This is a genomic window from Nonomuraea sp. NPDC049624 (assembly GCF_040675255.1).
Taxonomy (GTDB): Bacteria; Actinomycetota; Actinomycetes; order Streptosporangiales; family Streptosporangiaceae; genus Nonomuraea.
In genome coordinates, this window is record NZ_JBFAOR010000008.1 from 109,287 (window position 1) to 223,341 (window position 114,055).

The following is a 114,055-nucleotide window of genomic DNA, read 5'->3' on the forward strand; positions in this document are numbered from 1 at the left end:
TACAGCAGGTCCTGGACGACCAGGATCTCGGTCCCGGCCAGCGTGACCACCTCGCCGTCCAGCACCGCCGTCCGGCTGCCGAACGACTCGGCCAGCGGGCGCAGCCAAGGATGCTCGCGGGCGGCCGTCGTGCGTCCGCCGTCGACGGGGACCAGGAGCCGGCGTCCGCCCCAGGCGAACTCGAAGGCGTAGGCGGCGGCGTCCCTGGGCGGCCGGGCGCGCTCGGTGGGCAGCATGGGCTCCACGTCGGGGAACGGGTCGCGGACGGGGGCGTCCATGCGGTGGATCATCCAGTTCTTGCCCCGCGTCCGGAACAGCACGAACCGCCCGGAGGCCCGCCGGCCGTGCAGGACGAACTTGACCTCGCGCTCGGACCACTTCTCGGTCTCGTACGTGCCGGTGTCCCAGACGGTCATGGTGCCGCCGCCGTACTCGCCCTTCGGGATCTCGCCGTGGAAGGTGAGGTACTCCATCGGATGGTCCTCGGTGTGCACGGCCAGGTGGTTGGTGCCGGGGTCGGCGGGCAGGCCCTTGGGGACCGCCCAGGAGGCCAGCACGCCGTCGCGTTCCAGCCGCAGGTCCCAGTGCAGGGACCGGGCGTGGTGCTCCTGGATGACGAACGCGGCGCCGCCACCGTCTCGGGGAGGGGTGGCGGGCACGGGCTCGGGGGTCCGGCTGGGGTCGCGTTTGCTGCGGTATCGCTCCAGTTTGTCGGCCACGACACGGTTACTACCCGGGGAACGGCCGCCGATCAGTCGAGGGCCTTGCGCAGCCACGCCTCCACGCCCGCCACATGCACGGTGGCCCACGACCGCGCCACGTCCGGCTGGCGGGCGGCGATGGCCTCGTAGATCGCGGTGTGCTGCTCGCGGGTCTTCTCCATCGCGCCCTCCTGGGTGAGGCCGCGCCACACCCGGGCCCGAGTGGTCGGACCTGACAGGCTCTCGATGAACGAGCAGAGCACGCTGTTACCCGACCCGCGCGCGATGCGCTGATGGAACTCCAGGTCGTTGGCGACCAGTTCCTCGACCGTCGGCTGCGCGGGCAGCGAGTCGAGGATGCGCCGCAGTTCCTCGATGTCCTCGTCGCGCATCAGCTCGGTGGCCAGGGCCGTCGCGGCCGGCTCCAGGATGCGCCGCACCTCGAAGAACTGGATCACCGTGTCGTCGCGGTGCAGGTCGAGCACGAACGACATGGTGTCGAGCAGCAGGTGCGGCTCCAGGCTGGTGACGTACGTGCCGTCGCCCTGGCGCACGTCGAGGACGTTGATCAGGGCCAGCGCGCGCACGGCCTCGCGCAGCGAGTTGCGCGACAGGCCGAGCCGCTCGGCGAGGTCGGCCTCCTTCGGCAGGCGGTCGCCCGGGGTCAGCTCCCCGGAGAGGATCATCTGCTTGATCTTGTCGATGGCCGCGTCGGTGACCGCCACACTCTTCTCCCTAGACATCGGATGTCTAGGAGTCTAGAGCCTGGAAGCGTACGGGATCGACGTCCGGGACGCGGCGGACCATGCCCCGGGTCTCCAGCGTGCGCAGATGGGCCGCGGCCTCGCCGGCCGCCATGCCGCGCAGCACGGGGGCCAGGTCGTCCCAGGGCCGGTTCCAGGTCATCATCGAGGCGACCTCCCAGATGGTCAGCGGTCGCGACCGCTCGGCCATGAGGGTGCGCAACCGGATCAGCTTCTCCTCGTGATGGTGGCGGATCTCGGCGGCGCGCGCGGCAACATCGGGAAATATCCACTCGTGCGCCGGCAGGGCGTCCAGGGGGCCCAGCTCGCCGACCCGGTCGAGCGAGTCCAGGAAGTCGCCCAGCGGATCGATGTCGTCGCGGTCGTAGGGATAGATCCCGATGTGCGGGGTGATGTCGGGAAGGACGTGGTCGCCGGTGAACAGCCGGTCGGCGTCCTCCAGGTGCAGGCAGATGTGGCCCGGCGTGTGGCCCGGGGTGTGCACGGCGCGCAGCTTGCGGCCGGGCAGCTCCACCAGGTCGCCGTCGCGCAGCTCGCGGTCGGGCAGCGCGGGCGGCGTCGGCCGGGTGCCCATCGCCTCGCGCACCTCGCCGGGGCCGGCGCCGGCCCGCCTGAGCATGTCGGACTGGAAGCTCGCGTGCTCCTCAGCGGCGAACCGGTGCATGAGCCGGACCAGCGCCGCGTCCTCCTCGTGCATGGCGATCCAGGCCCCGGACGCCTCCTTGACCTGCCCGGCCAGCCCGGCGTGGTCGGGGTGGAAGTGGGTGACGACCACGCCGCTCACGGCCCCCACGTCGAGCCCGAGCGCGGCCAGGCCGCCGCTGAGCGCCTGCCAGGCGTCGGGGTGGTTCCATCCGGCGTCCACCAGCACCGGCCCGCGCGGCGACTCGACGGCGTAGACGAGGGTGTAGCCCAGCGGGTTGCCCGGGATGGGCACCGGCACGCTCCACACCCCGCCGCCGAGCTCCTGCGGCCGCTGTTCCGCGTACGGCCTGCGCCTGGTCTTCCCCACCGGTTCCCCCGATCGAGCACGTGCGTGTGAATGGTGGATCAGGCCAGGCGTTCGAGGATCGTCGCCGTGGCCAGGGCGCCGCCCGCGCACATCGTGACCAGCGCGGTGGTGGTGCCGGAGCGTTCGAGCTCGTGCAGGGCGGTGGTGATGAGCCGGGCGCCGGTGGCCCCGACGGGATGGCCGAGCGCGATGGCCCCGCCGTTGACGTTGACCCGGTCGAGGTCGGGCTCGTGCACCGCGGCCCACGAGAGCACCACGGACGCGAACGCCTCGTTCACCTCGAACCTGTCGATGTCGCCCATGGTCATCCCGGCCGCCGTCAGCACCTTCGCGGTCGCCTCCACGGGACCGTCGAGATGATAGTAGGGCTCGGCCCCGACGAGCGCCTGCGCCAGGATGCGCGCCCTGGGCCGCAGCCCCTGCCGGCGGGCCTCCTGCTCGCTGGTCACCAGCACGGCGGCCGCGCCGTCGGAGATCTGCGAGGACGTGCCGGCGGTGTGCAGGGCGCCCTCGGCGACCGGCTTGAGCGCGGCCAGGCTCTCGACCGTGGTCTCGCGTAACCCCTGGTCCCTGCGGACGGAGCCGACGGGCACGATCTCCCGCTCGAACCGCCCGTCGGCCCAGGCCTTGGCCGCCAGGCGCTGCGACCGCGCGCCGAACCAGTCGAGCCGCTCCCTGGTCAGCCCGCGCCGTTGGGCGATGCGTTCGGCCGCGGTGAACTGGTCGGGCAGGTCGATGCTCCAGTCGTCGGGACGCGGCCGCGCGGGGCGCACGTTGCTGCCGAGCGGCGCCCTGCTCATCATCTCGACCCCGCATCCGACGCCGGCCTCGATGACGCCCGCCCTGATCATCGCCGCCGCCAGGTGCACGGCCTGCTGGGAGGAGCCGCACTGGGCGTCGAGCGTGGTGACGCCCGTCTGGTAGGGGAGGCCGGCGTAGAGCCACGAGTGGCGGCCGACGTGGCCGCCCTGCTCGCCGGCCTGCGTGACGCACCCGGCGAACGTCTGGCCGATCGTGGCCGGATCGATGCCGGCGCGCTGGATGAGGCCGTTCAGCGCGGCGGCCAGCACCTGCTGCGGCTTGAGCTCCGACAACCAGCCCGCCCGCTTGCCGATGGGCGTGCGAACGGCTTCGACGATCACAGGTATGCCCACAGTCGCCTCCAGAACGTTGCTCTGGCCGCGACTGTAACGCGTTCTACTTTCTGGTGGAAGCCTCGCTTCCGGCCGGGAACTCGGCACGCAGCCCGAAAGTGTCGAAAAGCCGCAGGTCAAAGAACATGGCGACGTGATTGACGCCTTCTTCGCGCAACGTCAGGACCATGATGGCGAAGCGGCGGTAGACGTCGTGCTCGCGGAAGTAGACGGCGAACGCGGGCTGGCCGTTGGCGGCCACGGGCAGCAGCCTGAGGTCGTGCGGCCGGCTGGCGGGGCACTGCGTGGAGACGAGCTCGCCGATCGCGTCGGGGCCTTCGTACCAGCCCACGTAGGGGGGCATCTCCCAGATCGCGTCTTTGGTGAACAGCGAGACCAGCTCGTCGACGTCGTAGTTCTCGAAGGCGGCGACGTAGCGGTCGAGCAGGTGTCGCTGCTCGGCGGAGAGCGGCTCGACCTGGTCGTCGAGGCTCGGCGAGACCTCGCTGAGCTGCGCGCGGGCCCGCTGCAGGATGCTGTTGACGGCCGCCGTGGACAGGCCGACCGCCTCGGCGACCTCGGCCGCCCGCCACCTGAGCACGTCGCGCAGGATCAGCACGGCGCGCTGCCGGGGCGGCAGGTGCTGGAGCGCGGCGACGAGCGCGAGCCGGATGCTCTCGCGCGAGGTCACGATCGAGGCCGGGTCGCCGGCCGCCTCGACCCCGGCCAGCGTGTCGGGCACCGGCTCCAGCCAGGGCACCTCGCCGTCCTGGACCAGCGGCTCGGCCGGCTCGGTGCTCGGGGCGCCGAGACCGGTGGGCAGGGGCCGCCGGCCGCGGCTGTCGAGCGCGGTCAGGCAGGCGGTGGTGGCGATGCGGTAGAGCCACGTGCGCAGCGACGACCGCCCCTCGAACCCGTCGTAGCCCCGCCAGGCCCGCAGATAGGTCTCCTGTACGAGATCCTCGGCGTCGTGCACCGAACCCAGCATGCGGTAGCAGTGTGCGAACAGCTCGCGCCGCATCGGATCGGCCAGCCGGAGGAAGTCTTCGCTCGTCGGCTTGTCGCTCATGCCCCCTGTATAGCTTCCGCCACCGACAAAAAGCCGATTAGGGCATGACGGAGATGTCCGGAAGGGGCTAAATGTCGGCCAGGAGGCGATTCGCGGCGGTCTCGATGCGCCGCTGGATCTGGTCGTACGTGCGCCGCCCGCGCAACATCTCCAGCAGCTCCTGCACCCACACGCTGGCCAGCGAGCCCGCGAGGTCGAGCTGCTCCTCGCCGGCCTGGTCGACGGTCAGCCCGTCGGCGGACACCCGCAGCAGCAGCCCGGTCATGCGGTCGCCGAACGGTGTCTGGACCTCGGCCATGATCAACGACCGGATCAGCGCGTCGGCCAGCTCCGGCTCGCGCATCAGCCCCCGGGTGGCCCGCATGAGCACGTCGACGGCCCGGCTGGCCGGCGTGGACGCCCCGGGCGGGCGGCGCTCGATGCTGCTCTCCAGCAGGTCGATCTCCTCGCCCACGACCGCCACGACCAGGTCCATCTTGGAGGGGAAGTAGCGGTAGAGCGTGCCCAGCGCCACGCCGGCGCGCTCGGCGACCGTGCGCATCTGCATCGCCTCGACGCCGCCGCGCGAGGCCAGCGCGGCGGCGGCCTGGACGATGCGCTTGCGGCGTTGGTGCTGGCTGCGGGTGCGGACGCTGCGACCGCCCGCCGCGGCGCGGCCCTCGGCGGCCCCCTCGGTGTCGCTGGGGGGCGCGGAGAATGACCCGGGCGAGGTACGCATAAGAACACGTTATCTGATTTCTCGGCAACGCGGCTTGTTACTCGCGAGTCACAAACAGGCCGTATCGGCCCATGTCTACGGCGTTACAGGGCTATGTCGGAACATTGCCAAGAAGGCCGGCACTGGACAGATATTAGAATCTGTTCTAGTTTGCCATTCGGCTTACCTAGCGCTTGCTGGAGGCTCGATGATCGCGCAGACGCTGGCCGCCCTGCTCCTCGACCGGGCGCGGGACGACCGACCTGGGCTGATGTTCGAGGACGCGGTGTGGTCGTGGCGCGAGCACGTCGCCCGCTGCCGGGCGGCGGGGGCCTGGCTGAGCGGGCGCGGCACGGGGCTGCACGTGGGCGTGCTGGCGGAGAACGTCCCGGAGTTGCTTCTCGTGCTCGGCGGGGCGGCGCTCGACGGGCACGTGCTGGTCGCGCTGAATCCGACGCGCCCGGCCGGGGAACTGGTCCGCGACGCCCGCGCCACCGACGTGGACCTCCTGCTCTGGGACGCCCCCTTCGCCGCCACCGCCGCGACGGTCGCCGAGGCGCTGGGCGTGGAGAGCATGCCGCTGTCCCTGGTGTCGTCCCTGGGGGAGGACGGCGGGCGGGCCGGTGCGGCCGCGCCCGGCGACCTGGTGATGCTGATCTTCACGTCGGGGACCTCGGGGCGGCCCAGGGCCGTCCGGATCACGCAGCGCAAGCTGGCGCTGCCGGGGCTGAGCCTGGCCGCGCTGCTCACGCCCGCGGACGTCGTCTACTGCTCGATGCCGCTGTTCCACTCGGGAGCGCTGATGGCCGCCTACGCCCCGGCCGTGGCCTCGGGGGCGGCGCTGGCCGTGCGCAGGCGGTTCTCGGCCTCCGGCCTGCTGCCGGACGTACGGCGGCACGGCTGCACCTACCTGCACTACGTCGGCAAGGCCCTCTCCTACGTCCTGGCCACCCCCGAACGCCCGGACGACGCCGACAACCCCCTCAGGATCGCCTTCGGCAACGAGGGCAGCGCGGTCGCGACCAGGCGGTTCGGCGAGCGGTTCGGCTGCCGGGTGATCGACGCGTTCGGCTCCACCGAGACGGCCATCTCCTTCAGCCCGGACCCCGGCGCCCCGCCCGGCAGCCTGGGCAGGCTGGGCGCGGGCGTGCAGATCCTCGACCCCGCCACCGGCCGCCCGTGCCCGCCCGCCCGCATCGAGGGCGGCCGCCTGCTCAACCCGGACGAGGCCGTCGGCGAGCTGGTCAACACCGCCGGCCCCGGCCTGTTCGAGGGCTACTACAACGACCCGGACGCCGACGCCGAACGCGTCAGGAACGGCGCGTTCTGGTCCGGCGACCTGGCCTACGCCGACCCCGCCGGCCACGTCTTCTTCGCCGGACGCGGCACCGAACGCCTGCGCGTGGACGGCGAGAACCTGGCCGTCGCCCCCGTGGAGGCCGCCCTGCGGGAGTTCGGCGGCGTGGTGGAGGCGGCCGTCTACCCGGTGCCGGACGCGGCGGCCGGCGACCAGGTGATGGCGGCGCTGGTCATGGACGTCCCCTTCGACGCGGAGGCGTTCGCGGCGTTCCTGGCCGGGCGCACCGACCTGGGCCTCAAGTCCTTACCCCGCTATATCCGGATTTGTCGAGAACTTCCGCTGACCCCCTCCCACAAGGTCATCAAGCGGATCCTGGCCAGGGAGGCGTGGCGGACCGGCGACCCCGTCTGGTGGCGCTCGCCGTCCGGATTGCGCCCCCTGACCGGCGTGGACGTCAAGGCGATCGAGGACGAGTTCGTCGAGCACGGCAGGCACCACCTCTTGGAGAGCTGATGGATTTCAATCTGGACGAGACCCAGCAGGACCTGAAGAAGCTGACCGCCGAAGTCCTGGCCAAGCAAGGAGAGGGCGGCCCCGCGGCCGAGCAGGGTGCGGGCGGTTCGGCGGCCGAGGACGGGCTGTGGCGGGCCGGGCTCATGGGCGTGTGCGCGGCCGAGGAGGCGGGCGGCGCGGGGCTCGGCCCGGTCGAGATGGCCGTGGTGCTGCGCGAGGTGGGCGCGCGGGCGGCGGCCGTGCCGGCGTTGCCCGTCCTGGTGAGCACGCTGGCCCTGGCCCGGCACGGCAGCCCGGACCAGCGACGGCGGGTCACGCGCGGCACCCTGGCCCGGCGCGAGCCCGGCCGGGCGCCGGCCGATCCGCCCGCCACGGCCGCCCGGCGCGAGGGCGACGGCTGGTCGCTGACCGGGCGCAAGGTCGCGGTGCCCTACCCGACGGACGACGTCCTGGTCACCGCGGACGAGGGGCTGTTCCTGGTGGCCTCGCCGCCCGCGAGCCCCGAGTTCACCTCGACCGGCGAACCGGCCGCCACGGTCGTGCTGGACGGCACGCCCGCCGAGGCGGTGGCCGGCCCCGAGGCGGCCGCCGACGCCGGACGCCTGTTCACCGTGGCCGTCGCCGCGCAGGCGAGCGGCGTCCTGGCCGGGGCGCTCGACCTGACCACCGCCTACATCAGGACGAGACGGCAGTTCGGCCGGGCGCTGGCCGAGTTCCAGGCCGTGACCATGCAGATCGCCGACGTCTACATCGCCGGACGGGCCCTCGACGTGGCCATGTGGTCGGCGGCGTGGCGGCTGGCCGAGGGCCTGCCCGCCGACGAGGACGTGGCGCTGGCCGCGTTCCACGTCTGCGAGGCCGTCAAGGCGCTCTACACCTGCCAGCACCTGCACGGCGGCCTCGGGCTCGACGTCACCTACCCGCTGCACCGCCACTTCGCGCAGGCCAAGCACCTGTCCCACCTGCTCGGCGGCGCTGACGCCCAGCTCGACCTGATCGGAGCCCTCGTCTGATGCTGATCGACCTGACCCGGGAGCAGCGCGCGCTCCGCGACGAGCTGCGCGAGTACTTCCGCGGCTGTCTGACCGCCGAGGACCGCGCGAAGATCGCCGACGACCCGTTCGGCGAGGCGTACATGGAGCACTGCCGCCGGCTCGGCCGCGACGGCAAGCTCGGGCTGGGCTGGCCCAAGGAGTACGGCGGGGGCGGGTACGGCCCCCTGGAGCAGCAGATCTTCGCCAACGAGATCGCCCGCGCCGGCGTGCCGTACCCCATCATCACCGTGCAGACGGTGGGCCCGACCCTGATGCAGTACGGCACCCAGGAGCAGAAGGACCGGTTCCTGCCGCGCATCCTGGCCGGCGAGTGCCACTTCGCGATCGGCTACAGCGAGCCCGAGGCCGGCACCGACCTGGCCTCCCTGCGCACCACGGCGGTTCTGGACGGCGACCACTACGTCGTCAACGGCCAGAAGATCTTCACCAGCGGCGCGCACTACGCCCAGTACATCTGGCTGGCCGCCCGGACGAACCCCGAGGCCAAGAAGCACAAGGGCATCACGATGATGATCGCCGCCACCGACGACCCCGGCTTCTCCTGGACGCCGATCGTCACCATGGACGGCCGCCACCACACGAACTCCACCTACTACTCCGACGTGCGCGTCCCGGTGGACATGGTGGTGGGCGAGGTGGACCGGGGCTGGGACCTGATCGTCAACCAGCTCAACCACGAACGGGTCACCCTCGGCCCGGCCGGCAACCTCGGCCAGACCTACGACCGCTTCCTGGCCTGGGCCAGGCACGCAGGGCTGACCGACCATCCGGACGTACGCCGCGCCCTCGCCCGCGTGTGGGCCGCCTTCCGTACGAACGAGCTGCTCAACTGGCAGGTGGCGGCGAACATGGACCTCGGCTGGCTGGGCGCGCCCGACGCCTCGGCCACCAAGATCTACGGCTCCGAGCGCATGCAGGAGATCGGCCGGCTGGTCTGCGACGTCGTGTCCCGGTACGGCGACCCCGCCGACCCGGAGACGGCCGAGCTGGCCGAGCGCATGGACCACGGCGTCAAGGGCGCGGTGGTGCTGACGTTCGGCGGCGGGGTCAACGAGGTGCAGCGCGAGCTGATCGCGATGCTCGGCCTGAACCTGCCGAGGCCGCCGCGATGACCGACACGACGACCCCCGCGACGACCCCCGCGACGACCCCCGCGACAACCGGCACGACGACCACCGCGACGACTGACACGACGACCACCGCGATGACCGACGCGGAGCTGCACGAGCTGGCCGGCAAGCAGACGGCGATGGGGGAGCTGCGCGGCGCCCCCGCCGCCGACCCGGTGAACGCGCCCATGATCCGCCATTGGCTGGCGGCCATGGGCGACGCCAACCCGCGCTACCTGGAGGAAGGCGTGGCGCCGCCCGCGATGGCCCAGGTGTGGACCATGCAGGGGCCGGGCTCGCAGGCCAGGGACCGCTCGCCGGTGGACGACCTGCTGGCCGCGCTCGACGCCGCGGGTTTCACCGGGGTCGTCGCGACCAACTGCGAGCAGACCTACCACCGGTACGCCCGGATCGGCGAGCTGCTGACCCCCGCCACCCGCTTCACGTCGCTGGCCGGGCCGAAGCGCACCGCCCTGGGCGAGGGCTACTTCGCCACCTGGAACGTCACCTGGTACGGCGACGACGATCAGCCGGTCGCCGAGATGCTCTTCCGGGTGCTGAAGTTCCGCCCGAAGGCGCCCGCCCCGCGCGAGCGGGAGCCGTACCCGCTGCGGCCGGCGGTCAACGCGGACACCGCGTTCTTCTGGGAGGGGGCGCGGCACGGCGAGCTGCGCGTCCAGAGCTGCGCGGACTGCGGGGAGCTGCGCCATCCGCCCGGCCCGATGTGCCCGAACTGCCGCTCGGGGAACCGGTCGCACGTCGTCGTGAGCGGCCGCGGCACCCTCTACAGCTACGTCGTCCACCACCATCCGCCGGTGCCGGGGCGCGAGGTCCCGTTCGTGGTGGGCGTGGTGGAACTGCCGGAAGGAGTACGGATCGTGGGCAACGTCGTGGACTGCCCGGTCGAGAAGGTGGAGGTCGGGATGGCCCTGCGGGTGACGTACCGGTCGATGGACGACGAGCTCGTCCTGCCGATGTGGACGCCGGAGGAGCCGTGACCCCCGCCGCCGGAACGGCCCTGCCCGAGCTGGAGGTGGACCTGACGCCCACGACGGTGATCGCCACCGCCCTGGCCACCAGGGACTTCACCCCCGTGCACCACGACACCGCCAAGGCCCGCGCCCAGGGCTCGAAGGACATCTTCCTCAACATCCTCACCACCATGGGCCTGGTGGAACGTTATGTCACCGACTGGACGGGCCCGGAGGCGGTCATCACCGGCATCAACGTCAAACTGGGCGTCCCGGCGTACGCGGGGGACCGGCTGAGGTTCAGCGGCGTGATCGTCGAGCGCGACGGCGACCGGTACACCGCGCAGGTGCGCGGCAGGGTGAGCCTGGGCGACCACGCCACCGGCAACGTCACCTTCGTCCTGCCCGGGAGCGCGGGATGACCGGCGGGCGGGCCGCGATCGCGGGTATCGGGGCCACCGAGTTCAGCAAGGACTCCGGCCGGTCGGAGCTGCGGCTGGCCGCCGAGGCCGTGCTCGCCGCCCTGGACGACGCCGGGGTGCCGCCGTCCGACGTGGACGGCATGGTCACCTACACCCAGGACTCCAACCAGGAGATCGCCGTCGCCCGGGAGACCGGCGTGGGCGACCTCACCTTCTTCTCCCGCGTCGAGTACGGCGGCGGCGCGGCCTGCGGCACGGTCGCGCACGCGGCGATGGCCGTGGCCACCGGCATGGCCAGGACGGTGGTCTGCTACCGCGCCTTCAACGAGCGCTCGGGCCGCCGCTTCGGCCAGCCGAACGCCCGGCTGAGCGGGGAGCCCACCTCCCAGGGCCTGGAGATGAGCTGGCACGTGCCGTACGGGCTGATGACCCCGGCCGCGTGGGTCGCCATGTTCGCGCGGCGGTACATGCACGAGTTCGGGGCGACGTCGGAGGACTTCGGGCGGGTCGCGGTGGCCATGCGCAGGCACGCCGCCACCAACCCGGCCGCCTGGTTCCACGGGCGGCCGATCACGCTGGCGGAGCACCAGGCGTCCCGGTGGATCGTGGAGCCGCTGCACCTGCTCGACTGCTGCCAGGAGAGCGACGGCGCGGTGGCCCTGGTCGTGACGTCCGCCGAACGCGCGCACGACCTGCGCAGGTCGCCCGCGGTGATCACGGCGGCGGCGCAGGGGGCGGGCGCGGGCCAGATGATGATGACGAGCTACTACCGGGACGACATGAGCGGCCTGCCGGAGATGTCCGTCGTCGGCCGGCAACTGTGGGAGATGTCCGGGCTGTCCCCGGCGGACATCCAGACGGCCATCCTGTACGACCACTTCACCCCGTTCGTCCTGGCCCAGCTGGAGGAGCTGGGCTTCTGCGGACGCGGCGAGGCCCCCGGCTACCTGCGGGACGGCGGCATCGAGCTGGGCGGCCGCCTGCCCGTCAACCCGCACGGCGGCCAGCTGGGCGAGGCGTACATCCACGGCATGAACGGCATCGCCGAGGCCGTCCGGCAGATCAGGGGGACGGCCGCCAACCAGGTGGCCGGGGTGCGGAACGTCCTGGTCACGGCGGGGACCGGGGTGCCGACGAGCGGCCTGATCCTGTCGGCGTCGTGACGATTAGTTAACTAAAAGACACTCAGGGTAATTGTCACTGCATGAGCGGATTCTGGGGGATCCTGGCACAGCCGGAGTTGAAGATCGACTGGGCCAGGATGCCCACCTACAACACGATCATGGCGGTCGCCGCCGGCGTCGGGTTGCTGCTCGTGGTCTCCTTCGGCCGCCGGCTGCTCAGGGGCGACCCGCTGGAGCACGTGGACGGCTGGGCGCTGGCGTTCGGCGCGGTCGGGACGATCCTGGCGGTCACCGGGTTGCACATGACGCTCACCTGGCCGCTGGCCGGGCAGGGCTTCCCGTTCGACAACATCATCTTCGGGGAGCCCTCGCTGGCGTTCGGCGTGCTGCTGCTGGCCGCCGCGCTCTACCTGTGGAAACGCTGGGGCCTGAGCACCGTGGCGCCCGACCGGCGCAAGCTGGTGGCGCGCACGGCCGGGCCGATCTCGCTGTTCGTCTTCGCCATGGGGCTGGCCTGCTTCGGCATCGCGGCGGCGGGGTGGACGTACACGCTGTTCGCCGCGCCGCCGCAGGAGCCGATCTCGGGGGCCTTCGCCGGCCAGCCGCTGCTGGAGGCCACCTTCATCTCCGGCCTGTACGTGCTGGTCGGGGTGGGGGCGGTGCTGTTCCCGTTCGCGCTGCGGGCCAGGGGCGGCCCGGTCACGACCGTGACCGGGGTGTGCTGGGGGCTCGCCGGGGCGGCGTTCCTGCTGTTCGGCGCGCTGAACTACTTCACCCACATCGGGCTGATCGTCAACACCATGTAGGCGCTCATGGGCCCATGAACATCGGCACGGAGAAGAACACGATCATCGCGATGGCCACGCAGATCAGGAACCCGATCAACTCCCAGGCCCAGTCGTAGTGCCGCTCCCTGCGCCGCTTGAGCGCCTTCTTCTTCCTGGCCGCGGCCTTCTTCTTGCCCGCCGGCTGTTTGCGGCCGCCGGTTTTGGCGCCGCCTCTCCCCGGCGAGCGGGCCGGTTCTGCGCCGGGCTTGCGGCGGGAGGGTTCCTGGAGGTCGCGCGCGGGGTCCGGGTAGCGCGCCCGGTCAGCCTCCAGCTCGCGGGCGAGCTCGAAGGCGAAGTCCGCCGCACGGCTGCGCCCGGACGCCGCCGCATCGGACCGAGCCGCATCCGACAGAGGCGCCTCCGACAGAGCCGGGTCGGACAGGGCCGGGTCGGACAGGGCCGAGGCGGGCGGGACCGGGTCCGACAGGGCCGGGGCGGGTGAGGCCGGGGCGGATGAGGCCGGGGCGTGGCGTGGCTCGGGGGCGGGCATGCGGTAGACCGGTTCGGCGGCGGCCCGGGACCTCGGGGTGAACAGCGGCGCCGCCTCCTTGGCCGGCTGCTCCGCCGCCAGGGGACGCCGGGGAGCGGGGGCCGGCTCCGGACGCGCCGGGACGTCCCTGATCGCGGGCATCTCCTGGGTGATGGGCTCGTCGTCCAGCACGTCCGCGGGGATGGGCGCGGCCAGGAAGAAGGGCCGCTCCCCGGCCGGGGGAACGGCGGCCCCCGCCGGCCGGCCCTCGGCCGCAGCGGCGGGCGGCGCGGTGAAGTCGCCCGTGCTGAACGGCCGTACGGACTCAGGCTGCGGGGGCTCGGAGGGCTGCGGGGGCGCGGGGGGCTGCGGCGGCTTGGGCAGGAACGGTCGTACGGCCGCCGCCCGCGCGGCCGGGTCCCGCAGCGGCCCCATCGAGTCCAGCGCCCCGAGCGGGTCGCGCAGCTTGGGCATCGGCGCGGTCGTCGCCTCGTGCACGGACGGCCGTCCGGCGGGCGGCGGCGTGAGCAGGTCCGCCGGGAAGATCCCGGTGCTGGTCGCCGGGTCGGCCTCGGCGAGCGGCAGCGGCCACTGCGGCGGCGCCGGCCAGAGCGGCTTGACGAACAGCGGCGCGGGCTCGGCCGGCACCGACCCCGCGACGTGCACCCGCAGGACCGCGGGCGGCTCCGGCCAGGGCAGACGTCCCAGGACGTCCCGCAGCGGCGCGACCGCGAGCGCGCCGTACACGTCGGCGACCGGCTTCGGCACCCGCCCGCCGGCCAGCGCGGTCAGGGCCATGTCCAGGACCTCGCGGAACCGGTGGCCCGCGCCGAAGGCGAGCTCGTCGGCGGTGTCGGGGGCGACGTCGAGCACCCAGGCCAGCTCGGCCCGGCTCAGCCCGCACACCGCGCACAGCACCAGCACCTCGCGCTGCTGCGGGCGAAGCTCGCGCAGCACGCGCTCGACCAGCGCCGAGGCCGGGTCGATGAGCGGGTCCACGACGGGCGGGGCGTAGACGACGTCCCGCCGGCGGATCTGGCGGCGGGCGTAGGCGTACAGGGCGGCACGGGGCGGGGCGACGTCGGGGACGCCGGACAGCACGGACGCCAGGACGTCGGACGCGGTGCCCGGATCGCCGAGCTGGTCGGCGCAGTACGCGAACAGCCCGGCGGCATGGCGGTCGTAGAGCTCTGCGATCAGTTCTGTGCGGGGGCGCTGACCGGTGAGCGGCTGGGACACGGGGCCGATCCTCTTGCTAAATGTGCGGACGCTGAGGTGAGGGGTACGCGTCTGGAGTTTGTGGAGGTAATCATGCCAACTCACCCAGGCCCGGCGCACCACTTGATCGGAAATTCCGGTAAATCTCCCTGGTCAGTGAAACGTTTAAGCCGATCCCCGTGGGGACACAGGGGTGAGGGTCGCCGTAGTCTTGTGGGCCACCGAGATCATGCGGCGGTCGTGGCAGGGGGGCCGCGGCCCTGCCATCGAGCGAGAGGTCACGCGTGATCACATTCGACGCTGTCACCAAACGCTATCCAGACGGCACCACCGCCGTGGACGCCCTCTCCCTTGAGGCGCCCACCGGCGAGATCACCGTGCTGGTGGGCCCCTCGGGCTGCGGGAAGACGACGTCCCTCCGGATGATCAATCGCATGATCGACGCTTCCGAGGGACAGATCCTCCTCGACGGGGTGCCCGTGAGCGGCATCGACCCGCCCACGCTGCGCCGCGGCATCGGGTACGTCATCCAGCAGGCCGGCCTCTTCCCGCATCGGAAGATCGTCGACAACATCGCGACGGTCCCGTACCTGCTGGGCTGGGACAGGAAGAAGGCCCGCGCGCGGGCCATGGAGCTGCTCGAACGCGTCGGCCTGGACCCGGCCTTCGCCGGCCGCTATCCCTTCCAGCTCTCCGGCGGGCAGCAGCAGCGCGTGGGCGTGGCCAGGGCGCTGGCCGCCGATCCGCCCGTGCTGCTCATGGACGAGCCGTTCAGCGCGGTCGACCCGATCGTCCGCACCAGCCTCCAGGACGAGCTGCTGCGGCTGCAGGCGGAGCTGAACAAGACCATCGTGTTCGTCACCCACGACATCGACGAGGCGATCAAGCTCGGCGACCGGGTGGCCGTGCTGCGCGTGGGCGGACGGCTGGCCCAGCTCGCCGACCCCAAGACGCTGCTGTCGGAGCCGGCCGACGACTTCGTCCGCGAGTTCCTGGGCCACGACCGGGGGATCCGGCGGCTGCAGTTCATCTCCACGAAGGGGCTGCGGCTGCGTACCGACCTGACCGTGCGCGAACGGGCTGCGAGCGACGAGCCGTGGTTGCTGGTCGTGACCGACGACAACAGGCCCCTGGGCTGGTTCGCCGGGTCGCGGCCCGACGAGCTGGAGCCGTACGGGACGTTCGTGCTCGGCCGAGACTCGATGCGCTCGGCCCTGGATGCCGCGCTGCTGTCGCCCTCGGGCTGCTCGGTCGCCGTGGACGAGGACGGCAGGGTCGTCGGCGTGGCGACCAGGGAGGCCCTGGACGAGGCGCTGGCGGAGGCCGCCGATGCGTGAGGGTCCGCCCAGCATCTGGGAGTGGATCGCGCGCAACTGGGACACCGGCCGCGCCGACAGCATCAGGAACCTGCTGACCGACCACCTGACCATGTCCCTGGTGCCGATCCTGGCCGCGCTGGTGCTGGCGTTGCCGCTCGGGCTGGCCTGCGTGCGCTGGCGGTGGCTCTACCAGCCCACCTCGGGCCTGATGAACGTCGTCTACGCGCTGCCGTCGCTGCCGGTGTTCATGTTGCTGATCTCGGTCACCGGGCTGTCGCAGACCACCGTGATCATCCCGCTGACCTTCTATGGCATGGCCGTGCTCATCCCGGCCGTGGTCGACGGGCTGAACTCGGTGCCCGACCATGTGCGCCAGTCGGCCGTCGCGATGGGCTTCACGCCCATGCGCCGCCTGCTGCAGGTCGAGCTGCCCATCGCCACGCCGGTGGTGCTGGCCGGGCTGCGCGTGGTCGCGGTCTCCAGCATCAGCCTGGTCAGCGTGGGCGCGCTGATCGGCCAGGGCGGGCTCGGCGGGCTGTTCACCCGGGCCTACCAGAACCCGTTCATGCCGCCGGTGGTCACCGGCATCGTGCTGATCGTCGCGCTGGCGCTGGTCGCCGACGGCCTGCTGGTCCTGGCCCAGCGCCTGCTCACCCCCTGGGTGCGCGCGCGGAAGGGGACGTCGTGAGCTGGTTGAGCTCGTTCTTCGGCTGGCTGGCCGACTTCTTCGGCACCGGGGCGAACTGGGCCGGCCCCGACGGCATCCCGGCGCGGCTGCTGGAGCACCTGGAGTTCTCGGCCCTGGCGCTGGTGCTGGCGATGCTGATCGCGGTGCCGCTGGGGCTGGCCATCGGCCACACCGGCAGGGGCGAGGTCGTGGTCGTCATCTCGGCGAACCTGGCCAGGGCGCTGCCGACGCTCGGCCTGCTGGTGCTGTTCGTGCTGCTGCTCGGCACGTCCTCGATCTGGCCGGTGATCATCCCGCTGGTGCTGCTGTCGGTGCCGCCGATCCTGGTCAACACCTACGAGGGCATCAAGGGCGTCGATCCGGAGCTGCGCGACGCGGCGTACGGGATGGGGCTGCGCGGCGGGCAGGTGCTCGGCCGGGTGCTGGTCCCGGTGGCGCTGCCGCTGATCCTGCTGGGGCTCAGGCTGTCGGCGATCCAGGTGGTCTCCACCACGACGGTCGCGGCGTACACGGGGCTCGGCGGGCTCGGCCGGTTCGTGATCGACGGTTTCGCCACCAAGGATTATGCGAGCGTTGTGGGGGGTTCAGTACTGATTGTGCTGTTCGCGCTTGTCGTGCAGATCGTGTTCGCCCTCATCCAGAGGGTGACCGTTTCGCCGGGGGTGAGCCAGAGACTGAAGGTTCGATAGTCTCCGGTATTACCTGCCGCTTTAGAAGGGAAATTCAGAGATGAGACGCATGATCGGCACCGCGGCGGTGCTCGTGTCGGCGACGCTGGCGCTGGCCGCCTGCGGTGGCGGGAGCGGCGGTGGGGCCAACCCGCTCGACACCACGAGCGCGGCGCCCAGCGGGTCGGCCGCGGCGGCCGGGGGCAAGGCCGTCATCGGCTCCTTCGACTTCGACGAGAGCGTGCTGCTCGCGTCGATCTACGCCCAAGCCCTTGAGGCCAAGGGCGTGCAGGTCGAGGAGAAGCCGCGCATCGGCAGCCGCGAGGCGGTCTACGACCAGGTCAAGAACGGCGGCCTGACCATCGTTCCGGAGTACAACGGCAACCTGCTGGCCTTCGTCGACCTGAAGAACACCGCCTCGACGACCGACGAGGTCAACGCCGCGCTGAAGGAGAAGCTCCCGGCCGAGCTCGAAGTGCTCGACTCCTCGCCCGCCGAGGACAAGGACAGCCTCTCGGTCACCAAGGACACCCAGACCAAGCAGTCGCTGAACACCATCGAGGACCTGGCCAAGGTCTCCAAGAACATGGTCGTCGGCGGCCCGCCCGAGTTCAAGAAGCGGTGGGAGGCGCGCTTCAAGGAGGTCTACGGGCTGGAGTTCAAGCAGTGGGAGCCGAAGGGCCCGGCCACGGCCGACGCCCTGAAGGACGGCTCGATCCAGGTCGGCAACGTGTTCACCACGGACCCCAAGATGCTGGCCAACAACCTGGTGCCGCTCCAGGACACCAAGAACATCTTCCCCGCCCAGAACGTCACGCCGCTGCTGTTCAAGGCCGGCGCGAACGACACGATCCGCACCACGCTCAACGGCATCTCGGCCAAGCTGAGCACCCAGTCCCTGCTCGACATGATGCAGAAGATCTCCGTCAACAAGGACGAGCCCGCCACGGTGGCCAAGGAATGGCTGACCTCCAACGGCCTCGCCTGACGCCCGCGGCGGGGGCCTCCGGCCGGAGGTCTCCGCTGTGAGCGAGTTCACGGAGGCGATGGCGCAACTGGCCGCGGGCGTCGCGGTGATCACCGTCCGGGACGGGCGTGACGACCTGGGCGTGACCGTGTCGGCGCTGATGTCCGTCTCGGCCGAGCCGCCGCTCGTGCTGATCAGCCTGACCTCCCGCGGCTACCTCTGCGAGGTGCTGCTCCGGCAGGACCGGTGGGCGGCCTCGCTGCTGTCCTCCGGCCAGGCCGCGATCGCCAGCCGCTTCGCCACCGCCGGCCGTCCCAGCGCCCGCCTGCTGCTGGCGGGCACCCCCCACCACCGGGGGGCGCAGACCGAGGCGCTGGTGGTCGAGGGCGGTGTGGCGGCCCTGGAGGCCGAGACGACCCAGGTCGTCCCGGCCGGCGACCACACGCTCTTCGTCGCCCAGGTGCTCGCCGTCCCCTATGTCACCCCCGCGCTCCAGCCGCTGGTACGGCTGCGCGCCCGCTACCGGCCGATGGGATGCTGAATGCGCAGTTTCCTCTTCCTTCTGGGCGGCAACCGCCGTGACGGCAACACCGAGACCCTGGCCAGGCACGCCGCCGCCGCGCTCCCGCCGGACGTCGGGCAACGCTGGCTGCGCCTCGACGACCACCCGCTGCCGCCCTTCCAGGACATCCGCCACACCGGCGACGGCCTCTACCCCGTGCCCGAGGGCGCGGCGAAACTGCTCGCCGAGGCCACCCTCGACGCCACCGACCTGGTGATCGTCTCCCCGCTCTACTGGTACAGCGTCTCGGCCACCACCAAGCTCTACCTGGACCACTGGTCGGCCTGGATGCGGGTCCCCGGTTACGACTTCAGGGCGCGCATGGCGGGCAAGACCGTCTGGGCGGTCACCACGATCAGCGAGGAGGACGAGTCGGTGGCCGATCCGCTGATCGGCACGCTGCGCCTGTCGGCCGAGTACTTCGGGTCGTGGGGCGGCGCGCTCGTCGGCTACGCCAACCGCCCCGGCGACATCCTGCGCGACACCGGCGCCCTGGAGCGGGCCGCGGCCTTCTTCGGCCCCGGAGCCGCTCGTCGTGCCAGCCGGGCGTCGGACCCCGCACCGGGCTGAAGGCCGGCCTGATCCGGGTGACGGCCTTGCCGGCACGGGCGAGCGTACAAGATCGAACTACCCGATGATGTACCAACCGGGCAGAGAGAGCGGACCGGCGGCGGGCAGGCCCAGCTCGGCCGACAGGCGGGCCAGCGGCCCCCAGGCGTCGAGCCGCATCCTGGCCAGGGCGGCGGACTTGTCCTCGCTGGACTCCGGGCCGCGCAGGCGCTCCAGCGGGTTGAGCCTGGGATAGACGCGCACGGGGGCGTCGTCGGCCAGCCGGGCGCGCTCGCGGGCCAGGCCGAGGGCGTGCTCCAGACCGCCCAGCTCGTCGACCAGGCCGTTGGCGTGGGCGTCCGCGCCGGTCCACACCCGGCCTCTGGCCAGCTCGTGGACGCGCTCGCGGGTGAGGTCGCGGCTCTGGGCGACCTTGCCCACGAAGTCGTCGTAGATGCGGTCGAGCCAGCCGTTCACCCGGTCCCACTGCTCGGGGGAGAAGCCGCGGGCGGTGGAGAACATGCCGGCGTTCACCCCGTCGGCGACCAGTTCAGTATTTATCCCGATTTTTTGGAGCAAGTCAGTCATGACGGGCTTGCCGCCATAAACGCCGATCGAGCCGGTCAGGGTGCCGGGCTGGGCCACGATCACGTCGGCGCCCATGGACACGAAGTATCCGCCGGACGCGGCCAGGTCGCCCATGGAGACGATCACCGGCTTCACCCGGCGGGTCAGCGTCACCTCCCGCCACACCGTGTCGGAGGCCACGTACGAGCCGCCGGGGCTGTCCACGCGGAAGACCACGGCCTTGACGTGCTCGTCCCGGCGGGCCGCGCGCAGCGCCGCGCTGATCGTGTCGGAGCCCATCGCGCCGCCGCCGCCGAGCGGGCTGCGTCCGCTGCGGCCGCTCCTGATCTGCCCGCTGCCGTGCACGAGCGCGATGCCGTCGGCCATGGGATGCGGCAGCTTCCGCACCGCCGCGCTCCTGGCGTACCGGGAGACGAACAGCAGGTGGGCCTCGCCGCCCGTGGCCCGTCTGACCTCGTCGTAGACCTCGTCGCGGTAGGCGAGGGCGTCCACCAGACCGGTCTCCTGCGCCTCGGAGGCGGTGAAGGGGCCGCGGTCGATCAGCTCGCGCACCTTGGCGGGGTCGAGCCTGCGGCCCTCGGCGATGCCGTGGACGAGCTGCTCGGCGACCGACTCCACGATGCGGGTCATCGACTCGCGGTGGGGCTCGGTCATGTGGTCCTGGGTGAAGGTGTTGACCGCGGTCTTGTACTCGTGCCGCTGCCCGGCCTCGACCTGCACGCCCAGCTTGGTCAGCGCGCCCTTGAGGAACCGCTGCTCCATCGCCACCCCCGTGAGCCCGACGTCGCCGCTGGGCTGGAGGTAGACCCGCTCGAACGCGGTGGCCAGGTAGTAGGGCACCGTGCCGCCGCTGAACTCGCCGAACGTCTCGGCGTAGGCCACGGTCAGCTTGCCGGAGGCGCGGAAGCGGGTGACGGCCTCGCGCAGCTCCTGGACCATGGCCAGGCCCATGGGGTTGCCGCCGAGCTTGACCACCAGCGCCTTGACCCGGGAGTCCCGGGCGGCCCGCCGGAGGCCGGACAGCACGTCCGACAGACGGGTCTTGCGCATGGACAACACCGCGGCGACCGGGTCGGACGGCGGTCCTTCCGTGAGGCCCTCGGTGAGATCGAGCTCCAGGACCAGCGGGCCGGTGCGCCGCTGGCGAAGCTTGTCGACGGTTTCGAAGATCGCCCTGCCTGCGTCCATATAGCCACCCTAAGCGACACATTTCGTGTCGGGCCCGGAAGAGCTCCAGGCGGCCGCCCGGGTAGGGGCTCCGCCTGGAAGCTGGGCCGGGGCCGGGTCAGCGGCGGGTGTGCAGGGCGGCGTAGACGTTGATGCGGGGGGTGGTGAGCTGGGTGCCCGCGCTGGTGTACGCGATGGGCTTGCCGGTGCGCTTCAGGGCGTCGAGGAGCTGGTCGGGGGTGGCGTGCGCGCGCTTCTGCCGCAGCAGCGCGAACGAGCCGGTGACGTGCGGGGCGGCCATCGAGGTCCCGTTCAGCGTGGCGTAGGCGTTGCCGCTGATGGCGGCGGTGATCGAGACGCCGGGCGCGAACAGGTCGAGCAGGGCGCCCCGGTTGGAGAAGGAGGCCACGGCGTCCTGCTTGTCGGTGGCGCCCACGGTCACGACGTTGGAGACGCAGGCGGGCCAGGAGACGGCGGCGTCGAAGCCGTTGTTGCCCGCGGCCACGACGGTGGCCACGCCCTTGGCCTGGAGCTGGTCCACCTCGGCCTTGAAGTCGGCGCCGTCGCCCTCGTCGCAGGAGGTGTCGTACCTGCCGCCGCCCAGGCTCAGGTTGACCGCGGCGATGTCGTACTGGTCGGCCAGCACGTTCGCGTACGCCATGCCGGTCAGGACCGAGGAGTCGTAGGCGAGCACGCAGGACGCCGCGGCGCCGCAGTAGGGGGAGTTGTCGAAGCGGCTGAAGACCTGGATAGCGATGATCTTGGCCTTGGGGGCGACGCCGGGGTTCGGGAACTCCTTGGTGGCCTGGCCCGCGGTGATGCCCGCGACGTGGGTGCCGTGGTAGCACAGGCCGTACTCGGGCCTGGGGGCGTTGCGCAGGCACGCCTCGGTCTCGGAGCTGGCCGCGCCGTCGCCGATCTGGAACTGGCTGCCGTTGGGGCACAGCGGCGTCGAGCCGTCGGCCGGGTCGGTGGCGGAGAAGCACGCCTGCGCCGCGATCCTGCGGCCGAAGGCCGGGTGGTCGTTGTCGATGCCGGAGTCGATGATCGCGACGGCGGTGCCCTTGCCGGTGAAGCCCTGCCGGTGCGCCCGGTCGGCGCCGATCAGCGGCACGCTCTGCGCCAGCGAGGGCTCGTTGAGCCGGTCCTTGCGGATCGAGACGACGTCCGCCTGCTCGGCGACCTTCTCCAGCTCGGCGCGGGTGCCGCGGTAGACGAAGAAGTCGAGCTTGCCGGCCAGTTCGGCGGGCGGCGTGGCCACGACGTTCCGCCTGTCCTGCCTGACCCCTTCCGCGCCGGCCAGGGCCGACTGCACCTGGGCGGGCTGGCGGACGCGGACGATGACGCGGTGCTCACCCGTCGAGGTGACGGCCGGGTCGATCTTGGACTCGGGGTCGGCCAGGGCGGGGGTGGCGACCAGCGACGCAGCGGTGGCGGCGAGGGTGATCGCACCGGCCAGCAGAGACATGAGTCTCAACTGATCCTCCGGGGGGTCGGGGGGCGTTTGTGTAAAGAAGTGTAGATATTGGACAAGAGATGTCAGAGGGACGCTTGTGTTCTGTTATCGCTTCTTGTCCTGGTACGCGAAAGGGCCGGATCGTCGGGTCCGGCCCTCTCCTTGACGCTGCTCCCAGGCTCAGGGAGTGCTCTGGGCCGTGGCGCCGAACACGTCGATGCGGGCCGTGCGCACCTGGGCGCCGCCGGAGCCGTAGCCGATGCCGCGCCCCGTGGCCTGCAGCCGCTGCAGGTTCTGCGCCACCGTGAAGTCCGGGTGCGCCTGCCGCATGAGCGCGAACGCCCCCGCCACGTGCGGCGCGGCCATCGACGTGCCGCTCTTGTCGGCGTAGGTGTCGTCCGGCACCGACGACCTGATGCCCACGCCGGGCGCGAGCAGGTCGAGCAGCGGGCCGCGGTTGGAGAAGCCGGCCACCGCGTCCCGGTCGTCGGTGGCGCCCACCGCGACGGCGGAGGAGATGCAGGCCGGCGCCGCGACGCCGTCGGGGAAGCCGTTGTTGCCGGCCGCGACCACGGGCGCGACCCCGAGGGAGATCAGCGTGTCGAAGTCCGGCTTGAGTCCCGCGGCGCTCGGGTCGGAGTCGCAGTTCTCCCGGTACGGCCCGCCGCCGCCCAGGCTCAGGTTCGCCGCGGCGACGTGCTGGGCCGCGGCCACCCGCGCGACGTACTCCAGCGCCAGCTTCTGGTCGGAGGTGTAGCTGAGGAAGCAGGGCGCCTGGGTGCCGATGACCGCGCACGTCATCGCGCTGTCGATGCGGCTGAACACCTGGATCGGCAGGATGCCGGCGGCGGGCGCGACGCCGTTGGAGGGCGCGCCCGTCGTCATCCGGCCCGCGGCGATGCCCGCGACGTGCGTGCCGTGCGAGCAGGCGTTGACCCCGTTCACGACGCACTGGGCGGTCTCGGCGTCCGCGGACCCCGGGCCGGTCTGGCTCGGCTGGTTGTTCGGGCAGAGCGAGACCGAGCCGTCGCTGGCGTCGGAGGAGGAGAAGCACGCCTCGTCCACGATCCGGCCGGCGAAGAAGGGGTGGTCGCGGTCGATGCCCGTGTCCAGGACGGCCACCGTGAAGCCCCGGCCCGTCCAGCCGGCCGCGTTGGCCCGGTCGGAGCCGATGATCCGGGTGCTCGTGTCCAGGACGGCCGGGCGCAGCTCGTCCTTGTAGACCGCCTGGACGCGGTCGTCCTTCCTGAGCTGGGCCAGCGTCTTGCCGTCCAGCTCGGCGACGAAGAAGTGGGACGACTGCGCCCCCTCCAGCACCCGGCTGCCCTCGGAGGCCTGTTCGAGGTCCTTGGCCACGGCCTGCACGTTCTGCCCCGGCTTGAGCTGGATGATCGACCGGACCTTGCTCTTGGCCTGGACCTCCGCGACGAGGGCGGGGCTGATGACCGGGTCGCCGGTGTCGCGCGCGTCGGCGCTCAGCGGTGGCGCCGCGCAGAGCACGGCGGATGTCGTGGCCAGCGCGGCAGCGCCGGCGAGCAGGGACCGTAGCCTCACTTAGTCCTCCGAGGGTCAGACCGTCCGGTGTGAGGTGTCCATCCCCTGGTGTGACAAGTGTGATGTCGGTGACCCATGGGAAAGCAGTGAACGCTGAGCTGCTTTTTGCCTTGTGACGGGAAAGACGAAAGGGGCCGGTCGGAGACGACCGGCCCCTTTCAGCGAGGCTGCTTCGGAGCGAAGCGAGGCTGCTTCAGAGCGACTTGAGCACGTTCTTCGTCGCCTTCTTCAGGGCCGCCTTCGACGCCGCGCCGCTCAGCCGCACCTTCTCGGCGGCGGTCAGCACGGTGGTGCCGTTCCTGCCGTGCGCCCAGTTGAGCCAGGCCGTCAGCAGAGCGCGGTCCAGCTGGTCGCGGGACGTCTTCGTGCCCTTCAGCACCCGGTACGCCTTGCCCAGCGACGACGCCTTGGTCAGCTCGGGGAACACCTTGCTGGCCTTGCCGATCAGCTTCAGGTAGCAGTTCAGCGTGGCGTCGGGGATCGTCCCGCTGCTGCGGTGGATCTCCACGGCCCACTTGCCGGCCGTCAACCTGGCGCCGGCCGTGCCGCGCGTGCAGACGGCGGCGGCCGACGGGGCGGGGGTCGGCGTGACGGTCACCGTCACCGTGACCGTGGGCAGCGGGACCGGCGTGACCGAGGACGTCGGGGCCGGCGCGGGCCGCCCGTCGTCCGTGGGGTCGGGCTGGGGCGTCGGGCCGCTGCCGTCCGTCGGGTCGGGCTCGGGGCCGCCCGTGGGGCCGGTCGTCGGCTCCTGCGTGATCGGCGGCTGGGTGCCGGTGCCGGCCAGGGCGGCGCCCACGTCCAGGCGGGGGGTGGTGACCTGGGCGCCGTTGGCCTCGTACTGGTAGGGGCGGCCCGTGGTCTTCAGCGTGTTGATCAGGTCGGCGACGGGCGTCTGCGGCGCGGCGGCCTTCATCAGCGCCAGCGCGCCGGCGACGTGCGGCGTCGCCATCGACGTGCCGCTGTGCGTGGCCATCTGGTTGTCCGGCACCGAGGACTGGATGTCCACGCCCGGGGCGAAGAAGTCGACCAGCGAGCCCCGGTTGGAGAAGTCGGCGATGGCGTCGGCGCCGTCGTTCGCGCCGACCGCGACCGCCGAGGAGACGCACGCGGGGTAGGAGGCGCCCTCGAAGAACTCGTTCCCGGCGGCGACCACGGTCGCGATGCCCTTGGCCAGCAGGGCGTCGATCTTCGGCTTGAAGACCGCGCCCTCCTCGGTGGCGTCGCAGTCGGTCTCCGACAACGCGCCGCCCAGGCTCAGGTTCACCGCCGCGACGGGCTCGGTGAGCGTGGCCACGTAGTCCATGGCCAGCCGCAGCGACGACTCGAAGGCCAGCAGGCACGACGACTCGCCCGTGCAGATGTCCTCGTCGTTCACCCGGCTGAACACCTGCACCGCGATGATCCCGGCGCCCGGGGCCACGCCGCCGCTGCCCGCCGCGATGCCGGCGACGTGTGTGCCGTGCTCGCACAGGTTCACGCCGCCGGACAGGCACTTGGCGGTGGTGGCGTCGGCCGCGCCCTCGCCGGTCTGCTGGGGCTGCCCGTTCGGGCACAGCGACTCCACGCCGCTCTCCACGGCCGAGAAGCACGCCTCGCCCACGAGCCTGCCCCCGAAGTACGGGTGGTCGCGGTCGATCCCGGTGTCCAGGACGACGATGTTCTGGCCCGCGCCGGTGAGGTTCTTCTCGTGGGCCTTGTCCGCGCCGATCTGGGTGATGTTGGACCCCACCTCGGCCGGTGCGTACGTCCGGTCGCGGTGGATGGAGGTCACGCGCGGGTCCTCGGCCAGCTTCGCCAGCTCCTCGGCGGTGCCCTCCACCACCATGAACGACTGGCTCTGCGGCTGCAGCAGCACGTCGACGCTCTGGGCCGCCGCCACGCCGGCCACCGGCTCGTGCTGCGCGGCGTCGGTCAGCTCCACGATGGCGCGGGTGGTGTCGCCGTCGAGCGCGAGGCCCTCCTCCAGCTTGCTCTGGGAGGGCGCCGGCGTCGGCGTCGCCGCGGGGTCGTCGGCGAACGCCGGGACGGAGGCCGATAACAGGGCCAGCACGATCGAGCACACGATCAGGGGGCGAAATCGCACGCGTCCTCCGAAGGGGATGATCTCGGAGTTTAGGGCGATTTATCCCGCCAGCACAGAGCCTGGCCCTGTTTCTCATCGAACTTTCAGCGCACGCACCTCAAACGTTCAACGACCCCGCCGGCCCCGCGGACTCCGAAGCCTCCGTCGGCGCCTCCTTGGTCAGCCACACCGCGCCCAGCGGCGGCACCCGCAACGTCGTGGAGAACGGCAGCCCGTGCCACGGCTCGGCCGCGGCCTCGACCCCGCCCATGTTGCCCACGCCGCTGCCCCAGTAGTCGTAGGCGTCGGTGTTGACGACCTCCGCCCAGTGGCCGCCGTAGGGCAGGCCGAGCCGGTAGCTCTCGTGCGCGCCGCCGCTGAAGTTGACCACGCAGGCCGCCGCCGACCCGTCGGCCGCGTACCGGACGAACGAGAACGTGTTCCCCGACGCGTCGTCGGCGTCGATCCAGCGGAACCCCTCCGGCCTGGCGTCCTGCTCCCACAGCGCCGGGGTCTCCTTGTAGAGCCTGTTGAGGTCGCGGACGAGCCGCTGCACGCCCTTGTGCCCGTCGAACTCCAGCACCCACCAGTCGAGCCCGCGCTCCTCCGACCACTCCGAGCCCTGGCCGAACTCGCCGCCCATGAACAACAACTGCTTGCCCGGATGCGCCCACATGAACGCCAGCAACGCCCTGAGCTGGGCGAAGCGCTGCCATTCGTCCCCGGGCATCTTGCCCAGCAGCGAGCCCTTGCCGTGCACCACCTCGTCGTGGGACAGCGGCAGCACGTAGTTCTCGGAATAGGCGTAGATGAGGGAGAACGTCATCTGATGGTGGTGGTACTGGCGGAAGATCGGCTCGCGGCGCAGGTATTCGAGCGTGTCGTGCATCCAGCCCATGTTCCACTTGAACCCGAAGCCGAGCCCGCCCAGGTGCACCGGCCGCGAGACGCCGGGCCAGGCCGTCGACTCCTCGGCGACGGTCGAGATGCCCGGAGCCTCCCGGTAGCAGACCGAGTTCATCTCCTTGAGGAACTCGACCGCGTCGAGGTTCTCCCGGCCGCCGTAGACGTTGGGGGTCCACTCGCCCTCGCGGCGCGAGTAGTCGAGGTAGAGCATCGAGGCGACCGCGTCCACGCGCAGGCCGTCCACGTGGAACTCCTTCAGCCAGTAGAGGGCGTTCGCGACCAGGAAGTTCTTGACCTCCCTGCGGCCGAAGTCGAAGACGTAGGTGCCCCAGTCGGGGTGCTCGCCCCTGGCCGGGTCGGCGTGCTCGTACAGCGGGGTGCCGTCGAAGCGGGCCAGCGCCCACTCGTCCATGGGGAAGTGGGCCGGCACCCAGTCCAGCAGCACGCCGATGCCGCGCTGGTGCATGCGGTCCACGAAGTGCCGGAACTCGTCGGGCGTGCCGAACCGGGCCGTCGGCGCGTAGTAGGACGTCACCTGGTAGCCCCACGAGCCGCCGAACGGGTGCTCGGCCACCGGCAGCAGCTCGACGTGCGTGAACCCCATGTCGGCGGCGTACTCGGAGAGCTGGTCGGCCAGCTCCAGGTAGGACAGCCCCGGCCGCCACGAGCCCAGGTGCACCTCGTAGACGCTCATCGGCCCCAGCTGCGCCGGACGCTCGCGCCGCGCGGCCATCCACTCGTCGTCGGCCCAGGTGTAGGCGGACTCGTCGATCACGGAGGCGGTCATCGGGGGCACCTCGGTGCGCCGGGCCATGGGGTCGGCCTTGTCGCGCCAGAGCCCGTCGGCGCCGAGGATCTGGAACTTGTACCGCTCACCGGCCTCCAGCCCCGGGACGAACAGCTCCCACACGCCCGACCGGCCGAGCGAGCGCATCGGGTAGGCGGTGCCGTCCCAGTGGTTGAAGTCGCCGACGACCCTGATGCCGCGCGCGTTCGGCGCCCAGACGGCGAACGCGGTGCCCCGCACGTCCTGATGCTCCATCACGCGGGCGCCCAGGACCTCCCACAGCCGCTCGTGCCGCCCCTCGCCGATGAGGTGCAGGTCCACCTCGCCCAGCGTGGGCCAATGCCGGTACGGGTCCCTGACCTCGTACGGCTCGCCACCGGCGTACCGGACGCGCAGGGTGTAGTCGGGCACCTTGTCCAGCCCGGTGACCGTGGCCTCGAACACGCCGTGGGCCTGGTGTCTCATGTCGTGGGCCGTGCCGTCGTCGAGCACCACCTGCACCCGCTCGGCCAGCGGGCGCAGCGTGCGGAACACCACGCCGCCCGAGACCGGGTGTGCTCCGAGCACGGAGTGCGGATCGTGGTGCGCCCCGCCAGCGAGGCGGTCGAGCTCTGTCCTCATGGGCATGCTCCCAACCCTGCCTTATGATGACCGTCCATCTCAGGCACTGCCCGCTTTCACGGCGACAATCACCGAATGTGCAAAATCCCGGGATGATCGCAGAAGTATGCGGGATCGTCATGGATGATCCTTGGCCGTGTCGTGGCCGGACAGACCCCGTACGAGGCGATCAGGCGCCCGCGGTGTCCGCCAGGAGGTCGTCCACCGGCATGCCGGCCCCTTCGGCCAGGCCGGCCGCCAGCGCCGCCGCCCCCAGCGCCACCGTCACGACCGCCGTGATCCGGTCCACGTCGCCCCGCTCGCCCGCCGGCAGCGGCGCGCCGACGGACGCCCTGAGCGCCGCGGCCTTCCCGAGCAGCCGCGCCGCGTCCGCGTGCCGGCCGCCGAGCGCCCGCGCCCCCGCCAGCCCCTCCAGCCCGAGTGCGGTCGCGCGCGGGTCGCCCACCTTGCGGGCGGCGGCCAGCCCGCGAAGCTGGAACTCCAGCGCGCCCGCCGCGTCGCCGCGCAGCTCGGCCACGAAGCCCAGCTCCGCCAGGATCAGCGCCGCGCCCGGCTCGCCGGAGACGTCCAGCACCCAGTCCAGCCAGCTCAGCAGCAGCCGTTCTGCCTCGTCGAGGCGTCCCTGGCGGCGCGCGCCGAGCGCCAGCCCGATCTCGGCGAACTCCTCGGCCGGACGGTTCGACTGCGACACCGCCAGCCGCCTGGCCCGCTCGTGGTGGTCGTCGGCCGCCGCGTGGTCGCCCCGCAACATGGCGATCCGGCCCAGGCGGGACAGCGCGTCGGAGACCGAGCTCCACAGGCCCAGCTCCTCGGCCATGCGCAGGCCCTCCGCGCGCAGCGCCGCGGCGCGGTCGTAGTCGCCGGTGATCTCGGCGTGGCTGCCCAGGCACTCCGCCGCCCGCAGCTCGCCCCAGCGGTCGCCGGTCCGCCGGAACAGCGTGAGGCCGCGCTCGCCGTCGCGCCGCATGCCCTCCAGGTCGCCGCGCATCCCCGCCCACCTGGCCCGGACGGTCAGGGTGGCGGCCATGCCCCACTCGTCGTCCAGTTCGGCGAACTCCGACAACGCCGTCTCGATCATTCCGGCGCTGACCGACAGATCGTCGTACCCGAACAGGGCGAAGCCGACGAACCACCGAGCCCTGGCCCGCTCCCTGGCGTCCTCGACCGCCGCGAACAGGCGCGTCACGTCGGGGCCGGGCGGCCGGCCCACCAGCAGCCGCATTCCCGCCAGCCACGCCCTGGCCCGCGGGGCGCCCGGGTCGTCGTCCGCCGCGATCGACAGCGCCGCCTCCAGCGCCCGCTTGCCCTCGCCCAGCCGGCCGCGCAGCACCCAGTACCAGGCCAGGGCGTTCACCAGCCGCAGCGCCTCGGCCGCCGCGCCGAGCCGCACCGCCGTCTCCAGCGCCGCGCGCAGGTTGCCGCCCTCGGCGTCGAGCATGGCGAGCGCGCGCCGCTGCCCGTGCCCCCGCAGGTACGGCTCCGCCCGCTCGGCCAGGCCCGTGTAGTGGCGCACGTGCCGGAGCCGCACCTCCGCCGGCTCGCCGGCCGCCTCCAGCCGCTCCACGCAGTACGCCGCCACCGACTCCAGCAGCCGGAACCGCGGCTCACCGTCGCCCCACGCCCGCACCACCAGCGAGCGGTCCACCAGCCTGGCCACCGCGTCCAGGACGTCCACGCCCGGCTCGGCGCAGACCTCCTCGGCCGCCTCCAGCGTGCACCCGTCGGCGTGCACGGCCAGCCGCCGCAGCACGACGCGCTCGTCCACGCCCAGCAGCTCCCAGCTCCAGTCGATCATCGCGCGCAACGTCTGCTGCCGGGCGGGCGCGCCGCGCCGGCCGGAGGCGAGCACCCGGAACCGGTCGTCCAGCCGTTCGGCGAGCTGGCGCGGGGTGAGCGTGCGCATCCGGGTCGCGGCCAGCTCCAGGGCCAGCGGGATGCCGTCCAGGCGGGCGCAGATCTCGGCGACGTCGGCGTCCGGCTCGATGCCAGCGCGGGCGGCGAACAGCTCCGCCGCCGCCCGCGGTCCCAGCGGCGGCACGCTCCACAGCGCCTCGCCCTCGGTGCGCAGCGACTCCTGGCTGGTGGCCAGGACGCGCAGCCCGGGAGCGGCCCGCAGCAGCCGTCCGGCCAGCGCGGCGACCTGCTCGACGACGTGCTCGCAGTTGTCCAGGACGAGCAGCGTCCGGGTGCCCTCCAGGACGTCGGCCAGCCGGGCGGTCAGGTCCTGCGCCGCGCCGCCCACGTCGTCACGCAGGCCGAGCACCCCCGCGACGGCCTCGGCCACCTCGACCGCCGGCGCCCCGGCGCGCAGCCCCGCCAGCTCCACCAGCCACACCCCGCCGCCGAAGCCGGGCGGGCCGGGGGAGTCGGCCGCGGCGAGCGCGAGGCGGGTCTTGCCGACGCCGCCGGGGCCCGTCAGCGTGACCAGCCGGTTGGCCCGCAGCAGGGCGCGCACCTGTGCCACCGCCTCCTCCCGGCCCACGAGGCCGGTGAGCGGCGCCGGCAGGTTCGTCCGCCGCCGCTCCGGCCCGTCGAGCGCCGGGTCCTGCTCGAGGATCGCCTGGTGCAGCGCGGCCAGCTCGGGACCGGGGTCGAGCCCGAGCTCGTCGGCCAGCCGCGTCCGCAGGTCGGCGTAGCTGGCCAGCGCCTCGCCCTGCCGTCCGGCCCGGTACAGGGCCCGTACGTGCGCGGCCCGCAGCCGCTCGCGGAACGGGTGCTCGGCCACCAGGTCGGCCAGCTCGGCCGCCAGCAGCCCGTGCTCGCCCAGCCCGAGCCGCGCCTCGGCCAGCTCCTCCAGCGCCACCAGCCGCTGCTCGTCGAGCCTGGCCACGGCCGCCCTGGCGAACTCCTCGTCGGCGAACTCCGCGAAGGCGGCCCCCCGCCACAGGTCGAGCGCCTGCCGCAGCAGCCCGGCGCGGGTTCGCGGGTCGGCGCTGCGCTGCGCCTGCGCGAGGAGGGCGGCGAACCGTCCGGCGTCCACGTCCTCGGGCTCGACCCGCAGCACGTACCCCGGCGCCCGGTACGCCACCAGCTCCCGGTCGCCCAGCACCCGGCGCAGCTGCGACACCTTCACCCGGAGCGCGGCCAGGGCGTTCGCCGGCGGCCTGCCGCCCCACAGGTCCTCGATCAGCCGGTCGGCGGAGACCGGCCGCCCGGCGTGGATCAGCAGGTCGGCCAGCAGCGCCCGGACCTTGACCTCCAGCACCTGGACGGGCTCGCCGCCGGGCCCCCACACGGCGAGCGCTCCCAGCACCCCGAAACGCACTCCGCCCCCCATAAGCAACTCCGAATCAGACCATAACCCCCTGCGGGCAGGGTGAAGGCATCCGTCAGAACCTAAGGAATCCCGAAATGTCAGAAGAAATTTCCATCATCGGTCTCGGCCTCATGGGCGCGGCGCTCGCCGGCAGCCTGCTGGACGCCGGACACCGCGTCACCGTGTGGAACCGTTCGGCGGACAAGGCCGAGCCGCTGGTCGCCAGGGGCGCCACCCGCGCCGCGACGGTGGCCGAGGCGGTCGCGGCCAGCCCGCTGGTGATCGTCTGCGTGCTCGACTACCCGGCCGTGTACGAGCTGCTGGCCGACGTGCCGCTGGAGGGGCGCGTCGTGGCGAACCTGACCACCGGCCGGCCGGTCGAGGCCCGCCAGGCGGCCGAATGGGTGGCCGCACGCGGCGGCGACTACGTGGACGGCGGCATCATGGCCGTGCCCCAGATGATCGGCCGGCCCGGCGCGCTCGTGCTCTACAGCGGTTCGCAGGCGGCCTTCGACCGCTTCGAGGACGCGTTCGGCGCGATGGCCGAGCCGCGTTTCGTCGGCACGGACCCCGGCCTGGCCCCACTCCTCGACCTGGCCATGCTGACCGGCATGTACGGCCAGATCGCCGGCTTCCTGGAGGCGGTCACGCTCGTCGACTCGGCCGGCTATTCGTTGACCGACTTCACCAGCACCCTCCTGGTCCCGTGGCTCAACGCGATGGCCGCCGCGCAACCGGAGTGGGTCAAGTCCGTCGAGTCGCGCGACTACACGACGCTGGTGTCGAACCTGGAGATCAACAGGTCCGGCCTGGAGAACCTGGTGCGCGCCTTCAGGGAGCAGCAGGTCAAGCCCGACCTCCTGCTGCCGCTGAAGGCGATCGTCGACCAGCGCGTCGCCCGCGGCCACGGCGCCGAGGGCCTGCCCGGCCTGGTCGAAGAGCTGCGCTGACCCCCGGGCCCAGCCGGTCAGACGGGGCGGGGGTGGAAGGCGGCCAGCGGGATGGAGACCCACGACGGGCGGTTGCGGGCCTCGTAGACCACCTCGTACACCGCCTTGGACAGCTCGAACGCCCGCAGCAGCGCCGCGTCCCCGACCGTGATCACGCCGCCGCCCTGGCGGTAGCCGTCGAGGAAGGCGGTGCGGTTGCGGTCGGCCCAGGCCTCGGCCCGGGGCTGGAGCTCGGCGGCCTGCGGGTGGTCGGCCAGCAGGTGCCTGGCCGCGTAGTCGAACGAGCGCAGCATCCCGGCCACGTCCCGCAGCGGCGACGACAGCGCCCGGCGCTCGGCCAGCGGTTGCCCCGGCTCGCCCTCGAAGTCGAGCACCACCCAGTCGGTGGGCGTGCGCATCACCTGGCCCAGGTGGTAGTCCCCGTGGACGCGCTGTACGGGCACTTCCCTGGTGAGCAGTTCCACCTGGTGGTAGGCGTCCTCCAGGGCCGCCACGTGCCGCCGCAGCTCGGGCACCTCGGCCATGGCCCGCCCGAGCTGCCGCCGGAAGCCCTCCGCCATGCGTTTGACCTCGGGGATCTCGACCAGGTCCGTGGGGAACGCCGCGGCCAGCTCGTGGTGGACGCGGGCGGTGGCGACGCCCAGCCGTACGGACTCGGCGGCGAAGTCGCCGCCCGCCTCGGCGGCGGTGACCTCCGGCAGCGAGGCGTACAGGTCGCGGACGCTGGCCAGCGCGAGGTCCCAGCCGTCGTTGGCGTTGGACAGGTACTCCTGCATGAAGGCGAGCGTGGTGTCCGTGCCGTCCACGTCGGCCTCGATCCACCCGTACGGCTGGGCGATGTTCGGCGCGCTCCGGGCGGCCAGCGCGCTGATGATCTCCAGCTCCGGGTTGACGCCCGGGACGAGCCGGCGGAACAGCTTGCAGATGTAGGAGTCGCCGTACACGAGCGAGGTGTTCGACTGCTCGGCCCCCAGCACCAGGCTGCGCTGGGAGGTGTCGATGACGACGCCGGGCGCGTGCCGCATGCGCAGCCCGCTGCGGGTCTCGTCGCCCGCCATGCCCTCCAGCAGCCAGCTCATGGCGTCGGCGTCGTGGACGGCGTCATAGAACCAGGTGTCGCCGAGGGTGCCGATGAGGGCGTGGTTGAGCCGGTCGGGCAGGTCGTGCCGCTCGCCCAGGAAGACCTGGTACCGGTCCCGCGCGCCCTCCTGCCAGACGGCCACGATCAGGTGCCGGAGCCCTGGCCTCAGCTCGACGTCCGACTCGATCGACAGATCGTCGATCGGGCGCCCCTTGCCGCCGAACCATCGTTGGCGGCCGATCCATGCGGCAAGGAGCTCGTCTATCACGCCCTACTCCTCCTGGGTGTGTGCCGGTGGGAGTGTGAACCAATAGAACCCATGCCCGGGAAGCGTCAAAAGATACGGTAGTTCGCCAATTGCCGGGAATGGGACCCCTCCCATGGTTTCCACGGGGGAGACGCCGACGAATCTGCGCAGGTCAAGCTCGACCGGCTGCGGGAAGCGCGACAGGTTGTTGACGCACAACATCCGGTCGTCGCCCAGCTCCCGGACGAACGCGAGCACGCTGGGGTTGGAGGAGTTGAGCTCGGCGAACTCGCCGAGCCCGAAGACGGGGTGACGTTTACGGATCTCGATCATCCGCTTGGTCCAGTGGAGCAGCGAGCCCGCGTTCTTCTGGTGGGCCTCGACGTTGATCGCCTGGTAGCCGTAGATCGGGTCCATGATCACGGGCAGGTAGAGCCGTCCGGGGTCGCAGTCGGAGAACCCGGCGTTGCGGTCGGGGTCCCACTGCATCGGGGTGCGGACGCCGTCGCGGTCGCCGAGCCAGATGTTGTCGCCCATGCCGATCTCGTCGCCGTAGTAGAGCACGGGAGAGCCCGGCAGCGACAGGAGCAGCGCGGTGAACAGCTCGATCTGGTTGCGGTCGTTCTCCAGCAGGGGAGCCAGCCGCCGGCGGATGCCGACATTCGCCCGCATACGCGGATCTTTGGCGTACTCCGTGTACATGTAGTCGCGTTCTTCGTCGGTCACCATTTCGAGCGTCAGCTCATCATGGTTCCGCAGGAAAATCCCCCACTGGCAATGTTCCGGAATTTTCGGCGTTTGTGCCAAAATTTCGGAAATTGGGTAGCGGGACTCTCGGCGGACCGCCATGAAAATGCGGGGCATGAGCGGGAAATGGAAGGCCATGTGGCATTCGTCCCCGCCGCCTACCGGATCGCCGAAATATTCCACCACGTCCGAAGGCCACTGATTCGCCTCGGCGAGCAGCACCCGGTCCGGGAAGAGCCGGTCGACCTCACGCCTGATGCTCTTGAGGTATTCGTGCGTCCTGGGCAGGTTCTCGCAGTTGGTGCCCTCCTCCTCGAAGAGGTAGGGCACCGCGTCCAGGCGGAAGCCGTCGATGCCGAGGTCCAGCCAGAACCGCAGCACCTCCAGCATGGCCTCCTGCACGTCGGGGTTCTCGTAGTTGAGGTCGGGCTGGTGGTGGAAGAAGCGGTGCCAGTAGTACTGGCCGCGCACCGGGTCGTAGGTCCAGTTGGACGTCTCGGTGTCGATGAAGATGATCCGGGCGTCCTGGTACTTCTCATCGGTGTCCGACCAGACGTAGAAGTCGCCGAACGGGCCTTCCGGGTCGTGCCTGGAGGCCTGGAACCAGGGATGGGCGTCGCTGGTGTGGTTCATGACGAGGTCGGCGATCACCCGCATGCCGCGTTTGTGCGCCTCGTCGACCAGCTTCACGAAGTCTCCCAGGTCCCCGAACTCGGGCAGGATCTTCATGAAGTCGGCGATGTCGTAGCCGCCGTCACGCAGCGGCGACTCGTACAGGGGCAGCAGCCAGAGGCAGTCGACGCCCAGCCACTGCAGGTAGTCGAGCTTGCTGATCAGGCCTTTGATGTCTCCGGTCCCGTCGCCGTTGGAGTCGGCGAATCCCCTGATCAGAACCTCGTAGAAGACGGCGCGCTTGTACCAGTAAGGATCGCGCGGCTTCTCCTCGTCAAAGGTGTTGGGAATGGGTGTGGAGCTCATGGGCTCCCCCAGAGGGGGCTCATGAGGAGGGCGCTTTCACACACGTTGAAGACTCCCGCTGAATTCTGTTCTACCGTGGCGCGGCTCGTACGGTGAGAATGTGGGCAGGCTGGATGTGAGGGTCGAGACGCACATAGTTGCTCTGCCTCCAGCGGTAGGACTCGCCCGACAGCTCGTCGTCCACGACGAACTCGGCGTTCCAGTCGAGACCGATGGCGGGCAGGTCGAGATCTACCGTCGCCTCGTGGGTGTGGTGAGGATCCAGATTGACAACCGCCAGAACGACGTCGCCCAGCCCGTGCCTTCGTGTGGCCGTGTCATAGGCGCCCGGAAGCCGTTTGGAGAAGCAGACGATGTCCGGATGGTCGACCCTGTGGAACCGTAGGTTACGCAATTCCTGCAGCGCCGGATGCGCTCTTCGGAACAAATTCAGATGGGTGATGAGCGGGGCGAGGGTCCTTCCGTCGCGTTCGGCTGCCGCCCAGTCGCGTGGCTTGTACTGATATTTCTCACTATCAAGGTATTCCTCACTCCCCGGGCGCACCGGAACGTTCTCGGCCAGCTCGTACCCGGAGTAGACCCCCCAGGTCGGCGAGGTGAGAGCGGCCAGCACGGCCCTGATCCGGAACGCCGGCACGCCGCCGTGCTGCAGGTACTCGTGCAGGATGTCCGGGGTGTTGACGAACAGGTTCGGCCGCAGGAACGCCGACGTCTCGTGCGCGAGCTCGGAGAGGTAGGTCTCCACGTCGAACTTGGAGTTCTTCCACGTGTAATACGTGTACGACTGGTGGAACCCCGCCTTGGCGAGCGTCTGCAGCATCGCGGGCCGGGTGAACGCCTCGGCCAGGAACACCACGTCCGGGTCGGTCGCGTGGATGTCGGCCAGCAGGCGCTCCCAGAACGCCACCGGCTTGGTGTGCGGGTTGTCCACCCGGAAGATCCGCACGCCGTGGTCCATCCAGTGCCGCAGCACCCGCCGGACCTCGGCGAAGATGCCCTCGGGGTCCCTGTCGAAGTTGATCGGGTAGATGTCCTGGTACTTCTTCGGCGGGTTCTCGGCGTAGGCGATCGTCCCGTCCGCCCGGATGGTGAACCACTCCGGGTGCTCCTTGACCCACGGGTGGTCGGGGGAGCACTGCAGGGCGAAGTCGAGCGCGACCTCCATGCCCAGCTCGCGGGTGCGGCTGACGAACGCGTCGAAGTCCTCGAGGGTGCCCAGGTCGGGATGGACGGCGTCGTGCCCGCCGTCCTCCGAGCCGATCGCCCAGGGCGAGCCGGGCTCGTCGGGCTCGGGGCTCAGCGTGTTGTTGCGGCCCTTGCGGAAGGTCTGGCCGATGGGATGGATCGGCGGCAGGTAGACGACGTCGAAGCCCATCTTGGCGATGGCGGGCAGCCGCTTGGCCGCGGTCTGGAAGGTGCCCGACCTGGAGACGCCGGACTCGGTGACGACCGCGCCCTCGGACCTGGGGAAGAACTCGTACCAGGAGCCGTAGAGCGCCCTGCGCCGGTCGACCCTGACCTTGTACGGCTTGGCCCTGGTCACCAGCTCGCGGAACGGATGCGCCGCCAGCAGCGCGGCCGTCTCGGGGAGCTGGGCGATGGACAGCCGGGCGCGCGGGTCGAGCTCCTCGTCCCGCAGCGTGGCCGCCACCGACAGCAGCGCGGCCCGGTGGCCGCACGCGCTGTCGCCGTTGCCGTTGCCCTTGCTGTTGCCCGTGCCGTTCCTGGAGTGACCGTTGCCGGGGCCGCCCTGGCCGCCGGGCGCGGGGCACTCGGCCGTACGGACGGCCTTGGCGGCCCGCTCGAACAGCCGGGCCCCCTCCTCGCACATGAGATCGGTGTCCAGCCCACGCGGGATCTTGATCTCGGCGTCGTGCAGCCAGGTCGCGATCGGATCGCTCCACGCCTCCACGCGGAACATCCAGTCGCCCTCGGCCGGCAGGCACACGTCGACGCCCCAGCGGTCGGTGCCGGGGGCGAGCTCGCGCATGGGTTTCAGGCGGCCACGCTGTCCGTCGGGCGAGGTGAGCACCACGCCCGCGGCCACGGCGTCATGGCCCTCTCGGAAGACGGTCGCCGAGACCTGGAAGGTCTCGCCGGCGACCGCCTTGGCGGGCCACTGCCCGCAGTCGACGACGGGGGAGATGTCCGTGATGGGAATTCGTCCGATCATCGCATTCGCAGGGTTTGCGGCGGCGCGCTCGGCGCCGCCGGAGGCTTTCCGTATGTGCAAGATTGCGCAACCGCGTGGGACCGCTGGATACGGCCTACCCCGGCAGTAACGATCCTTGCACGTAAATACTGGGCAGCAGCGGATAGACCTCCCGAGTGTGTTCCCGGGAGAGCCAACAAAGAGGAAAGTTGCCCCAATCGTCCGGCTTCATGCTTGTTCCGGGCTGGGGTTTGAAGGGGCTTCTTGGGGGTGAAGGACTGAGAGGTCCCTCCTAGCCCGTAGGGTGCAGAAACGTGAGAGCTATCCGCCGGTTTACCGTCCGCACCGTCCTGCCCACGGAGCTGGTCGCCCTGGGCGAGCTCGTGCACAATCTCCGCTGGTCCTGGCACCCGGAGACGCTCGACCTCTTCGCCGAGGTCGACGCGGCTCTGTGGGAACAGGTCGGGCACGATCCCGTGGCCCTGCTCGGCGCCGTCACACCGGCCCGGCTCAACGAGCTGGCCGCCGACCGCCGTTTCCTCCGCCGCCTGGCCGACGCAGCCGACGACCTGCGCGAATACATGACATCGCCGCGCTGGTACCAGACGCTGCCCGACGTCGCACGCGCCATCGCCTACTTCTCCCCCGAGTACGGCATCGCCGCCGCGATGCCCCAGTACTCAGGCGGTCTCGGCATCCTCGCCGGCGACCACCTCAAGGCGGCCAGCGACCTGGGCGTGCCGATCCTCGCGGTCGGCCTGCTCTATCGCCACGGCTACTTCACCCAGTCGCTGTCGCCCGAGGGCTGGCAGCTCGAGCACTATCCGGCGCTCGACGCCGGGGGGCTGCCGCTGACCCTGCTGAAGGACGGCGACGAGCCCGTCAAGATCCGTCTCGGCCTGCCCGAGGGCCGCGTCCTGCACGCCCAGGTCTGGGTGGCGCAGGTGGGCCGGGTGCCGCTGCTGCTGCTCGACTCCGACGTGGCCGACAACGACACCGCCGCCCGCGACGTCACCGACCGCCTCTACGGCGGCGGCACCGACCACCGGCTCATGCAGGAGCTGCTGCTGGGGGTGGGCGGCGTACGCGCCATCAGGGCCTACTGCCGCATCACCGGCCACGCCGAGCCCGAGGTCTTCCACACCAACGAGGGCCACGCCGGCTTTCTCGGCCTGGAGCGCATCCGCGAGCTGACCGAGTCGCGCCTGTCGTTCGACGAGGCGCTGGAGGCCGTCCGCGCCGGCACGGTGTTCACCACGCACACGCCGGTGCCCGCCGGCATCGACCGTTTCCCCTGCGACCTGATCGAACGCCACTTCGGCGGCGACTCCGCCTGGCCGACCGTGCCCGTCGAGCGCATCCTGGCCCTGGGCGCCGAGGCCGAGCCCGGCCGCTTCAACATGGCCGTCATGGGCATGCGCCTGGCCCAGCGCGTCAACGGCGTCTCCGAGCTGCACGGCGCGGTCAGCCGGGAGATGTTCAAGGACCTGTGGCCCGGCTTCGACCTCGACGAGGTGCCGATCGGCTCGATCACCAACGGCGTGCACGCGCCCACGTGGGTCGGGCGCGAGTTCATGGAGCTGGCCGGCCGCGAGCTGCCCTCGCTGATCGAGCGCGCCCGCGGCTGGGAGGGCATCCAGAAGATCTCCGACCGGGAGATCTGGGAGATCCGCGGCAAGCTGCGCAGGCGGCTGGTCGAGGGCGCGCGCGAGCGGCTGCGCAGGTCGTGGCGCGAGCGCGGCGCCTCGGTCGCCGAGCTGGGCTGGATCGACGACGCGCTCGACCCCGACGTGCTGACCATCGGCTTCGCCCGGCGGGTGCCGTCCTACAAGCGGCTCACGCTCATGCTGCGCGACCCCAAGCGGCTGGCCCGGCTGCTGCTCGACCCGGACAAGCCGGTGCAGATCGTGATCGCCGGCAAGGCGCATCCGGCCGACGAGGGCGGCAAGAAGCTGATCCAGCAGATCGTCAAGTTCGCCGACCAGCACAACGTGCGCCACCGCATCGTCTTCCTGCCCGACTACGACATGACGCTCGGCCAGCTCATGGTCCAGGGCTGCGACGTGTGGCTGAACAACCCGCTGCGGCCGCTGGAGGCGTCCGGCACCTCGGGCATGAAGTCGGCGCTGAACGGCGGGCTCAACCTGTCGATCCGCGACGGCTGGTGGGACGAGTGGTACGACGGTACCAACGGCTGGGCCATCCCCACCGCCGACGGCGTCAGCGACCCCGACCGGCGCGACGAGCTGGAGGCCGGCGCCCTGTACGACCTGATCGAGCACGAGGTGTCCGACCGCTTCTACGACCGGCCGTTCGACGAGCTGCCGCGTAGGTGGATGGAGATGGTCAAGCACACCCTGGCCTCGCTCGGGCCCAAGGTGCTGGCCGGACGCATGCTCCGCGACTACGTCGTCGACCTCTACACCCCGGCCGCCAAGTCGGCCCGCGCGCTGTCGGCCGACAACTACGCCGCGGCCAGGGCGTTCGCGGCCTGGCGGGTGCGCGTCACGCGGGCCTGGCCGGGCGTGCGGGTCGAGCACGTCGAGGCGTCCGGCGTGGGCGACGCCCCCGAGGTGGGCGCCTCGGTCGAGCTGCGGGCCACGATCGCGCTCGGCGACCTGGAGCCGGGAGACGTGCTGGTCGAGGCCGCGTACGGCAAGGTGGGGCCGCACGACGAGCTGGTCCGGCCGCGGTACGCGCGGCTGGCCGTGGAGTCGCTGGAGGACGACGGCCACGCCCACTTCACGGGCCGGGTGCCGCTCGACCGTACGGGGGCTTTCGGATACACCGTCCGGGTTGTCCCGCATCACCCGTTCGCTGCCACTCCGGCGGAGCTGGGGCTGATCGCCGTCCCGGAGGAGCCGGTGGGAATGACGAACGGCACCTTGCGCTGATATATCCGGACGAGGTCGGCCCGGTGGTCGGGCGGTGCATAATCAGGACCGTGGACGACAGCGGGAACGGCCTGCGGGCCGACAATCTGGTGGCCACGGTCCGCGGTGTCCTGCCGTCCCTGACGCCTGCCGCGCAGACCGTCGCCCGGCTCATCCTGGAGGATCCGGCGACGGTCGCGCGCAGCACCATCACGGAGCTGTCGGCCGCCTCCGGCACCAGCGAGGCCACCATCGTGCGCACCGCGCGGCTGCTCGGCTTCGCCGGATATCCCCAGCTCAGGCTGGCTCTGGCGGCGGCGGCCGCGCAGCCCGACCGGCTCGTGCCCGGCGACCTGGCGCCCGACGACCCGCTGTCGGAGGTCATCCAGAAGGTCGCCAGGGCCGAGTCGGAGGCCATCAACGACACCGTCGCCCAGCTCACCAGCGAGCGCCTGGGCCTGGTCGTCGACGCGATCGTGGGGGCCAGGCGCATCGACGCCTACGGCGTGGGCGCCTCGGGATTAGTCGCCGAGGACGTCGCCCAGAAGCTGCTGCGCATCGGCCTGTCCAGCCACGCCTTCCAGGACGCCCACCTGGCCCTGACCAGCGCCGTCCTGCTGAAGGCGGGCGACGTGGCGATCGGCATCAGCACCTCGGGGGAGACCCCCGACGTGATCGAGCCGCTGCGCCGGGCGGGCGAGGCGGGGGCCACCACGGTGGCTGTCACCAACAACCCGCGCTCGACGATCGCGGAGCTGGCCGAGCACGTGCTGATCTCGGCCGGGCGCGAGACGGAGTTCCGTCCCGGCGCCCTGGCCAGCCGGATCAGCCAGCTCCTCGTCGTCGACTGCGTGTTCGTCGGCGTCGCCCAGCGCACGTTCGACTCCTCTCAGGAGGCGCTCGCGAGCACCAGGCGCGCCGTCAAGGAGTTCACCCGGAGAACGTCACCTGCACGTCGTCAGCCTTGACGTACATCACGCGGTGCCCGAACTGGATCTCCAGGTACTTCGTCTTGCCCCTGACCACCGTGTGGTCCTCCAGGTTGAAGGTGACCGCCCGGTAGTACTCGGTGGCGGCCGGCCCGGCCAGCGTGTACTTCTCGCCCGCCGAGAACGTGTACTGCAGCGGCGTCACCGCCTGGTACGGGATGCCGGCCGGGTACGCCTCCTGCTCCGGGTAGGCCCGCCCGAACACCGGCACGGTCGCCTTGCCCGGCTTGGGCGTGACGACGAGCCCCATCGACGGGATCGCGGTCGGGGCGCTCGCCGGGTTGTGGAACCACGCCTTCTGGCCGAGGTACCAGATCGCCGTCCAGTCGCCCTGGCGGTCGGCGACGGCGAAGCGCTGGCCGGTGCTGGCCCTGGCGCTGTGGTCGTACACGCTGTAGAGCGAGCCGCCGGTCGGGTGCTTGCCGATGTCCTTGATCAGCGGGGCGTCGTCGCGCGGCTCGGTGCGCAGCCACACGGTGCCGGCGCTGAGCGGCGGGCAGGCCGCCTCGGGGTTCTTGCGGTCGCAGCCGTAGAAGTAGGGCTTGTTGGTGGCGAAGTCCGGCTTGATCATGACCGAGCCGGCCTGCGGACCGCCGAACTGGTGCAGCGGCGCGCCCATGAGCTGGAAGTAGTGCGCCCAGTCCCAGAACGGCCCCGGGTCCTCGTGCATGCCGCGGACCGTGCTCGGGATCGTGCCGGGGACGTTGTCGTGGCCCAGGATGTGGGCGCGGTCGAGCGGCACGCCGTGCTTGAGCGCCAGGTACCGGACGAGCCGGGCCGACGAGCGGTACATCGCCTCGGTGTACCAGGTGCTGCCCTCGGCCAGGAAGCCTTCGTGCTCGATGCCGATGGACTTGGCGTTGATGTACCAGTTGCCGGCCTGCCAGCCGACGTCCTTGGTCTTGATGTGCTGGGCGATGTGCCCGTCACTGGACCGGACCGAGTAGTGCCAGCTCGCGCCGTAGTTCGGGTCCTGGTTGAGCCTGATCGACGGGAGGAAGTAGCCCTCCATGTCGTGGATGATGATGTAGTCGACCTTCTGGCTGACCGGGCGGTTGGCCAGGTCGTAGTGGCCGTAGTCGTCCGGCGGGAGCTCCTGGTAGGCCGAGGGGATCCACTCGCAGGAGATCGAGGCCGGGCACTCCACGCCGTCGCGCCGCGCGGGCCGCAGGCCGAGCTTCTCCAGCCACTTCTCGATCTTCTCCAGGTCCGGGACCTTGGGCAGGGTGACCTTCTGCCCGTCGTCCGTGGTGCGCTCGGCGCCCTCCTGGATGGTGGCGTAGACCTCGTCGGCGAAGAACTTGGCCGCGTCGGCCTCGTCGGCGCCGGAGTACTTGGCGACGGCTCCGTACCATTCGCCGGGGTTAGCGCTCAGGGGCGCGCCGAGGCTCTTCTGGTAGTCGGCGAGCAGCGCCGCGCCGCCGCGGATGTTGGCCGCGTCGTCGGTGCGCAGCCGCTCGTGGCTCTCGCCGGTGAGCTGCGCGGCGCGTTCCATCGTGCGCAGCGAGGCGGGGATCTCCGCCGGGGCGGGGGTCGCCGTGGGCGCGAGCGGCCTGCTCTCGTCGCCGCGGGCGTCCTCCTCGCCCTCTCCGTGGTGGTTCGAGCCGGTGTACGCGGCCGCGTCGGTCAGGTGCATCGGGCCGAACCCGGCGTCGCTCGACGGCTGGCCCGCGTGGGCGTCCCAGCGCGACTCCAGGTACGAGACGCCGAGCAGGACGCTCTGCGGGACCTTGAACTCGTCGGCCGCCGCGGCGAACGCCTGCTGCCGGTCGGCGGGCTCTGCGGCGTTGGCCGCGGACACTTGGGTTAAGGGCAACAAGGCGACGACGGCGATCGCCAGCGCTCTGCGCATGAACCGCTCCTTGACTGGGGGGCGTGGTGCGCGTTCAGCGTCTCAACATTTTCCTTCTCTGGCGAGAACTTTGCGAAGATATTTTTCATCCCTTAACAGACCGCCTGCCCGGCTCAGGCCGCCCGCCGGCCAGGACTAGCAGGTGACGGGCTGGGTAGGCGGCTCCCGGAGGAGAGGGGGAGCTGTCATGCCTCGACCCGGAAGTCACTCCTACGACAACGAGCGCCGCCGGCTGCGCAAGCAACTGGACCGGCAGGGGATGAGCGAGCAGGAGCTCAAGAAGCGCGTGGCCAGGAAACTCCAGTCGGATCCGGACAAGAGCCCGCGCAAGGTGGGCGGCGACCGCGCCGAAGGACCCAAGTCCGAACGGCCCCGCCGGGGGGAGCGCTGAGGCCCTGATGATCGGCATCATCGACCGCGTCGGCGTCCAGGACCTGCTCGCCACGCGCGACGCCCAGCTCGCCGAGGTGCTGCCCGAACGCGAGTACGCCTGGGCGCACCTGCCCGGCGCCGTGCACCTGCCGCTCGGCTCGCTCGACCGGCTGGCCGACGACCTGCTGGACCGGTCGCGTCCGGTCGTCGTCTACTGCCACGACTGGCTCTGCGACCTGAGCCCGCGCGCCGCCCACCGGCTGGCCCGGCTGGGCTTCGCCGACGTGCACGACTACGGCCTGGGCAAGATGGACTGGTTGTCGGCCGACCTGCCGTACGAGGGGGAGGCCCTCCTGGTGGGCTCCGGCGCCCGGCGCGACCCGGTCACGGCCGACCTGGAGGACCCGCTGGAGGAGCTCAGCGAGCGCATCGTCGCCGACCCGGCCGGGCTCGCGGTCGTGGTGGACCGGGACGAGGTGGTGCAGGGCGTCATCGGGTCGCGCGAGCTCAAGGGCGCCGACCTGACCGGCACCGCCGAGGCCGCCATGAACACCGGCGTCACCACCGTACGGCCCAGCGAGCAGCTCGACGCCCTGGCCGGCCGCATGGAGGGCGCGAACGTCGACCACGTCGTCGTCACCCGCGCCGACGGCACCCTGGTCGGCCTCTACGGGCTCGGCGACCTGCGCGAACCCGGCTGGGAATCCGATCTCGGATAGCGGACGGGATTTGGAGCCGTCACCCGGTGTCTGCTAGCGTCAACAGCATGTCAGTGATCAGCCGATTTTGGCGCTATGTGGCGGCTCCGGGTGGAGCCGAAGGTCACATGCGCTGACTTACTGATCACCCGGAGCCCAAAGGCAGAGACGTCCCGTCTCTGCCTTTCGTCGTTCAGGCGGACGGCTCCGGGGGCCACGGATGTGGGCCGTACCGCCTTCGAACTTCCATCGAAAGCGGAGGACCAGCCCATGACCACGACCAGCGACCTGCGCATCACCTCGTTCGAACCCCTGCCCACGCCCCGCGAGCTCATCGGTGAACAGCCGCTCGGCCCGCAGCGCGAGGCGCTGGTGGCGGCGAGCAGGAACGCCGTGCGCGACGTGCTCGCCGGCGACGACGACCGCCTGCTGCTCATCGTCGGCCCGTGCTCGGTGCACGACCCGGAGGCCGCGCTCGACTACGCCCGCCGCCTGGCCGCCGCCACCCGCGACCTCGGCGACGCCCTGTGCGTGGTCATGCGGGTGTACTTCGAGAAGCCGCGTACCACCATCGGCTGGAAGGGCCTGATCAACGACCCGGACATCGACGGCGGCCACGACGTCCAGCGCGGGCTGCGCCTGGCCAGGACGGTGCTGCTCGACGTGCTCGACACCGGGCTGCCGGTGGGCTGCGAGTTCCTGGAGCCGACCAGCCCGCAGTACATCGCCGACGCCGTCACCTGGGGCGCGATCGGCGCGCGCACGCCCGAGAGCCAGGTGCACCGCCAGCTCACCTCCGGCCTGTCCATGCCGGTCGGCTTCAAGAACGCCACCGACGGCGACGTGCAGGTGGCCATCGACGGCGTGAACGCCGCCGCGCACCCGCAGGTCTTCTTCGGCATCGACGACGAGGGCCGGGCCGCGGTCGTCTCGACCACCGGCAACCCCGACTGCCACGTCATCCTGCGCGGCGGGCGCACCGGCCCGAACTACGACCCCCAGTCCATCGGTGACGCGCTGGCGCTGCTGGCCAAGGCCGGGCTGCCGGAGCGGCTGATCATCGACGCCAGCCACGGCAACAGCGGCAAGGACCACGTCCGGCAGGCGGCCGTGGTGCGCGAGGTGGCCGGACGCCTGGCGGCGGGCGAGAAGGGCATCGCGGGGCTGATGGTGGAGAGCTTCCTGGTGCCGGGGCGGCAGGAGCCCGGCCCGGCCGAGGGCCTGACGTACGGGCAGAGCATCACCGACGCCTGCGTGGGCTGGGAGGAGACCGAGCGCCTGCTGGCCGAGCTGGCCGACGCCGTGCGCGCCGGCCGCGCCGCCGGCTGACGGCCTCCCGGCGGCCCGGTGGGCGGGCCGCCGGAAGGTCCGGCAGGGCCGCTCAGGTGCGGCGGTCCAGCCGGAACGTCGGATGTCCCGGCGTGCCCGGCTGGGCGTCCAGCGACTTGTCGTCGAGGATGGGCGCCGCGTCCTCGGCCACGAAGACGCGCACGTCCCCCTGCTCGATGACCTGGTCCCCGGCGTACGGCGTGCTCGCCAGCGACACCTCCAAGGCGCCCGCCTCGTCCGGCTTGGCGGCGATTCGCAGGCCGGCGTGCGCGGGCACGTCCTCGCCGACCATCAGGTCACGGATCGCGACCACGGCGTTGTCAGTCAAAGTCAGCACGATGCGCTCCTTCTCGCTGGAGACCCCCCGCCTCCCCCGCGACCAGGGCGGCAAACGCGCCGGGCCGGGATGAGCGCCCGCCGTGGGGGTAGCGGAACGTCATGGCTGACAAGGACGCCGACAAGGACAAGGGCGTGCTGGACGCCCTGCTCGAACAGTGCGGCCAGACGTTCGCCGCGGAGGCGGGCATCCGGCTCGCCGACCGGCCGCGGCCGCTGTACCAGCTCCTCGTGCTGGCCACGCTGCTCAGCGCGCGCATCTCGTCCGGGGTGGCGGTGGCGGCGGCGCGCGAGCTGTTCGCCGCCGGGTACCGCACGCCGCGGGACATGGCGCGGGCGAGCTGGCAGGACCGCGTGGACGCCCTCGGCCGCGGCCACTACCGGCGCTACGACGAACGCACCTCGACCATGCTCGGCAGGGGTGCCGAGCTGCTGCTCGACCGCTGGAAGGGCGACCTGCGCAGGTTGCGCGACGAGGCCGGGGGCGGCCCCTCCCGTATCGGCGAGCTGTTGCGGGAGTTCCCCGGCATCGGCCCGACCGGCGCCGACATCTTCCTGCGCGAGGTCCAGGGCGTCTGGCCGCAGGTCGCGCCGCACCTGGACGGGCGGGTGCTGGACGGCGCGGCCCGGCTCGGCCTGCCGCGCCAGGAACGCGGCCTGGCCCGCCTGGCCCGCTCCGGCGACGAGCTGGCCCGCCTGTCGGCGGCTCTGGTACGCGTGTCGACCAGCAAGAAGGCCGCCGACGAGGTGAGGTCGGCCGCGGCGGGGTGAACGACAAGGCGGGCGACGAGGTGGGCCGCGGGGGTGAGCGGGAGCGCTCTGTTAGGTTCGGCTCATGGGTGAGTTTGTGAGCGTCGAGGTGGCCGACCAGATCGCCACGATCCGTCTTGACCGTCCGAAGATGAACGCGATCGACGTTCAGACGCAGCGGGAGCTCGTCGAGGCGGCGCTGCAGGTCGATGCCGACGACCAGGTGCAGGCGGTGATCCTCTACGGCGGCGAGCGGGTCTTCGCCGCCGGCGTGGACGTCAAGGAGATGGCCGACATGTCCTATGCCGACATGTCTGCCCACTCCCGCACGCTCCAGGCGTGCTTCACCACGGTGGCCCGCATCGGCAAGCCGGTCATCGCCGCCGTCACCGGCTACGCGCTGGGCGGCGGCTGCGAGCTGGCCCTGTGCGCCGACTTCCGGGTGGCGGGCGAGTCGGCCCGGCTCGGCCAGCCGGAGATCCTGCTCGGGCTCATCCCGGGCGCGGGCGGCACGCAGCGCCTGCCCCGGCTCGTCGGCCCGTCCCGCGCCAAGGATCTGATCTTCACCGGCCGGCACGTCCCCGCCGCCGAGGCCCTGGCCATCGGGCTGGTTGACCGGGTGGTGCCGGACGAGCAGGTCTACACGGCGGCCCTGGAGTGGGCGGCCACGTTCGTCGGCGGCCCGGCCGTGGCGCTGCGCGCCGCCAAGCAGGCCGTCGACCAGGGCGCCGAGGTCGACCTCGACTCCGGCCTGGAGATCGAGCGCCTGCACTTCTCCGGCCTGTTCGCCACCGACGACGCCCGGATCGGCATGCGGGCCTTCGCGGAGAAGGCCAAGGCCAAGTTCACCGGACGGTGACCGCCCGGCCGCCATGCGAATGCAACCCTTTGGAGTAGGCCGTCCAAGGGGAAGCGGGTTTGCCAGTATGGTGGCGTTTCATGATGCGCGTCCCGGTCCCCGCCCGGCTGCGTAAAGCCGTGCGTACGTGGTTCGACTCCCGTTACATCTCCGTCGCCGACCACCGGCAGGACATCCGGGACGCGCTCTGGGAGGTCCAGACCCTGCGCAGGGAGATGGCGACCCTGCAGGGCGAGGTCGAGCGGCTGCGGAACGCCCGTCCGCCGGCCGGGCCGGTGATCGACAAGGCCAGGGTCGACGACACGTACCGGCTGGCGCAGGAGACCGCGCAGGCCCTCGACGGCGTGCTCCAGAACGAGGTGCTCGTCTGGCAGGCCATCGACGACCTGCGGGCCCGCGTCCCCGAGGGGGGCCGGCCGTGCGCGTGACCTGGTCCGGCACCGAGCTGACCTTCCGCCTCGACCCTGAGGACGAGATCACCGGCAGGGCGGCCGACGACCATCCCGTCAAGCTGGCCACCAACTCCTGCTCGATCGGCGGCGTGCCCGACGACGCCCACCCCGACCTGTTCGCCGTGGCCGCCTGGACGATCGTGGCGCCCTGGACCAGGCGGCGGATCACGTTCGACCGGGCCGTCTCCGCCGAGGTGGCCGCGGCCCTGCACGACGGGTGGGGCATCGAGGCGGGGCCGGTCGGGGCCGAGCCGCGCCGGGCCGGCGACCGGCTCGCCCTCTCCTACAGCGGCGGCGCGGACTCCGTGGCCGCGGCGGCCATCCATCCGTCGGCGCCGTTCGTGCACTTCCGGCGGGTGCCGCATCCGCGGGTGCCCAACCGGTGGCCGCACTACCGCTCCGACGTGCTGGCCAAGCTGGCCGAGCGGACCGGCCGCGAGCTCACCACCGTCACCTCCGACCTGGAGTTCACGCTCGCCGAGCCGCGTCCGGGCTATCCGGAGCACCACGCCGTCGCGGCGGGGGCGCTCCTGCTGGCCGACCGGATGAACCTCGGTGGCCTGGGCTTCGGCTATGAACTGGGTTCACGCTGGCTCGGCGGTGACCGTTACCTGTTGCGGTTCACGCCTGACAACCCGATGTGGGCGCCGCACGGCGCGTGGGGCCGGTTGTTCGCCGCCGCCGGCGTGCACATCGTGCTCCCGGTAGGCGGGGTGAGCGAGGCCGTCACCATGCGGCTGGCCCTGAACTCCGAGCTCAAGGACCAGGTGCGCTGGTGCCTGCGCGGCACCGACGGCCCCTGCCGCACCTGCGGCAAGTGCCTGTACAAGGAGCTCATCCAGGCCGCCGTCGAGCGCCGTCCCCTGGACACGCCCCTCACCGCCGACCGTCCCGTGGCCCGCAAGTGGCTGCGGCCGCCCCCCTTCGGGGGCCAGGAGATGGTCGAGTACGGCCTGGCCCGGATCCCCGGCGTCGAACGGTCCCTGTTCGCCAAGGCCCTCGACCACTTCGAGGCCACCGAGGAGTCCACGAGCTGGCTCGACCACTGCTACCCGCTGGCGATCGAGGAGATCCCCGAGCAGTGGCGGGCGGAGGCGGCCGCCTTCCTGACCTCCCAGGTCGGCCTCATGACCGAGGCGGAGGTACGGCGGGTGGAGACGTGGGGCGCGTGACCGTCCGCGGGACGGATCCGGCGAAGTGCGAGGAGTTGACTGCGTGAAGGTTTACCTGTCGGTGGACATGGAGGGCGTGACGGGGCTGACCGACCCCGAGGAGATGCACGCCGGCAAACGCGGCTACGACCGCGGCTGCGAGCTGATGACCGCCGACGCCAACGCCGCCGTCGAGGGCGCGTTCGCCGCGGGGGCGGGCTCGGTGCTGGTCAACGACGCCCACGGGTCCACCAAGAACCTGCGGATCGACCTCCTGGACCCGCGGGCCACCCTGATCCGGGGGCCGGGCAAGGCCCAGCGCATGGCCCAGGGGCTGGACGGCACGTTCCAGGCCGCGTGCTTCGTGGGCTACCACGCCATGGCCGGCGTCCAGCACGGCGTGCTCAACCACACGTGGATGGGCAAGGAGATCCAGAACGTCTACCTCAACGGCGAGCCGTGCGGCGAGACCCGGCTGGTCGCGGCGTGCGCGGGCTTCCACGGGGTGCCCGTCGTGCTGGTGACCGGGGACGAGGCCGTCGGCGAGGAGGCGCGCGAGCTGCTCGGCGACGTCGAGACGGTCGCGGTCAAGAAGGGGATCGACAAGTTCTCGGCCGAGTTGCTGCCGCCGAGCGTCGCCCAGGCGAGGATCCGTGAGGCCGCCGCTCGCGGGCTCTCCCGGTTGAGCGACTTCACGCCTTATCGGGTGGAGGCGCCGTACACGCTGGGGGTGGAGTGGAACTCGACCGCCATCGCGGCGGCGGTGGCGCTGGTGCCCGGCGTGAAGACGGCCGGCTCCCGGCACACCGAGTTCACCACCGACGACTTCCGCCAGATCATGGCGCTGCTCGGGATCTTCGCCACCATCGGCGGCCAGGTGGCCTGCGGCAGCGGGCCGTACGGCTGAGATGTCGGTAACTGCTGATTTAGGGAGCGGGTGACGGTGGAAGGCGCGGCGCTGACCCGGCGGGGGCTGCTCGTCGGGATCGGAGCGGTGGGCGGCGCGGGCGCCATGTACGCCGCCATGGGCGCGCTCGGGCTCGCCCCCTCGGAGCAGGACAAGGAGTTCGCCGCGCCGCGCCCCGGCGACTTCTCCCTGCGCGGCAAGGGCGCGGCCAAGGTGGTGATCCTCGGCGCGGGCGTGGCGGGGCTGACCGCCGCGTACGAGCTGGGCAAGGCCGGCTACGACTGCACCCTGCTCGAAGCCAGGGGCAGGGCCGGCGGCCGGAACCTGACGCTGCGCGGCGGCGACCGCCTGACCGAGCTGAACGGCCCGGCCCAGGACGTCAAGCTGGGCGAGGGCGTCTACTTCAACGCCGGGCCCGGCCGCATCGCCCCCTGGATGGTCACCCTCGACTACTGCAGGGAGCTGGGCGTCCCGATCGAGACGTTCGTCAACAACAACGCCTCGGCGTACGTCCACACCAACGGGAAGACCGTGCGGGCCCGCACCGCCCGAGCCGACATGTACGGATATGTCGCAGAATTGCTGGCCAAAGCCACGAATATCGGCGCGCTCGACAAGGCGATCACCGCCGACGACCGGCAGCGCCTGCTGGAGTTCCTCCGCCGGTTCGGCGACCTGGGCCCCAAGCTCGACTACGAGGGCTCACCCCGGCGCGGCTTCACCAAGTACCCGGCCCTCGACGGCGGCACCCCCATCCCGCCGCCCGGCACCCTCCACGACGTGCTGGCCGCCGCCACCGGCCGCGCCATCACCAACGACTTCGGCTACGACATGGCCACCCCCATGTTCCAGCCGGTCGGCGGCATGGACGCGATCGTCAGGAAGCTGACCGAGGCCGTGGGGGCCGACCGGATCAGGACCGGCGCCAAGGTCACCAGGATCACGACCCTGGACGACGGCGTCGAGGTCACGTACGACGGCGGCAGCGTCAAGGCCGACTACTGCATCGCCACCCTCCCCCCGCACCTCCTCGCCAAGATCCCGCACAACCTGGGAGCGCAGGTCACCAGCGCCCTGAGCACCCCCATCCCGGTCGCCGCCGGCAAGATCGGCCTGGAGTACGGCAGGCGCTGGTGGGAGCTGGAGGACCGCATCTACGGCGGCGTCACCGAGACCGACCTGGACATCACCCACATCTGGTACCCCTCCCACGGCTACCACTCCGAACGCGGCCTGATCGTCGGCTACTACAACACCGAGCAGAACGCCGAGCTGTACGGCTCACTCACCCCCGAGGACAGAAGGCGCAAGGCCCTCACCCAGGGCAGGAAGATCCACGGCGACAAGTACCGCCAGAACCTGCTGTCCAGCGTGTCCATCGCCTGGCACCGCCAGGAGCACATCCAGGGAGGCTGGATGTACTGGCCGTCCTTTGATTCGTCCTTCACTCTTCTGCAACGCCCCGCCGGAAGGGTCTACTTCGCGGGTGACTGGCTCACCCACTTGATCGCCTGGCAGGCAGGCGCCATGGAGTCGGCCCGCAGCGCCGTCACCATGCTGCACCAGCGGGTGCTGCAGTCCACGTGACGTCGCACGCCACTTCCTCGACCGGCATAGGGTCGGTCAAGGAAGAGCGATCGAGGAGACGAGGATGACGTTGCACTGGGTGCCCGCGACCGAGCGCGCCGACCTGCTGGCCGGTCCGGTGGCGTTCGCCGTGCCGGGCGTCGAGGGCGCCGAGGTGGCGGAGATCGACCCCGACCTGGCCGACACGGCCGCGTTCTGCGAGCGCTACGGCGTACGGCTCGACGAGTCGGCCAACTGCGTGGTCGTGGCCGCCAAGCGCGGCGGCGAGACGCGTTACGCCGCCTGCATGGTGCTGGCGACGATGCGCGTCGACGTCAACGGCGTGGTGCGCAGGCACCTCGACGCCCGCAAGGCGAGCTTCGCGCCGATGGCCGACGCGGTCGAGCTGACCGGCATGGAGTACGGCGGCATCACCCCGCTCGGGCTGCCCGGCGACTGGCCCGTCCTGGTCGACGTGCACGTCGCCGAACATCCCAGAGTGGTGATCGGCAGCGGCGTGCGCGGGTCGAAGCTCGCCGTGCCGGGCGCCGCGCTGGCCGGGCTGAAGGGCGCCGAGGTCCTGTCCCTGACGACCTGAAGGCCCCGAAGCCGAACTGAAGCCAATTCGAGACCGTTGGATGGGAAACCGATGAGGCCGTATCGGACGTTGTACGAGTGGGAATGTGGCCTCATGGTTCATCTCGTGGGCGGGGATTAAGCCGGTATGGTGCTTCATGCCATGAACGATGACCGACTAGGCCCTTACCGGCTGCTCAGGCGGCTCGGTGAAGGCGGGATGGGCGTTGTCCACCTCGCTGTCGACCCCCAGGGGCGACAGGTGGCGGTCAAGGTCCTGCGCGGAGAGGTTGCCGGCGACGAGGTCGCCAGGCGACGGCTTTCGCGTGAGGTCGAGACCATGCGCCGGGTCCGCAGCAAATTCATCGCAGAAGTGGTCGATGCGGATGTAACCGCTCATCGTCCTTACATCGTCACGCGTTACGTGCCCGGCCGTCCTCTCGACGAGATCGTCAAGGACGACGGGCCGCTCGACCTGCCCGCGCTGGTCCGGCTGGCCCACGGCGTGGCCTCCGCGCTGGCCGTGGTCCACTCCGTCGGCGTGATCCACCGCGACCTCAAGCCGGGCAACGTGCTCATTCTCGACGGCGAGCCCGTCCTGATCGACTTCGGCATCGCCCAGGCGGTCGACGCGACCAGGCTGACCCAGACCGGCATGTTCATCGGCACGCCCGGCTACCTCGCGCCCGAGATCATCGAGGGCCAGGAGGCCGGCCCCGAGGTCGACATCCACGCCTGGGCGGGCACGCTGCTCTACGCCGCCACCGGCCAGCCGCCCTTCGGCAAGGGCACGCTGGAGATGATCTTCTACAACATCACCGCCGGCAAGGCCGACATCAGCGGCGTGCCGGCCGAGCTGCAGCCGCTGCTCAAGGCGGGCTTCCAGCGCAACCCGGCCAAGCGGCCCAAGGCCGCCGACCTGGCCGAGCAGACGGCCCGCATGTTGCCGAGGCCGCCGCGCGGCGTGCCCGACGAGATCTCCACCGTGCCGCGGCCCGACGCGCCCGACGACTTCCCGACCAGGCGGCCGCCGTTCGTGGGGGAGAAGCCGTCCTACGACGTCTCCACGCCGCCGATGACGCCGCGCCGGCTGATCGACGGCCAGGAGCAGCCGGTCGCGCCGCCGGCCGACCCGCACTTCGTCTCGCTGCTGCCCAACCAGGCGGCCGGGCTGCCCAACCAGGCGGCCGGGCTGCCCAACCAGGCGGCTCCGCTGCCCGGCGCCGGGCTGCCTGGCGCCGGGCTGCCCGAACCGGGCGCGGCGCCGGCGGACCAGGGCGCGGGCGACCCGTGGCCGACCCGCCGGGTCTCGCCGGAGGAGCTGCGCCAGATCCAGCGCGAGGCCGGGCCCAGCCAGCCCTGGCCGCAGCAGCAGCCCCCGCTCCACCCCCAGCCGCAGTCACAGCCCCAGCCCCAGTCGCAGTCGCTGCCGCAGGTCAACCCGCACGAGGCCGACGTGCCCACCCGGCGCGTGCGCCCGGACTCGGCCGAGTTCGGCCGGCTCAGCTCCGGCCCGCAGCCGGTCGACCACGGCCGTCTCGGGTCCGGCGCCCAGCCGCTGGACCACGGCCGGTTCAACGCCGGCCAGGAAGCGGCGAACTACGGCCCGGTGCCCGTGCAGCCGCCGCCCTACATCCCGGCGCAGCCGCAGTACCCGCCGCAGGAGCCGCAGGCCGCTCGCGAGCCGTACAACCAGGGCGGGCGTCCGGCGCAGGCGCTGCAGCGCTCGAAGGCGTACGGGGTGGCGAGCGCCATGCTGCTGATCCTCATGATCGTGGCGGCGGTGACGGCCCCCGTCCTGGTGGCGGTGGTGGCGATCCCGATCGCCGTGCTGCTGCGCGCCGCCGACCTCGCCCAGCCGGTGCTCAGCGGCCGCCGGCCCGCCGCGTCCGCCGCACTCGACGTGCTCAGGGTCTTCGCCCAGCCGCAGGCGCTGGCCAAGTCCGTGGGCATCACGGTCGCGCTCGTCCTGTACGCCCTGATCCTCGGCCTGCCGGTGACGCTGCTGCTCAGCGTGGTGGTCAAGATGAACTCGGCCAACGCCCTCGCGTGGGGGGCGGCGGTCGCGCTCTGGACCCTCTGCGCGGGGCCGGGCGTCGAGGGCCCGGGGCGGCAGATGCGCAGAACGCTCTCATCGCTCGTACCCTCTAGGACAGCGGCCATGGCGATGGCGGGAGTGCTGGCGGCGGGCGCCGCGCTCTCGCTGATCCTCGCCTACGGCACGTTCGGGGACACGCCAAGGGGGAGTGTATGGAGTCCACTGGACGTCACACCCGTGACAGAGCAACTCAGCAGCCTGAAGGGCGGCGGCTGAGCCGAGGAAGGTGGCGATGAGCATCCAAGCGCCGGAACGCCTCGGCCCCTACCGCATCGTCAGGAAGATCGGCGAGGGCGGCATGGGGGTCGTCCACCTGGGTCTCGACGGTGAGGGCCGCGAGGTCGCCATCAAGGTGCTCCACCCGCACGTGGCCGCCGACCTCAAGGCCCGCGACCGGCTCACCCGCGAGGTCGAGACCATGCGCCGGGTGCGCAGCCCGTACGTCGCCGAGGTCATCGACGCCGAGCTGGTGGGGGGCCAGCCCTACGTCGTGACCCGCTTCGCCCCGGGGCGCACGCTGGAGGAGACCGTGCTGACCGAGGGCGCCCTGGAGGCGCGGCAGGTCATCAGGCTGGCCCAGGGGCTGTGCCAGGCGCTGGTCGCCATCCACGCGGCCGACGTGATCCACCGCGACTTCAAGCCGTCCAACGTCATGCTGGTCGACGGCGAGCCGCTGGTCATCGACTTCGGCATCGCCCACCTGGTGAACGCGACCCGGCTGACCCAGACCGGCATGTTCGTCGGCACCCCCGGCTACCTGGCGCCCGAGATCATCCGTGACTCCGACATCACCCAGGCGGCCGACGTGCACGCGCTGGCCTCGACGGTGTTCTTCGCCGCCACGGGCGCGCCGCCGTTCGGCACCGGGACGTTCGAGGCGGTCTGCTTCAACATCATGGAGGGGCGGGCCCAGCTCGACCGGGCGCCCGCGTGGCTGCGCGGCTGGTTGTCGCGCGCGCTGCGGGTCGATCCCGCCGCCCGGCCGGGCGCGCAGGAGCTGCTGCGGATGGCCAGGGAGCTCGACCCGTCGGTGACGACGTTCAACGAGATCGAGGGCCCGACCGGCACCAAGCGCATCGGCAGCGGCACGCGGGCCATGGACACGTTCTCCGACCTGCTGCCGCCGGTCGAGTACCGCAAGCCAGCGCCGCCGCCCCCGCCGCCGCCCGCGCGGCGGGAGGAGCGGCCGCCGCCCTACGTGCCCGCGCCGACCTCGGCGCGCCCGGTGCCGCGCACCGACCAGCGGGTGGCCGGTTACCCGGCGCCGCCGCCGCAACCGCGCCCCTACACGCCGCCGCCCCAGCCACGCGGCCACGTGCCGCCGGCGGAGCGGAAGAGGTACCTGTTCGGCGCCCAGGTGACCGGGTTGCTGCTGCTGGTCACGCTGGTGGCTTTGACCGTCATGATGCCCGTCGTCATGGGGGCGGTGGCCGTCGCGCTGGCGGTGGTGCTGCGCGTGGGCGAATACCTCTCCGGCGACATGGTCAAGCGGCGCCAGATCCGCGGCAGCAGCTCGGCCGACCCGCTGCTCGCGCTGGTCGGCACGCCGTGGGCGCTGGTCAAGGCCGCGCTGGTGACCCTGGTGCACGTGCCGCTCGCGCTGCTGTTCGGCGCGTGCGTGTGGGGGGCGCTCCACTGGGCCGGCGGCATGGGCACCAACCAGGCCGCCGCCTTCGCGGCCGGCGCGTTCGCCGGGGGCCTGTTCGTGCTCCCGGGCGGCGGCGCGCCGCGCAAGGCCGTGACCCGTACGCTCACCGGCGTGCTGCGCAGCCCCGGCGCCGCGCTGGTCGCGGTCGTCGCGGTGGGCACGGCGGCGCTGTTCGCGGCGATGTTCGCGCTCGGCCAGGACCCGGTCTGGACGCCCTGGCGGGCCCCGCAGAGTGTGATCGACGACCTGGCGAGCGACGCCAGGCAGAGCACGATCGGGCTGATCACCGGCCTCATCGAAAGTCTGCTGGACGGGCTGGGGTTGGGCTTCCTGACTCCGTGGTCCTGAGTGTCCCCCTCGGTCCGACGGGGGAGAGATGAGGTATGAGCGAGCGCCTCGGCCCTTATGAGCTTCTCTCCAGGCTCGGCGCGGGCGGCTTCGGCGAGGTCCATCTGGCGCTCGACGCCCAGGGGCGCACGGTCGCGGTCAAGGTGCTGCATCCGCACGTCGCGGCCGACGCCCTCGCGCTGGCCAGGCTCGACCGCGAGGTGGAGACGATGCGCCGGGTCGGCGGGCCGCACGTCGCCGAGGTGCTCGACGCCTCGCTGGAGGGCCCCAGACCCTACCTGGTGACCCGCTACGTCCAGGGCCGCCCGCTCAGCGCCGTGCCGGTGCCCGTCGAAGAGCTGGGCCCCCTGGCCTCGGGGCTGGCCGACGCGCTGCTGGCCATGCACGAGGCCGGGGTGGTCCACCGCGACCTCAAGCCGGCCAACGTGATGATGAGCGAGGACGGCCCGGTCGTCATCGACTTCGGCATCGCCAGCGCGCTCGACACGTTGTCGGTCACGGCGTCGGGAGCGGTGGTCGGCACGCCCGGCTACCTGGCTCCGGAGATCCTCGAAGGCGGCGGCGCGGGCGTCGAGGCCGACGTGTTCTCCTTCGGCGCGACGCTCGCCTACGCCGCGACCGGGCGGCAGCCGTACGGGCAGGGGCCGGCCTCGGCGGTGGCCTACCGGGTCGTGCACCACCCGCCCGACCTGGAGGGCGTGCCGGACTGGCTGGCGCCGCTGTTACGCGAGTGCCTGTCCACCGATCCCGCCGCGCGGCCCACGGCCGCGCAGATCTGCGCCCGGCTGGGCGTCGCCCCCGTCCCGCACGTGCGGCAGGCCGGCCCCCGTCCCTCGGCCCCGGCGGCGCGTCCGCGGCCGGCCGACGACCTGAGCACGAGGGAGTGGCGGCCGGGCGACGGCCGGCGCGGCTCGGTGGAGGAGTCCAGGGCGCGGCACCGGGAGAAGGTGCGCAGGCGGTGGCTGATCGGCTCGGGCCTGTTCGTGTCGCTGCTGGCGGCGGCCGCCCGCGAGCCGCTGCCCGAGGTGGCGCTGTTCCTGCTGGCCGCCTACGTGCTGGCGGTGGTGAGCGACGCGGGGGTGGCGCTGCTCTCGCGCGGGCCGTACCGGCGCGGCCGGATGGTGGCCGACCTGGTGAGCGTGGCGGGGGCGGTGGGGCTGTGCTTCGGGCTGGCCGCGGTGTTCAGCACGTTCACACTGGCCCTGTTCGCGGGTACGGCCCTGGTGGTGGGCATCGTGTTCCTGTTGTCCGCCTGAGTTCCCCTGGGGGGCGATCGGAACGTACCGAATAAAGTTCGGTATGGTGGGAAGGGTAGGGGCTTGACGCGGGAACCGCCGGTTTGCGCGTAAGCTACCCACGGGTAACATGACCGCGGGAGCCAGGGCACGACTCTGACCCACCCCGTGTCAGGAGCCCGTCGGGAACCTGGCAGTCTGGTCAGCATTGCATTCGGCGCCTATCGCAGCGACGCGGTGGGCGCACGCGAACACGGGAGGTCGGCCACCGGCCATGAACATCGTCGTCTGCGTGAAGCAGGTCCCCGATACGGCGACCGAGCGCAAGCTGCGGTCCGATGACAACACGCTCGATCGTGACGCCGTCGACGGCGTGGTCAACGAGCTTGACGAGTACGCGGTCGAGGAGGCGCTGAAGCTCAAGGAGGCGCACGGTGGCGAGGTCACCGTGCTCACCATGGGCCCGGGCAAGGCCACCGAGACCATCCGCAAGGCCCTGGCCATGGGCGCCGACAAGGCGGTCCACCTGAGCGACGACGCGCTGCACGGCTCCGACGCGCTGTCCACCTCGTATGCGATGGCCCAGGTGCTCAAGAAGATCGGGTTCGACCTGGTCGTCCTGGGCTCGGAGTCGACCGACGCCCGCACCGGCGTGCTGGCCGCGATGCTGGCCGAGCGCCTGGGCACGGCCCAGCTCACCCTGGCCAACAAGGTCGAGATCGAGGGCTCCTCGATCAGCGTCCAGCGCATCACCGACTACGGCTTCGACAAGGTCCAGGCCTCGCTGCCGGCCGTCGTGTCCGTGGTCGAGAAGATCAACGAGCCGCGTTACCCGTCCTTCAAGGGCATCATGGCGGCCAAGAAGAAGCCGGTCGAGACGCTGGCCATCGCCGACGCCGAGATCGACGCCGCCCAGGTCGGCCTGGGCGCCGCCTGGTCCGAGGTGGTCGACTTCGCCGCCGCGCCGCCGCGCGCCGCCGGCACGATCGTCAAGGACGAGGGCGACGGAGGCTCGAAGGCCGCCGACTTCCTCGCCTCCAAGAAGTTCATCTGAGAAAGGGGGTTTTACTGATATGTCGGAGATTCTCGTTCTCGTGGAGCAGGTCGACGGCGAGGTCAAGAAGGTCACGCTCGAACTGCTGACCCTGGCCCGCTCGCTCGGCACGCCCGCAGCCGTCTGGGCCGGCCCCGGCCTCGGCGACGCCGCCAAGGCCAGGCTGGCCGAGTACGGCGCCGAGACGATCTACAACGCCGGGTCCGCCGACATCGTCGACCACGTGGTGGCGCCCAAGGCCGAGCTGCTGGCCCAGCTCGTCGCCGAGAAGTCGCCCGCCGCGGTGCTCGTGGCCGCCACGGCCGAGGGCAAGGAGGTCGCCGGTCGCCTGGCCGTCAAGACCGACTCCGGCGTCATCACCGACGCCGTGGGCCTGTCCGAGGGCTTCGTGGCCGACCAGTCGATCTTCGGTGGCGGCGTCAACGTGCACTCCAGGGTGCGCAGGGGCACCCCGATCGTCGCCGTACGCCCGAACTCGACGGCCCCGCAGGCCGCCGCGGGCGCCGGCGCCGTCGAGGAGGTGTCGGTCGCGCTGAGCGAGGCGGCCAGGGCCGCCCGCATCGTCGAGCGCGTCAAGCAGGAGAAGGGCGCCAGGCCCGAGCTGACCGAGGCCGCGATCGTGGTCTCCGGCGGCCGGGGCGTGGGCTCCGCCGAGAACTTCTCCGTGATCGAGGGCCTGGCCGACGCGCTGGGCGCGGCCGTCGGCGCCTCGCGCGCCGCCACGGACGCCGGCTGGTACCCCCACCAGTTCCAGGTGGGCCAGACGGGCAAGACGGTCTCGCCGCAGCTCTACATCGCGGCCGGGATCTCCGGCGCCATCCAGCACCGGGCCGGCATGCAGACCGCGAAGACCATCGTCGCGATCAACAAGGACCCCGAGGCGCCGATCTTCGAGCTCGCCGACTACGGGGTCGTGGGCGACCTGCACCAGGTCGTCCCGCAGCTCACCGAAGAGATCAGCAAGCGCAAGTAGCGTCAGGGATCAGCGGGCGCGCACAGCGCCGATCGGAGGCGGCGCCGCACGACGTGCGGCGCCGCCTCCGCCGTCTCAGGCCGACGCGGCGGGCGCGGTCCGGGCGCCGGCCGCCTTCAGCGCCCATCCCGCGAGGACGCCCGCCAGCAGGGCGAAGCCGTGCAGGTCCAGCAGCGCGCACAGGACGACGGCGGCCACCGCGGCGACCGCGGGGAACAGCGGGGCGGGGACCCGGTCGCGGTGCGCCACGAGCTGGAAGCCGGCTCCGGCCAGGACGACCATCAGCACGACGCCGGCCGTGCCGGACGCCGACAAGGCCCAGGCCCCTGAGAGGACCGCGTAGAACGCGCCCAGCGAGCGTTCCAGGGGGCCGGCGGCGGCCACGGCGAGGCCGCCGGCCAGGCCGCAGAGGGCGACCGAGTTGCCCGCGCCGGGGTCGTTCATGAGGTAGCCGGCGGCCTCGCCCGCGACCGCGCCCGAGACGTACAGCAGGAGCCAGCGCCCGGGGCCGAGCGCGCGCTCGGCGACGTAGCCGAGCACCGCGAGGAACGCCAGGTTGAACAGGGTGCCGAACACGCCGCCGTCCTGGACGACGAGCGCCGTCCCCAGCCGCCACCACTCGCCGCCGGAGATCGCGGCCGGATCGCGCATCCACGCGGCCTCCAGCCCCGGGACGGCGAACTGCAGAAGACTCGGAACCGCCGTGCTGACGAGGACGACCGCGGTGACATATGGCTTGAACACCGCCTAAGCCTCGCACGCTCTCCATGAATCGGACATGGACGGATGTACGAGGCTTGGCATGACAAATGTCCTACGCGGCGACCTTCACCGGCTCCCGCACGGGAACGGCGTCGAACACCGGCGCCTCCCGCCTGGGCAGGAACCGCGACGCCACGGCGATCAGCACGCCCAGGAGGACCGCGATGCCGAGCGCGCCGCGCAGCGAGGTGGCGTCCGACAGGAAGCCGATCACCACCGGGCCGAGCAGCAGGCCCGCGTAGCCCATGGCGCCCGCCTGGGCGATGGCCGGTCCGGGTGCGTCGGTCGCGGTGCCCGCCAGGGAGAGCGTCAGCGGCGCGATCGTCGCCACGCCGAGCCCGACGAAGAACATCGCCAGCACCGCCACCAGCGCCGCCGGCGCCATCAGCACGACCGTGAAGAACCCGGCCGTGGCCACGCCGGACACGCCCAGCATGCCGCGCACCCCGAACCGGGAGCGCAGCCGGTCACCGGTGAGCCTGGCCAGCAGCATGCCGGCCTCGAACACCGGGTAGCCGAGCGCGGCCAGCGCCTCCGGCGCGCCGAGCTCGTTGCGCATGTACAGGCCGTTCCAGTCGGCGACCACGCCCTCGACCATGAAGGCGAAGAACATGATCGCGCCGAGCAGGTAGACGATCGCCGGCATGCGGTGCCGGGCCGTGCGCGCCGACTCCGTCGCCGGGGTCTCCGGCAGGTACGTACGGCCGATCAGCAGCGCGACCGGCAGCGAGACCAGGGCGACCAGCGCCAGGTTGGCGGTGAACGACAGGCCGGCGGCGATCGACAGGCTGCCGAGCGCGCCCGCCGAGATGGCGCCCACGCACCAGCCGGCGTGCATGCCGTTCATCAGCGGCCGGCCGTACGCCTGCTCGACGGTGGAGCCCTGGGCGTTCATGGCGACGTCCACGGTGCCGAAGGCCATGCCGAAGAACGTGGCGGCCACGATCAGGAGGGGCAGGTTGGGGGCGAAGGCGACGGCCAGCAGGCCGACCGCGGTGAGTGGGGCGCCGATCCGCAGAACCGCCCTGCTGCCCGCGCGGGCCATGATCCGTCGCATGGACTGCATGGTCACGAGGGCCCCGAGGCCCCATGCGAGGAGCACCGCGCCGACCGTGGACTCGGACAGGCCGAGTTTGTCGGTCAGGGCGGGGATGCGCACGGTCATCGTGCCCACCATCAGGCCGCCGAGGACGAAGGTGAGGATCGCCCCGTAGCGGGCCGTCCTCAGGTCGCGGGTCATAAGGCACACCTCTCACAAACTCGTTATTGCGTCACAAATCAGGCGCTCCCCTGGTGGGGGCGCCCAGGAGATCTGGGGGGATGAACACTCGAAGGGACAAAGACCGCCGGTCGGCACCGGTCCGGCCCGCCGCCCCGGCTCACGGCCCGCCTCCCGAGTGCCCGGTTGTGCGGGGACAAAGCGACTTGGGCGGTCCATGGGCCTGCTGGGGCGTCGGCGGGCCGAGGTCTGGTCGAGCGGCCTCGGCCGTTGGACGGGGTGGTTCGGGGCCCTGGGGTGCGTTGAGGCGCGGCTCAGGGCGGCGAGTGGTCGGTGTAGGTGAGCGGGTGGCCGGCCGGCGCCGGTCTGGGGCGGCTCGTGCTGCCTGGTGAGCGACCCGGGCGCTCGATCATCGCCCGCGTCATGGCCCCGCGGCGGGCCCTGACGGTCAGGACGGTCGGTTCCACCGCCCGGCCGCCGTCCGCGCCCTCCGGCCTACCGTCTGCCTGACGGGGGCCTGCGCGTCCGGCCTGCCCAGCCCGTACGGACCCGTCTGACGGGGACGGCGGGCGCCGCCGAGGCGCTCGGTCCGGACGGGAAACGGGCGAGGCCCCCGGGACAGGGGGCGTGGGAGCACGGGATCGTCATCGCGAGACCGCCCTCCCATCCGTTCCGGCCGACACAGCAGAGAACCGCGGAAGCTTCGTGATCGAAGCTCCGACACCTGAACCACGAGTGACCCCGGCACATTCCCGTGACCAGGGTGACTCGCGACACACGCGGGCCGGCCGGTTCAGCCGGGTTTGAGCAGCGCTCTCAGCCGGGCCTCGAGGGCGCGCAGGTCCGCTTCCGAGTTGAGCTGCGGGTCATGGCTGGCCACGTCCCACAACCCCTCGCAGGCCAGGCGGACGATCTGCGCGGCCAGCGGGTCGGGCTCGTCGCCCAACCCCTCCCGGTGCCATCGCGACATCGCCTCACGCAGCGGCGCGAGCAGGAAGAGGTTCCCCGACGCGCCCGTCACGACCGCCCATCGTCGCAGCCGCCCCGAGCGCACGGCGATCAGCGTGGCACCGAGGTACCGCTCGGTGTACGTGCCGTCCGGCTGCGCGGCCATCAGGTCGTCGAACTCTTCGATCAGCCGTTCGACCATGCCCTTGATCAGGGCCTCTTTGGTGCCGAAGTGGTAAAGAAGGCCGCCCTTGCTCACTCCGGCCCGGTCGGCCACGGCGGACAGCGTCAGCGCGGCCGACCCCTGGTCGCACAGGAGGTCTTCCGCCGCGTCCAACAGCTCGTCCCTTCGCATGCCTCAACTGTACCGTCCGGACGGTACAGTGGCAAACGAGATACCCTGATCTGGTGACACGACCGTCGGCCTATCTTGATCATGCGGCGACCACGCCCATGCTGCCCGAAGCGATCGAGGCCATGACGGAGCAACTCAAACGCGTCGGCAACGCCTCCTCGCTGCACGCCGCGGGCCGTCAGGTGCGCAGGGTCGTCGAGGAGTCCCGCGAGAGCATCGCCGACGCCCTGGGGGCCCGGCCGAGCGAGGTCGTGTTCACCTCGGGCGGCACCGAGGCCGACAACCTGGCCATCAAGGGCCTCTACTGGGCGCGCAGGCCCCGGCGGCGCATCCTGCTCAGCTCCGTCGAGCACCACGCCGCGCTCGACCCGGCCGCGTGGCTGGCCGAGAGCCAGGGCGCCGAGGTGGAGCTGCTCGACGTCGACGAGTACGGCCGGGTGCATCCCGACACGCTGCGCGCCGCCATCGAGCGCGACCCCGACGACGTCGCCATGATCAGCGTCATGTGGGCCAACAACGAGGTGGGCACGGTCCAGCCGGTCCACGTGCTGGCGGCCGTCGCCCACGACCACGGCGTCCCGTTCCACACCGACGCGGTGCAGGCGATCGGGCAGCTCCCGGTGTCCTTCGCCGACTCCGGCGCCGACGCCCTCACGCTGACCGGCCACAAGGTCGGCGGCCCGATGGGCGTGGGCGCGCTGCTGCTGACCAGGGGGCTGACCCCGGTGTCGGTGCAGCACGGCGGAGGTCAGGAGCGCGACGTGCGCTCCGGCACCCTCGACGCGCCCGCCATCGCGGGCCTGGCCGCCGCCGTGCGGACCGCCGTGAAGGAGCAGGAGGCCCTGGGCCGCCGCCTGACGGCGCTGCGCGACGAGCTCATCCAGCGCGTCCGCCAGGCCGTCCCCGACGTCGTGCTCAACGGCGACCCGACCGGCCGGCTGCCCGGCAACGCCCACTTCTCCTTCCCCGGCTGCGAGGGCGACGCGCTGCTCATGCTGCTCGACGCCAAGGGCGTGGAGTGCTCGACCGGCTCGGCCTGCTCGGCGGGCGTGGCGCAGCCCTCGCACGTGCTGCTCGCGATGGGCGCCGACGCGGCGGCCGCACGCGGCTCGCTCAGGTTCACCCTGGGCCACACCTCGACCGCCGCCGACGTCGACCGCCTGATCGAGGTGCTGCCGGCGGCCGTCGAGCGGGCCCGCAGGGCCGGGCTCAGCTGAGGAAGGGGGAGACCGCGGCCCAGGCGGGGTCGTGGCCCACGTCGACCCGCGGCTCGCCCTCCTCCCAGCTCACGATCAGCTCCTTGGCGTGGATCGCCGCGTCGGAGGCCGGGTCGGCGTAGACGTGGATGACCCGCCGGCCGGCGGCGCTCAGGTGCGCGGCCAGCAGGGCGTCGTCACGCAGTTTGAGCAGGCGGGCGGCCAGGCGCTCCTCGAAGTCGCGCAACGCCTTCAGCGAATCGCCGACGGGCAGGCCGGCGGCGTCGCGGTGGGCGTACGGAAGCGTGATCTCGATGTGCTGGTCGAGCAGCGGGTGGTCGACGGGCCGCAGCGGGAAGCGCGCGGTGGCCACCAGCGACGCGCCCTCGCCGGTCCGGCCTTCGAGCAGCAGCCACTCCTCGCCCTGGTGACCCGAGGCCAGGTCGGCGACCACGGCGGGCAGGTGGACGGCGGCGACCGCGTCGATCGGCTGGAAGGTGGCGGGTGTGATCTCGCCCACCCACCTGGCGACGTCGTCCTCGCCCAGCAGCCAGTCGAGGGCGAGCAGCGTCGCCTCCAGGCGGGTCTCCTCGTCGAGCTCGCCGAAGATCGGGTGGTGGGCGGTCACGTCGACGCGCGGCTGGTTGCGCGGCACGCGCAGCCCGAAGACCAGCTTGTCGAGCGCGAACTCGAACCCGCCCACGTCGAGCGTCAGCTCCAGCGCCTGCGGGTTGGCCTGCCGGGACGGATGAAACTCCCACAGCAGGTCGGCCGGCGGCGCGGCCCTGGCCCAGCGGTGGGCGAGCGAGCGCAGCTCGGCGTCGCCGGCCGCGGTCACCACCAGGGCGTGCGCGGCGTTCCTGCCGGGCGCCACCTCCCAGACCAGGCCGGGGTCGATCGCGGCCACGGCGGGGGCGACCAGCTCCTCGATGCCGTCGGCCGTGCCCGCCGCCACCAGCGAGTCGAGCCGCGGCCTGGCCTCCTGCCACCACGCCCAGAACGCGGCCACGCCGTCGCCGGGCCGGCCGGCCTCTTCCTCTTCGTCCTTGCGCCCGAACAGTCGCATGCGCTGAATCCTTCCAGACGGAGCCGATGGCCGCGCACTCCCCGCCGGACAGTACGCTGGAACGGTCATGGGACTGCGTGTGCTTGCCGCCATGTCGGGCGGCGTCGATTCCGCCGTGGCCGCCGCCCGGATCGCCGAGGCCGGTCACGACGTCACTGGTGTGCATCTGGCCCTGTCGGCCAACCCCCAATCCCACCGCACGGGCGCGCGGGGCTGCTGCACGATCGAGGACTCCCGCGACGCGCGGCGGGCCGCGGACGTGATCGGCATCCCGTTCTACATCTGGGACATGGCCGAGAGGTTCCAGCGCGACGTGGTGGAGGACTTCGTGGCCGAATACGCCGCGGGCCGCACACCCAACCCGTGCCTGCGGTGCAACGAGAAGATCAAGTTCGAGGCGGTGCTCGACCGGGCGCTCGCCCTCGGCTTCGACGCCGTCGCCACCGGCCACCACGCCAAGCTGTCCGACGGCGTGCTGTCCCGGAGCGTCGACCAGGGCAAGGACCAGTCGTACGTGCTGGGGGTGCTCACCCGTGAGCAGCTCAGCCACGCGATCTTCCCGCTCGGCGGCTCCACCAAGGCCGAGGTGCGCGAGGAGGCCGCGCGGCGCGGCCTGACCGTCGCCGACAAGCCCGACAGCCACGACATCTGCTTCATCGCCGACGGCGACACCCGCGGCTTCCTGGCCGGCCGGCTCGGCGCCGAGGAGGGCCCGATCGTCGACCAGGAGGGCGCGGTGGTGGGCACCCACCAGGGCGCCCACGGCTTCACGGTCGGCCAGCGCAAGGGCCTGCGCATCGACCGTCCGGCCGCCGACGGCAGGCCGCGCTACGTGTTGTCGATCGAGCCGGTTTCCAACACGGTCACGGTCGGCCCGCGCTCGGCGCTGGAGGTCACCTCGATCTCCTGCGTGCGCCCGGTCTGGAACGGCCCGTCCCGCCTCGACGACCTCACCGTGCAGCTCAGGGCCCACGGCGAGGTCTACGGCTGCCGCTTCGAGGAGGAGGCGGGCGGCGGCCTGCGCATCGACCTCGACCGCCCGGCCACCGGCGTCGCGGCGGGCCAGGCGGCCGTGCTCTACTCCGGCGACACGGTCATCGGCTCGGCCACCATCGTCTCGGCCGCCTAGGGGAGCGTCACCGACTCGCCGACCCTGAGCCGGCGCATGTCGGCGCCCTGCTTGTCCGACTCCAGCTCCAGGTAGGTGTCCACCAGCGACAGGCCGATGTCGTTGAGCAGGCCGTCGTGCGTGGAGAAGGCGCGGGCCGGGCGCAGCGTGCGCAGGTACTCGACCATCTCGCTGAGCTTCATCCAGGGGGCGTTGGTCGGCGCGAGGAGGGTGGGCACCTCGACGCCGGGCAGGGTGAGCGCGTCGCCGGGGTAGAACACCTCGTCGTCGAGCATGAACCCGACATTCTGCACGATGGGCGCATCGGGGTGGTTCTTGCTGTGCCACTCGCCGAACGCCTTCACCCGGAAACCGGCCGCGTCGAAGTCGTCGCCGTGCCGGACCACCTGGACCTTGACCGGCACGTCGGTCAGCTGGGCCGCGACGCCCTCGCACGTCCAGACCTCGACCCCGGCGGGCGCGGCCTTCAGCTTCTCGATGTCGAAGTGGTCGAAGTGCTGATGGGTGATCAGGACCGCGTCGACCCCGTCGAGCACCGGCTCCTGCGAGAAGGTGCCCGGATCGATGACCAGGACCTTGCCGTTCTTCTCAAGGCGTACGCAGGCGTGCGTGAGTTTGGTGAGCTCCATCCGGCAGAGCCTACGCTTGTGCCCATGTCTACGTGGGAAGCCACCGGGGTCGGGTCGCATCCGGGTGAGGATCATCTTGAGGCGATCCGTGTCGTGTTCGGCGAGTTGCCCGGCCTGCCGTACCTGCCGGAGCTGCCGGCCCGCGGGGTCGGCGCCGACATGGTCGGCAGGACGGCCGGGCTGCTCATCGACCTGCCGGTCGAGGTGCAGCCGTCCGGGTGGCGGCTGGCCGACCGGCCGGGCCGCGACCATCAGCGGGCCGTCGATCACCTGCGCCGCGACCTCGACGGGCTGGAGGAGGTCGCGCACGACTACTCAGGGCCGCTCAAGCTGCAGGTGTGCGGGCCGTGGACGCTGGCCGGGTCCCTTGAGCTGAAGTACGGCGACAAGATGCTCTCCGACGCCGGAGCCGTGCGCGACCTGGTCGCGTCGCTGGCCCAGGGGGTCGCCGACCACTGCGCCGAGGTGCGGCGGCGGCTGCCGGGCGTCACCGAGATCGTGCTGCAGCTCGACGAGCCGGGGCTGCCGGGCGTGCTGGCGGGCACGGTCCCGACCGCGTCCGGGTTCGGGCGGCTGGCGGCGGTCGAGGAGTGGCGGGTGGAGGAGTCGCTGCGGCTGTTCCCCGACCCGGTGGTCCACTGCTGCGCGCCCGGGGTGCCCTACGCGCTGCTGCGGCGGGCCGGGGCGCGCGCGGTGTCGGTCGACGCGTCGCTGCTGCGCCGCAGGGACGACGACCAGCTCGGCGAGCTCTTCGAGGCCGGTGCCGGCCTGCTGCTCGGCGTCGTGCCGGGCAGGGACGTCGCGCTGCCCGACACCGGGGTGGTCGCCAGGCCCGCGGTGGAGCTGTGGCGGCGGCTCGGGTTCGCCCCCGACGGGCTGGCCGCCAAGGTCACCCTGACGCCCGCCTGCGGCCTGGCCGGAGCCTCGCCCCGCTACGCGCGTGCCGCCCTGGCGGCGTGCAGGAAGGCCGCCCAGGTGCTCAAGGATGATCCGGCAAGCGGGCTGCAAGGCGGCTGAGTAGCGTCCTTGCCATGATTGCTCGCGTTCTGGCCGCCGGTGCCGCCATGCTGATCGCGTCCGCCTCGATCGCCGTCCCCGCCCGGGCCTCGGTCAACCCCGAGATCTGGAGCTGGGGGTCCATCTACTCCGCCGACCGGGCCGGGAAGGCCAAGGGCAAGGTCCTGCTCGACCGGCCGGGGTTCGTGGTCAGCGGCAGGCTGTACGACTTCCCCGGCCGTGCCGGCTGCTCGTGGCTGCAGCTGCGCTGGGTCAAGGACGGCGGCGGCGACGGGCGCAAGACGTACCGCAACTGCTCGGGCACCAAGCCGCTGGAGTTCTCGCTCAAGACCGGCTACATGCTCTCCGTCGAGGGCAGGGTCTGCCGGGGCACGGCAAGGAAGATCACCGGTAACTGCTCGGTCTGGGAAGGCGTCTGGGCCCAGGGCGGATGACCGGGGGAGTCGTTCCTGTCGGAGCCCGGCGGTAGCGTTTCCTCAGCGTGTCCGACGTGGAAGGAGACCCAGCGTGAGCGAGCGTGACACCGAGGTCGGGGGCGTGCCCGTGGCCGCGCTCAAGCGGCATGCGGAGCTGAGCGAGCTGGTCGAGGACGCGCGCTGGCGCTACTACGTGCTCGACCAGCCGACGGTCAGCGACGCGCAGTTCGACGAGTGGTTCCGCGAGCTGCTCACGCTGGAGCAGGCCCATCCTGAGCTGCAGACCCCCGACTCGCCCACCCAGAAGGTGGGCGCGCCGGTCTCGGGCGACTTCGCCAAGGTCAGCCACCTCAACCGCATGGAGAGCCTCGACAACGCCTTCAACCAGGCCGACATGGCCGCCTGGATGGCCCGCGTCGAGCGGCTGGCCGAGCGCGACCCGGGGCCCTACCTGTGCGAGCTGAAGATCGACGGGCTGGCCATCGCGCTCGTCTACCGCGACGGCAAGCTGGAGCGCGGCGCCACCCGGGGCGACGGCCGGATCGGCGACGACGTCACGGCCAACGTGCGCACGATCAAGGGCGTGCCCCACCGGCTCAAGGGCGAGGGCGTGCCGAGCCTGGTCGAGGTGCGCGGCGAGGTCTACATCCCGGTCGAGGGCTTCAGGCAGCTCAACGAGCAGCTCGTGGAGCAGGGCAAGCCGCCGTTCGCCAACCCGCGCAACTCGGCGGCGGGCACGCTGCGGCAGAAGGACGCGCGCGTCACCGCCCAGCGCCCGCTGCGCATGCTCGTCCACGGCATCGGCGTCTGGGAGGGCTCGGCCGTGCCGCGCGCCCAGTCGGAGGTCTACGAGCGGCTGCGGGAGTTCGGGCTGCCGGTCAGCGACCTGTTCAAGGTGGTGCCCGGCCTCACCGAGGTCGACGAGTTCATCGAGCACTACCGGGTGCACCGGCACGATCCGGCGTACGAGATCGACGGGGTCGTGGTCAAGGTCGACGACTTCCGCACGCAGCGGGAGCTCGGGTCCACCTCGCGGGCCCCGCGCTGGGCGATCGCCTACAAGTACCCGCCGGAGGAGGTCAACACCAAGCTGCTCGACATCCAGGTGGGGGTGGGCCGCACCGGCCGGGTCACGCCGTACGCGGTGATGGAGCCCATCGTGGTCGCGGGCTCGACCGTCGAGCGGGCCACCCTGCACAACGCGGCCACAGTGATCAAGAAGGGCGTGCTCATCGGCGACACCGTGGTGCTGCGCAAGGCGGGCGACGTCATCCCCGAGATCGTCGGCGCGGTCACGGCGTTGCGCGACGGCTCCGAGCGGGAGTTCGTCATGCCGACCCACTGCCCCGAGTGCGGCACTGAGCTGGCCTACGAGAAGGAGGGCGACGCCGACCTGCGCTGCCCCAACGCCCGCAGCTGCCCCGCCCAGATCCGTGAGCGCCTCTACTTCGCGGCCGGCCGGCGCGCGCTCGACATCGACGGGCTGGGTTACGTGGCGGCGACCGCGCTCACCCAGCCGGTGCCGCCGCAGGAGCCCGTCCTGCGCACCGAGGCCGACCTGTTCGACCTGACGATCGAGCAGCTCATGCCCATCCGGTCGGTCGTCCGCGACCAGGACACCGGCCTGCCCAAGCTCGACCCCGAGACCGGCGAGCAGAAGGTCGTCTCGCTGTTCGCCAACCTCGACGGCGGGCCCAGTCAGGCCGCCCGCACGCTGGTCGACGAGCTCGCCCGCGCCAAGTCGGCGCCGCTCGCGCAGGTGCTGGTCGCGCTGTCGATCCGGCACGTCGGCCCGCCGACGGCCCGCGACCTCGCCGACTCCATGCGGTCGATCGACGCCATCATGAACGCCTCGGAGGAGGAGCTGGCCTCGGTCAAGGGCATCGGGCCGCGGGTGGCGGCGACGATCCGGGAGTGGTTCGAGGTCGACTGGCACCGGGAGATCGTCGAGCGCTGGCGGCGGGCCGGGGTGCGGATGGACGACGGCCCCGCTCCGGAGAAGACGGAGCCCCAGATCCTGGAGGGGCTGACGTTCGTGGTCACCGGGACGCTGGAGTCCTACACTCGCGACACCGCGTCCGAGGCGCTGACCAGCCGGGGCGGGAAGGTGGCCGGATCGGTGTCGAAGAAGACGTCCTTCCTGGTGGCGGGGGAGAACGCCGGGTCGAAGTACGACAAGGCGGTCAGCCTGAAGGTGCCGATCCTCGACGAGCAGGGGTTCGAGCTGCTGCTGAAGGAGGGGCCGGAGGCCGCGGCGCGCGTGGCGGTGGTCGAGGAGACGTAGCGGGGCCCCGGCTCGCCCTTGCGGCGGGGCTGGTGTTCCGTGGCCCCGCGGATGCGCAGCCGGCGGGCTGGGGATCAGAGTCGTGTACGGACTGTCGATGGCCGCGCTACCCATAGTGGTTTTTGGGTATATGTCGGAAAGGAGAAGTGACGGAACGTACGCGCTTGGTTTCGCGAAGTGGGGTGAAGGTCGTACCCTCCCATAGTGACCTAATGGGGGTTCTGTTACCGATGACTGACCCAACCGACACCCGTGACACCGGTCCACGCGTCGGCACGCCGCTCTGGGCGTTCCTCGCGGGCATCACCGTGATCGGCTTCACCGCGCTGATCGTGGCCATGCTCAGGCTGGATCCGGCCGCGCTGGCGGAGCTCGCCCGTACCCCGTTGTTCTGGGTGCTGGCGGTGCTGGTGATGCTGGGCGAGCTGCGGCCCGTCATGGTGTCCTCGGCGACCGCGGTCGGCGGCACGTACCCGTCCACCATGTTCACCTTCGCGGTGCTGCTGCACTTCGGGCTGTCCACCGCCGTGCTGATGCAGGCCGTCGCCATCGCCATGAACGGCGTCGTGACGCGCAAGGCGTGGCACCGGGTCATGTTCAACGTCGCCCAGTCCACCCTCGCGCTCACCGCGGCCGCCGTGGTGCTCGGGCTGTTCGGCGTCGTGCCGGGCCCGGCCCTGCCGTGGACGCCCAGCGGGGGCGACCTGCCGGCGATCGCGCTGGCCGGGGTGGCCTACTTCGCCACCAGGGCCGCGCTCGTGTCCGGGGCGGTCGCCCTGCACGAGCGGCGTTCGATCGTCCGCGTGCTGCGGGTCACCGCCGGGCCGCAGGGGCTCGTCTACACCGCGCTGCTGGGCCTCGCGCCGCTGGTCGTCGTGGTGATGGACCATTCGCCCGGCCTGGTGCCGCTCTTCGTCGCCCCTCTCGCCGCCGTCTACTTCACCGCCACGCTGTCCATGCGCCGCGACCACCAGGCCATGCACGACGAGCTGACCGGCCTGCCCAACCGCAAGATGCTCATCGTCAGCACCGAAGAGGCGCTGGCCGAGTCCCGCCACGACGAGCGGGTCGGGCTGTTCCTCCTCGACCTCGACCGGTTCAAGGAGGTCAACGACACGATGGGCCATCCGGTGGGCGACCGCCTGCTGCAGATGGTGGCCCACCGGCTCACCCACTCCGTGCGTCCGGGCGACGTGGTGGCCAGGCTCGGCGGCGACGAGTTCGCCGTGCTGCTGCCCTCGATCCGCGACGCCAACGCCGCCAGGGAGGTGGCCGCCAGGCTGCGGGCCGCCCTGACCGAGCCCGTCCGCCTGGAGGGCATGAGCTTCGACCTCGACGGCTCGGTCGGCATCGCGCTCTTCCCCGACCACGCCCCCGACTTCGAGCTGCTGCTGCAACGCGCCGACGTGGCCATGTACCTGGCCAAGGAAGGGCGTACCGGGGTAGAGCTCTACCAGCCCGACAAAGACCGCAACTCGCCCGAACGGCTCAACCTGCTGGGCGACCTGCGCCGCGCCATCGACAACCGCGAGCTGCAACTGCACTACCAGCCCAAGGTCAGCCTGGCCGGCGGCGCGGTGACCGGGGTGGAGGCCCTGCTGCGCTGGTGCCATCCGGTGCACGGGCCGATCCCGCCGTCGGACTTCGTGCCGCTGGCCGAGCAGACGTACCTGATGCGCCAGCTCACCGAATACGTCATCGAGGCCGCGCTCGAACAGGCCGCCCGCTGGTGGCACACCGGCCTGCAGGTGCAGATCTCGGTCAACATCTCCGCCCGCGACCTGCTCGACGCGGCGCTGCCCGAGCAGCTGGAGGTCGGCCTGACCCGGTACGGCCTGCCGCCCGCGGCCATCCAGCTGGAGGTCACCGAGCGCATCCTGACCGGCGACCAGGCCTACACCCAGGAGACCATCAAGGCGCTGGCCGCGCTCGGCGTCCCGCTGTCCCTCGACGACTTCGGCACCGGCTACTCCTCGCTGATCAGGCTCCAGCGCCTGGCGGTCTCCGAGGTCAAGATCGACGCCTCGTTCGTCCGCCGCATCGCCGAGTCCGACGACGACGACCGCATCGTCCGTTCGATCGTCGACCTGGTGCGCTCGCTCGGCCTGCGCTCGGTGGCCGAGGGCGTGGAGTCCGACGACGTCGCGCTGCGGCTGGCCGAGATGGGCTGCGACCTGGGCCAGGGCTGGCTGTTCTGCCAGCCCATGCCGGCCGCCGAGGCCACCGTCTGGCTCAGGGGCCGCTGCGAGGCGGCGCCGGCCATCGAGTTCGGCTACCAGTCCGAGGTCACCCAGACGGCCTGAACGATTACAGGAGTCGACTTCGTCGAAGTACACTTCGTCGAAGTACACTTCGATGTCTCTGGGGGCGTCTTGATCCCGAAGCCTGAACGGATCTTCGCGCGCGACTTCGAGTGGGAGGCTCTGACCGACTTCGTCGAGCGTTCCGGTCCCCGGCCCCGGCCCCGGCTCGGCGTCGTCAGCGGCAGGCGCCGCCAGGGCAAGACGTTCCTGGTCGAGTCGCTCGCGCGCAAGACGGGCGGCTTCTATTTCGGCGCGACAGAGGGCACCCCGACGGAGTCGCTGAACCTCTTCGCCGCCGCTCTGGCCCGGTACGTGGGGGCCTCGGCGCCGTTCCGCTTCACGACCTGGGACGAGGCGATCGGCCAGCTCTTCGCCGTCAGCGCCGAGCGCCGCGCTCTCATGGTGATCGACGAGTTCCCCTACCTCAGCAAGGCGTCGCCGGCCCTGCCCTCGATCATCCAGCAGGCCATCGACCGGGCCGTCTTCGACGAAGTGCCGGCGTCCCTGCTGTTGTGCGGCTCGGCGATGTCGGTGATGGGCCGGCTCCTGGCAGGCGACGCGCCGTTGAGGGGGCGGGCTTCCATGGAACTCGTGGTCCGGCCGTTCGACTACCGCCTCGCCGCACGGTACTGGGGGATCACCGATCCGCAGCTGGCCGTGAAGGTGCACGCGATCGCCGGCGGGACGCCCGCGTACCTGCCCCTGGCCAATGACGACAGGCCGGACGGCCTGGCCGACTTCGACGCCTGGGTGCAGCGCACGGTGCTCTCGCCCTTGACCCCGCTCTTCAAGGAGGCCCGCTATCTCCTCGAAGAGGAGGCGGAGGTGCGGGACGCCGCCATGTACAAGTCCGTGCTGGCGGCCGTGGCCACCGGGAACGGCACCCGGGGCGGCATCGCGAGCTATGTGGGGCGCAAGGCGTCCGACATCGGCCATCACCTCAACGTGCTGGAGGACAGCAACCTGCTGCGCAGGGAGGTGGACGTCTTCCGCTCCTCGCGGTCGGTCTACCACGTGTGCGAGCCGCTCATCCACTTCTACGAGGTTGTGATGCGACCCCAGTGGGGGCCGCTGGAGAGCGGCCGGGCCGAGTTCGTGTGGCAGGACGGCCGGGCCGGTTTCACCGACCAGGTGCTCGGCCCGCACTTCGAGGAGATGTGCCGTCAGTTCCACCTGCTGGAACTCGACGCCCTGGGAAACTCGCCCGGCGAGATCGGCGCGGGAACCGTCGTCGATCCCGTACGGCACGAGCAGATCCAGATCGACGTCGCGGTCTTCGCGCCGGCGATGCGCGGCGAGCGCAGGCGGGTGTTGTCGCTGGGCGAGGTGAAATGGGGCAAGGTCATGGGGCCCCGGCACGTCGCCCGGCTCAGGAGGGCGCGAGACCTGCTCGACGCCAAGGGATTCGACGTGCGGGACGCCAAGCTGGTCTGCTACAGCGGGGCCGGATTCGAGGCCGCGCTGGCCCAGGAGAGCGACGTGCTGGCGATCGGCCTGGACGAGCTCTACGGATGAGTGTGTTTCCGCCGGGTTAAGGGTTCGGGCCTGCGGCGTCAAGCCCCCTAGGATGGCAGTGTCCCAAACTCCATCCACGAAACGGGTTCAACGACTCATGTCCGCCATAACCCGCGACGAGGTCGCGCACCTGGCCCGGTTGTCCAGGCTGGCGCTCACCGACGACGAGCTCGACCACTACGCCACCCAGCTCGATGCCATCATCGAGTCGGTCGCGAAGGTGGCTGAGGTCGCCGCCGAGGACGTGCCGCCTTCGTCGCACGCGCTTCCGCTGACCAATGTCTTCCGTGCCGACGAGGTGCGACAGTCCCTCACGCCCGAGCAGGCCCTTTCCGGCGCTCCCGCCGTCGAGGACGACCGCTTCCGTGTGCCGCGCATCCTCGGGGAGGAGGCATGAGTCTGATCCGCAAGACCGCCGCCGAGCTGGGCGCGATGATCGCCGCGGGTGAGGTGTCGGCCGCCGAGGTGGCCGAGGCGCACCTCGACCGCATGGCCGAGGTGGAGCCCAAGGTCCAGGCGTTCCTGCACGTCGACCGGGAGACGACCCTTGAGCAGGCACGGGCGGTCGACGCCCGGCTGCGTGCGGGCGAGAAGCTCGGGCCGCTGGCCGGGGTGCCGGTCGCGCACAAGGACATCTTCGCCACCCGCGACATGCCGACCACGGCCGGGTCCAAGATCCTCGAAGGGTGGCGGCCGCCGTACGACGCGACCGTGACCGCGCGCCTGCGCGAGGCCGGGCTGGTCATCCTCGGCAAGACGAACCTCGACGAGTTCGCCATGGGCTCCTCCACGGAGAACTCCGCCTACCACCCGACCCGCAACCCGTGGGACCTGGACAGGATCCCGGGCGGCTCGTCCGGCGGGTCCAGCGCGGCCGTCGCCGCGTACGAGGCGCCGCTGTCCACCGGCACCGACACCGGCGGCTCGATCCGGCAGCCCGCCGCCGTCACCGGCATCGTGGGCATGAAGCCCACCTACGGCGGTTCGTCCCGGTACGGGCTGATCGCGTTCGCGAGCTCGCTCGACACGCCGGGGCCGTTCGCGCGGAACGTGCTCGACGCGGCGCTGCTGCAGGAGGCGTTCTCCGGGCACGACCCGATGGACTCCACGTCGGTCGACGCGCCGGTCCCGAGCGTCGTCGAGGCGGCCAGGAACCCCGACGTGTCCGGCATGCGCATCGGCGTGGTCAAGGAGTTCGCCGGCGAGGGCTACCAGCCGGGCGTGCTGGCCCGCTACCACGAGGTCGTCAAGCTGCTGGAGTCGCTGGGCGCCACGGTCGTCGAGGTGTCCTGCCCGTCGTTCACGACCGCGCTGCCGGCGTACTACCTGATCGCGCCGTCGGAGTGCTCGTCCAACCTGGCCCGTTTTGACGCCATGCGTTACGGCCTGCGCGTCGGCGACGACGGCACCCGCAGCGCCGAGGAGGTCATGGCGCTGACCAGGGCGGCCGGGTTCGGCCCCGAGGTCAAGCGGCGCATCATGCTGGGCACGTACGCGCTGTCCAGCGGCTACTACGACGCCTACTACGGCCAGGCGCAGAAGGTGCGCACGGTCATCTCGCGCGAGTTCGAGGCGGCCTACGAGCAGGTCGACGTGCTGGTCTCGCCGACCACGCCGACCACGGCGTTCCGGCTGGGCGAGCGCACCGACGACCCGATGGCGATGTACCTCGCCGACCTGTGCACCATCCCGTCCAACCTCGCGGGCAACGCGGCCATCTCGGTGCCGTGCGGCCTGGCCGACGAGGACAACCTGCCGGTCGGCCTGCAGATCATGGCCCCGGTTCTGGCCGACGACCGTTGTTACCGCGTCGGCGCCGCCGTCGAGAAGGCCCTGGAGAGCCGCTGGGGCGGCCCGCTGCTGAAGGAGGCCCCGTCGCTATGACCATGGTCTATGACGAAGCGCTCGACAGGTTCGAGCCGGTGCTCGGGCTGGAGACGCACGTCGAGCTCGGCACCAAGTCGAAGATGTTCTGCGGTTGCAAGACCACCTTCGGCGCCCCGGCCAACACCCAGGTCTGCCCGACCTGCCTGGCGCTGCCCGGCTCGCTGCCCGTGGCCAACGCCATGGCCATCGAGTCGACGATCCGCATCGGCCTGGCGCTGAACTGCTCGATCGCCGAATGGTGCCGCTTCGCCCGGAAGAACTACTTCTATCCGGACATGCCGAAGAACTACCAGATCTCCCAGTATGACGAGCCGCTCTGCTTTGACGGCTACGTCGACGTCGAGGTCAACGGCGAGACCGTGCGCATCGAGATCGAGCGCGTGCACCTGGAGGAGGACACCGGCAAGTCCACCCACGTGGGCGGCGCGACCGGCCGCATCCACGGGGCCGACTACTCGATCGTCGACTACAACCGCGCGGGCATCCCGCTGGTGGAGATCGTCACCAAGCCCATCCCGGGCACCGACCGGCTCGCGCCGGAGGTGGCCAAGGCGTACGTCACCGAGCTGCGCGAGATCATGCGCTCGCTCGGCGTGTCCGACGTGCGCATGGAGGAGGGCTCGCTGCGCTGCGACGTCAACGTCTCGCTCATGCCGCGCGGGTCGTCGGAGTGGGGCACCCGCACCGAGACCAAGAACGTCAACTCGCTGCGCAGCGTCGAGCGGGCGGTGCGCAGCGAGATCGAGCGCCAGGCGGGGGTCCTCGCCGAGGGCGGCAAGATCATCCAGGAGACGCGGCACTTCCACGAGGACACCGGCACCACCACGTCCGGGCGGTCCAAGGAGGAGGCCCAGGACTACCGGTACTTCCCGGAGCCCGACCTGGTGCCGATCGAGCCCGACCCGGCGTGGGTGGCCGAGCTGAAGGCGGCGCTGCCCGAGCTGCCGTCGGTCAAGCGCAAGCGGCTGCAGGCCGAGTGGGGTCTGTCCGACCTCGACATGCAGGCCATGCACAACGCCGACGCGATCGACCTGGTCGAGGCCACGGTCGCGGCCGGCGCCCCGGCGGCCGACGCGCGCAAGTGGTGGATGGGCGAGCTGGCGCGGCGCGCCAACGAGAGCGGCGTCGCGCTGGGCGAGCTGCCCATCACGCCGGCCCAGATCGCCAGGGTCACCGAGCTGGTGGCCTCGGGCGCGGTCAACGACAAGCTCGCCCGGGAGGTGCTCGAAGGCGTGCTGGCCGGTGAGGGCACGCCCGACGAGGTGGTCGCGGCGCGCGGTCTGCAGATCGTCAACGACGAGGGCGAGCTGTCGGCGATCATCGACCAGGTGCTGGCCGACAACGCGGACGCGGCCGAGAAGGTGCGGTCCGGGAAGATCGCCGCCGCCGGTGCGCTGGTGGGCGGCGTGATGAAGGCCAGCCGCGGCAAGGCCGACGCGGCCCGCGCCCGGCAGCTCATCCTGGAGAAGCTGGGCGTCTCGGAGTAGGTCCGGCACATCTGCGGGACCCTGGCGGTCCCGCGGATCCGTGCCCGTCGGCGGGGCCCGTGGTGGTCCCGCTGTCCCGGAGCCGTCGGCGGGGCCCGTGGTGGTCCGGCCGTCTCGGAGTCGTCGGCGGGACCCCTGGTGGGCCCGCCGATCCGGACATATCGGCGGGGCCACCGAGGAGGCGCGCTCGCGGGCGCCGTGCCTGCCGCGTGTCCTGCCGCGGAAGGCGGGTCCCAAGAACCACCGGGCGACGTTCCCGGTGGGCGGGCCGGTCAGTCCTCGCGTGACACGGGTGTGACCGCATCGACGCCCCGGCGTGCCATCAGCCGCCGAAACACCGGCGTGAGCAGCGCGAGCAGGGCCAGGGCGAGAAGCGCGGCGGCGATCGGGCTGCGAACCAGCACGCTGACGTCGCCCGCGCCGATGGCGAGCGCGCGGCGGAGCTGGATCTCGGCCATCGGCCCGAGGATCATGCCGATCACCGCGGGCGCGACGGGCAGGCCGAAGCGGCGCATGGAGAACCCGAGCAGACCGAGGACGTACAGGACGAACAGGTCCACGACGGTGCCGTTGAGGGCGTAGACGCCGAGCGCGGCGAACAGCACGATCCCGGCGTACAGGTACGGCCGGGGGATGCGCAGGACGCGGGCCCACAGGGGAGCCAGCGGCAGGTTCAGCACCAGCAGCATCGTGTTGCCGACGAACAGCGAGGCGATCATCGCCCACACCAGGGCCGGGTTGTGGTCGAACAGCTGGGGGCCGGGCTGCAGCCCGTACTGCTGGAAGGCGGCCAGCAGGATGGCGGCCGTGGCCGACGTGGGCAGGCCCAGCGTGAGCAGCGGGACCAGGGTCCCGGCGGCCGAGGCGTTGTTGGCCGCCTCCGGGCCCGCGACGCCCTCGATGGCGCCCCTGCCGTACTCCTCCTTGGCCACGCCCTTGGCCAGGCGTTTCTCGGCCGCGTACGACAGGAACGTGGGGATCTCCGCGCCCCCGCCGGGCAGCGCGCCGAACGGGAACCCGAGCGCGGTCCCGCGCAGCCACGGCAACCAGGAGCGCCGCCAGTCGGCGCGGCCCATCCACGCCCGGCCCACGGGCACCACCTCGGGCGCGGCGTGGCGCAGCCGGGAGGCCACGTACAGGGCCTCGCCCACCGCGAACAGGCCGACCGCGACGATCACCACGTCGATGCCGTCGAGCAGCTGCGGGACGCCCAGCGTGAGCCGCGCCTGACCGGTCTGCTGGTCGATGCCGATCAGCCCGATCACCAGCCCCAGCCCCAGGGAGGCCAGCCCGCGCACGACCGAACGGGACAACACCGACGACACGGCGGTGAAGGCCAGGATCGCCAGCGCGAAGTAGTCCTCGGGGCCGAACGAGATCGCGAAGCTCACCACGGCGGGCGCGGCCACCACCAGCAGCGCGGTGGCGATCGTGCCCGCCACGAACGACCCGACGGCCGCCGTGGCCAGGGCCTGCGCCGCCCGTCCGCGCCTGGCCATCTTGTTGCCCTCCAGAGCAGTGATCATGGAGGACGACTCGCCCGGCGTGTTGAGCAGGATGGAGGTGGTCGAGCCGCCGTACATGCCGCCGTAGTAGATGCCGGCGAACATGATGAACGCGCTGGCCGGCGGCACGGTGAAGGTGATCGGCAACAACAGCGCCACGGTCATCGCGGGCCCGATGCCGGGCAGCACGCCGACCAGGGTGCCCAGGGTGACGCCGATCAGGGCGTACAGGAGGTTGACGGGGGTGAGGGCGGCGGCGAAGCCGTCCATGAGGAGGTCGATCGAGCCCATCTCAGATCACCCCGCCGAGCGGGCCGGCCGGCAGCGAGACGCCGAGGCCCTTGACGAACAGCAGGTACGTCGTCACGCCGAGGACCACGGCCACCACGGCGGCCCGCGCCTTGTGCTCGGCCCCGAGCACGACCGACAGGCCGAAGAACAGCAGGCTCGCGCCGATGACCCAGCCGAGCACGTCGAGCAGCGCGGCGAAGGCCAGGAAGACGCCGCTGACCAGGCCGACGCTGCGCCAGTCGGTGGGCGCGTCCGCGTCCACGTCCTCGCTCTCCTCGGGGTCGCCGGCGCCGCCGCGCAGCACGTCGATCACGTAGAACAGGCCGATCAGCACCATGGCCGCGCCGACCAGCATGGGGAAGAAGCGCGGCCCGAGGCCGAGCTGGGAGGCCGCGGCCGAGACGTCGAGCGTGCCGACCATCACGAGCACGCCCAGCCCGAGCACCACGACCGCCAGCCCGAGTTCGGGCCGCCACCGGCGAGCCATCAGGACACGAGCCCCATTTCGGCGATGATGCCCTTGACCTTGGTCTCCTCGGACTTCAGGTAGTCGGCGAACTGCTGTCCGGTCTGGAAGGAGTCGATCCAGCCGTTCTTGGCGACGGCGTCCTTCCACGGCTGGGAGTCGTGCATCTTGGTCACCAGGTCGGTGAGGGACTTCTTGGCGGCGTCGTCCAGGCCGCCGGGGGCGACGAAGCCGCGCCAGTTGGCCAGCTCGACGTCCAGGCCGCCCTCCTTCAGCGTCGGGGCGTCGAGGCCGGCGACGCGCGAGCCGCTGCTGACGGCCAGCGCCCGCAGCTTGCCGGACTTCACGTGCTCGGCGAACTCGCCGACGCCCGAGATGCCCGCGCTGACCTTGCTGCCCAGCAGCGCGTTGAGTGCCTCGCCGCCGCCGGAGTGGGCGATGTAGTTGACCTGCTTGGGGTCCACGCCCGCGGCCTTGGCCATCAGCCCGGCCACGATGTGGTCGGTGCCGCCCGCCGAGCCGCCCGCGACGGAGACCTTCGCCGGGTCGGCCTTCCACGCGGCGACCAGGTCGGCCAGCGTCTTGAACGGGGAGTCGGCCGGGACCACGACGATCTCGTACTCCTCGGTCAGCTTGGCGATGGGGGTGGTCTCGGCCAGGGTGACCTTCGACTTGTTCTGCTCGATCGCGCCCACCATGACCAGGCCCATGGTCATCAGCAGGTTGCCGTTGCCCTTCTCGCCGGCGAGCTGGGCCAGGCCGATCGTGCCGCCCGCGCCCGGCACGTTGTAGACCTCGACCTTGCGCTTGGGGTCGGCCGTCTTGAGCGCCTGCTCGGCGGTGCGGGCGGTCTGGTCCCAGCCGCCGCCGGCCGCCGCGGGGGCCATGATCCGCAGGGAGCCGTCGCCGCCGGAGGCGCCGGTCTCGGCGCAGCCGGACAGGGCGGCGACGGAGAGTGCCGCCAGGGCGGCGGCGAATACGCGCAAGCGCATGATCACTCCAGTGGGGGATTCGCACAGTCGTTGGCCTGCGATGGTGATGCCCGTTCCCCGACTGGTCGAGGCTTTGGGCGGTTGCCGTCATAGTGGTCGTATTGGTCGCGACCTGGCCGTGACCTGGCTTTGTTTCCATGTGGGCGTGCGCAGGGTTACCGACGCCCCCCTCGGCACCCAGTTGTTCGTGCTCCAGATGGTGATCGTGCTGCTCGCCGTCGGCGGCACGGCAGGCGTGTGGGCGGGGCACACGAGGGAGCAGCTCGACGCGCTGCACCAGCAGCGCGCCCTGGCCATCGCCCAGTCGGTGGCCGCCCTTCCGCAGGTCCGCGACGCCTTCCGGCTGGAGAACCCGGAGTCGGTGCTGCAACCGCTGGCGCTCAGCGTCCAGCACGAGACCGGAGCCGACTACGTGGCCATCGCCAACGCCGAGCAGAAGCGCTACGCCCATCCCAACGCCGCTCTGATCGGCAAGCGGCTGTCCACCGACGGCACCGCGGTCCTGCGTACGGGCCGCAGCTGGGTCGGCACCGAGACGGGCACGATCGGCACCACGGTCCGCGGCAAGACCCCCATCCGCGACGAATACGGCAACGTCATCGGCCTGGTGTCGGTCGGCGTGCTGCAGACCACGGTCACCGGCCAGCTCGGCGGCGCGCTGCCGCCGCTGATCTGGACCGCGCTGGCCGTGCTGCTGGCCGGTCTTGCGCTGGCCGCGCTGATCACCGCCCGGGTGCGCAGGCAGACGTTCGGGCTGGAGCCGCGCGAGATCGCCGCGCTGCTGGAGCAGCGCGAGGGCGTGCTGCACGGCGTGAAGGAGGGCGTGCTGGCCCTCGACCTGGCCGGGCGGGTCACGCTGGTCAACGACGCGGCCCGCGACCTGCTCGGCGACCTCGGGACCGACGTGACGCGCATGCCGGTCTCCGAGCGCATGCGCGACGTGCTGACCGGCGCCGACCCGGGCGAGGACCGCGTGGTGCTGCACGGCGAGCGCGTGCTGGTGCTCAACAGGACCCCGGTCGCGGTACGCGGCCGGCACCGCGGCTGGGTCGTCACCCTGCGCGACCGCACCGAGCTGGTCCGCCTGGCCCGCGAGCTGGACGACACCAGCAGCGCGACCGAGGCCCTGCGCGCCCAGGCCCACGAGTTCGCCAACCGCATGCACACCGTCGTCGGCCTGCTGGAGCTCGGCGAGCACGAGGCCGCGATCGGCTTCATCACCCGCACCACGGCCGGCGCGTACGCCACCGGCCTGCGCGAACGCGTCCAGGACCCCACGCTGGCCGCGCTGCTGCTGGCCAAGTCGGCCGAGGCGGCCGAGCGCGGGGCGCGGCTGGTGCTGGCGGAGGACTCCGCCGTGCCGGAGGGCGCGCTCGGCGACCCGCAGGACGCCGTCCTGGTGGTGGGGAACCTGGTCGCCAACGCGATCGACGCGCTCGACGGCGCGGGCGGCACGATCGAGGTCTCGGTCGTGGCCGACGCCGAGGGCCTGCACGTCCGCGTCGGCGACTCCGGGCCCGGCATCACGCCCGAGCTGGTGGAGGAGGTCTTCAGGGAGGGGTTCACGACGAAGGCCGCCCTGTCGGGGCCGCGCGGCCTGGGCCTGGCGCTGACCCGGCAGGCGTGCCTGCGCCGGGGCGGCTGGGTCCGGGTGCGCAACGCCGGCGGCGCCGTCTTCACCGCCCTGCTGCCCGCCGAGGCCCGCGCGTGAACGACGTACGGGTCCTGGTGGTGGACGACGACTTCATGGTCGCCCGCATCCACGGCGGTTACGTCTCGCGCGTGCCCGGCTTCGAGGTCGTCGCCGTGGCGCACACCGGGGCCGACGCGCTCGCCGCCGTGGCCGAGCTCCGGCCCGACCTGGTCCTGCTCGACATCTACCTGCCCGACATGTCGGGCCTGGAGGTGCTCAAGGCCATCGACGACGTGGACGTCCTGATGATCAGCGCGGCCCGCGACGTCGCCACGGTCCGGGAGGCCATGCGCGGCGGCGCGGTCAACTACCTGATCAAGCCGTTCACCGCCGCCGCGCTCACCGAACGCCTGCGCCAGTACGCCGACACCCGCAGACGGCTCACCGCCATCGGCCCCCAGGCCCGCCAGGACGACGTCGACCGGCTGTTCGGCGCGCCCAAGCAGCCCGTCCCGGTGCCCAAGGGCCTGTCGCCGGCCACCTGCGCGCTGGTGGCGCAGGCGCTGCGCGAGGCCGGAGGCGACCTGTCGGCGGCCGAGACGGCCGAGCTCACGGGCCTGTCGAGGGTGAGCGCGCGCCGGTACCTGGAGCACCTGTGCGCCTCGGGCCGGGCCGAGCTCCACCCCAGGTACGGCACCGCCGGACGGCCGGAACATCGCTACCGGTGGCTAGGTTGACACACTTCCGTATTCGTTTCTGGTGACATAGTCGGATACTCGTGCCTTACTGTTGCCTGAGACTTGGCTGCGGACCGGGAGGAGATTGAGGCGTGCGAAACGCCGGACCGATCGAATCACCGACCGACCCGTTCGCCTCGGTGCCGATGCCCACGTCGGGTGTCTCCAAGAAGCCGCGGATCGAAGGATTACCTCCGGGCGTGTCCCGTGACATCTTCGGCCCGCAGGACCAGCAGGAGCCCCGGCCGGCCCCAGGACCGAGCGCGCCCGGCGGTCAGACCGGCGGCGCGCTGCCACCGAAGGCGCCGCCCGCGCAGCCATGGCCCATGAAGGACAAGGACCCCGCCGGGCCCGCCCCCGTGTTCGGCGGGAGCGGCGGCGACCGGTCGCCCGCCTTCGAGCCGGAGCCCGTCCGCCGGCGCCGCCTGCTGCCCGGGGTGCTGGTGCTGGTGCTCGTCCTGGCCACGCTGGCGTACGTGGTGCCGGCCGTGATGATGTCGGGGGCCGTGCTGCGCGGCACCCGGGTGGGCGGCGTGGAGATCGGCGGCCTGACCGTCACCCAGGCGGCCGACAAGTTGCGCACCGAACTGGGCCCCAGGCTCAGCCGGCCGGTCACGGTGAACATCAACGGCAAGAAGGACACCGTCCAGCCCGACGAGGCCGGACTCGAACTCGACGTGGTCGGCACCATCGGGCAGGCCCCCAGCGGCTTCCCCGGCCCCGTCGAGGTCTGGCGCGGACTGACCGGCACGACCGACGTCCCGCCCAAGATCACTATCGACTCCTCCCAGCTCACCAGGACCGTCGAGGGCCTGGCCGAGGGCGTGGACAAGCAGGCCCGCGAGGGCAGGGTGACCTTCTCGGGGCTGGAGCCCAAGGCCCGCATGCCCGAGGACGGCGTGCTCCTCGACCGCGACGACGCCGTGCGCCGGATCGGCGAGGCGTTCCTGCGCGGTGGCGGCGCCGTGGTGCTCTCCATGCGCCCGGCCAAGCCCGTCACCTCGGCCGAGAGCGTCGAGTCGGCCCTGGCCGCGGCCAGGAAGGCCGTCTCCGCGCCCGTCACGCTGACCCTGGCCGGCAAGCAGGCCCAGCTCACCCCGGCCATGATCGCCGCCCACCTGACCTACGTGCCGGGCGACGACGGCGCGCTCGTCCCCCAGTTCGACGCGGAGGCCGCGCTCGCGCCGGTGGAGAACAGCCTCGTGGACGCCACCCAGCAGCCGCGCGACGCGACGTACCAGATCGTCGGCGACAAGCCGGTGCTGGTGCCCGCCCGCAAGGGCCGGGGCGTGAACGCCAAGCTGCTGGCCCGCGACGTCGAGAAGCTGCTCACCGCCGCGGGCCCGCGGACCGTGGAGGTCAAGCTGGGCGTGGTCACCCCCGAGGTCACCACGAGCCAGATCCGCGGCCTCGGCATCAAGGAGAACGTCGGCACGTTCACCACGTCCTTCGACTGCTGCCCGCCGCGCGTCACCAACATCCGCCGCATGGCCCAGCAGCTGGACGGCAGGCTGGTCAAGCCGGGCGAGACGCTCTCGCTCAACGAGGCGACCGGCGAGCGCACGGTCGAGGACGGCTACGTCCGGGCCGGCCAGATCGTCGGCGGCCGGATGGTCGACATCGTCGGCGGCGGTGTCTCCCAGTTCGCCACCACCATGTACAACGCGGTCTTCCTCGGCGGCTTCGACCTGGTCGAGCACGAGCCCATGGACTACTACGCGCCCTCCTACCCGGCCGGGCGCGACGTGGCGCTGCTCTACCCAGACCGCGACCTCAAGTGGCGCAACGACTCCGAGTACGGCGTGCTGATCAAGACCGCCACCACCGCCACGACGGTCAGCGTCACCCTGTGGAGCACCAAGCGGTACGACAAGGTCGAGGCGGTCGAGTCCGAGCGGCGCGACTTCAAGCCGTTCGGCCGGGCGACCAGCGACGAGCCGGGCTGTGTGCCCGCCGCCGGCCAGCAGGGCTTCACGATCGACGTCACCCGCGTGTTCCACAAGGGCGGCGAGATCGTGAAGAAGGACAAGAAGCTGGTCACCAAGTACCGGCCGCAGACCGCGCTCACCTGCGGCACGGCCGGCTAGGACGTGGCGACCGCCAGGATGCGGTCGTCACCCGGACGCGGTGAGCCCCGGCCGTCCTTGTTGCTGGTGCTCACCCACAGGCCGCCGCCGGGCGCCGCGGTGACCGCGCGCAGCCTGCCGTAGCGGCCGGCGTAGCGGGCCACGGGCGTGCCCGGCGCGCCGTCCCGGGCCAGCGGCACCTGCCACAGCCGCTGGCCGCGCAGCGTGCCCACCCACAGCGCGCCGTCCGCGTACGCCATGCCGGACGGCGACGCCTCACCGGTGGACCAGGTGACGATGGGGTTGACGAACCGGGCGTCGTTGCCCTTGCCCTCCACCACCGGCCAGCCGTAGTTGGCGCCCGGCCGGACCAGGTTGATCTCGTCGTAGGTGTTGGCGCCGAACTCGGAGGCGTACAGGCGGCCCGCGGTGTCCCAGGCCAGGCCCTGGACGTTGCGGTGGCCGTAGCTGTAGACGAGTGTGCCGAACGGGTTGCCGGGGGCGGGGGCGCCGTCCACGGTCAGGCGCAGGATCTTGCCGCCGAGCGAGTCGCGCCGCTGGGCCAGGCCGCGGTCGCCGGTCTCGCCGGTGGTGGCGTACAGGTAGCCGTCGGGGCCGAAGGCGAGCCGGCCGCCGTTGTGGATGCCGCCCTTGGGGATGCCCTGGACGAGGAGCCGCTCGTCGCCGAGGCCGTCGTCGCCGAGCCGGTAACGGACGATCCGGTTGTCCTGCTCGGCGGTGTAGTACAGGAAGACCTGCCGGTCCTTGACCGCCACGCCCAGCAGGCCGCCCTCGCCGCCGGGCCGCGCCGCGCCGATCCGGGCGACCTCGGTGACCTTGCCCGCGGGGGTGACGCGCAGCAGCCTGGCCGTGTCCCGCTCGGTGACCAGGGCGTCCCCGCCGGGCAGGAACGCGATCGCCCACGGCACGGCCAGCCCGGTCGCCACGTCCGCGGGAGCGCGGGGCGCCCCGGCCGCCGGGACCGAGGCCGTCGGGGGAGACGCCGTCGGGTCCGTGGCTGCCGGGTTCGTGGCCGGCGGCGCCTGGCCGCCGGCCGAGCAGGCGGCGAGCGCGGCCAGGAGCACGATCGTCCAGAGCTTCCTCATGTGTTCCATACTTCCCCGCGGGTCGTAAGGTTCTCGGCATGATGATCTGGGTTCCGTCCGAAGCGGCGGCGGATGTCCTGTCTGACATTCCGGGCGTCGAATGCGCTGTTTACGATGGTTCGGCCATGCCGGACGGCATCGAGGACGTCGAGGTCTGGATCCCGCCGCTGGTCGTGGTGCCCGACGTGCCGGGGACGCTGGCGCGGATGCGCTCGCTGCGGCTGGTGCAGACCGTCACCGCGGGGGTGGAACCGTACCGGCCGCACCTGCCCGAGGGGGTGGTGCTGTGCAACGCCCGCGGCGTGCACGACGCCGGCACCGCCGAGTGGGCGGTCGGCGCGATGATCGCGGTGCTCAGGGAGTTCCCCGGGTTCGCCGACGCCCAGCGCCGCGGCGAGTGGACCTACCACCACACCGGCGTGCTGGCCGACTCCACCGTGCTCATCGTCGGCCACGGGTCCATCGGCGCGGCGGTCGAGCGGCGGCTGAGCGGCTTCGAGGTCGAGGTCGTCCGGGTGGCCAGGAGCGCGCGCGAGGGCGTGCACGCCATGGAGGAGCTGCCCGCGCTGCTGCCGTCGGCCGACGTCGTGGTCCTGCTCGTGCCCGCCACGCCCGACACCGCGGGCATGGTCGACGCCGCCTTCCTGGCCCGGATGAAGGACGGCGCCGTCCTGGTCAACGCGGCCAGGGGCGGCGTGGTCGACACCGAAGCCCTGATCGCCGAGCTCAAAACCGGTAGGCTACGCGCCGCGCTCGACGTCACCGCGCCCGAGCCGCTGCCGCAGGGCCACCCCCTTTGGAGCGCTCCGGGCGTGCTGATCACGCCGCACATCGCGGGCAGCACCCCCGCCTCCGTACGGCGCACGCTCCGGCTGATCCGCGAGCAGCTCGGGCGCTACCTCGCAGGTGAAGAGTTGATCAACGTCATTACCGACTCGTATTGAGAGGATCCCGGAACGTGGCTGGTCCGTGACCTTTCGTGCGTACGGTGGCGTCTGCAGGGAGTTCCTGACTCGCTGTCAAGGAACTCTTGGCGGAAATTGGTCTGTGTGGTTATCAGATCGGTGACGACATCGGCGTTGTCACCACCCGCGCATCCGCGACCGCACACACTGGCGATGTGAGCGCCGGGCTTCGGCGGTCACTGGTGCAGGGTTCAAGACAGGATGGGCAACGACTGTGATCCGCTGGCGTGATCCACGGGCGCCGCTGACCGCCGCAGGGGCGGCCGGAGTGGTGGCGTTCGCCGCCGCGCTCCTCGCGGGCGGGCCGGCCGTGCTGACCGGTGCCGTGGCCGGCGGCGTGGCGGCCCTGGCCGCCGCCGCCTCGCTGCTGGTGGCCTCGGTCAGGTCGGCCGAACACCGCTCGATGGCGATGGCCGCGCGCTGGATGGGCGGCGGCGCCGTCGTGTGGCTCGCCGGCGTGGCGCTCCGCGCGGTCGCCACCAGCTTCGTCGTCAGCTTCGCCGACCTGTTCGTCCTGCTCGGCACCGTGATCATCGCGGGCGGCGCGCTGATCGCCGCCGACCGCAGGTTCCCGGCCAAGGTCGTGTTGAGGCATCTCACGGACGCGTACCTGTGCGCGGCCTCGCTCTTCCTCATCGGCTGGGTGGTGGCGCTGCGCCACTATTACGAGGACGCGGGCGACGCGCCCACGTTCACCTTCGCCATGGTGCCGCCGATGATCGCGTTGCTCGTCACCTGCGGGGTGATCCCCTCGGTGCTCACCAGCCGGGCCGGCTCCTGGCTGCTCGGCCTGGCCGGGGTGGGCGTGCTGGCCACCATGACCGTGGGCGGGCTGTCGGCCGCCATGGCCCGCCTGGCCGGCGACCCGCCGCCCATGTGGACCGTCATGCTCGTGCCCGTCGCGCTGCTGCTGCTGGCCGCCGTGCCCTGGGGGCCGCGGGCGCGGCCGGTCGCCGGTCCCGTCGTGCGCAACGTGGTCGCGATGATGCCGCTGGCGCTCGTCGCCGTGGCCGCCTGCACGCTGCTCGCCCACCTGGCCGGCTCCCGGGCCGCGCAGCCGGTGACCGGCGTCGTGGTGGTCGCGGTCTCCGTGGTGCTGCTCCTGCTCGTCCGCCTGTTCGTGCTCTCGGCGGCGTCCATCCGGCTGCGCGGCCTGGTCTCGCTGGGCGAGCGGCAGCTCAGGGAGCTGGCCGAGAGCACCGGCGACGTGGTGCTGCTGTGCGACTACGAGGGCGTCGTCCACGAGATCGGCGCCGGCGTCGAGGTCACGTACGGCTACCCGCCCGACGACCTGGTCGGCGGCTCGATCTTCGACTACATCCACCCCGAGGACGTCCCGGGCATCCAGGCCGCGATGCGCGCCATGACCACCGACGAGGAGGGCGCCGCGCCGGGCGCCTGCATGATCGCCTGCCGGGTGCGCGCCGCCGACGGCACCTGGCGGCCCACCGAGTCCGTCGCCACCCGCCACATCGGCGGCGACGACCTCATGCTCGTCACCACCCGCGACGTCAGCGACGAGGAGGCCCTGCGCAACCAGGTCGCCCACCTGACCTTCCACGACGGCGTCACCGGGCTGCCCAACCGCGCCTACTTCGAGGAGCGCACCCGCGAGGTGCTGTCCGGCCGCACGTCCGGCAACGTCGCGGTGATCTTCCTCGACCTCGACGGGTTCACCTCGGTCAACGACTCGGTGGGGCACGCCAGCGGCGACTACCTGCTCGGCCAGGCCGCCCGCCGGCTGCGCGGGGCCGTACGCGCCGACGACACGCTGGCCCGGTGGGGCGGCGACGAGTTCGCCGTGCTCGTGGAGACCGGCGGCGACGCCCAGATGGCCGTGGACATGGCCGAGCGCCTGGTACGCGCGGTCTCCCAGGAGCCGTTCCGGGTCGCCGACCGCGACGTGGCGCTGACCGCGAGCGTCGGCGTCGCCTTCACCGAGGACGGCCTGCCCGCCGGCGACCTGATGCGCAACGCCGATGTGGCCATGGCGCGTTCCAAGGAGCTGGGCGGGCGGCGGGTCGAGGTGTTCGCCGCGCAGATGCACGCCGACGTGGTGCGCCGCCTGGAGCTGGCCGCCGACCTGCAGCGGGCGCTCATCGAGCAGCAGTTCGCCATCGAGTACCAGCCCGTGGTCGACCTGGCCACGTCCCGGGTGACCGCGGTCGAGGCGCTGGTGCGGTGGTGGCGCGGCTCGGTGTTCGTGCCGCCCGAGCAGTTCCTCGGCCCGGCCGAGGACACCGGGCTGATCGTGCCGCTGAGCGAGTGGATCCTGCGCGAGGCGTGCCGCGAGGTGGCGTCCTGGCGGGCCTCGTCCTGGGACATCGGGCTGTCGCTCAACCTGTCGGCCCGGCAGATCACCGCGCCCCGCTTCGTCGAGACCGTCGAGCAGGCGCTGGCCGAGAGCGGCCTGCCCGCCTCCGCGCTCACCCTTGAGGTGATCGAGGAGATGCTCGTCGAGGACGCCGAGGAGACCATCAGGCGGCTGTCGGAGCTGCGCGCGCTGGGCGTGCGGCTGGCGATCGACGACTTCGGCACCGGCTACGCCTCGCTGGCCTTCCTCAGGCAGCTCCCGGTCGACATGATCAAGATCGACCCGTCGTTCGTGTCGGGCCTGGGCCGGGACGACACGCTGACCCTGCTCACCCGGACGATCGTGCGGCTCGGCCACGACCTCGGGCTCACCGTGGTGGCCGAGGGCATCGAACGGCCCGAGCAGCTGGAGCTGCTGCGCGAGATGGGCTGCACCAGGGGGCAGGGTTTCCTGGTGGCACGTCCCATGGCGGCCCGCGGCGTGGACAGCCTCATGCGGACGAGTCTCACCGTTTGAGACTCGCGTCCCGCCAAGTTGACATCGGGGCGTTCTGAGCGGCTATGGTGTAAGCCATGCTTCGCAGTGAGATTCTCGTAGTACTTCGCCGGCGCGCAGGCCGATAGCGAAGCACTCCGACCTGCGCGCCGCCCCAGACCCACCCCCGCCGGTGGGAAGGGGCATTTTTTATGTCCTTAAGTGAGTAGCCACGCAAGGAACGAGCCGATGACCGAACGGATGACAGGTGCACAGGCCCTGGTGAGGGCGCTGGAGCACGTGGGAGTCGACACCGTGTTCGGGATCCCGGGCGGCGCGATTCTGCCCGCCTACGATCCCCTTTACGACTCGACCAAGGTCCGGCACGTGCTTGTACGGCACGAGCAGGGCGCCGGCCACGCGGCCGAGGGTTACGCGCAGGCCACCGGCAAGGTCGGGGTCTGCATGGCGACCAGCGGTCCCGGGGCCACCAACCTGGTGACGCCGATCGCCGACGCCTTCATGGACTCGGTGCCGATCGTGGCGATCACCGGCCAGGTCGCCGCGCCGATGATCGGCACGGACGCGTTCCAGGAAGCCGACATCTCCGGCATCACCATGCCGATCACGAAGCACAACTTCCTGATCACCGATCCCGCGGACATCCCGCGCACGATCATGGAGGCGTTCCACATCGCCTCGACCGGCCGTCCCGGGCCGGTGCTGGTGGACATCTCCAAGGACGCGTTGCAGGCCCAGACCACCTTCAGCTGGCCGCCTGTCATGCAGCTGCCGGGCTACCGCCCGGTCACCAGGCCGCACTCCAAGCAGATCCGCGAGGCCGCCAAGCTGATCGCCGAGTCCCAGCGGCCCGTCCTGTACGTCGGCGGCGGCGTGCACAAGGCCGGCGCGTCGGCCGAGCTGCTGCAGCTCGCCGAGCTGACCGGCATCCCGGTCGTCACCACCCTGATGGCCCGTGGCACGTTCCCGGACAGCCACCCCCAGCACATGGGCATGCCGGGCATGCACGGTAGCGTCTCGGCCGTGGGCGCGCTGCAGAGATCCGATCTGATCATCGGGCTGGGCGTGCGCTTCGACGACCGGGTGACCGGCAACCTGGCCTCGTTCGCGCCGCACGCCAAGGTCGTGCACGCCGACATCGACCCGGCCGAGATCTCCAAGAACCGGCACGCCGACGTGCCCATCGTGGGCGACTGCAAGGAGGTCATCAGCGACCTGGTCGGCGCGATCCAGGCCTCCGGCCAGAAGGGCGACTACACCGACTGGTGGACCGTCCTGAACGGCTACAAGGAAACCTACCCGCTGGGCTACGAGACCTTCGAGGACGGCACGCTGGCCCCCCAGTACGTGATGGAGCGGCTGAGCGCCATCGCCGGGCCCGACGCCTACTACGTGTCCGGGGTCGGCCAGCACCAGATGTGGGCCGCGCAGTTCATCGACTACGAGAACCCCGGGACGTTCATCAACTCCGGCGGCCTCGGCACGATGGGCTTCGCCGTCCCGGCCGCCATGGGCGCGAAGATGGGCCGGCCGGAGGCCACGGTGTGGGCCATCGACGGCGACGGCTGCTTCCAGATGACCAACCAGGAGCTGGCCACCTGCGCCCTGGAGGGCGTGCCGGTCAAGATCGCCGTCATCAACAACGGCAACCTCGGCATGGTCCGCCAGTGGCAGACGCTCTTCTACGAGGAGCGGTACTCCAACACCGACCTGCAGACCGCGCGTCGCATCCCCGACTTCGTCAAGCTGGCGGAGGCCTATGGTTGTGTGGGCCTGAGGTGCGAGCGCGCCGAGGACGTCGACGCGACCATCAGGAAGGCCATGGAGATCAACGACGTGCCGGTCGTGATCGACTTCGTCGTCCACCAGGACGCCATGGTCTGGCCCATGGTCGCGGCCGGCACCAGCAACGACGACATCAAGATCGCCCGTGACATGGCGCCGAAGTGGGAGAACGAGGATGAGTAGACACACTCTGTCTGTGCTCGTCGAGAACAAGCCAGGTGTTCTCGCTCGGGTTTCGGCGCTGTTCAGCAGGCGGGGGTTCAACATCGACTCGCTCGCCGTCGGGCCCACCGAGCACGACGACATCTCGCGCATCACGATCGTGGTGAGCGTGGAGGAGCTGCCCCTTGAGCAGGTCACCAAGCAGCTCAACAAGCTGGTCAACGTCCTGAAGATCGTCGAACTGGATCCGTCACAGTCGGTCCAGCGCGAACTCATGCTGATCAAGGTCAAGGCGGACGCCGAGAACCGGTCGCACGTCCTCGAACTCGTCAACCTCTTCCGTGCCCGCTGCGTGGACGTCGCGGCCGACGCGGTGACCATAGAGGTCACCGGCACTCCCGACAAGCTCGAGGCCTTCGTCAAGGTCCTCGAGCCGTTCGGGATCAAAGAACTCGTCCAGTCGGGCATGGTGGCCATCGGCCGCGGCGCCCGTTCCATCACAGACCGGTCCCTCAGGGCACTGGACCGTACCGCCTGAAAGGTTTTATTCAAGTGACCGAGATCTACTACGACGACCAGGCCGACCTGTCGATCATCCAGGGGCGTCACGTGGCCGTGCTGGGGTACGGCAGCCAGGGCCACGCCCACGCGCTCTCCCTGCGTGACTCCGGCGTCGACGTGCGCGTCGGCCTTCCCGAGGGCTCCAAGAGCCGCGAGAAGGCGGAGAACGACGGGCTGCGGGTCGTCACCCCGGCCGAGGCGGTGGAGGAGGCCAACCTCACCATGATCCTCGCGCCGGACCACATCCAGCGCCACCTGTACGCCGAGCACGTCGCCCCCAACCTCGTCGAGGGCGACGCGCTGTTCTTCGGCCACGGCCTCAACATCCGCTACGGCCTCATCGAGGCGCCCGAGGGCGTCGACGTCTGCATGGTCGCCCCGAAGGGCCCGGGCCACCTGGTCCGCCGCCAGTTCGAGGCCGGCCGCGGCGTCCCGTGTCTGGTCGCGGTCGAGAAGGACGCCTCCGGCAAGGCCCTCGACCTGGCGCTGTCGTACGCCAAGGGCATCGGCGGCACCCGCGCCGGCGCGCTGCGCACCACCTTCACCGAGGAGACCGAGACCGACCTGTTCGGCGAGCAGGCCGTGCTGTGCGGCGGCGTCTCCGAGCTGATCAAGGCGGGCTTCGAGACCCTCATCGAGGCCGGCTACCAGCCCGAGGTCGCCTACTTCGAGTGCCTCCACGAGATGAAGCTCATCGTCGACCTCATGTACGAGGGCGGCATCTCCAAGATGTACTGGTCGGTCTCCGACACCGCCGAGTACGGCGGCTACACCCGCGGCCCGCGCGTCATCACCGACGAGACCCGTCAGGAGATGCGCCGCATCCTCGGCGAGATCCAGGACGGCACCTTCGCCCGGCAGCTCGTCGAGGAGTTCGACGGCGGCCAGAAGGAGTTCACGCGTCACCGCGAGGAGCTGGCCGAGAACCCGATCGAGAAGACGGGCGCGAAGCTGCGCCCGATGATGAGCTGGCTGAAGGGCTGACCCTTCGCCGTACGTCGCCCGCCCGCTGCACGCTCAGCGGGCGGGCGACGCTTTTCGCCCGTTTTTCTAGGGTTCGCCGGCGAGCCGATGGCATGATGCCGGGATGCCTTTCGATCACAACGACCACTACCACCCGGCGATGGCGCGGCTCGTGCCCAAGGGGGCCCGGACGGCGCTCGACGTCGGCTGCGGCACCGGGCGGTTCGCGCGGCGGCTGGCGGGCCTCGGGATCGAGGTCGACGCGGTCGACCCGGCGCCCGAGGTGATCGAGGCCGCCTCGTCGGCGCCGGTGAGCGGGGTGCGGTTCCTGTGCGCCGACGTCACGCGCATGGAGCTGCCCGCGGGGCGCTACGACTACATCTCCTGCCTGGCGAGCCTGCACCACATGCCGTTCGGGACCGTGGCCGCCTTCCGGGACGCGCTGGCGCCCGGCGGGGTGCTGGCCGTCCTCGGGTGCTACGCGGAGCGCACGGCCGTCGACTTCGCGTGGAGCCTGGCCGCCGTACCGGTGAACGCGGCGGCCCGGGTGGTGGTGGCGGCGGGGGAGCGCGTCGGCGGGCCGCGGGCCGGGTCCGTGCGCGCGCCGGTGCGGCCGCCGGACATGTCCTTCGCGGAGGTACGGCGGGAAGCGGCGTCCCTGCTGCCCGGCTTCTCCCTGCGCAGGCTGCTCTTCTGGCGCTACCTCCTGACCTACCGCAAACCCACCACCCCGGGGCTTCCCGGCTGACCTGTCGCAGGGCGCGCTGCCTCGCGGCTTCCGAGGTCTGTCGCAGGGCGGGCCGGCTGCGGGTTGCGGCGCTTGGCTGCCGTACGGCGCCTGCCTCTCCGTCACGGGGCCGACCGGCCGCGCGGGCGCGGTGCTGCGCGGTGGGTCGCGGTGAGGGCCCAGGCGGCGGTGGCCGCCGCGACCGTTGCCGGGGCGATGAACGGGGTGACGGCGGCGTGCACGCGCAGCGCCGAGGCAGCGACGACGGCGCCCGAGACCACGCACAGCACCACGGCCAGCGGGCGCAGCACCCCCGAGCGCGGGCCGACCGCCCGGCCCGCCAGGCTGGTCAGCGTGCCCGTGACGTACGTCGTGGACAGGCCGGGACCGCCCGCCCAGCGCGTGACGGCGCTCTGCAGGCCCATCGCCGTTCCCGAGGCGGCGATCAGCGCCGCATGCGGCAGTGCGCGGGCCGTCCATCCGGCCGCCACCACCACCAGCAGCGCCAGCTCCGCGAGCAACACCGCCAGCGGACGCACGGGCACCCGGTCCGGCGCCCCCGTCGGCGGGGGAGCGCGGCCGGCTGGGTCGTTCAGCAGGGCGAAGCCGATCGTCAGGCCCAGGCAGAACGTGGTCAGGGCGATTCCCGAGCGGATGACGTGCGAGGTGTCGCCGGTGCCGAGCGCCAGGCCGAGCAGGACGATGTTGCCGGTCATGTTCGCGGTGAACACCTGTCCGAGCGCGAGGAAGCTCAGCGCGTCGACGGCCCCTGCCGCAAGCGCCAGAGCGAGCATGGAGAACCGTCCGAAACGCATACTCTGAGCACTATAACGATTACTCTGGGTGATTAGTCAACCGGGCGGCCGGGCGGCTGCGAGCTCACGGTGAAGCGTGATAATAATACCGGTATAGTTATCGCGCCGAGGGCTGGGAGGCCACTGTGATCACGCTCAAGACCGCCGGGGAGATCGACGCCATGCGGGAGGCGGGCCGCGTCGTGGCCGCCGTGCACGCCGCCGTCAAGGAGCGGGCCGCCGCCGGGGTGTCGCTGCTGCAGCTCGACGAGGTGGCCCGCGAGGTCATGCACGAGGCGGGGGCGCGGTCGTCGTTCCTCGGCTACCACCCGTCGTTCGGGGCCATGCCGTACCCGGGGGTGGTGTGCACGTCCGTGAACGGGGTCATGCTGCACGGGTTGCCCACGCCGTACCGGCTGCGCGAGGGCGACGTGCTGAGCGTGGACTTCGGCGCGCACGTCGACGGCTGGCACGCCGACGGCGCGGTCACCTTCACCGTCGGGCCCGGCCGGGCCGAGGACCTCAAGCTCATCCGGGTGGCCGAGGAGACGCTGGCGGCGGGCATCGCGGCCGCCGTGCCGGGCGGCCGGATGGGCGACATCGGGCACGCGATGTCGCTGGTCGGCCGCGGCGCCGGCTACGGCATGCAGAACGACTTCGGCGGCCACGGCATCGGCCGGGCCATGCACGAGTCGCCGTTCGTGCCCAACGAGGCCCGTCCCGGGCGCGGCCTGCGACTTCGCCCCGGACTGGTGATCGCCATCGAGCCGAGCCTGATGGCGGGCGGCGGCGACGAGTACGTCATGGCCGAGGACGGCTGGTCGGTGTGCTCGTCCGACGGCAGCAGGAGTGCGCACGTCGAGCACACGGTCGCCATCACCGCTGACGGCCCGGTGGTTCTCACCCTCCCCTGACGCCCGCCGTCAGCGCGGGGTCATGGCGGGCCCGGATATTCCTCTGCCGCGTACACCGATCGGTCAAGAAGGACCGGCTGCGTCCCCCTTCGCTCAAGCGGCGTATTTTCGCTGGTAAAGACAGAAATGCAGGCGTTTGTTGAAAGAGGGCCTAGGGCAAATCTCCTCCCGATAGCTACGGAGAGTAGTCGATAGGTATCAAGGAGAATCGATATGTTCAGACAAGGGCTCATCCTGGCCGGGCTCGTCGGCGGGATGGTCATGGTCGGCGGCTCCGCTCTAGCGGCGACCCCTCACATGGCCTTCGTCCCTCACTCCGACGAGGACCCGGGCCGGGTTCTCTTCGTCTGCGGTGACGAGAACATCTTCGCCCGTGGCGAGGTCGACAACAGCACCAGCGGCGTGCTCGTCCTCGAGACCGGCGACATCCTGAGCCAGATCCTCGGCATCAAGAGCAAAGACACGAAGTGCGCCGTCAGCTGAAGTCATTCCTCAGCGGCTGAACTGCACGACTAAGGGGCCTGTCCGCAAGGACAGGCCCCTTTAGTCATGCCCTTTCTCGGGTCCCGGTGCGAAAAGCCGAAGGTGCGGGTCGTCCGCTGCCGAAGGGGGGCGGGCCCGGCCGCGGTCCGGTGTGCGGGGGGACGTGCGGCGCGGGCCCGCCGGGAGGGGAGCGTGCCGGGCATGTGGTGGGACGACCGGCTTGGGGGTGGGGCCGGCGACGGCCCGGCGCTCCCGGGATCAGGGGTCCGCCACGGCGTTGAACCGAAGTCTGGCGCGCCCATGTCGGCTATGTAGTGAAAATGCGAACCATATCTGGAGCTCCAGGTGATCAGATCGTGATGACCATCCTGTCGAGCCGGGTCGACCGCGGCGGCCCGCCGGACGCCCGGAGGCCGCCGCCCGTCGAAGGGTCAGTCCGTCCCGTGTCCGGAGGCCGCCGGGGTGGTCCACCGGTTCGTCAGCACCGGTTCGTCAGCACTGGGCCGGCTTCAGCCACGAGCACTCCAGGTCGCCCGCCGTGCCCTGGTCGGCGGCCTTGAGCTGGGCGGTGACGTCGGTCGCCGTCGCCCGCGAGAACTGGGCGAGCCGTACGGCGATCTTGTCCTCGATGTCCTTCGGCGAGCCGGACAGGTACTGGTTCAGCATGATCGAGAAGACCAGCGGCTCGCCCTCGGCGCTGGTCACGTAGCCGGACAACGAGGTCACGCCGGTCAGCGAGCCCGTCTTGGCGTGCACGTTGCCGGCCGCCGGGGTGTTCCGCATCCGGCTGCGCAGCGTGCCGCCGGTGAGACGGTCGGCGTTGCCGGCGATGGGCAGGGCCTCGTACCAGGTACTGAACCACGGCTTGGCCCGTACGGCGGTCAGGAGCTGGACGATCGAGTCCGGCGAGAAGCCGTCGCGGCGCGACAGGCCCGAGCCGTCCCGCATGTTGATCACCTTGGCGCCGTTGGCCTTGGCGAAGTCCGTGGCGACCTTCAGCCCGGCCGACCAGGTGCCCTGGTTCGCGGCCTTGCGGCCCATGGCCTTGGTGAGGATCTCGGCGTGCATGTTGTTGCTCAGCTTCAGGAACGGCACCAGCAGCTCGCTCAGCGGCATCGAGTCGTGCCTGGCCAGCTCGGCCGCCCCGGCGGGGGCCGCGCCCGCCGCCGTCGGGCCGAGCACCCGTACGCCGTGCGCGGCCAGCGCCTTGCGGAACAGCGCGGACACGTAGGCCGTGGGGTCGTCCACCGCGACCCACTCCTGGTACGGGTCGGCGACCGTGCCGGTGATCACGACCGTCCGCGTGCCGTGCTGCCGCTCGATGAGGACGTCGGTCTCGGCGCCCACGGTGGCCTTGTTGACGATCTTCAGGTAGTCGGTTTCCGGGGTCGTCGAGACCTTGACCTGGCCGCCGTCGGCCGCGACCGAGACGATCACCGAGCCGGCGTCGTAGTCGCGGTCGGGGGAGGCGGTCAGTGCGGAGATCGGCGCCGCGTAGTAGGCGGTCTCGTCGTCCCAGGCCCAGTCGGTGCCGAGCCGCTGGCCGTCGAACCACGTGTCGTCGGCGATCAGCTTGCCGGTGACGACCTTGACGCCGGCCGCCGCGACCTTGGCCGCCAGCGCGTCGTAGTCCTCGGCGAGCATGGTCGGGTCGCCGGTGCCGCGCAGCACGAGGTCGCCGGAGAGCACCGAGCCGACCTTGCGGCCGGCGTTCAGCACGGTGGTCGGGAAGCGGTAGTCCAGGCCGAGCGTCTCCACCGCCGCGGCCGAGGTGAACAGCTTGGTGTTGGACGCCGGGGTCAGCAGCTTGCCGGCGTCGGTGGCGTAGAGCTGCTCGCCGTTCGCGGCGCTCTTCACGACGACGCCCGCCCTGGCGATCGTGAGCCGGGAGTCGCCGAGGATCTGGTTGATGTCCTGGGTCAGGTCGGCCACGCCGGGTGAGGGGTCGAGGGCGACCGCCGGTGTGGAGGGGCCGGACGCCCACGCGAGTGCCGCGACGAGCGTGCCCGCGAGGAGGGAGGCTGAGGTGCGCCGCATGTGGTCTCCAAGGGACTGGGGGATCGCATGTGAGCATGAATCAGCGCAGTCGCCGTGTAATCCGCAAATATCCGTATTTCTGGAGCCGGCTCGGCGCGGGACGCGGGGGAGCAGGGTCAGGAGGAGGGGTGGCCCGAGGCGAGGAGGAAGCCGCAGTCGCCGAAGGAGATCTCGTCGCCCGACTTGACCCGGACGGGCCCCACCAGCCGCCACCCGTTGAGCCGGGTGCCGTTGAGCGAGCCGAGATCGACCAGCATCCAGCCGCCGTCGCCCTCCCGCCGCAGCTCGGCGTGCACGCGCGACACCGTCAGGTCCGACAGGACGAGGTCGCAGGCCGACCCCCGGCCCACGACGTAACGCAGCCGGTCGTCGTCCGGGAGCGCCAGTCGGGGCAGCCGCGGCCGCCGCCAGGCCGCCTGCAGCCGGGTGGTGAGCTCCGACACCGACGAGACCGCGTCCGTCAGGCGCTGCCTGATCGTGGGCCGGCGCGGCAGGTCGGCGACCAGCTCGTCGAGCTCGTGCTGGTTGCGCGCCCGCAGCGCCTGGTCGACCCGGCCGACGAAGGTGTCGTGGGAGATCCGGCCCTCCACGGCCCGGTGCTTGAGCTCGTCGATCGCGCGGTCGCGTTCCCCGTCGGAGGCGCGGAACGGCGGTTGGGTGGAGCTCATGTCCCGAGTATCGGCCTGAACGGCGTTCCATGTCCAGAATACGCGGATCAGTTGCGATGGCCATACTCAGTATGCATACTCAGTATTCATGTCGATCAGACACGGACTGCTCGCCCTGCTGAGCAGTGCGCCGCGTTACGGCTATCAGCTCCGGGTGGAATTCGAGGCGTCGACGGGGGCGACCTGGCCGCTCAACATCGGCCAGGTCTACACGACGCTCGCCCGCCTGGAGCGTGACGGCCTGGTGGCGCCCGGCGGAGCCGACGAGCAGGGCAGGGCCGTCTACACGATCACCGAGGCCGGTCGGGAGGAACTGGAGCGATGGTTCAGCACCCCCGTCGACCACTCCGACCGGCCTCGGGACGAACTCGCCATCAAGATCGCGATGGCCGTCGCCGCCACCGACGTGGACGTGGGCGCGGTCATCCTGGCCCAGCGGATGGCGACCATGCGCACGCTCCAGGACCTGACCAGGGCCAAGAGGGCCGCCGGTGACGGCCTCGCCCAGCGGCTCGTCCTGGAATCGATGATCTTCAAGGCCGAGGCCGAGCAGCGCTGGCTCGACCACTGCGAGGCCGTTGTCAAGGAGAAGAACCAATGACTGTGATGGAGCTGCGGGACGTGACCCGCGAGCACGGCCAGGTGCACGCCCTGCGCGGCGTGAGCCTGGAGGTGGCACAAGGGGAGCTCGTCGCGGTCATGGGCCCGTCGGGCTCGGGGAAGTCGACGCTGCTCAACCTGGCCGGCGGCCTCGACCGGCCCACGTCGGGCACGGTCCGGATCGAGGGCCGCGACCTGGCCGGGGTCCGTGACCTGGCCGCGCTGCGACGCGGCAGCGTCGGGTACGTCTTCCAGGACCTCAACCTGATCCCGTCCCTGACGGCCGCCGAGAACGTGATGCTGCCCAGGGAGCTGGACGGCGTCCGCGCCGGCCAGGCCCGCCGGGAGGCGCTGGCCGTCCTGGCCGACGTGGGCGTCGACCAGATCGCCGACCGGTTCCCCGAGGAGATGTCCGGCGGCCAGCGCCAGCGCGTGGCCATCGCCAGGGCGCTGGTCGGCGAGCGGCGGCTGCTGCTGGCCGACGAGCCGACCGGCGCGCTCGACACGGCCACCGGCGACGAGATCCTGCACCTGCTGCGCAACCGCTGCGACGAGGGCGCGGCGGTGCTGCTGGTCACCCACGAGCCGCGCTACGCCGCCTGGGCGGACCGGGTGGTCTACCTGCGGGACGGCCTGGTCGCCGAGGCGTCGGCGGTGCGGATGGAGAGCTCGCGATGAGCGCCTTCCTCGCCGCCCTGCGGATCTCCCGCAGGGACGCGCTGCGCTGCAAGGGCCGCAGCGCCCTGATCATGGTGATGATCGGCCTGCCCGTGCTGGTGATCACGGCGGTGCTCACCGGCGCCGCCACGACCAGCGTCACTCCGAAGGAGCGGGCGGTCACGCGGTTAGGAGCGGCCGACGCTCGCCTGCTCACCTTCGCGTACCGCACCCCGGTCCGGCAGGACGACACCGGCGACTCCGCGTACCAGCCGAAGAGCGGCGGCGCGCAGCGGCCGTGGACGCCCGCGGAGATCAACACGCTGCTCCCCGGCCGCCTGCTGCGCTACCAGACGGGCCTGGCCAGCGTCCGGCTGCCCGACGGCTTCAACCAGGCGGACGTCGTGGAGGTCGACCTGCGCGACCCCATGACGGCCGGGATGCGCACCCTGGAGCAGGGCCGCTACGCCGCCGCGCCCGGCGAGGTGACGATCTCGCCGAAGATGGCCGGCCTGGGCGTCCGGGTGGGCGACACGCTCACCGTGCGGCGGCCGGACCGGACCGCGAAGGTGGTCGGCGTCGCCGAGCACCCCAACCGGCCCGGCAACCTGGAGCTGACCGCCCTGCCCGAGGGTCTGCTCAACCACCAGAACGACGGCAACAGCAGCGGCTGGCTGGTCGACACCGCCGGTCCGGTCCTGCGGTCGAAGATGTCGCAGCTCAATGAGGCGGGCCTCGGCGTCACCTCCCGAGCGGTGCTCGACGCCCAGAAGGACGACTCCCGCGGTAACCCGACCAACACCCGCGACCTGGTCCAGCTCGGCGTGATCATCGTGCTCGTCGTCATGGAGACCGTGCTGCTGGCCGGGCCGGCGTTCGCCGTGGGGCTGCGGCGGCGGCGCAGGGAGCTGGCGGTGATCTCGGCGCAGGGCGGCTCGCCCTGGCACCTGCGCCTGATCGTGCTGGCCGACGGCCTGGTGCTCGGCGGCGCGGCGGCCGTGCTCGGGGGCGCCCTGGGCATCGGCCCCGGCCTGCTCGTCGAGTCGATCGCGGCCAGGGAACTGGACTGGTCGCACGGGCCGGCCGACGTGCCGTGGCTGCCGGTGCTCGGCGTGGCGGCGCTCGGCCTGGTCAGCGGGCTGATCGCGGCGATCGTGCCGGCGGTGCAGGCGAGCCGGCAGAACACCGCGCAGGTCCTGGCCGGCCGGGCCGCGCAGGTCCGGGGGCGGGCCCGGCGTCCGGTGCTCGGGATCGTGCTGGTGGCGGCCGGGCTTGGCGCGATCGGCTACGCCATGACCAGGGGCACGGTGACGATGATCGCGGCCTTCGTGCCGTTCGTGTTCGGCATGGTGGCGTTGATGCCCTGGCTGGTCCAGGCCACCTCGCGGATCGCCGCCCGGCTGCCGCTCCCGCTGCGCCTGTCCGTGCGCGACGCCGCGCGCCACCGCGTCCGTACGGCCTCGGCCACGGCCGCGGTCATGGCGGCGACCATGGGGGCGGTCGCACTCGGCATCGGCAGCAGCAGCGCGTACGCCCAGCAGGAGGAGCAGAGCGTCAAGGTGTTCCCGCTGGGCACCACGGTGATCGGCGGCGCCACGTGGATGGACGGCCAGACGTGGGCCAGGCTGAAGGACGCCGTCCGCGCCCGCTTCCCCGGCACCGACGTCGTCGCCGGTCAGGAGGCGACGGACGCCAAGGGCAGAACCCTCTGGTTGACCGTGCCGCGGACGTGCGAGCCGGCATGCGCGCAGCGGTTCTACGACCGCCCCCCGATCGGCGGCACGGACCTGCTCGCCTTCCTCCAGAAGCGCCGCGACCCGCAGGCGGCCGCCGCGCTGGCGGCGGGCAAGGCCGTGGCGTTCAGCGCGGACGTGGTGAGCGACGGCGTGATCGAGCTGACCGTGAGCGACTGGGACTCCGACACCATCAAGGAGCGCAAGCGGATCCGGATCCCGGCCGTGGTGTCCAGCGGCGCCGACCCCCGGCAGACAGGCGCCGTGATCCCGCCGCAGGCGCTGGCCAAGGCCGGGCTCGGCACAGTGGAGCGGGTGCTCTACACCGCGTCCCTGCCGCAGGACGACCGGCGCATGGAGGCCGACCTGCGGGGTGAGGTGAACGGCAACCTGTTCCTGAACGTCGAGCGGGGGAGGGCGGAGGACCGCGCCGTCACCCTGCTGGTGCTGCTCGGCGCGGCGCTGGTCCTGGTGCTCGGGGGCACGTTCGCGGCCACCGGGCTGGCGGCGGCGGACATGCGTCCCGACCTGAACAACCTGTCGGCGGTCGGCGCGGCGCCCCGGGTACGCAGGCTGGTGGTGGCCGCCCAGGCCGCCTACATCGCGGGCCTGGGCGCGGCGGCCGGCCTCGTCGCCGGCGCGGTGGCCGGTGTCGCGCTGACCTGGCCGATGACCAGGATGGGAGCCGGCGGCATGCGCACGCTGCTGGATGGGCCGGGCACGATCGACGTCCCCTGGTCGTTCCTGGCCGCGGTCGTGCTGGGGCTGCCGCTGGTGGCGGCCGTGGTGGCCGGGCTGTTCACCCGGACGCGACTGGTGCTGGCCCGCCGGGTGGCCTGAGCCGGTACCGCAGCGTCACCAGCACGGACAGGAAGATGATCAGCGCCGGGACCGCGGTCTGCCCGATGAGGACCGCGGTCACGGCGCTGTCCGGCTGCCGGACGGGCGTGCTCGCGTCGGACTCGACGAACCCGCCGATCGACAGGATGACCCCGAAGATCAGCGCCCCGAACGAGCTGACCCCGCTCTCGATGGCCGTCCACAGCCCGGTCAGCACGCCGGCCCGCCGCTTGCCCGACTCGGCGGCGTCCTGGGCGACCACGTCGGCCAGCATCGAGAACAGCATGAGCTCGACCCCGGCGATGCCGATGCCGACGAGCAGGATGGTCAGGTGGGCGTACAAGGGGCCGAACAGCGGGGTCGCCATGGCCGCCGCCGTGCCGCCGCCGAACAGCAGCGCGGCCAGGATCATCGCGCCGCGCTTGTCGAAGCGCCGGGCCAGCCACACCCACAGCGGCATGGTCAGCAGCATCGGCCCGACCAGCGCGGCGAAGAGCGTCTGCGTGCTCTTCGGCGACCCCAGCGTGTACGACGCGAAGTACGGCGCCGCGGCCAGCATCATGCTGACGGCGAGCATCTGCAGGCAGGCCATGACGGTCAGCCACAGGAACGCCCGGTTGCCCCTGATCGCCGCGAACTGCTCGCGCCACCCGCCGTGGTCGGCCTCCGGCGCGCCGGTCATGGGGGCGCGGGCGGTGCCGAAGAACGAGCCGAGCATCGAGGCCAGCAGGATGAGGGCGATCGTCAGGCCCATCAGCCGGTAGCTGCCGAGCGTGCCCTCGTCGCCCTGGCCGGTGGCGATCATCGGGGCCAGCACGCCGCTGATCGCGGTGGCCGCGCCGATGAAGACCATCCGCCACTGCAGCAGCGAGGTGCGCTCGTGGTAGTCGTCGGTCATCTCGCCGGGCATGGCCTTGTACGGCACCTCGTACAGCGCGTACGCGGTCGCCGTCGCCATGAAGCACAGCCCGACGTACAGGGCGGCCGGTATCCCGGTCAGCGGCGGTCCGGCGAAGACGAGGAAGAACGCGACGGGCAGCGTCAGCGACCCGGCCAGCAGCCAGGGGCGGCGCGGCCCCATCCGTGAGACGGTCCGGTCCGACCAGCGGCCGACCAGCGGGTTGATGATCAGGTCCCAGACCTTGGGCGCGGTGACCACCACGCCGGCCAGCCACGCGGGCACGGCCAGGAAGTTGGTCATGTAGTACAGCAGCAGCAGGCCGGGCACGGCGCTGACCGTGGCCGTGCAGAAGGAGCCCACGCCGTAGCCGAGGCGCACGCCCCTGGAGACCGTGGGCGCGCTCACCGGCGATGTGATCATGAGGCCCATTCAAGCCGAGCGAGGGCTTGTTCGGTAGGGCCCAGTTTCCCGGGCCCTGCCGATACGTCCCGCGCGACGGCTACTCGCGCACGTTGGCGCAGACCACGTGCGCGCCGATCTCGATCATGCGGCGTTCGCTGCGCGCGTCGGCGACCCTGGCCATGAGGATCGGCGCGCCGCTGGCCGCGAACTGCGGCAGACGGGCGCGCACCAGGCGGTGCAGGTCGCGGACGACGTCCTCGGCGGCCGACATGTGCACCTTGACGTGCAGCATGATCCCGGTCGCCCCGGACGCGGTGCCGGCCTCGGAGATCCACACGTGGTGCACGAGCGGGAAGTCGCCCAGCAGTTGCGCGATGGCCTGCCGCAGCGCCGGCAGGATCGGGTGCGTGCACCGGCGGTAGCCCGGGTCCACCTGCTGCATCGGCCCCGACAGGTGGGGCCGGGGAGCGGGGACCCACGGCAGCGCGGGCGCCTGCGGGGTGGGCGGGGCCACCTGCGCCAGCGCGGGCACGCGCGAGACGGTGGCCATGGCGCCGGTCGCGTAGGCGGCGGGCGCCGCCCCCGACAGCACGGGTGTGGGCCCCGAACGCGTGCCGGTGAGGAAGCGCTGGAGATCGTCGATGGGCACGGCCGCGGCTGCGGGGCCCGCGGCGTCGATCACGATCTCCGGCACGCCGGTGACGCGCTGGATGTCCAGGATGGTGTCGGCGTCGCACACCGACAGGGAATGACTGCCGCGGTGCCTGGCGTAGGTAGCAGGGCTGGTGTACCCGAGCAGAACCCGGTCACCCGCCTGGGTCGTCCCGAGGACGACCGATCGATCTGGTCGCACTGCCACCAGGACTCCACCGTCGGCGAGGGCCGCCAGCAGGCGATGGGGCGTGCCATGCTGTGCGAGCACGTCGGCAAGCGCAGGATTCCCGATGCTCATATGACGAACCATAGGTAGTCGGCCACGGCTTATCAGGCTAATGGCCAATAAATCCCCCGATCAAGACAAAGATGTGTGCAGAGTGGATGACTTTGCTGCCGGCCGGGTACCGGAGCCGCGTCCAGGGCGTCGGGACGCCGAGCGGGCCGTCTCAAATCGTGGGTCCCTCGTGAACGCGTTCACAAGCGCGGATAGACTCTGAGGGATCCGAGGGGCCCAGCGACGTGTCCCTCCAGCCCGCCGCATGCCCCTAAGGATCCACGCCTGTGAACAAGCCCGTCGTTCTGGTCGCAGAGGAGCTGTCCGAGGCCGGCCTCGCCGTGCTCGGCGCCGATTTCGAGGTCCGCCACACCGACGGAGCGGACCGTTCCCAGCTTCTGCCCGCCCTCGCCGACGTGGACGCCCTGATCGTGCGCTCCGCCACGCAGGTCGACGCCGAGGCCATCGCCGCCGCGCCGAAGCTGCGCGTGGTCGCCCGCGCCGGCGTCGGCCTCGACAACGTCGACGTCGAGGCCGCCACCAAGGCCGGTGTCATGGTCGTCAACGCGCCGACCTCCAACATCACCAGCGCCGCCGAGCAGACCATCGCGCTCATCCTGGCCAGCGCCCGCAACACCGCCCAGGCCCACGCCGCGCTGAAGAACGGGGAGTGGAAGCGCTCCAAGTACACCGGCGTCGAGCTGGACGAGAAGGTCGTCGGCATCCTCGGCCTCGGCAAGATCGGCCAGCTCGTGGCCCAGCGGCTCCAGCCGTTCGGCGTCGAGCTGATCGCCTACGACCCCTACCTGCCGCCGGCCCGCGCCGCGCAGATGGGCGTCAAGCTGCTCAGCCTCGAAGAGGTGCTCAAGCAGGCCGACTTCATCACCGTGCACCTGCCGAAGTCGAAGGAGACCCTCGGGCTCATCGGCGACAAGGAGCTGCACGAGGTCAAGCCGTCCGTGCGGATCATCAACGTGGCCCGTGGCGGCATCGTGGACGAGGCCGCGCTCTACTCGGCGATCAAGGAGGGCCGCGTCGCGGGCGCCGGCCTCGACGTGTTCGCCAAGGAGCCGTGCACCGACAGCCCCCTGTTCGAGCTGGACCAGGTCGTCGCCACGCCGCACCTCGGCGCCTCCACGCACGAGGCCCAGGAGAAGGCCGGCACGCAGGTCGCGCGGAGCGTGAAGCTCGCGCTGGCGGGCGAGTTCGTGCCCGACGCGGTCAACGTCCAGGGCGGTGCGGTGGCCGAGGACGTCAAGCCGGGCCTGCCGCTGGCCGAGAAGCTGGGCCGGGTGTTCACCGCCCTGGCCGGCGAGGTCGCCACCAAGCTCGACGTCGAGGTCCGCGGCGAGATCGCCTCCCAGGACGTGCGGGTCATCGAGCTGGCCGCGCTCAAGGGCGTGTTCGCCGACGTGATCGAGGAGCAGGTCACGTACGTCAACGCGCCGCTGCTGGCCAAGGAGCGGGGCATCAGCGTGGAGCTGGTGACCAGCTCCGAGAGCCCCGACTGGCGCAACGTGGTGACCGTGCGCGGCGTGCTCGCCGACGGCCGTCAGATCTCGGTCTCCGGCACGCTGTCCGGCCCCCGGCAGATCACGAAGATCGTCGAGGTCAACGGCTACGAGATGGAGATCGAGCCGACGGCCCACCTGTCGTTCTTCGCCTACACCGATCGTCCCGGCGTCGTCGGCGTGGTCGGCCGGCTGCTCGGCGAGGCCGGCGTGAACATCGCCTCGATGCAGGTGGCCCGCGACGTCAAGGGCGGCAAGGCGCTCATCGCGCTGACCGTCGACTCGGCCATCCCGGCCGCCGTGATCGACCAGATCGCGGCCGAGATCGGCGCCGAGAGCGGCCGTTCGGTCGACCTGGAGGACTGACCTCGCGACCTGAGGACTGAGCCCCCGATCGCGGGGAAGGCCGTCACCTGGACCGTTCCGGGTGGCGGCCTTTTCTTGTCTCAGAATGCGAGATAGTAGGACATCCAACGAGACAGCGAAACAGTCGCCGGGTACCGTGGGTGGAAATGCGCCAGGTTCTCGTACTCATTACCTGCCGCGGCGGGGCCTGTTAGGGCAGGCCGACGACCCGCCGCGGTGAGTGGTGATGCCGTCGGCCGGTCAGTCCCTTCCCTTCGCACGGTCCGTGATCCGGACCCGCGAGAGCAGGCCCGGTCGGATTCGCGACCGGGGTCCGACGCCCCTTTTCTGGAACGCGCCAGCGAAACGAGATGAGCGACATGTACGAGATGTACGCCTGGAACCGTACCGAAGAGAACGAGAACGAGGCCGCCGAGGCCCTGCAGACCGCCCTCGACCGCAGGGACAACGGCGGCGCACCCCAGAACTCCGCCCGGTAGCGCCGCCCTCAGGCCCGCGCCGCGGCGTGGGCCAGGGCGAGCGCGCCGAGCAGCGGCGCGTCGTCCGTGAACCGGCCGGGCCGGATCTCCGGCGGGAACGGCACGGCGCGCCGCACCTCTTCGGCCAGCCTGGGCACGATCAGCCCGGCCGCGCCCATCATGCCGCCGCCCACGACCAGCACCTCGGGGTCGAGGGTGACGCACAGGTTCGCCACGGTCATGGTCAGCACCGACAGCGCCCGCGCCACCAGCTCCGCCAGCGGTCCGGAACGCGCGGCGAGCATCTCCTGCGCCGTGGTCGCGCGGCCGAGCAGCGCGCCGCCCCTGGCCGCCAGCCCCGCGCCGGAGACCAGTTCCTCCAGCGGCACCCGCCCGTCGGCGAAGGCCGCCTGCCCCGGCGTGACCTGGAGGTAGCCGATCTCGCCCGCCGCGCCGTGCGCGCCGGGCACCACCCGGCCGCCGACCACCAGGGCCGCCGCCAGGCCGGTGCCGAGGTTGAGGTAGACGCCCGTGGAGACGCCGCGCAGCGCGCCCCACCGCAGCTCGGCCGCCGCCGCCGCGTTCACGTCGTTGTCGATGGCCACCGGCGTCGCGCCGAACTCCTCGCGCAGCAGCCTGGGCAGCTCCAGCCCCTCCCAGCCGGGGACGTTCGGCGCCAGGCGCACCACGCCGTCCCTGATCACCCCGCAGGTGGAGAAGCCGACCGCGGCCGGCCGGCCGTCCAGGGCGCGGGCGGCGGCCAGGGCCCGGACGAGCGTGTCCGGCCCGGTCTCCAGCCGGGTGCGGCCGGCCACCACGGGCCCGTCGGAGCCCGAGACCCCGATCGCGACCTTGGTCCCGCCGACGTCGATGCCCAGGACCCGGCTCACCGGGCGGCGCCCCTGCGGGCCAGCGAGTCGATCGCCACCGCCAGGGCCAGCACGCCGGCCGTCACCATGAACCGGACGGAGGAGTCCACGCTCAGCAGGTACATGCCGTTGGTGATCGACTGGATGACCAGCACCCCGAGCAGCGCGGCGTAGGCCCGCCCGCGCCCGCCGAACAGGGACGTGCCGCCGATGACGGCCGTGGCGATGGCCATGAGCAGGATGTCGCTGCCGCCCGACCCCTGGTTGACCGCCGACAGCCGGCTGGCCGCCAGCACGCCGCCCGCCGCCGCCAGCGTCGAGGCCAGCACGAACGCCAGGATCCTGATCCTGGTCACGTTGATGCCCGCGCGCCTGGCGGCCTCGGCGTTGCCGCCGACGGCGTACAGGTGACGGCCGAACGCGGTGTGCCGCAGGACCAGGTCGAGCAGCACCACCAGCGCGCCGAAGAGCACCAGCAGCAGCGGCACGCCGCGGTCGGCCGACATGACCGCCACCGCCGCGCCGAGCACCACCGCCAGCCCGCCCGCCGTCACGGGAACCTGCCAGGCCGGCGCCACGGGCAGCCCGGCGGCCAGCCGCGCCCGCCTGGCCAGCGTGGCGATCCCGGCGTGACCGCCCGCCAGCCCGACCACCAGCGCCCAGGACAGCCATCCCGGCAGCCAGGTGTCGCTCAGGCCCGAGATGAACCCGTTGAACGGCAGGTTGATCGTCCCGCCTTGGCGCAGCAGGTAGAGCAGCAGCCCGAGCCAGCCCATCAGCCCGGCCAGCGTGACCACGAACGACGGCATCCGCAGCTTGGTCAGCATGAGGCCGTGCAGCAGCCCGATCGCCGCGCCGGCCGCCAGCGCCAGCAGGATGGCGAGCAGGGCGTTCCAGCCCTGCTTGACGTGCGCGATCGTCATGATCGTGGCGCACAGGCCGCTGACCGAGCCGGCCGACAGGTCGATCTCGCCCAGCAGCAGGACCATGATGACGCCGAGCGCGATCGTGCCCGTGGCGGCCATCTGGAGTGCCAGGTTGGTGAGGTTCTCGGGCGACAGGAAACGCTCGTTGAGCGTGCTGAACACGATCGTGATCGCCACCAGGCCGCCGACCACCGGCCAGGCGCCGGCCTCTCCCTGGCGCAGCCGTCCGGTCACCGTGATCGGCATCGCCGTCATTCGCCCGCTCCTGTGATCGCGGCCACGATCTCCTCGCGGGAGGCGTCGGCCGTACGGAACTCACCGGCGTTGCGTCCGAGACGCAGCACCACCACCCGGTCGCTCACCTCGCGCACGTCGGCGAGGTTGTGCGAGATGACCAGCACCGCGAGGCCGCGCTCGCGCAACCGCCGGATCAGCGCCAGCACCTGGGCCGTCTGCTCGACGCCGAGCGCGGCGGTCGGCTCGTCCAGGATGACCAGGCGGGGTTCGCCGAGCAGCGCCCTGGCGATGGCCACCGACTGCCGCTGGCCGCCCGACAACGTCGACACCGGCACCCTGATGTCGCCGATGCGCACGTCGAGCTGGGCGAGCAGGTCGCGGGTCGCGCGTTCCATGCTCAGGTGGCGCAGCACCGACCAGCGGCGGCGTTCGGCGCCGAGGAACAGGTTGGCCACGACGTCGAGGTTCTCGCAGAGCGCGAGGTCCTGGTAGACGGTCGAGATGCCGAGCGCCTGCGCGTCGTGCGGGGTGGCGACGCGCACCGGCACGCCGTCCACCGTGATCTCGCCCGCGTCCGGCACGACCGCGCCGGAGATGGTCTTGACCAGCGTCGACTTGCCCGCGCCGTTGTCGCCCATGAGCGCCACGACCTCGCCGGGACGCAGTTCCAGCCCTGCCCCGTCGAGCGCCCGCACCGCTCCGTACCGTTTGGAGATCCCGGTCGCCGCGATCATCTACTCGATGCCCGCCTTCGCGCAGGCGGCCTTGACCTCGGCCGTGCAGATCTGGTCGGCCCGGTAGAACCCGTCCTTCACGATGGTGTCCTTGATCTTGTCGGCGGTGACCGCGATGGGGTCGAGGAGGAAGGCCGGGATGTCGGCCGTGCCGTTGTTCACCTTGGAGGTGGCGGCGGGCTGCTCGCCCTTGGTCAGGGCGACGGCCAGCTCGGCGGCCTTCTCCGCCTCTCTCCTGATGTCCAGGTAGATGGTCATGTACTGCTCGCCGGTGAGGATGCGCTGCACGGCGGCCAGTTCGGCGTCCTGGCCGGTGATAGGCGGCAGCTCCTTGTAGCCGGCGCGCTTCATGGCCGCGATGGCGCCGCCCGCCATGCCGTCGTTGGCCGACAGCACGCCGACGATCTGGCCCCGGCCGATGGCGGTGATCGCCTGCTCCATCTGCTGCTGCGCCTTGTCGGGGCTCCAGTCGGGGGTGTCGAACTCCCTGCCGACCTTGACCCTGCCGTCCAGGACGCTCTTGGCGCCCCTCTTGTAGTCGGCCGAACTGGGGTCGGTGGGCGAGCCGTGGATCATCACGATCTGGCCCTTGGCCGTGGTGCCCTTGGCGTTCATGGCGTCGAGCAGCGCCTGACCCTGCATCTCGCCCACCCGTACGTTGTTGAACGAGACGTAGTAGGCGTAGTCGATGCCCGAGATCAGCCGGTCGTAGGCGACCACCGGGACCTTCTTCTGCCTGGCCTGGTTGACCAGGGGCGCGACCGCGTTGGCGTCCACGGCGTCCAGGACGAGCACGTCGGCGTCCTGGGTGAGCGCAGCCTCGACCTGTTGTTGTTGTTTGGCCGCGTCCTGCTCGGCGTTGCCGTAGATCACCTTGCAGGCGGGGCACAACGCCTTGACCTTGGCCTCGAAGAGGGGGCGGTCGAAGGCTTCGTACCGGGTGGTCTTGGATTCGGGCAGGAACAGGGCGATCGTCCCGCCCTGCCGCGGCCCGCCGGCCTGAGTGGCCGTCGTGCCGGTGGTGGTGCTGCTGTTCCCGCAGGCGGCGGCCAGCAGGACCGCCGCTGCGGGGATGAGTCGCCAAGCTCGGTGCATCGCACTTCGTCCTCTCAGAAGATGCCCGCCCCCGCTTGGTAAGAAAGGTAGTTTACTATCAGGCGTGTTGGCTAGAGTGCACCTCGGAGGGAGGCCGGACATGCGACGCGACCTGGCGAATCCACGGCTGCTGCGGGTGCTCAACGAGCGCCGTCTGCTCGACCAGCTGCACGAGCACGGCCCCGCCTCGCGCGCCGACCTGGCCAAGAGCACCGGCCTGTCCAAGCCCACGGTCTCGGCCGCCCTGGCGGGGCTGGCCGAGGACGGCCTGGTCCACCTGGTGGGCGAGGTCTCCGGGCGGCCCGGCCCGGTCTCCTCGCTCTACGACGTGAACGCCGCCTCCACCCACGTCGCCGGCATCGACATCGGCCGCGACTGGATCAGGGTCGCCGTGGCCGACCTGCGCGGCACGTTCGCCGGGCGTACCGACGGCCGCAACACGGCCCGCACCTCCGCCGAGCTGGCCGTGCTGGTCGGCGAGCTGGCCCGGGCGGCGGCCCGCGAGGCCGAGGTCGAGTGGCGCTCGATCACCTGCGCGGTGGTGGGCTCGCCCGGCGTGTACGACCCCGTGCGCGGCGGCCTCGACTTCGCCCCCAACCTGCCCGGCCCGCCTGACCTGGCCGACCGGTTGCACGCCGCCCTGGGCGTCGACCTCGTCATCGAGAACGACATCAACCTGGCCGCCGTCGGCGAGCACGTCCACGGGGCCGGGCGGGGCAAGGCCAACTTCGCCCTGGTGTCCATCGGCACCGGCGTCGGCATGGGCATCGTGATCAACGGCGAGCTGTACGTCGGGGCGCGGGGGGCGGCGGGCGAGGTCTCCTACATCCCGGCTGCCGAGGACCCTCCCGCCTCCGTCCCGCCCGCCGCCCCTTTCGCGCAGGATGCCGATTTCCTCGCGCACGACGGCGACCCCTTCACGCACGGGGCCACCGAGGCGGCCACCTCCGCGCCCGGTGTGGTGCGCGCCGCGCGGGCGGCCGGGCTGGAGCTGGAGACGGCGAGGGAGGTCTTCGCCGCCGCCGCCGAGGGGAACGAGGCGGCCAGGTCGGTGGTGGAGGCCGAGGGCCGCCGCATCGGCGGGCTGCTGGTGGCCGTGGCCGCCGTGCTCGATCCGGAGGTGATCGTGCTGAGCGGGGGAGTGGGGCGCAACCTCGACCTGCTGGGCGCGTCCGTGGAGCGGCGCATCGCCGAGCTCGGGCCGTTGCGCCCGCGGGTGGTGGCCAGCGCGCTGGGCGACAGCGGCGTGCTGCTGGGCGCGGTCGCCCACGCCAAGGCCCGCGCCTGGGACCTCATCTTCGACGCCCGCAAACACTGACCCCAGCCCCGCCCCCGCAGGGCCGGTGGCTCCGCGCCCTGGGGTCCCGACACCCAGCCTGGAGCACCTTTGGGGGGTTTGGGGCGATGCGGGGGACTTACGATGAGGAGGTGGCCGGCCTCCTTCGTTCCGTGTGGCGCGAGCCTCGTCCTCCCGGCCCGCCGGTGCGGGTGTGGCGCGACTGGGCGCTCGTCGCGGCGCTCGTGCCGGCCGCGGTGATCGAGGGCGTGTTCCGGCCCGACCTGCGGTGGCCGGTGATCTCGACGGCCGTCACGGTCGCGCTGATCCCCACGCTGCTGTGGCGCAGGACCAGGCCGCTGCTCATGGTCGCGCTCGTCTTCGGCGCCACCACCGTGGCCCCGCTGCTGACCGGTGGCCAGCCGGTGGAGACGTACACGCTGGCGTTCGTCACGATCGTGCTCTACGCGCTGTTCCGGTGGGGTTCGGGACGCGAGGCCGTGATCGGGATGGCGGCCGGGCTGGTCGCGGTCGGCCTGTCGCTGGCCTCCGGACGGATGGCGCCCGGCGACGTCGTCCCGGCGCTCGGCGTGCTGGTCGCGACCGTCGGGCTGGGCAGCGCCTTCCGCTACCGGGCCGGCGCGCGGCTGCGCGAGCTCGATCAGGTCAAACTGCTCGAACGCGAACAGCTCGCCCGCGACCTGCACGACACCGTCGCCCACCACGTCTCGGCCATGGCCATCCGCGCCCAGGCGGGCCTGGCCACCGCCGCCTCCGAGCCGGGCGCGGCCACCGACGCGCTGCGGGTGATCGAGGCCGAGGCGTCGCGCACGCTCGCCGAGATGCGGGCCATGGTCCGGGTGCTGCGCAGGAACGAGCCGGCG

The 114,055-nt window shown here is 71.9% G+C and carries 95 protein-coding genes (2 of these 95 only partly in view); 59 read left to right on the forward strand and 36 right to left on the reverse strand.

Annotation, left to right across the window (positions count from 1 at the left end; translation table 11 throughout):
* From AB0J76_RS31565 to AB0J76_RS31590, 6 genes are all read right to left on the reverse strand, one after another.
* Positions 1 to 719, reverse strand: the 5' portion of a protein-coding gene (locus AB0J76_RS31565) for a DNA polymerase ligase N-terminal domain-containing protein (protein ID WP_352322010.1). Its footprint begins 229 nt before the window's first position; only the first 719 of its 948 coding nucleotides appear in the window; it begins with the start codon at positions 717 to 719; the stop codon falls past the left edge of the window.
* Between the two features lie 32 nt (positions 720 to 751).
* Positions 752 to 1,426 carry a FadR/GntR family transcriptional regulator gene (locus tag AB0J76_RS31570; protein WP_352322012.1) on the reverse strand — a complete coding sequence of 225 codons (675 nt, stop codon included), beginning with the start codon at positions 1,424 to 1,426 and terminating at the stop codon, positions 752 to 754.
* 25 nt (positions 1,427 to 1,451) lie between these two features.
* Entirely contained in the window at positions 1,452 to 2,477 is a 1,026-nt protein-coding gene (locus AB0J76_RS31575; RefSeq protein ID WP_352322014.1) for an MBL fold metallo-hydrolase, read from the reverse strand.
* A 38-nt stretch (positions 2,478 to 2,515) separates the two neighbouring features.
* Positions 2,516 to 3,631, reverse strand: a complete 1,116-nt coding sequence (locus AB0J76_RS31580; RefSeq protein WP_352322016.1) for a steroid 3-ketoacyl-CoA thiolase — start codon at positions 3,629 to 3,631, stop codon at positions 2,516 to 2,518.
* 43 nt (positions 3,632 to 3,674) lie between these two features.
* Complete coding sequence (locus AB0J76_RS31585; protein WP_352322017.1) at positions 3,675 to 4,679, reverse strand: sigma-70 family RNA polymerase sigma factor; 1,005 nt, start codon at positions 4,677 to 4,679, stop codon at positions 3,675 to 3,677.
* Between the two features lie 67 nt (positions 4,680 to 4,746).
* Positions 4,747 to 5,397 (reverse strand): TetR family transcriptional regulator, encoded by a 651-nt coding sequence (locus tag AB0J76_RS31590; RefSeq protein ID WP_352322019.1) that lies wholly within the window; start codon positions 5,395 to 5,397, stop codon positions 4,747 to 4,749.
* A gap of 187 nt (positions 5,398 to 5,584) precedes the next feature.
* Here AB0J76_RS31590 and AB0J76_RS31595 point away from each other — a divergent pair, with 187 nt between their 5' ends.
* Genes AB0J76_RS31595 through AB0J76_RS31625 form a run of 7 tightly spaced genes read left to right on the forward strand, consistent with a single transcriptional unit; the run spans position 5,585 to position 12,676 of the window.
* Positions 5,585 to 7,189 (forward strand): AMP-binding protein, encoded by a 1,605-nt coding sequence (locus AB0J76_RS31595; RefSeq protein WP_352322021.1) that lies wholly within the window; start codon positions 5,585 to 5,587, stop codon positions 7,187 to 7,189.
* The gene (locus AB0J76_RS31600) at positions 7,189 to 8,202 is read left to right on the forward strand and encodes an acyl-CoA dehydrogenase family protein (RefSeq protein WP_352322023.1); all 1,014 of its coding nucleotides are present in this window, start codon (positions 7,189 to 7,191) and stop codon (positions 8,200 to 8,202) included. Before AB0J76_RS31595 ends, AB0J76_RS31600 begins: the two co-directional genes overlap by 1 nt.
* Positions 8,202 to 9,356: an acyl-CoA dehydrogenase family protein gene (locus tag AB0J76_RS31605; protein WP_352322025.1), complete on the forward strand. Its 1,155-nt coding sequence runs from the start codon at positions 8,202 to 8,204 to the stop codon at positions 9,354 to 9,356. Before AB0J76_RS31600 ends, AB0J76_RS31605 begins: the two co-directional genes overlap by 1 nt.
* Positions 9,353 to 10,351 (forward strand): bifunctional MaoC family dehydratase N-terminal/OB-fold nucleic acid binding domain-containing protein, encoded by a 999-nt coding sequence (locus AB0J76_RS31610; RefSeq protein ID WP_352322027.1) that lies wholly within the window; start codon positions 9,353 to 9,355, stop codon positions 10,349 to 10,351. Before AB0J76_RS31605 ends, AB0J76_RS31610 begins: the two co-directional genes overlap by 4 nt.
* On the forward strand, positions 10,348 to 10,746 hold the full coding sequence (locus AB0J76_RS31615) for a MaoC/PaaZ C-terminal domain-containing protein (protein WP_352322028.1): 399 nt from the start codon (positions 10,348 to 10,350) through the stop codon (positions 10,744 to 10,746). The genes AB0J76_RS31610 and AB0J76_RS31615 overlap by 4 nt, the downstream gene beginning before the upstream one ends.
* Positions 10,743 to 11,909: a lipid-transfer protein gene (locus AB0J76_RS31620; protein WP_352322030.1), complete on the forward strand. Its 1,167-nt coding sequence runs from the start codon at positions 10,743 to 10,745 to the stop codon at positions 11,907 to 11,909. The genes AB0J76_RS31615 and AB0J76_RS31620 overlap by 4 nt, the downstream gene beginning before the upstream one ends.
* 41 nt (positions 11,910 to 11,950) lie before the next feature.
* A complete protein-coding gene (locus AB0J76_RS31625; protein ID WP_352322032.1) occupies positions 11,951 to 12,676 on the forward strand; it encodes a DUF981 family protein in 726 nt (241 codons plus the stop codon).
* Between the two features lie 4 nt (positions 12,677 to 12,680).
* Here the strand turns inward: AB0J76_RS31625 and AB0J76_RS31630 are convergent, their stop codons facing one another.
* A complete protein-coding gene (locus tag AB0J76_RS31630) occupies positions 12,681 to 14,405 on the reverse strand; it encodes a sigma factor-like helix-turn-helix DNA-binding protein (protein ID WP_352322034.1) in 1,725 nt (574 codons plus the stop codon).
* Between the two features lie 263 nt (positions 14,406 to 14,668).
* Between AB0J76_RS31630 and AB0J76_RS31635 the strand changes: the two genes are divergently transcribed.
* Genes AB0J76_RS31635 through AB0J76_RS31660 form a run of 6 tightly spaced genes read left to right on the forward strand, consistent with a single transcriptional unit; the run spans position 14,669 to position 19,158 of the window.
* The gene (locus AB0J76_RS31635) at positions 14,669 to 15,721 is read left to right on the forward strand and encodes an ABC transporter ATP-binding protein (protein WP_352322036.1); all 1,053 of its coding nucleotides are present in this window, start codon (positions 14,669 to 14,671) and stop codon (positions 15,719 to 15,721) included.
* Positions 15,714 to 16,391, forward strand: coding sequence for an ABC transporter permease subunit (locus AB0J76_RS31640; RefSeq protein WP_352322038.1), 678 nt, complete (start codon positions 15,714 to 15,716; stop codon positions 16,389 to 16,391). Before AB0J76_RS31635 ends, AB0J76_RS31640 begins: the two co-directional genes overlap by 8 nt.
* Complete coding sequence (locus tag AB0J76_RS31645) at positions 16,388 to 17,080, forward strand: ABC transporter permease subunit (RefSeq protein ID WP_352322040.1); 693 nt, start codon at positions 16,388 to 16,390, stop codon at positions 17,078 to 17,080. The genes AB0J76_RS31640 and AB0J76_RS31645 overlap by 4 nt, the downstream gene beginning before the upstream one ends.
* A 40-nt stretch (positions 17,081 to 17,120) precedes the next feature.
* A complete protein-coding gene (locus AB0J76_RS31650) occupies positions 17,121 to 18,047 on the forward strand; it encodes an ABC transporter substrate-binding protein (RefSeq protein ID WP_352322041.1) in 927 nt (308 codons plus the stop codon).
* Positions 18,048 to 18,084: 37 nt separating this feature from the next.
* The gene (locus tag AB0J76_RS31655) at positions 18,085 to 18,567 is read left to right on the forward strand and encodes a flavin reductase family protein (protein WP_352322043.1); all 483 of its coding nucleotides are present in this window, start codon (positions 18,085 to 18,087) and stop codon (positions 18,565 to 18,567) included.
* Positions 18,568 to 19,158 carry an NAD(P)H-dependent oxidoreductase gene (locus AB0J76_RS31660; RefSeq protein WP_352322045.1) on the forward strand — a complete coding sequence of 197 codons (591 nt, stop codon included), beginning with the start codon at positions 18,568 to 18,570 and terminating at the stop codon, positions 19,156 to 19,158.
* Positions 19,159 to 19,215: 57 nt separating this feature from the next.
* Here AB0J76_RS31660 and sppA read toward each other — a convergent pair whose 3' ends face one another.
* The 6 genes from sppA to AB0J76_RS31690 all read right to left on the reverse strand — a co-directional run bounded on the left by sppA (position 19,216) and on the right by AB0J76_RS31690 (position 31,558).
* On the reverse strand, positions 19,216 to 20,913 hold the full coding sequence (gene sppA, locus AB0J76_RS31665) for a signal peptide peptidase SppA (RefSeq protein ID WP_352322047.1): 1,698 nt from the start codon (positions 20,911 to 20,913) through the stop codon (positions 19,216 to 19,218).
* Between the two features lie 97 nt (positions 20,914 to 21,010).
* Entirely contained in the window at positions 21,011 to 22,360 is a 1,350-nt protein-coding gene (locus AB0J76_RS31670; protein ID WP_352322077.1) for a S8 family serine peptidase, read from the reverse strand.
* Positions 22,361 to 22,528: 168 nt separating this feature from the next.
* Positions 22,529 to 23,902, reverse strand: a complete 1,374-nt coding sequence (locus tag AB0J76_RS31675; RefSeq protein WP_352322049.1) for a S8 family serine peptidase — start codon at positions 23,900 to 23,902, stop codon at positions 22,529 to 22,531.
* A gap of 193 nt (positions 23,903 to 24,095) precedes the next feature.
* Complete coding sequence (locus AB0J76_RS31680; protein ID WP_352322051.1) at positions 24,096 to 25,988, reverse strand: S8 family serine peptidase; 1,893 nt, start codon at positions 25,986 to 25,988, stop codon at positions 24,096 to 24,098.
* A 97-nt stretch (positions 25,989 to 26,085) separates the two neighbouring features.
* Complete coding sequence (glgB, locus tag AB0J76_RS31685; RefSeq protein ID WP_352322053.1) at positions 26,086 to 28,281, reverse strand: 1,4-alpha-glucan branching protein GlgB; 2,196 nt, start codon at positions 28,279 to 28,281, stop codon at positions 26,086 to 26,088.
* A gap of 169 nt (positions 28,282 to 28,450) precedes the next feature.
* A complete protein-coding gene (locus tag AB0J76_RS31690) occupies positions 28,451 to 31,558 on the reverse strand; it encodes a BTAD domain-containing putative transcriptional regulator (RefSeq protein WP_352322055.1) in 3,108 nt (1,035 codons plus the stop codon).
* Between the two features lie 74 nt (positions 31,559 to 31,632).
* On the opposite strand from AB0J76_RS31690, the gene AB0J76_RS31695 reads away from it, so the two are divergent.
* Positions 31,633 to 32,487, forward strand: coding sequence for an NAD(P)-binding domain-containing protein (locus AB0J76_RS31695; protein ID WP_352322057.1), 855 nt, complete (start codon positions 31,633 to 31,635; stop codon positions 32,485 to 32,487).
* Positions 32,488 to 32,504: 17 nt separating this feature from the next.
* Here AB0J76_RS31695 and AB0J76_RS31700 read toward each other — a convergent pair whose 3' ends face one another.
* From AB0J76_RS31700 to AB0J76_RS31710, 3 genes are all read right to left on the reverse strand, one after another.
* Positions 32,505 to 33,836: an aminoglycoside phosphotransferase gene (locus AB0J76_RS31700; RefSeq protein WP_352322059.1), complete on the reverse strand. Its 1,332-nt coding sequence runs from the start codon at positions 33,834 to 33,836 to the stop codon at positions 32,505 to 32,507.
* A gap of 3 nt (positions 33,837 to 33,839) precedes the next feature.
* Positions 33,840 to 35,540, reverse strand: a complete 1,701-nt coding sequence (gene treS, locus AB0J76_RS31705; RefSeq protein ID WP_352322061.1) for a maltose alpha-D-glucosyltransferase — start codon at positions 35,538 to 35,540, stop codon at positions 33,840 to 33,842.
* A gap of 70 nt (positions 35,541 to 35,610) precedes the next feature.
* Positions 35,611 to 37,713, reverse strand: coding sequence for an alpha-1,4-glucan--maltose-1-phosphate maltosyltransferase (locus AB0J76_RS31710; RefSeq protein WP_352322063.1), 2,103 nt, complete (start codon positions 37,711 to 37,713; stop codon positions 35,611 to 35,613).
* Between the two features lie 293 nt (positions 37,714 to 38,006).
* On the opposite strand from AB0J76_RS31710, the gene glgP reads away from it, so the two are divergent.
* On the forward strand, positions 38,007 to 40,586 hold the full coding sequence (gene glgP, locus AB0J76_RS31715) for an alpha-glucan family phosphorylase (protein ID WP_352322065.1): 2,580 nt from the start codon (positions 38,007 to 38,009) through the stop codon (positions 40,584 to 40,586).
* Between the two features lie 50 nt (positions 40,587 to 40,636).
* Entirely contained in the window at positions 40,637 to 41,533 is an 897-nt protein-coding gene (locus tag AB0J76_RS31720) for a MurR/RpiR family transcriptional regulator (protein WP_352322067.1), read from the forward strand.
* On the opposite strand, the gene AB0J76_RS31725 is transcribed toward AB0J76_RS31720, so the two are convergent.
* The gene (locus AB0J76_RS31725; protein ID WP_352322069.1) at positions 41,496 to 43,406 is read right to left on the reverse strand and encodes a peptidoglycan recognition family protein; all 1,911 of its coding nucleotides are present in this window, start codon (positions 43,404 to 43,406) and stop codon (positions 41,496 to 41,498) included. The genes AB0J76_RS31720 and AB0J76_RS31725 overlap by 38 nt on opposite strands.
* A 187-nt stretch (positions 43,407 to 43,593) precedes the next feature.
* On the opposite strand from AB0J76_RS31725, the gene AB0J76_RS31730 reads away from it, so the two are divergent.
* The 3 genes from AB0J76_RS31730 to AB0J76_RS31740 all read left to right on the forward strand — a co-directional run bounded on the left by AB0J76_RS31730 (position 43,594) and on the right by AB0J76_RS31740 (position 45,805).
* The gene (locus tag AB0J76_RS31730; protein WP_352322071.1) at positions 43,594 to 43,797 is read left to right on the forward strand and encodes a hypothetical protein; all 204 of its coding nucleotides are present in this window, start codon (positions 43,594 to 43,596) and stop codon (positions 43,795 to 43,797) included.
* Between the two features lie 7 nt (positions 43,798 to 43,804).
* Positions 43,805 to 44,497, forward strand: a complete 693-nt coding sequence (locus tag AB0J76_RS31735; protein WP_352322073.1) for a CBS domain-containing protein — start codon at positions 43,805 to 43,807, stop codon at positions 44,495 to 44,497.
* A gap of 249 nt (positions 44,498 to 44,746) precedes the next feature.
* On the forward strand, positions 44,747 to 45,805 hold the full coding sequence (locus tag AB0J76_RS31740) for a 3-deoxy-7-phosphoheptulonate synthase (RefSeq protein ID WP_352322075.1): 1,059 nt from the start codon (positions 44,747 to 44,749) through the stop codon (positions 45,803 to 45,805).
* Positions 45,806 to 45,857: 52 nt separating this feature from the next.
* On the opposite strand, the gene AB0J76_RS31745 is transcribed toward AB0J76_RS31740, so the two are convergent.
* Positions 45,858 to 46,142 carry a Fe-S cluster assembly protein HesB gene (locus AB0J76_RS31745; protein ID WP_352328823.1) on the reverse strand — a complete coding sequence of 95 codons (285 nt, stop codon included), beginning with the start codon at positions 46,140 to 46,142 and terminating at the stop codon, positions 45,858 to 45,860.
* Positions 46,143 to 46,243: 101 nt separating this feature from the next.
* Here AB0J76_RS31745 and AB0J76_RS31750 point away from each other — a divergent pair, with 101 nt between their 5' ends.
* The 12 genes from AB0J76_RS31750 to AB0J76_RS31805 all read left to right on the forward strand — a co-directional run bounded on the left by AB0J76_RS31750 (position 46,244) and on the right by AB0J76_RS31805 (position 59,758).
* Positions 46,244 to 46,912: an endonuclease gene (locus AB0J76_RS31750; RefSeq protein WP_352328822.1), complete on the forward strand. Its 669-nt coding sequence runs from the start codon at positions 46,244 to 46,246 to the stop codon at positions 46,910 to 46,912.
* Between the two features lie 64 nt (positions 46,913 to 46,976).
* Positions 46,977 to 47,750, forward strand: coding sequence for an enoyl-CoA hydratase-related protein (locus AB0J76_RS31755; protein ID WP_352328820.1), 774 nt, complete (start codon positions 46,977 to 46,979; stop codon positions 47,748 to 47,750).
* Positions 47,751 to 47,830: 80 nt separating this feature from the next.
* Positions 47,831 to 48,178 (forward strand): hypothetical protein, encoded by a 348-nt coding sequence (locus tag AB0J76_RS31760; protein WP_352328819.1) that lies wholly within the window; start codon positions 47,831 to 47,833, stop codon positions 48,176 to 48,178.
* Positions 48,169 to 49,374, forward strand: coding sequence for a DUF6395 domain-containing protein (locus AB0J76_RS31765; protein WP_352328817.1), 1,206 nt, complete (start codon positions 48,169 to 48,171; stop codon positions 49,372 to 49,374). Before AB0J76_RS31760 ends, AB0J76_RS31765 begins: the two co-directional genes overlap by 10 nt.
* A 43-nt stretch (positions 49,375 to 49,417) precedes the next feature.
* Complete coding sequence (locus AB0J76_RS31770; protein WP_352328816.1) at positions 49,418 to 50,260, forward strand: M55 family metallopeptidase; 843 nt, start codon at positions 49,418 to 49,420, stop codon at positions 50,258 to 50,260.
* A gap of 30 nt (positions 50,261 to 50,290) precedes the next feature.
* Entirely contained in the window at positions 50,291 to 51,847 is a 1,557-nt protein-coding gene (locus AB0J76_RS31775; protein ID WP_352328814.1) for a flavin monoamine oxidase family protein, read from the forward strand.
* Between the two features lie 64 nt (positions 51,848 to 51,911).
* Positions 51,912 to 52,424, forward strand: coding sequence for a YbaK/EbsC family protein (locus AB0J76_RS31780; protein WP_352328812.1), 513 nt, complete (start codon positions 51,912 to 51,914; stop codon positions 52,422 to 52,424).
* 141 nt (positions 52,425 to 52,565) lie between these two features.
* Positions 52,566 to 54,716, forward strand: coding sequence for a protein kinase (locus tag AB0J76_RS31785; RefSeq protein WP_364391465.1), 2,151 nt, complete (start codon positions 52,566 to 52,568; stop codon positions 54,714 to 54,716).
* Between the two features lie 16 nt (positions 54,717 to 54,732).
* On the forward strand, positions 54,733 to 56,496 hold the full coding sequence (locus tag AB0J76_RS31790; RefSeq protein WP_352329627.1) for a serine/threonine-protein kinase: 1,764 nt from the start codon (positions 54,733 to 54,735) through the stop codon (positions 56,494 to 56,496).
* A 35-nt stretch (positions 56,497 to 56,531) separates the two neighbouring features.
* The gene (locus AB0J76_RS31795; RefSeq protein WP_352329625.1) at positions 56,532 to 57,752 is read left to right on the forward strand and encodes a serine/threonine-protein kinase; all 1,221 of its coding nucleotides are present in this window, start codon (positions 56,532 to 56,534) and stop codon (positions 57,750 to 57,752) included.
* A 253-nt stretch (positions 57,753 to 58,005) separates the two neighbouring features.
* Complete coding sequence (locus AB0J76_RS31800; RefSeq protein WP_352329623.1) at positions 58,006 to 58,785, forward strand: electron transfer flavoprotein subunit beta/FixA family protein; 780 nt, start codon at positions 58,006 to 58,008, stop codon at positions 58,783 to 58,785.
* Positions 58,786 to 58,804: 19 nt separating this feature from the next.
* On the forward strand, positions 58,805 to 59,758 hold the full coding sequence (locus AB0J76_RS31805; RefSeq protein WP_364391469.1) for an electron transfer flavoprotein subunit alpha/FixB family protein: 954 nt from the start codon (positions 58,805 to 58,807) through the stop codon (positions 59,756 to 59,758).
* A gap of 75 nt (positions 59,759 to 59,833) precedes the next feature.
* Here AB0J76_RS31805 and AB0J76_RS31810 read toward each other — a convergent pair whose 3' ends face one another.
* The 3 genes from AB0J76_RS31810 to AB0J76_RS31820 form a co-directional block, all read right to left on the reverse strand.
* On the reverse strand, positions 59,834 to 60,502 hold the full coding sequence (locus AB0J76_RS31810) for a rhomboid family intramembrane serine protease (protein WP_352318929.1): 669 nt from the start codon (positions 60,500 to 60,502) through the stop codon (positions 59,834 to 59,836).
* Between the two features lie 70 nt (positions 60,503 to 60,572).
* A complete protein-coding gene (locus AB0J76_RS31815) occupies positions 60,573 to 61,760 on the reverse strand; it encodes an MFS transporter (RefSeq protein ID WP_352318931.1) in 1,188 nt (395 codons plus the stop codon).
* A 772-nt stretch (positions 61,761 to 62,532) separates the two neighbouring features.
* Complete coding sequence (locus tag AB0J76_RS31820; protein WP_352318933.1) at positions 62,533 to 63,042, reverse strand: TetR/AcrR family transcriptional regulator; 510 nt, start codon at positions 63,040 to 63,042, stop codon at positions 62,533 to 62,535.
* Between the two features lie 53 nt (positions 63,043 to 63,095).
* Here AB0J76_RS31820 and AB0J76_RS31825 point away from each other — a divergent pair, with 53 nt between their 5' ends.
* The gene (locus AB0J76_RS31825) at positions 63,096 to 64,259 is read left to right on the forward strand and encodes a cysteine desulfurase family protein (protein WP_352318935.1); all 1,164 of its coding nucleotides are present in this window, start codon (positions 63,096 to 63,098) and stop codon (positions 64,257 to 64,259) included.
* On the opposite strand, the gene AB0J76_RS31830 is transcribed toward AB0J76_RS31825, so the two are convergent.
* A complete protein-coding gene (locus AB0J76_RS31830; RefSeq protein ID WP_352318937.1) occupies positions 64,252 to 65,304 on the reverse strand; it encodes a DUF695 domain-containing protein in 1,053 nt (350 codons plus the stop codon). The two genes, AB0J76_RS31825 and AB0J76_RS31830, sit on opposite strands and share 8 nt — an antisense overlap.
* Positions 65,305 to 65,371: 67 nt before the next feature.
* Between AB0J76_RS31830 and mnmA the strand changes: the two genes are divergently transcribed.
* On the forward strand, positions 65,372 to 66,433 hold the full coding sequence (gene mnmA / locus AB0J76_RS31835) for a tRNA 2-thiouridine(34) synthase MnmA (RefSeq protein WP_352318938.1): 1,062 nt from the start codon (positions 65,372 to 65,374) through the stop codon (positions 66,431 to 66,433).
* Here mnmA and AB0J76_RS31840 read toward each other — a convergent pair.
* Positions 66,430 to 67,062, reverse strand: coding sequence for an MBL fold metallo-hydrolase (locus tag AB0J76_RS31840; RefSeq protein WP_352318940.1), 633 nt, complete (start codon positions 67,060 to 67,062; stop codon positions 66,430 to 66,432). The two genes, mnmA and AB0J76_RS31840, sit on opposite strands and share 4 nt — an antisense overlap.
* 24 nt (positions 67,063 to 67,086) lie before the next feature.
* Between AB0J76_RS31840 and AB0J76_RS31845 the strand changes: the two genes are divergently transcribed.
* From AB0J76_RS31845 to gatB, 8 genes are all read left to right on the forward strand, one after another.
* The gene (locus AB0J76_RS31845; protein WP_352318941.1) at positions 67,087 to 68,079 is read left to right on the forward strand and encodes a methionine synthase; all 993 of its coding nucleotides are present in this window, start codon (positions 67,087 to 67,089) and stop codon (positions 68,077 to 68,079) included.
* 14 nt (positions 68,080 to 68,093) lie between these two features.
* Entirely contained in the window at positions 68,094 to 68,513 is a 420-nt protein-coding gene (locus AB0J76_RS31850; RefSeq protein ID WP_352318943.1) for a hypothetical protein, read from the forward strand.
* Between the two features lie 73 nt (positions 68,514 to 68,586).
* Positions 68,587 to 70,779, forward strand: coding sequence for an NAD-dependent DNA ligase LigA (gene ligA / locus AB0J76_RS31855; RefSeq protein ID WP_352318945.1), 2,193 nt, complete (start codon positions 68,587 to 68,589; stop codon positions 70,777 to 70,779).
* A 230-nt stretch (positions 70,780 to 71,009) separates the two neighbouring features.
* Positions 71,010 to 73,082, forward strand: coding sequence for an EAL domain-containing protein (locus AB0J76_RS31860; RefSeq protein ID WP_352318947.1), 2,073 nt, complete (start codon positions 71,010 to 71,012; stop codon positions 73,080 to 73,082).
* Positions 73,083 to 73,151: 69 nt separating this feature from the next.
* A complete protein-coding gene (locus AB0J76_RS31865) occupies positions 73,152 to 74,597 on the forward strand; it encodes an ATP-binding protein (RefSeq protein WP_352318949.1) in 1,446 nt (481 codons plus the stop codon).
* Between the two features lie 97 nt (positions 74,598 to 74,694).
* Positions 74,695 to 74,994 carry an Asp-tRNA(Asn)/Glu-tRNA(Gln) amidotransferase subunit GatC gene (gene gatC / locus AB0J76_RS31870; protein WP_101787882.1) on the forward strand — a complete coding sequence of 100 codons (300 nt, stop codon included), beginning with the start codon at positions 74,695 to 74,697 and terminating at the stop codon, positions 74,992 to 74,994.
* Positions 74,991 to 76,481, forward strand: coding sequence for an Asp-tRNA(Asn)/Glu-tRNA(Gln) amidotransferase subunit GatA (gene gatA / locus AB0J76_RS31875; RefSeq protein ID WP_352318951.1), 1,491 nt, complete (start codon positions 74,991 to 74,993; stop codon positions 76,479 to 76,481). Before gatC ends, gatA begins: the two co-directional genes overlap by 4 nt.
* 2 nt (positions 76,482 to 76,483) lie before the next feature.
* Positions 76,484 to 77,971, forward strand: a complete 1,488-nt coding sequence (gene gatB, locus AB0J76_RS31880; RefSeq protein WP_352319075.1) for an Asp-tRNA(Asn)/Glu-tRNA(Gln) amidotransferase subunit GatB — start codon at positions 76,484 to 76,486, stop codon at positions 77,969 to 77,971.
* 272 nt (positions 77,972 to 78,243) lie between these two features.
* Here the strand turns inward: gatB and AB0J76_RS31885 are convergent, their stop codons facing one another.
* The 3 genes from AB0J76_RS31885 to AB0J76_RS31895 are packed head-to-tail and all read right to left on the reverse strand — an operon-like array spanning position 78,244 to position 81,225.
* The gene (locus AB0J76_RS31885; protein ID WP_352318953.1) at positions 78,244 to 79,767 is read right to left on the reverse strand and encodes a tripartite tricarboxylate transporter permease; all 1,524 of its coding nucleotides are present in this window, start codon (positions 79,765 to 79,767) and stop codon (positions 78,244 to 78,246) included.
* A gap of 1 nt (position 79,768) precedes the next feature.
* Entirely contained in the window at positions 79,769 to 80,254 is a 486-nt protein-coding gene (locus tag AB0J76_RS31890; RefSeq protein ID WP_352318955.1) for a tripartite tricarboxylate transporter TctB family protein, read from the reverse strand.
* Positions 80,254 to 81,225, reverse strand: a complete 972-nt coding sequence (locus AB0J76_RS31895) for a tripartite tricarboxylate transporter substrate binding protein (RefSeq protein ID WP_352318957.1) — start codon at positions 81,223 to 81,225, stop codon at positions 80,254 to 80,256. The genes AB0J76_RS31890 and AB0J76_RS31895 overlap by 1 nt, the downstream gene beginning before the upstream one ends.
* Positions 81,226 to 81,370: 145 nt before the next feature.
* On the opposite strand from AB0J76_RS31895, the gene AB0J76_RS31900 reads away from it, so the two are divergent.
* From AB0J76_RS31900 to AB0J76_RS31910, 3 genes are all read left to right on the forward strand, one after another.
* Positions 81,371 to 82,936, forward strand: a complete 1,566-nt coding sequence (locus tag AB0J76_RS31900) for a sensor histidine kinase (RefSeq protein ID WP_352318958.1) — start codon at positions 81,371 to 81,373, stop codon at positions 82,934 to 82,936.
* Positions 82,933 to 83,595: a response regulator gene (locus AB0J76_RS31905; protein ID WP_352318960.1), complete on the forward strand. Its 663-nt coding sequence runs from the start codon at positions 82,933 to 82,935 to the stop codon at positions 83,593 to 83,595. The genes AB0J76_RS31900 and AB0J76_RS31905 overlap by 4 nt, the downstream gene beginning before the upstream one ends.
* 200 nt (positions 83,596 to 83,795) lie before the next feature.
* Positions 83,796 to 85,682, forward strand: coding sequence for a VanW family protein (locus tag AB0J76_RS31910; RefSeq protein WP_352318962.1), 1,887 nt, complete (start codon positions 83,796 to 83,798; stop codon positions 85,680 to 85,682).
* On the opposite strand, the gene AB0J76_RS31915 is transcribed toward AB0J76_RS31910, so the two are convergent.
* Positions 85,679 to 86,776, reverse strand: coding sequence for a PQQ-dependent sugar dehydrogenase (locus AB0J76_RS31915; protein WP_352318964.1), 1,098 nt, complete (start codon positions 86,774 to 86,776; stop codon positions 85,679 to 85,681). The genes AB0J76_RS31910 and AB0J76_RS31915 overlap by 4 nt on opposite strands.
* Before the next feature lie 116 nt (positions 86,777 to 86,892).
* Here AB0J76_RS31915 and AB0J76_RS31920 point away from each other — a divergent pair, with 116 nt between their 5' ends.
* The 6 genes from AB0J76_RS31920 to AB0J76_RS31945 all read left to right on the forward strand — a co-directional run bounded on the left by AB0J76_RS31920 (position 86,893) and on the right by AB0J76_RS31945 (position 94,760).
* Positions 86,893 to 87,711: a 2-hydroxyacid dehydrogenase gene (locus AB0J76_RS31920; RefSeq protein ID WP_352318966.1), complete on the forward strand. Its 819-nt coding sequence runs from the start codon at positions 86,893 to 86,895 to the stop codon at positions 87,709 to 87,711.
* Positions 87,712 to 87,946: 235 nt separating this feature from the next.
* Complete coding sequence (locus AB0J76_RS31925; protein WP_352318968.1) at positions 87,947 to 90,562, forward strand: sensor domain-containing phosphodiesterase; 2,616 nt, start codon at positions 87,947 to 87,949, stop codon at positions 90,560 to 90,562.
* 207 nt (positions 90,563 to 90,769) lie between these two features.
* Positions 90,770 to 92,509, forward strand: coding sequence for an acetolactate synthase large subunit (locus AB0J76_RS31930; protein ID WP_352318970.1), 1,740 nt, complete (start codon positions 90,770 to 90,772; stop codon positions 92,507 to 92,509).
* Complete coding sequence (gene ilvN, locus AB0J76_RS31935) at positions 92,502 to 93,026, forward strand: acetolactate synthase small subunit (protein ID WP_352318972.1); 525 nt, start codon at positions 92,502 to 92,504, stop codon at positions 93,024 to 93,026. Before AB0J76_RS31930 ends, ilvN begins: the two co-directional genes overlap by 8 nt.
* Before the next feature lie 23 nt (positions 93,027 to 93,049).
* Positions 93,050 to 94,033, forward strand: a complete 984-nt coding sequence (ilvC, locus tag AB0J76_RS31940; RefSeq protein WP_352319077.1) for a ketol-acid reductoisomerase — start codon at positions 93,050 to 93,052, stop codon at positions 94,031 to 94,033.
* A gap of 103 nt (positions 94,034 to 94,136) precedes the next feature.
* Complete coding sequence (locus AB0J76_RS31945; RefSeq protein WP_352318974.1) at positions 94,137 to 94,760, forward strand: class I SAM-dependent methyltransferase; 624 nt, start codon at positions 94,137 to 94,139, stop codon at positions 94,758 to 94,760.
* A 101-nt stretch (positions 94,761 to 94,861) separates the two neighbouring features.
* Here AB0J76_RS31945 and AB0J76_RS31950 read toward each other — a convergent pair whose 3' ends face one another.
* A complete protein-coding gene (locus AB0J76_RS31950) occupies positions 94,862 to 95,554 on the reverse strand; it encodes a YoaK family protein (protein WP_352318976.1) in 693 nt (230 codons plus the stop codon).
* A 125-nt stretch (positions 95,555 to 95,679) separates the two neighbouring features.
* Between AB0J76_RS31950 and map the strand changes: the two genes are divergently transcribed.
* Positions 95,680 to 96,447 carry a type I methionyl aminopeptidase gene (gene map, locus AB0J76_RS31955; RefSeq protein ID WP_352318978.1) on the forward strand — a complete coding sequence of 256 codons (768 nt, stop codon included), beginning with the start codon at positions 95,680 to 95,682 and terminating at the stop codon, positions 96,445 to 96,447.
* A 213-nt stretch (positions 96,448 to 96,660) separates the two neighbouring features.
* Positions 96,661 to 96,930: a hypothetical protein gene (locus AB0J76_RS31960; RefSeq protein ID WP_352318980.1), complete on the forward strand. Its 270-nt coding sequence runs from the start codon at positions 96,661 to 96,663 to the stop codon at positions 96,928 to 96,930.
* 492 nt (positions 96,931 to 97,422) lie between these two features.
* Here AB0J76_RS31960 and dacB read toward each other — a convergent pair whose 3' ends face one another.
* Positions 97,423 to 98,967 carry a D-alanyl-D-alanine carboxypeptidase/D-alanyl-D-alanine-endopeptidase gene (gene dacB, locus AB0J76_RS31965; protein WP_352318982.1) on the reverse strand — a complete coding sequence of 515 codons (1,545 nt, stop codon included), beginning with the start codon at positions 98,965 to 98,967 and terminating at the stop codon, positions 97,423 to 97,425.
* 116 nt (positions 98,968 to 99,083) lie between these two features.
* A complete protein-coding gene (locus AB0J76_RS31970) occupies positions 99,084 to 99,635 on the reverse strand; it encodes a DUF1707 and FHA domain-containing protein (RefSeq protein ID WP_352318983.1) in 552 nt (183 codons plus the stop codon).
* Between the two features lie 88 nt (positions 99,636 to 99,723).
* Between AB0J76_RS31970 and AB0J76_RS31975 the strand changes: the two genes are divergently transcribed.
* Genes AB0J76_RS31975 through AB0J76_RS31985 form a run of 3 tightly spaced genes read left to right on the forward strand, consistent with a single transcriptional unit; the run spans position 99,724 to position 103,465 of the window.
* Positions 99,724 to 100,236, forward strand: a complete 513-nt coding sequence (locus AB0J76_RS31975; protein WP_352318985.1) for a helix-turn-helix transcriptional regulator — start codon at positions 99,724 to 99,726, stop codon at positions 100,234 to 100,236.
* Positions 100,233 to 100,913, forward strand: coding sequence for an ABC transporter ATP-binding protein (locus AB0J76_RS31980; protein ID WP_352318987.1), 681 nt, complete (start codon positions 100,233 to 100,235; stop codon positions 100,911 to 100,913). The genes AB0J76_RS31975 and AB0J76_RS31980 overlap by 4 nt, the downstream gene beginning before the upstream one ends.
* Positions 100,910 to 103,465: an FtsX-like permease family protein gene (locus tag AB0J76_RS31985; protein ID WP_352318989.1), complete on the forward strand. Its 2,556-nt coding sequence runs from the start codon at positions 100,910 to 100,912 to the stop codon at positions 103,463 to 103,465. Before AB0J76_RS31980 ends, AB0J76_RS31985 begins: the two co-directional genes overlap by 4 nt.
* Here the strand turns inward: AB0J76_RS31985 and AB0J76_RS31990 are convergent.
* A complete protein-coding gene (locus AB0J76_RS31990; protein ID WP_352318991.1) occupies positions 103,425 to 104,786 on the reverse strand; it encodes an MFS transporter in 1,362 nt (453 codons plus the stop codon). The genes AB0J76_RS31985 and AB0J76_RS31990 overlap by 41 nt on opposite strands.
* Positions 104,787 to 104,865: 79 nt before the next feature.
* Positions 104,866 to 105,690 (reverse strand): hypothetical protein, encoded by an 825-nt coding sequence (locus tag AB0J76_RS31995; RefSeq protein ID WP_352318993.1) that lies wholly within the window; start codon positions 105,688 to 105,690, stop codon positions 104,866 to 104,868.
* Positions 105,691 to 105,986: 296 nt separating this feature from the next.
* Here AB0J76_RS31995 and serA point away from each other — a divergent pair, with 296 nt between their 5' ends.
* Both serA and AB0J76_RS32005 read left to right on the forward strand, forming a co-directional pair.
* Positions 105,987 to 107,576: a phosphoglycerate dehydrogenase gene (gene serA / locus AB0J76_RS32000; protein ID WP_352318994.1), complete on the forward strand. Its 1,590-nt coding sequence runs from the start codon at positions 105,987 to 105,989 to the stop codon at positions 107,574 to 107,576.
* Positions 107,577 to 107,926: 350 nt separating this feature from the next.
* Positions 107,927 to 108,055: a hypothetical protein gene (locus AB0J76_RS32005; protein ID WP_352318996.1), complete on the forward strand. Its 129-nt coding sequence runs from the start codon at positions 107,927 to 107,929 to the stop codon at positions 108,053 to 108,055.
* A gap of 8 nt (positions 108,056 to 108,063) precedes the next feature.
* On the opposite strand, the gene AB0J76_RS32010 is transcribed toward AB0J76_RS32005, so the two are convergent.
* The 4 genes from AB0J76_RS32010 to AB0J76_RS32025 are packed head-to-tail and all read right to left on the reverse strand — an operon-like array spanning position 108,064 to position 111,895.
* Positions 108,064 to 108,924, reverse strand: coding sequence for an ROK family protein (locus tag AB0J76_RS32010; RefSeq protein WP_352318998.1), 861 nt, complete (start codon positions 108,922 to 108,924; stop codon positions 108,064 to 108,066).
* The gene (locus AB0J76_RS32015; protein WP_352319000.1) at positions 108,921 to 110,084 is read right to left on the reverse strand and encodes a sugar ABC transporter permease; all 1,164 of its coding nucleotides are present in this window, start codon (positions 110,082 to 110,084) and stop codon (positions 108,921 to 108,923) included. The genes AB0J76_RS32010 and AB0J76_RS32015 overlap by 4 nt, the downstream gene beginning before the upstream one ends.
* Positions 110,081 to 110,800 carry an ATP-binding cassette domain-containing protein gene (locus AB0J76_RS32020; RefSeq protein WP_352319002.1) on the reverse strand — a complete coding sequence of 240 codons (720 nt, stop codon included), beginning with the start codon at positions 110,798 to 110,800 and terminating at the stop codon, positions 110,081 to 110,083. Before AB0J76_RS32020 ends, AB0J76_RS32015 begins: the two co-directional genes overlap by 4 nt.
* Entirely contained in the window at positions 110,801 to 111,895 is a 1,095-nt protein-coding gene (locus tag AB0J76_RS32025) for a sugar ABC transporter substrate-binding protein (protein ID WP_352319004.1), read from the reverse strand.
* Between the two features lie 100 nt (positions 111,896 to 111,995).
* Here AB0J76_RS32025 and AB0J76_RS32030 point away from each other — a divergent pair, with 100 nt between their 5' ends.
* Together AB0J76_RS32030 and AB0J76_RS32035 are read left to right on the forward strand one after the other, a co-directional pair.
* Positions 111,996 to 113,213, forward strand: coding sequence for an ROK family transcriptional regulator (locus AB0J76_RS32030; RefSeq protein ID WP_352319006.1), 1,218 nt, complete (start codon positions 111,996 to 111,998; stop codon positions 113,211 to 113,213).
* A 110-nt stretch (positions 113,214 to 113,323) separates the two neighbouring features.
* Positions 113,324 to 114,055 carry the 5' portion of a histidine kinase gene (locus AB0J76_RS32035; RefSeq protein WP_352319008.1) on the forward strand. It continues 396 nt past the right edge of the window, so the window shows 732 of its 1,128 coding nt (coding positions 1-732); it begins with the start codon at positions 113,324 to 113,326; the stop codon falls past the right edge of the window.

What these genes read in the sequence shown, in the direction of transcription:
- AB0J76_RS31820 (WP_352318933.1), bottom strand. Translation starts at nt 63,042, where the DNA reads ATGCGAAGGGACGAGCTGTTGGACGCGGCGGAAGACCTCCTGTGCGAC.
- AB0J76_RS31585 (WP_352322017.1), bottom strand. Translation starts at nt 4,679, where the DNA reads ATGAGCGACAAGCCGACGAGCGAAGACTTCCTCCGGCTGGCCGATCCG.
- AB0J76_RS32020 (WP_352319002.1), bottom strand. Translation starts at nt 110,800, where the DNA reads ATGATCGCGGCGACCGGGATCTCCAAACGGTACGGAGCGGTGCGGGCG.
- AB0J76_RS31755 (WP_352328820.1), top strand. Translation starts at nt 46,977, where the DNA reads ATGGGTGAGTTTGTGAGCGTCGAGGTGGCCGACCAGATCGCCACGATC.
- AB0J76_RS31975 (WP_352318985.1), top strand. Translation starts at nt 99,724, where the DNA reads ATGTCGATCAGACACGGACTGCTCGCCCTGCTGAGCAGTGCGCCGCGT.
- glgB (WP_352322053.1), bottom strand. Translation starts at nt 28,281, where the DNA reads ATGAGGACAGAGCTCGACCGCCTCGCTGGCGGGGCGCACCACGATCCG.
- AB0J76_RS31930 (WP_352318970.1), top strand. Translation starts at nt 90,770, where the DNA reads ATGACCGAACGGATGACAGGTGCACAGGCCCTGGTGAGGGCGCTGGAG.
- AB0J76_RS31845 (WP_352318941.1), top strand. Translation starts at nt 67,087, where the DNA reads ATGTCTACGTGGGAAGCCACCGGGGTCGGGTCGCATCCGGGTGAGGAT.
- AB0J76_RS31625 (WP_352322032.1), top strand. Translation starts at nt 11,951, where the DNA reads ATGAGCGGATTCTGGGGGATCCTGGCACAGCCGGAGTTGAAGATCGAC.
- AB0J76_RS31725 (WP_352322069.1), bottom strand. Translation starts at nt 43,406, where the DNA reads ATGCGCAGAGCGCTGGCGATCGCCGTCGTCGCCTTGTTGCCCTTAACC.
- AB0J76_RS32005 (WP_352318996.1), top strand. Translation starts at nt 107,927, where the DNA reads ATGAGCGACATGTACGAGATGTACGCCTGGAACCGTACCGAAGAGAAC.
- AB0J76_RS31885 (WP_352318953.1), bottom strand. Translation starts at nt 79,767, where the DNA reads ATGGGCTCGATCGACCTCCTCATGGACGGCTTCGCCGCCGCCCTCACC.
- AB0J76_RS31860 (WP_352318947.1), top strand. Translation starts at nt 71,010, where the DNA reads ATGACTGACCCAACCGACACCCGTGACACCGGTCCACGCGTCGGCACG.
- AB0J76_RS31730 (WP_352322071.1), top strand. Translation starts at nt 43,594, where the DNA reads ATGCCTCGACCCGGAAGTCACTCCTACGACAACGAGCGCCGCCGGCTG.
- AB0J76_RS31690 (WP_352322055.1), bottom strand. Translation starts at nt 31,558, where the DNA reads ATGGGGGGCGGAGTGCGTTTCGGGGTGCTGGGAGCGCTCGCCGTGTGG.
- AB0J76_RS31710 (WP_352322063.1), bottom strand. Translation starts at nt 37,713, where the DNA reads ATGATCGGACGAATTCCCATCACGGACATCTCCCCCGTCGTCGACTGC.
- AB0J76_RS31830 (WP_352318937.1), bottom strand. Translation starts at nt 65,304, where the DNA reads ATGCGACTGTTCGGGCGCAAGGACGAAGAGGAAGAGGCCGGCCGGCCC.
- AB0J76_RS32025 (WP_352319004.1), bottom strand. Translation starts at nt 111,895, where the DNA reads ATGCACCGAGCTTGGCGACTCATCCCCGCAGCGGCGGTCCTGCTGGCC.
- AB0J76_RS31660 (WP_352322045.1), top strand. Translation starts at nt 18,568, where the DNA reads ATGCGCAGTTTCCTCTTCCTTCTGGGCGGCAACCGCCGTGACGGCAAC.
- AB0J76_RS32030 (WP_352319006.1), top strand. Translation starts at nt 111,996, where the DNA reads ATGCGACGCGACCTGGCGAATCCACGGCTGCTGCGGGTGCTCAACGAG.
- AB0J76_RS31950 (WP_352318976.1), bottom strand. Translation starts at nt 95,554, where the DNA reads ATGCGTTTCGGACGGTTCTCCATGCTCGCTCTGGCGCTTGCGGCAGGG.
- mnmA (WP_352318938.1), top strand. Translation starts at nt 65,372, where the DNA reads ATGGGACTGCGTGTGCTTGCCGCCATGTCGGGCGGCGTCGATTCCGCC.
- AB0J76_RS31605 (WP_352322025.1), top strand. Translation starts at nt 8,202, where the DNA reads ATGCTGATCGACCTGACCCGGGAGCAGCGCGCGCTCCGCGACGAGCTG.
- treS (WP_352322061.1), bottom strand. Translation starts at nt 35,540, where the DNA reads ATGAGCTCCACACCCATTCCCAACACCTTTGACGAGGAGAAGCCGCGC.
- AB0J76_RS31790 (WP_352329627.1), top strand. Translation starts at nt 54,733, where the DNA reads ATGAGCATCCAAGCGCCGGAACGCCTCGGCCCCTACCGCATCGTCAGG.
- AB0J76_RS31915 (WP_352318964.1), bottom strand. Translation starts at nt 86,776, where the DNA reads ATGGAACACATGAGGAAGCTCTGGACGATCGTGCTCCTGGCCGCGCTC.
- AB0J76_RS31985 (WP_352318989.1), top strand. Translation starts at nt 100,910, where the DNA reads ATGAGCGCCTTCCTCGCCGCCCTGCGGATCTCCCGCAGGGACGCGCTG.
- gatC (WP_101787882.1), top strand. Translation starts at nt 74,695, where the DNA reads ATGTCCGCCATAACCCGCGACGAGGTCGCGCACCTGGCCCGGTTGTCC.
- AB0J76_RS31970 (WP_352318983.1), bottom strand. Translation starts at nt 99,635, where the DNA reads ATGAGCTCCACCCAACCGCCGTTCCGCGCCTCCGACGGGGAACGCGAC.
- AB0J76_RS31960 (WP_352318980.1), top strand. Translation starts at nt 96,661, where the DNA reads ATGTTCAGACAAGGGCTCATCCTGGCCGGGCTCGTCGGCGGGATGGTC.
- AB0J76_RS31815 (WP_352318931.1), bottom strand. Translation starts at nt 61,760, where the DNA reads ATGACCCGCGACCTGAGGACGGCCCGCTACGGGGCGATCCTCACCTTC.
- gatA (WP_352318951.1), top strand. Translation starts at nt 74,991, where the DNA reads ATGAGTCTGATCCGCAAGACCGCCGCCGAGCTGGGCGCGATGATCGCC.
- AB0J76_RS31595 (WP_352322021.1), top strand. Translation starts at nt 5,585, where the DNA reads ATGATCGCGCAGACGCTGGCCGCCCTGCTCCTCGACCGGGCGCGGGAC.
- gatB (WP_352319075.1), top strand. Translation starts at nt 76,484, where the DNA reads ATGGTCTATGACGAAGCGCTCGACAGGTTCGAGCCGGTGCTCGGGCTG.
- AB0J76_RS31760 (WP_352328819.1), top strand. Translation starts at nt 47,831, where the DNA reads ATGATGCGCGTCCCGGTCCCCGCCCGGCTGCGTAAAGCCGTGCGTACG.
- AB0J76_RS31740 (WP_352322075.1), top strand. Translation starts at nt 44,747, where the DNA reads ATGACCACGACCAGCGACCTGCGCATCACCTCGTTCGAACCCCTGCCC.
- AB0J76_RS31990 (WP_352318991.1), bottom strand. Translation starts at nt 104,786, where the DNA reads ATGATCACATCGCCGGTGAGCGCGCCCACGGTCTCCAGGGGCGTGCGC.
- AB0J76_RS31800 (WP_352329623.1), top strand. Translation starts at nt 58,006, where the DNA reads ATGAACATCGTCGTCTGCGTGAAGCAGGTCCCCGATACGGCGACCGAG.
- AB0J76_RS31785 (WP_364391465.1), top strand. Translation starts at nt 52,566, where the DNA reads ATGAACGATGACCGACTAGGCCCTTACCGGCTGCTCAGGCGGCTCGGT.
- AB0J76_RS32015 (WP_352319000.1), bottom strand. Translation starts at nt 110,084, where the DNA reads ATGACGGCGATGCCGATCACGGTGACCGGACGGCTGCGCCAGGGAGAG.
- AB0J76_RS31640 (WP_352322038.1), top strand. Translation starts at nt 15,714, where the DNA reads ATGCGTGAGGGTCCGCCCAGCATCTGGGAGTGGATCGCGCGCAACTGG.
- AB0J76_RS31850 (WP_352318943.1), top strand. Translation starts at nt 68,094, where the DNA reads ATGATTGCTCGCGTTCTGGCCGCCGGTGCCGCCATGCTGATCGCGTCC.
- AB0J76_RS31590 (WP_352322019.1), bottom strand. Translation starts at nt 5,397, where the DNA reads ATGCGTACCTCGCCCGGGTCATTCTCCGCGCCCCCCAGCGACACCGAG.
- AB0J76_RS31750 (WP_352328822.1), top strand. Translation starts at nt 46,244, where the DNA reads ATGGCTGACAAGGACGCCGACAAGGACAAGGGCGTGCTGGACGCCCTG.
- AB0J76_RS31735 (WP_352322073.1), top strand. Translation starts at nt 43,805, where the DNA reads ATGATCGGCATCATCGACCGCGTCGGCGTCCAGGACCTGCTCGCCACG.
- AB0J76_RS31895 (WP_352318957.1), bottom strand. Translation starts at nt 81,225, where the DNA reads ATGCGCTTGCGCGTATTCGCCGCCGCCCTGGCGGCACTCTCCGTCGCC.
- AB0J76_RS31780 (WP_352328812.1), top strand. Translation starts at nt 51,912, where the DNA reads ATGACGTTGCACTGGGTGCCCGCGACCGAGCGCGCCGACCTGCTGGCC.
- AB0J76_RS31805 (WP_364391469.1), top strand. Translation starts at nt 58,805, where the DNA reads ATGTCGGAGATTCTCGTTCTCGTGGAGCAGGTCGACGGCGAGGTCAAG.
- ilvN (WP_352318972.1), top strand. Translation starts at nt 92,502, where the DNA reads ATGAGTAGACACACTCTGTCTGTGCTCGTCGAGAACAAGCCAGGTGTT.
- AB0J76_RS31695 (WP_352322057.1), top strand. Translation starts at nt 31,633, where the DNA reads ATGTCAGAAGAAATTTCCATCATCGGTCTCGGCCTCATGGGCGCGGCG.
- AB0J76_RS31980 (WP_352318987.1), top strand. Translation starts at nt 100,233, where the DNA reads ATGACTGTGATGGAGCTGCGGGACGTGACCCGCGAGCACGGCCAGGTG.
- AB0J76_RS31600 (WP_352322023.1), top strand. Translation starts at nt 7,189, where the DNA reads ATGGATTTCAATCTGGACGAGACCCAGCAGGACCTGAAGAAGCTGACC.
- AB0J76_RS31890 (WP_352318955.1), bottom strand. Translation starts at nt 80,254, where the DNA reads ATGGCTCGCCGGTGGCGGCCCGAACTCGGGCTGGCGGTCGTGGTGCTC.
- AB0J76_RS31945 (WP_352318974.1), top strand. Translation starts at nt 94,137, where the DNA reads ATGCCTTTCGATCACAACGACCACTACCACCCGGCGATGGCGCGGCTC.
- AB0J76_RS31840 (WP_352318940.1), bottom strand. Translation starts at nt 67,062, where the DNA reads ATGGAGCTCACCAAACTCACGCACGCCTGCGTACGCCTTGAGAAGAAC.
- AB0J76_RS31610 (WP_352322027.1), top strand. Translation starts at nt 9,353, where the DNA reads ATGACCGACACGACGACCCCCGCGACGACCCCCGCGACGACCCCCGCG.
- AB0J76_RS31670 (WP_352322077.1), bottom strand. Translation starts at nt 22,360, where the DNA reads ATGTCTCTGCTGGCCGGTGCGATCACCCTCGCCGCCACCGCTGCGTCG.
- sppA (WP_352322047.1), bottom strand. Translation starts at nt 20,913, where the DNA reads ATGGACGCAGGCAGGGCGATCTTCGAAACCGTCGACAAGCTTCGCCAG.
- AB0J76_RS31620 (WP_352322030.1), top strand. Translation starts at nt 10,743, where the DNA reads ATGACCGGCGGGCGGGCCGCGATCGCGGGTATCGGGGCCACCGAGTTC.
- AB0J76_RS31795 (WP_352329625.1), top strand. Translation starts at nt 56,532, where the DNA reads ATGAGCGAGCGCCTCGGCCCTTATGAGCTTCTCTCCAGGCTCGGCGCG.
- AB0J76_RS31920 (WP_352318966.1), top strand. Translation starts at nt 86,893, where the DNA reads ATGCCGGACGGCATCGAGGACGTCGAGGTCTGGATCCCGCCGCTGGTC.
- dacB (WP_352318982.1), bottom strand. Translation starts at nt 98,967, where the DNA reads ATGCGGCGCACCTCAGCCTCCCTCCTCGCGGGCACGCTCGTCGCGGCA.
- AB0J76_RS31650 (WP_352322041.1), top strand. Translation starts at nt 17,121, where the DNA reads ATGAGACGCATGATCGGCACCGCGGCGGTGCTCGTGTCGGCGACGCTG.